Origin of the sequence: Thioclava sp. NG1, from assembly GCF_003122275.1 — a bacterium.
GTDB lineage: Bacteria > Pseudomonadota > Alphaproteobacteria > Rhodobacterales > Rhodobacteraceae > Thioclava > Thioclava nitratireducens.
The window spans coordinates 1-111,047 of record NZ_QFBB01000004.1 but is presented as its reverse complement, the minus strand read 5'-3'; the positions used below and the strand labels follow the sequence as shown (position 1 = coordinate 111,047).

The following is a 111,047-nucleotide window of genomic DNA, read 5'->3' as shown; positions in this document are numbered from 1 at the left end:
GGGTTGATCGTGGTCGCGACGGTCGCCTTCGGGATGGGCGTCGACAAGCCCGATATCCGCTGGGTCGCCCATGCCGATCTGCCCAAGAGCATCGAGGCTTACTATCAGGAGATCGGACGGGCGGGCCGCGACGGTGCCGCCGCCGAGACGCTGACACTGTATGGGCCCGACGACATCAAGCTGCGCCGGTCCCAGATCGACGAAGGGCTCGCCCCGCCCGAGCGCAAGGAGGCCGATCACGGGCGGCTGAATGCGCTGCTGGGTCTGGCCGAGGCGACCGAATGCCGCCGGGTGAAGCTGCTGCGCTATTTCGGCGAAGAGGCCGCGCCCTGCGGGCATTGCGACCTATGCGATACGCCGCCCGAGGTGTTCGACGGGACCGAGGCCGTGCGCAAGGCGCTGTCCGCCGCGCTGCGCTCGGAGGAACGGTTCGGCGCGGGGCATCTGATCGAGATTCTGCTGGGCTCGCAGACCGACAAGATCAAGCAATGGGGCCACGACAAGCTGCCGACCTATGGGGTCGGGCGCGATCTGAGCCGGGCGCAATGGCAGGCGGTGTTTCGGCAGATGATGGGCCACGACCTGATCCGTCCCGACGCGGCGCGGCACGGCGCGCTGGTGATGACCCAGACCGCGCATCCGATCCTGCGCGGCGAGCAGTCGATCACGCTGCGCCGCGATCTGGTGGCGAAGGCGAAGACCAAACACGTGGTCCGGACGCTGGTGAGCGACGACGACGCGCCGCTTCTCTCGGCACTGAAGGCGAAGCGCCGCGCGCTGGCCGAGGCACAGGGCGTGCCCGCCTATGTCGTCTTCACCGACCGCACCCTGATCGAGATGGCCGAGAAACGCCCCGGAACGCTCGACGAAATGGCGGGGATCAGCGGTGTCGGTGCCAAAAAGCTGGAAAGCTACGGCGCGGAGTTTCTGGAGGTGATCGCCGGCGCGGTGGAAGAGATGCACCCGCTGCGCCGCAAGCTCGCAGGTTCGACCGAGGGGGAAATTTACGACCGGTTGGCCGATGCGCAGCGAAATCTCGAACGCGGCGCGGATGGCTATGATCGCCCGCTCTCCTGCTCGGCCTCGACGATCCGCAAGATCGCGGAGACGAAGCCTCGCAACCGCGACGATCTCGCCCGGATTTCCAACCTGCCCGAGGCGAAGCTCGACCGCTTTGCAGAGGCGTTCCTGGCGGTGCTGGCCGACTACCGCTAGGCGGGTTGGTCGACCGCGGGTGGGCGTGCATCTGCGGGGCGATCCGACTGGATGCGTTCGGTAATCTCTCGTTTCTTCAAAGGCTTGGTCAGGTAGTGGTCGATCCCGGCGGCGAGGATGCTCTCGCTGTCGCCCTCCATCGCATGGGCGGTGAGCGCGCAGATCGGCACATGTGCCGCGCCTTCCAACGCCCGGATTTCGCGCGCCGCCTCGCGCCCGTCCATGCCGGGCATCGAAATGTCCATGAAGATCAGATCGGGCTGGAAGCTGCGCCACAGCGCGACGGCCTCATGCCCGTTATTGGCGAAGCGCAGATCGATATCGAGATCCTTCACCATCTTGGAAAAGACCAGCTGATTGGTGCGGTTATCCTCGGCGGCGAGGATCCGCATCGCACGCCGCTCGGTCAGGTCTGGCGGCGGGCTGGGAGGCGGCGGATCAGGTGTCGCTTCGGCGGCCCGCGACAGGTCCTGCAATGCGCGGAACAGTTCCGAGCGCAGCACCGGTTTTTGCAGACAGCCGGTGACACCCTCGTCCATCGCGGCCTTCGCAGCCTCCGGGTCGGAGCTGAGCAGCAGGATCGGCACGTCACCGCCATCCGCCCGAAGCCTCTGCGCGAGCGCGACCCCATCAAGTGCGGGCATTTGGTGATCGGTCAGGATCACGTCGAAAGCGCTGCCATCCTCGATCACCTGCAACGCCTCCTCGCCGGAGCGACAAAGCGTCACCTCCAGCCCGTAGGTCTGCAATTGCCGCTCCAGAATGACGCGATTGACCAGAAGATCGTCGACCACCAGCGCCGCGTGCAGCGTGATCGGCGGGGAGGGGGCGTCGATCGGCTCGACCGGTTCGGCGCGGGGCAGCACCAGTTTGAGGCCGAAACACGAGCCTTTGCCAAGCGCGCTGTCCACCCAGACCTCGCCGCCCATCAACTCCACCAGTTGGCGGGTGATCGCAAGACCAAGCCCGGTGCCTTCGAACTTGCGATTACTCTCGGCCTCGACCTGATTGAACTCGCCGAAGACGTGATCGAGCAGCTCGGGCGCGATGCCGATACCGGTGTCTTCGACGGTGATGTGCAGCTCGTAGTGACCGGCCTCGCGTTCGACTCCTACGACGCGGGCGAGGACGTGACCGGCATCGGTGAATTTCACCGCATTGCCCAGAAGGTTGGTCAGGATCTGACGCATCCGTCCGGGATCGGCCTCGAACCGGGTGGGCAGGAACAGGTCGTAATCCACCAGAAGCTTCAGATCGCGGTCCTTTGCAGAGGGCTGCAAGAGCACCGTCACCTCGTGCAGGCAGCGTTCCAGATCGAAGGGTTCGGGGTAAAGCCGCATCCGCTCCGCCTCGATCTTCGAGTAATCGAGCACGTCGTTGATGATGGTCAGAAGCGCTTCGCCGGAGGAGCGGATGGTCTCGGCGAACAAGCGCTGCTCTTCGGACAGATCGGTCTCGACCAGCAGGTCCGCCATGCCCACGACGCCATTCATCGGCGTGCGGATCTCGTGGCTCATATTGGCGAGGAAGGCGGATTTCGCGCGGTTCGCCGCCTCCGCCCGGTCGCGGGCGTCGCGCAACTCCGCTTCGCGCGCGACGGCGCCGGTGATATCCTGCGCGAAGGTGACGAGATCGCCCTGCGCGCCCCATGTGTCGTTGAGCCGGAACCAGCGGCCATCCTGCGTGCGCAGCGCCATCGGGGGGATCTCGGTGCGGCGGATGCGTTCGCACATCTCGAAATGCCAATCGTGCGGATCGCGCCCCTGCAGGTCGAAGACACCGCGCTCTGCCGCGATCCGCATCACTTCGTCATAGGCGACGCCGACGCCGATCGCGATTTCGCCTTCGAAGAAGGAGAGGAACAACTGGTTGGCGGCGACGAGGCGCAGATCGCTGTCGAAGACCGCGAAGCCGTCCGAGATCGAATTGACCGCGTGCCACAGCCGCGCCTGCGCGATCTGGGCGAGCGAATTGGCCCGTTCGAGATCGTTGCGCACGCGGCTGTTCTCTCCCAGCAGGGTTTCGCGTTCGCTAAGCGCGCGGGCAAGACCTTCGCGCTGCTCCACAACTTGATCTGAGAGCATCCTCGCGTGCTGGGCCAGCTTCTGGTTGGCGGCGAAGAGTTCCTGGCGCTTCTGCTCCAACAGCTTTTCCGCCGCGAGTCGCCCGCGGCGTTCCCGTGCCAGTTTCTCTGCGATCGCCTTGTGCATGGACGCGGCAAAGCCCCCCGTGTGGTCCGGGAGGCAGAGTTGCAGTGCTGCGTGAAAGGCGGGTTAACCGCGATGATGGGCGGGCGGGAAAATCCTTAAATTGCTATGGATTGCCCGCCCGCTTGACCCTCAAAGACCGGGCCTCAGAGACGTTCGATCGAGAGCGCGATGCCTTGGCCGCCGCCGATGCACATGGTGACGAGGCCGTGCTTGCCGCCGGTGCGCTCCAGCGCGTGCAGCGCCTTCACGATCAGGATCGCGCCGGTGGCGCCGACCGGGTGGCCGAGCGCAATCGCGCCGCCATCGGGGTTCACCTTCGACGCATCCAGACCCAGCTCGCGCGAGACGGCCAGCGCCTGCGAGGCAAAGGCTTCGTTGCTTTCGATCCAGTCGAACTCGGAGGCCTGCATGCCGGTCTTTTCCAGCAGCGCGCGCACGGCGGGGATCGGGCCGAGGCCCATCACCTCGGGGCGGACGCCCGCGATGGCGTAGCCGGTGATCTTGGCGCGCGGGGTCAGACCCGCCTCTTTCGCGGCCTCTTCGCGGGCCAGAACCAGTGCCGCCGCACCGTCATTGATGCCCGAGGCGTTGCCCGCGGTGACCGAGCCGTCCTTCTGGAAGACCGGCTTGAGCGAGGCGAGCTTCTCGAGGCTCGTCTGTTTCGGGTGCTCGTCGGTGTCGAAGACGGTCGTGCCCTTGCGCGTGGTGATCTCGACGGTGGCGATCTCTTCCTTGAAATGGCCCTCGGAGATCGCTTTTGCCGCACGCTCCTGGCTTTCCATCGCGAAGGCGTCCTGCTCTTCGCGCGAGATCGAACACTCGGCGGCCACGTTCTCGGCGGTCACGCCCATATGGCCGGTGCCGAAGGGGCACGACAGCGCGCCGGTCATCATGTCGAGCATCTTCGCGTCGCCCATCTTCTGACCGAAGCGGGCGGCGGGCATGATATAGGGCGATTTGCTCATCACCTCGGCACCGCCTGCCAGCGCGAAATCGGCATCGCCCAGCATCAGCATCTGCGCGGCGGACACGACCGCCTGCACGCCGGAGCCGCAAAGGCGGTTCACGTTCATCGCGGGCGTGCCGACCGGGACGCCGGCATTCACCGCCGCCACGCGGCTGAGATACATGTCACGCGGTTCGGTGTTGATGATATGGCCGAAGACCACCTGACCGATCTTGTCCGCCGACACGCCCGCCCGCGAGATCGCCTCTTTCGAGACATGGGTGGCGAGGTCGATCGGCGCGAAGCCGGACAGCGTGCCGCCGAACGTGCCGATAGGCGTGCGGGTGCCGGAGAGAATGACGATACCGGTCATGGGTAGCCTCCAATGTTTGGGTCGGCGCGAGGGTAGCGAATGGGCTGACCCCGCGCCAGCGCGCCCGCATGGTTATGACGAGACGTCATTTGCCAAGGGCACCGGGTTGAAACTCGTGACATAGGGAACACATTCTAGAAATCGAATATGACTAGGAGGCCGACATGACTGCCAACCCGATCGTCAAAGGGTTCTGGGATCGTCCCACCGGAAGCTGGCAATACGTCTTTCACGACCCCGATACGATGAAGGGGGCGGTGGTCGATCCGGTCTGGGATTACGACCCGCAGGCGGGCGCTACGACGCTGGGCAATGCCGAGAAAATCCTCGATTACGTCAAGGCCGAGGGGATCGACGTGGAGTGGGTGCTCGATACGCATCCCCATGCCGACCACTTCTCCTCGGCCGTCTGGCTGGCCGAGAAACTGGGCGCGAAGCGCGGCATCGGCGAGCGCGTGCGGACGGTGCAAAGCCTCTGGGCCGAGATCTACAACACGCCCGAGCTGTCGCAGGACGGGCGGCAATGGGATCACCTGTTCGCCGAGGGCGAGACGTTCAGGATCGGCAATCTCGATGTGAAGGTGATGCTCTCGACCGGGCATACGCTGGCCTCGATCACCTATGTCGTGGGCGATGCGGCCTTCGTGCATGATACGCTGATGCAGCCCGAAAGCGGCACGAGCCGGGCGGATTTTCCAGGCGGCTCTGCGGCCGAGCTGTGGGATTCGATCCGGGCGATTCTCGATCTGCCCGCCGAGACGCGGCTGTTCATCGGGCACGACTATCCCGGCGAGGGCAAGGAGCCGCAGACCGGCGCGACCGTGGCCGATCACCGCAAGCACAACAAGCACGTCAAGGACGGCATCAGCCGCGAGGAGTACATCAAGACGCGTGAAGAACGCGATGCGACCCTGCCGCTGCCCAAGCTGATGCTGGCCGCTTTGCAGGTGAATATCCGCGGCGGGCGCAAGCCCGAGGCCGAGGGGGATGGTCGGTCTTACCTGAAAATCCCGCTCGACTATTTCGAGCCGCGGTAAGCGTTAGCCGCGTGGCAGTTCGGCCCGGCCCTCGGGGGTCAGCAGCCACGCGTCGCGGCCTTCGATCACCACGGTCGAGAGCGGGTGGCCATAGCCCGCGCCGGAATCGAGATTGAGGCGGTTGCCGTAATGGGTGGCCGCCTTGATATTTGTATGCCCATGCACGATCAGCGCCCCGTGGTCGCGCGGGTCGGTCAGGAAGGGTTTGCGAATCCATAGCAGGTCATCCTCCACCTGATCCTCCATCGCCACGCCGGGGCGGATGCCGGCGTGAACGAAGATCGCCTCGCCGCGGGGGAAATAGGCGGGCTGGCGCGCGAGCCAGTCGCGATGGGACTGCGGGATGGCGGAAAGCTCCGATGTGACCTCGTCGAGTGGGCGCGAGAACGCGTCGGGGATGCCGTAGCTCTCCAGTGTCGCCTCGCCGCCCACACGCGGATTGAGATAGGAGACCTCTGCGCTGAGGATCGGGTCTTCGGTATAGGGATCGTCGAGGAAGCCCAGGAACATCCGGTCGTGATTGCCGCGCAACACGATCCAGTTCTCGCCGCTCTGCTGACCTTTCATCAGGTAGTCGATCACACCCGCCGAGTCCGGTCCGCGATCCACCAGATCGCCGACATGCACGATCGGGGCCTCCGTCTCGCCATAGGCGTCGCGATCCGCCGCAATCAGGTCATGCGCCCCGCGCAGCTTGTCGAGATGCCCGTGAATGTCGCCGATCGCGTAGGTCCGCATGAGTGCCCCTTCCAATGCAAAGGCCCCCCGCGCACGGCGGAGGGCCCGGTTTCAACCGTTCAGCTAAGTCAGCCGAGGACGAATTCCAGCGGCTTGACCTGCTTGAAGCCGCCCGAGGTTTTCAGCGCCTCGACAACGTCCGCGCTGACCGCCTCGTCAACATAGGCGATGGCGATCGCTTCGCCGCCCTGCTTGGAACGACCCAAGGTGAAGTTCGCGAGGTTCACGCCCTTCTCGCCGAGGATCGTGCCGAGCTTGCCGATGATGCCGGGCACGTCGTCGTTGGTGGTGTAGAGCATGTGCTCGCCCACTTCGGCGTCGATGTTGATGCCCTTGATCTGGATGAAGCGCGGCTTGCCATCCGAGAACACGGTGCCCGCGATCGAGCGTTCCTTGCTTTCCGAGACGACGGTGACCTTGATGTAGCCCTCGAAGATACCGGTCTGGTCCTGCGAGGTGGTCGAGATCTGGATGCCGCGCTCTTTCGCGATGACCGGGGCGGAGACCATGTTCACGTCCGGCTGGCTGGCCTTGAGGATGCCCGAAACGACAGCCGCGTCGAGCGCCTTGAGGTTCATCTCGGACGCCACACCGTCGAAGGTGATGTTGATCGCCTTGATCGCGTCCTCTGTCATCTGGCCGATGAAGCCGCCGAGGTGCTGTGCGAGTTTCACCCAAGGGCCCATGACTTTCGCTTCTTCAGCGGTCATCGAGGGCATGTTGAGCGCGTTCTCGACGGCGCCGTCCAGCAGGTAGTTAGACATCTGCTCTGCCACCTGCAGGGCCACGTTCTCCTGCGCTTCGGTGGTCGAGGCGCCGAGGTGCGGCGTGCAGACCACGTTCGGCAGGCCGAAGAGGACGTTATCGGTCGCCGGTTCCTCGGCGAAGACGTCGAAGGCCGCGCCTGCGACATGGCCCGACTTGATCAGATCGGCCAGCGCCTGCTCGTCGACCAGGCCGCCACGCGCACAGTTGATGATGCGCACACCGGGCTTGGTTTTCTGCAGGTTTTCCTTCGAGAGGATGTTGCGGGTCGAATCCGTAAGCGGCACGTGCAGAGTGATGAAGTCGGCGCGACGCAGCAGTTCGTCCAGCTCGACTTTCTCGACGCCCATATTGGCCGCCTTCTCTTCGCTCAGGAAGGGATCATAGGCCACGACCTTCATCTTCAGGCCGCGCGCGCGGTCGCAGACGATGCCGCCAATATTGCCCGCACCGATCACGCCGAGCGTCTTGGCGGTCAGCTCGACCCCCATGAATTTCGACTTTTCCCACTTGCCGGCCTGCGTCGAGGCATCGGCTTCGGGGATCTGACGCGCAACGGCGAACATCATCGCGATGGCGTGCTCGGCGGTGGTGATCATGTTGCCGAAGGGCGTGTTCATCACGATCACGCCTTTCTTGCTCGCCGCTTCCTTGTCGACATTGTCGGTGCCGATACCGGCGCGGCCGACGACTTTCAGGTTGGTCGCGCTTTCGAGCAGTTTCGCCGTGACCTTGGTGGCCGAGCGGATGGCGAGACCGTCATACTTGCCGATCACTTCGGCGAGCTTTTCCTTGTCCTTGCCGAGCGAGGGTTCGAAATCGACCTCGATGCCACGGTCACGGAAGATCTGGACGGCGGTTTCCGAGAGCTTGTCGGAGACGAGAACCTTGGGGGCCATTTTCTGGGCTCCTTGAATTTTCAGAATATCGGGAAAGGACGGGCCCGGAGGCCCGCCAATCTGTCACGGATCACGCTTGCGCGGCGATCTCGGCCTCGAAGGCGTATTCGACCCAAGGCATCAGCGCCTCGACATCCGCCGTCTCGACGGTCGAGCCGCACCAGATGCGCAGACCGGCCGGGGCGTCGCGATAGGCGCCGAGATCGAGGCCCACGCCTTCATTCTCGAGCCGCTTCGCGACGGCCTTGGCGAAGGCCGCGCCATCCTTGATGCGATCGTCGGTGAACTTCACGCAGACCGAGGTGGTCGACGCGGTCGCCGGATCATTGGCGAGGTTCGCAATCCACGGCTTCGCGGCGCAGAAATCCCAGACGACTTTCGCGTTGGCATCGGCGCGGTCGATCAGGCCTTTCAGCCCGCCCACCGATTTCGCCCAGTTCAGCGACACGAGGTAGTCTTCGACGCAGAGCATCGAGGGGGTGTTGATCGTCTCGCCCTTGAAGATGCCCTCATTCAGCTTGCCGCCCTTGGTCATGCGGAAGATCTTCGGCAGCGGCCAGGCGGGGGAGTAGTTCTCGAGCCGCTCGACAGCGCGGGGGCTCAGGATCAGCACGCCGTGACCGCCTTCACCGCCCAGCACTTTCTGCCAGGAGAAGGTGGTGACATCGAGCTTGTCCCACGGCAGGTCCATCGCGAAAGCGGCCGAGGTGGCGTCGCAGATGGTCAGGCCTTCGCGGTCCGCCGGGATCGCATCGCCATTGGGGACGCGCACGCCCGAGGTGGTGCCGTTCCACGTAAAAACGACGTCGGTGTTGAAGTCGATGGTGGAGAAATCGACGATATCGCCATAGTCGGCGGTCTTCGTCTCGGCCTCGATCTTGAGCTGCTTGACCACATCGGTCACCCAGCCGGCGCCAAAGCTTTCCCAAGCGACCATCGTCGCCTTGCGCTCGCCCAACAGCGACCACATCGCCATTTCGACGGCGCCGGTGTCGGAGGCGGGCACGATGCCGATGCGGTAATCGGCGGGCACGCCCAGAATTTCGCGGGTGGTGTCGATCGCCTCTTTCAGCTTCGCCTTGCCGATAGCGGCACGGTGCGAACGGCCCAGCGGCGCGTCATTGAGCATGTCGAGGGAGAAACCAGGGATCTTCGTGCAGGGGCCCGAAGAAAAACGCGGGTTTGCCGGCCGCGTAGCCGGAGCTTGAATAGCCATTGCTGGTATCCTTCCAGATATATGCCCTTCGTTGGGGAAGGGTGTCCCGCCGCCGGATGTACGCGTGGGTCCGCTCTGGTGCAAGGGGAGAATTCACCGCGAGGCCACACCTGCGTCAAAATGATGCCGGATCTCGATGCAGACTGGTGCGGCGGTCGTGATGTTGTATCGTTTCAACGATACGCGCCGGCGAGCATATGAGCCAAGGCAGAATCTTATATTATAAACAGTATGATAAATCGTTCAGTTCGTGACATTTGTTCGCGTCACTCCGCTCGAACTGGGCGACCCAAGAGCTTTCAGACATGACTAAAGACAGCGCCCCGGAGACAGCCGTGATCACGCCGATGCGAATTTGCATCATCACCCTGATGAAGAACGAAGGGCCTTTCATCCTCGAATGGTTGGCCCATTGGCGCAATCTCGGGGTGACCGATTTCATCGTCTTTTCGAACGACTGCTTCGATGGCACGGATGCGATTCTGGACCGGCTCGATGCTCTCGGGGTCGTGCAACACTTGCCCAACCCAGCATATCTGGCGGACACCAAACGCTTCCATCGACAAGCCTTGGCTTACGGGTCGCAATTGCGGCGCCATCGCGAGGCCGATTACACGATGATCTGCGATACCGACGAATTTCTGCATATCGACGTGGCGGATGGCACCCTTCCGGGGCTTCTGGCATTGCACGATTATCCCGATGCGATCTCCTTCGGCGAGCTGCTCTTCGGGTTCGGAGGGCGAGAAAGCTTCGAAGAAGGTCTCGTTACCGAGCGGTTCACCTGGGCGATCGACATGAGACCCGGAGCGCGCCGTGCCCGTCGTGGCGTGAAGACGATCGCAAAGGTCACGCCGACGGTCCTCGAATGGAACAACCATCGTCCGCAGATGGAGCGACGGCGCGGCATTCGTTGGCTCGACGGTGCCGGCGTCCCAGTGCCGCGCAAATTCCGTGTCGGAACGGATCGCGGCTACGATGTGCGCGGGCGATATGATCAGGCATGGCTCGCGCATTATTCGGTACGCTCGGCGGAAAGCCTGTTACTGAAAATGGAGCGCGGCGACGCGGTGCGGCCGGACCGGCTGACTGCCAATTATGCGCGCAAACGCAGCTCTGCGCGCGAAGAAAACCTGACCATGCTGCGCTATGGATTGGCGATCCGGCGCGAGATGGGCCGCTTCCTCGAAGATCCGGTGTTGTCCGCGTTGCACACCGCGGCGATCGACGCTCATCATGCGCGGATCGCCGAACTGAAAGCCGACCCCGAGATGGCGGAGGTCTGGAAGACGTTCCGCGAAGTCTGCCAGACAGAGATAGCAACGCGCGCGGAGCGTTCCGGAACGGGTGAAGCCGAGAAATAGCGAGGCGAGGAGGCGCAGGTTACCCCGTGGCGACGCTCTGGCATGCGCCGGGAAATTGGTCTAATCCCGGCATCAAAATTCGGAGCCGATATTCCCCAAGGAGCGCGCATGTTTACCGCCACGCTGATCGCTGACCCGAAAGAGGCCAATCTGGATCAAGGCACGCTCGATGCGCTCTGTGGCGCATGGGGCGGTGGCGATGCGCGTTGGCTCAACCCGAATGTCGCAGCCGAGTTCATGGTGGACCGCGTGCCGTCGAATCGTTGGGAGGCGTGGGAGAGCCTGCAGGGGCTGGGCGTCGACCTCGTCGTGCAGCCCGCCGAGGGGCGTCGCAAGCAGATGCTGCTGGCGGATATGGACTCGACGATGATCCAGCAGGAATGCATCGACGAGCTGGCCGACGTGGCGGGCGTGGGTGAACGCGTGAAGGAGATCACCGCGCGGGCGATGAATGGCGAGCTGGATTTCGAAGGCGCGCTGACCGAGCGGGTCGGTCTGCTGAAAGGGCTGCCCGAGAGCGTGATTTCCGAGGTGATCGCGAACCGCATCAGCTTCATGCCCGGTGGGCACGATCTGGTCGCGACGATGAAGGCCAATGGCGCCTACTGTGTGCTCGTCTCGGGCGGATTCACGGCCTTCACCGGCTATGTCGCGGAGACGCTGGGCTTCGACGAGAACCGCGCGAACCTGCTGCTGGTCGAGGATGGCAAGCTGACGGGCGTGCCCTCGCAGCCGATCCTCGGGCGCGAGGCCAAGGTTCAGGCTTTGCTGGAAATTTCGGAAAAACTGAAGCTGGATCACGCGCAGGTCATGGCCGTGGGCGACGGGGCGAACGATCTGGGAATGCTGAAGCTCGCCGGTGCGGGCGTGGCGCTGCATGCCAAGCCCTCCGTTGCCGCCGAATGCGACATCCGGATCAACTTCGGTGATCTGAGCGCGCTGCTCTACATTCAGGGCTATGCGGTGGAAGATTTCGTCTGACCGCCCTGCCAGACTTCGGTCAGGCGCCAATCGTCATCGAAATGCACCAGATCCCCTGCGAGACCGGGGGCGATCCGGCCCACCGGCGCGCCGATTGCCTCGGCCGGGATACGACTTGCCATCGCAAGCGCCTGTTCCGGTGATACGCCAACCGTCTCGATCATGAAGCGCACCGCCTGCGGCAGCGACAGATCGGCCCCGGCGAGCGTGCCATCCTCCAGCCGCAGCGCCCCGTCGCGGCGCAGGATGCGGCGACTGGCGAGATCAAACTCGGTCAGGTCGGACCCGGCGCAGGCCATCGCATCGGAGACGAGGAAGACCTCGCCCTGCCGTTTCGCCGCCAGCGCCAGCCGGATCGTCTCGGGATGCACATGGATGCCGTCCGCGATCAGCCCCACGGAGACCGGCTGCGACAGCGCCGCGCCGACGAGGCCGGGTTCGCGCGAGCCCAGCTGGCTCATCGCATTGAAGAGATGGGTGACCATCCGCGCGCCTGCCGAGATGGCCTCTTGGGCCTCAGCGAAGGTGCAATCGGAATGGCCGAGGCTGACGACGATACCGGCATCGGAGAGGCGCGCGATCTGTTCGGGTGTCGCGTTTGCGGGCGAGAGAGTCACGATCAGCGCGGGCAACCCGGTCTTCGCCTCCAGCAGCGTCTCGATATCCTCTTCGTCCATCGGTCGGATGCGGCCCGGCGGGTGACAACCGGGGCGCTTCGGGTCGAGATGCGGGCCCTCCAGATGCAGCCCGCCGAAGCCCGGCACTCGCGACACGGCGGCGATGCCTGCCGCCAGCACCGTCTGGGTCGCGGCGCGGGTGTCGGTGATCAGCGTCGGCAGGATCGTCGTCGCGCCAAGATCGGCATGCGCGGCGCAGATCGTCGCGATCGTCTCCAGCGTCGCGCGCCCGTCGAGCATCACGCCGCCGCCGCCGTTCACCTGCAGATCGACAAGCCCGGGCGCGAGCGTGCCTCCAGGAAACTCGATCACCTCGCCTTCTGGCAGTTCCGCGATCGGGCAGAGCGCCGAGATTCGACTCTGTTCCAGCACGATTGCATAGTTTTCGTGGAAGGCGGCGCCATCGAAAACGCGCGCGCCCGTCAGTATCAGCTTGTCCAAAACGCATCCTCCATCGCCAATGCCAAGGCACCGTCCAGCGCGTTGCCTTTCGCCGCCCGCTGCGGCCAATCTTGCACCGCCAGACCCTGTCCAAGTCCGCCGAGCCACGTCACGGGCAGCGGCTCTTCGGGTTGCAACAGCGCGATGGCCTCCCGAATCTCCGTCTGCGCAGCCTCGCGCACGGCGACCGCGGCAGGGTCGGTCGACTGCAGGACGCGCGGCGCAAATCGCGCCCAATCGGCAGGTGTGGCGTCGAGGCTGAACGCGATCAGCCCGTTGCGCCCGTTCATCTCGTCGAGGAAGTCGCGCAGCAGCGGCGTCACCGGGCAGAAACCATCCAGCGCACGCCCCGCTCGCATTCCGAGCGCCCGGCCCATCCAAGCGCCCGAGCCCTCATCGCCCAGCCGCAAGCCCCAGCCACCGATCGCGTGTTGCTGACCGCCCAGCTGCCGCGCGAAGAACGAGCCGGTGCCAATGGCCGCGACGATACCGTCCTCCGGTCCTAGGGCGCCGCGCACTGAGGTCGTCACATCCTGTACGACGCGGGCGGGAAAAGGCAGCTCGGCGGCCAAAGCCTCGGCGGCGGGCGCATGGTTCGCCCCGGCCAGCCCGAGCACCGCGCGAATCTTCGGTGCATCGAGGGGCCCCATCGCAGTTTCGATGGCGGTGAAGATATTCCGCCGCGCGGCGTCGTAATCGGAGGCAATATTCGCGGGGCCGGCCTCGCCGCGCCCGATGACGCGGCCTGACGCATCGGCGAACACCGCCCGGCATCCGCTGCCTCCGCCATCGACTGCAATGAAATGCATCCCCGCCTCCGTTTTCTGCGTAACAGTGCCAAATAGCGAACCCGAGAGAAAGCGCGTAACGAAATCCGCGCGTGAAACGACTTGGGGAAAGATCGCATCGCCTCTATCACTGGGGCGTCACCCACGGGAGGACCATGCGCAAACCTCTGATATTCCTTGGCCTGATCGCTGTGGCGGTGATCGCGACCTTTCTGGTGGCCGATCCCGACCCCGAACGGCTGCGCGCCCTGCGCGACAGTCTCGCGGCGTGGCGCGAGGCGCATCCGCTGGCGCTGCCCATCGGGTTCTTCGTCACCTACGTTGTCGTTACGGCGCTGTCGCTGCCCTTTGCGGTCTGGCTGACTCTTTTGGGCGCGGCGCTGCTGGGCTTCTGGCAGGGGCTGGTGCTGATCTCCTTCGCGTCTTCCATCGGGGCGCTGCTGGCCTTTCTGGTCGCGCGCTACCTGATGCGCGACTGGGTGCGCGGGCGGTTTGGCCCACGGCTTGCGAAGATCGAGAAAGGCGCCGCGCGCGACGGCGAGTTCTACCTGTTCTCGCTTCGCCTGATCCCGGTCGTGCCGTTCTTCGTCATCAACCTCGCCTTCGGGCTGACCCGGATGAAGGCGTGGAAGTTCTATGCCGTCTCGCAGCTCGGCATGCTGCCCGGGACGGCCGTTTATGTCGCGGCGGGGGCGCAGCTGGGCGATCTGAACAGCCTGTCGGGGATCGTCTCGCCGGGTCTGCTCGGTGCTTTCGCGGCGCTGGCGGTGTTTCCGTGGGCGGCGCGCGCGGCGCTACGATTCTGGGCGCGCAAGCGCGCTTATCGCGGCTATGAGCGCCCGGCCAAGTTCGACCGCAACCTGATCGTCATCGGCGCAGGGGCGGCGGGGCTTGTGGCGTCTTATGTCGCGGCCCAAGCGAAGGCGAAAGTCACGCTGGTGCAGGACGGCCCGATGGGCGGCGATTGCCTGAATTTCGGCTGCGTGCCGTCGAAGGCGCTGATTGCCTCGGCGAGGGCTGTGGGTGTGGCACGCGGTTCCGAGGCGCTGGGCGTGCGCGCGGATGTCTCGGTCGATTGGCCCGTCGTGACGCGGCGGATATCCGAGGTGATCGCGCAGATTGAGCCGAATGATTCCGTGGAGCGCTATGAAGGTTTGGGCGTCGAGGTGGTCGAAGGCCATGCGCGACTGGAAGACCCGTGGACCGTGCGCGTGGGCGACCAGCGCCTGACGACGCGCGGCGTCGTGCTCGCGACCGGCGCGGCCCCGGTGATCCCGCCGATCGAGGGGATCGGATCGGTCGAGCCCCTGACCTCGGACACGCTGTGGGAGGCGCTCGCTGCGATGCCTGCGCCACCCGAGAGGATGGTGATCCTTGGCGGTGGCCCGATCGGCTGCGAGATAGCGCAGGCGCTGGCGCGTCTTGGGGCGGGCGTGACGGTCGTCGAGGCGGCGGAGCGGCTGTTGATCCGTGAAGATACCGAGGCCTCGGATGCCATCGCGGCCGCGTTGCGCGCCGATGGGGTCGATCTGCGGCTCGGGGCGAAGGCGATCCGCTTCGGGCGGGACGAGTCCAGCGCGGATGGAGGCAAATGGCTGGAGCTGGAAGACGGCTCCAAGATTCAATTCGACACGCTGCTGGTCGCGGTCGGACGCAAGGCGCGGCTCGAAGGCTTTGGGCTGGAGGAACTAGGCATTCCGGCAAACAAAGTGATCGAGACGAACGACTACCTCGAGACGCTGATGCCGAATATCTACGCCGCAGGCGATTCGGCCGGGCCCTTGCAGCTTACCAACGCCGCGGGCCATCAGGGCTGGATCGCGGCGGCGAATTCGCTGGCCTCGCCCTTCTGGCGGTTCAAGGCCCATGCCGCGCCGATCCCGCATGCGGTCTTCACCACGCCCGAACTGGCGCGGGTGGGGATCACGGCGACTCAGGCCGAGGCGGAGGGCGTGCACCACGAGGTCACGACATATCCCCTTGGCGATTTGGACCGGGCGCTGGCCGAAGGCGCGGGACAGGGCTTCGTGCGGATCGTCACCGCGAAAGGCTCCGACAAGATCATTGGTGCCACAGTCTGCGGCGCGCATGCCGCCGAGGTGCTTACCGAGTTCGCGCTGGCGATGCGGCACGGGCTGGGCTTGGGCAAAATCCTTGCCATGCCGCATATCTACCCCAGTTGGTCGGAGGCCGCGAAGAACGCCGCCGGGCGCTGGCGGCAGTCGCATGTGAACCCGCGAACGCTACGTATCGCCGAGCGCTTCATGACATGGAGGCGCGGATGATCGATGCTGCTCTCCTGCCGCTGCAACGTGCCATGATGCAGCCCCCCGCCGAGGCGCTGGCCGCGCGCGATATCCGCGCCGATCAGGTGACGGTGGCGGGCTTCGCGCTGGGTCTGCTCGCGATTCCGGCGCTGGCCTTGCACGCCTATTGGCTGGCGCTGGCGCTGATCCTGATCAACCGGGTCGCGGACGGGCTCGACGGGGCTATTGCCCGCATCAAGGGGCCGACCGATCGCGGTGCGTTCCTCGATATCGCGCTGGATTTTCTGTTCTACGCGCTGATCCCGGTGGGCTTCGCTCTGGCTGATCCGGCCCGTAACGCGCTCGCCGCGACCATCCTGATCGCGGCCTTCGTGGGCACCGGATCGAGCTTTCTCGCTTTCGCCTCGATCGCCGCCAAGCGCGGGATGAGCACCGACGCCTATCCGACCAAGGGCATCTACTACCTCGGCGGGCTGACCGAAGGCGCCGAGACGATCCTGTTCTTCGCGGCGATCTGTCTGTTTCCGCAAGCCTTCCCGATCCTTGCCGGGATCTTCGCCGCCGCCTGTTTCGTGACCACCGTGACCCGCTGGCTGATGGGCTGGCGGGCGTTTTCCTGAACGGAGAGAGTATGAGAAACCTTCTTGCCGCCCCGGTTCTTGCCGCGAGTCTCGCGCTGCCGCTCGCCGCGCCCGCCTTCGCCGATTGGGCGCAGATGCAGGCTGAGGCGAAGGGCCAGACGGTCTATTTCAATGCTTGGGGCGGCGATCCGCGCACCAACGCTTTCATCGATTGGGTGTCCGATCAGATGCAGGAGAAATACGGCGTCACGGTCGAGCAGGTGAAACTGTCCGACACTGCCGAAGCCGTTTCGCGCGTGCAGGCCGAGAAGGCGGCAGGCAAGGATGACGGCGGCGCGGTGGACCTTATCTGGATCAACGGGCCGAACTTTCTGGCGATGAAGGACGCGGGGCTGCTGCATGGGCCGTTCGTGAGCGATCTGCCCAATGCGAAATATCTCGACCTGTCGGAAGGCTCGGCGGCCACGACCGATTTCACCGTGCCGACCGAGGGCTATGAGAGCCCGTGGCGGCTTGCGAAATTCGCCTTCGCCTATGACGCGGAGCGGGTGAACGAACCGCCGAAGGATATGGCGGGGCTTCTGGATTGGGCCAAGGCGCATCCGAGTCGCTTCACCCATCCCAACCCGTCGAATTTCATGGGGACGAGCTTCCTCAAGCAGGCGCTGGTCGAGTTGGCGCCCGATCCGGCGGCGCTGTCGCAGCCCGTGACGGACGAGGCCTATACCAAGGAAACCGCGCCGCTCTGGGCGTGGTACGATGCGTTGCGCCCGCTGATGTGGCGCGAAGGCAAATCCTTCCCCGAGAACGAAAGCGCGCAGGCGCAACTGCTGGCCGATGGCGAGGTCGATTTCGCGATGTTCTTCGATCCCGCCGCGCCCGCCGCGATGATCGAACAGGGCGTGCTGCCGCCCTCTGTCCGCGTCTGGGTGCCCGAGGGCGGCACGATCGGGAATATCTCCTACGTCGCGATTCCCTATAACGCGGCGCATCAGGCGGGGGCGGAGCTGGTCGCGAATTTCCTGCTCGATCCGGCCACGCAGGCGCATATGCAGGACATCCGCGTGCTGGGAAGTTTCTCGGTGCTCGATCCGGCGAAGCTGGACCAGGCGGCGAAACAGGCCTTCGCTGATTTGCCCACCGCGCCCGCGCTGCCGACGCTGGAGGAGTTGGGCCCGACCCTGCCCGAGCCGCACCCGAGCTGGATGACCAAGCTCACCGAGGACTGGGCGCAGCGCTACACGAAGTGAGGTTCCGATGCGGCTCGCCGGGGCGATCCTGACGCTGGTGATCGGCGCGCCAGTGCTACTGGGCGCGGTGCTGACGCTGGCGACCGCGTTTGGCTGGCAGCCGGGGCTGGGGCGGGTCGCGCTGGGCTGGAACGGCTTCGCCGAGGCGCTGGCCGCGCCCGGTATCCTCACCTCGCTGCGGCTGACGCTGGTGATCGGTTTGGGGGCTACGCTGCTGTCGCTTGCGGCTTCGATCCCGCTCGCGCGCTGGCTGGTGACGCGGCAATCGGCGTCGCGCTGGCTGACGCCTCTGCTCGCGGTGCCCCATGCGGCGCTGGCGATCGGGCTGGCCTTCCTGATCGCGCCCTCGGGCTGGGCCGCGCGGTTGATCTCGCCCTGGGCGACTGGCTGGGACTTGCCGCCGCAGATCGTGACGGTGGGCGATCCGTGGGGGCTGTCGCTGATCGTCGGGCTGATGCTGAAAGAGGTGCCGTTCCTGACGTTGATGACGCTGGTGGCCGTCGCGCAGCGACCGGTGGCGGCACAGATGGCGGCGGGGCGTGCGCTTGGCTACGCGCCGGGGCGCGTCTGGGCGCGGATCGTCTGGCCGCAGCTTTACCCGGCGCTGCGCCTGCCGGCGCTGATCGTACTGGCCTTCTCGCTGTCGGTCGTGGACATGGCGCTGATCCTCGGGCCGTCGAACCCGCCGACGCTGGCCGTGCGGATCCTGCGACTCTACAGCGCGCCGGATCCCGCGCAGGCGGTGCCCGCCTCGGCGCTGGCGGTGATCCTGCTGGCGGTGATGGGTGCGAGTGCGGCGCTTTGGATGGCCGGCGAGCGCGCGGTGGCACGGCTGGGCAAGACGGCGATCCGCACTGGGAATCGCGGCACCTCGCGGCGAAACTGGAGCGGCGCTGGCCTGATCGGGGCGGGCGGTCTGCTGGCGATCGGATCGCTCGGCGCGCTGATCCTGTGGAGCCTCGCGAGCTTCTGGCGCTTTCCCGATGCCATGCCCGCCGATCTGACGCTCAAACGCTGGGCCAGCGCGGATTGGGCAGGGCCCGCTCTGACCAGCTTGTCCCTTGCGCTGGTCTCGACCGGGCTGGCGGTGATCCTCGCGATGCTCTGGTTGGAAAGCGAGGATCGCTCCGGCAAGCGCCTGCCGCTCGGCGCCTTGATCGTCCTGCCGCTTTTGCTGCCGCAGATCGGGTTTCTGCAGGGGCTGACGACGGGGTTCCTCTGGCTCGGCCTGCCGCCCGGGCCGGTCGCGGTGACATGGGCCGAACTGCTGTTCGTCTTTCCCTATGTGATGATCGCGCTGGCCGGGCCGTGGCGCGCGCTCGACCCGGCGCATCTCGCCAGTGCGGCGAGCCTCGGGGCCGGGCCGACGCGACGCCTGCTGCGGATCAAGCTGCCGATGCTGCTCGGTCCGATCTGTGCGGCGGCGGCGATCGGGATCGCAGTGTCGGTCGCGCAATATCTCGCAGTTCTGCTGCCCGGGGCGGGGCGCGTTCAGGCGCTGGCGACCGAAGCTGTCGCGCTGGCCTCGGGGGCGGATCGGCGGCTGGCCGCGATCCTCGCGCTCATGCAGGCGGCGCTGCCATGGCTGGGTTTCGCGCTGGCGCTCGCCGTGCCGGCATGGTGGCATCGCAATCGGCGCGGGTTGCGCGGAGGAGTGGCATGAGCCTCGAGCTGATCGATCTGAGCCTGACCGCGCCCGGCACCTCCGCGCCGCTCTTCGCGCCGCTGTCGCTGGTCGTGGCGCCCGGAGAGACCGTCTGCCTGATGGGGCCGTCCGGGATCGGCAAGTCGAGCCTGCTCGCCCATATCGGCGGGCACCTGCCGCGTGGGTTCACGGCCTCGGGCGATGTGCTGCTCGATGGCGAAAGCGTCAAGCAGCTGCCCGCCGAGAAACGCGGCATCGGGATGCTGTTTCAGCAGGCGCAGCTTTTCCCGCATCTCTCGGTGGGCGACAATCTGGCCTTCGGGTTGCCCGGGCAGGTGAAGGGCAAGGCGGCCCGGCGCGCGGCGGTCGAGGCGGCATTGGAACAGGCCGGGCTTGCGGGCATGGCTGATCGCGATCCGGCGACGCTGTCGGGCGGGCAGCGCACCCGTGCGGCGCTGATGCGCACGCTGCTTGCCCGGCCCCGCGCGGTGTTGATCGACGAACCCTTCGCCGCGCTCGACGCGGAGTTGCGGGCCGAGATCCGCAGTTTCACGCTGCGGCATCTCGCGGCCGAGCGGATCCCTTGCCTGATGGTCAGCCACGATCCGGAGGATGGCGCGGCAGCTGCGCGTCGGATCACATTGGGCTGAACCCCGCGCAGCCGCAGTGCGGCGAGCCCCGGCAGACTTGCGCGTTGAGGGCCCTGAGGCTATCTCAAAACTCATGATTTCTGCTGTCAAACACCGCTCGTCGCGTCTTTTGGCCCCCCTCGCCCTCGCGCTGGGGGGCACCGGATTGCTGGCGGGGTGTCAGCCGACAGCCTTCGGTTCGGCGCAGGTCGCGAAGGCCCGCACCACGCTCGCGAATGGCGCGCTGACGGTAGCCGCGCCGAAGGGCTGGTGCGTCGATCCGAAAAGCCTGCGCAATTCCGGTGCGGGGGGGTTCGCGCTGTTCGGCAATTGCGCTGCAATCTCGCGCAATGCCGAGGATGCCCATGCGTCAGAGCCCGCGCTGCTGAGCGTCACCGTCGGGCCGCCCGCGCTGGAGGATGGCTCCGGCAAGCTGTCACGGGATCGGCTCAAGAAGATCGGCGATTTCTTCCATTCCGAGATTGGGCGGGCGGCGCTGTCGCGATCTGGCGAGGCGGGCGACGTCACTATCAAGGGCACCGATATCGCCGATGGCACCTTGCTGCTGCGGGTCGAGGATCGCTCCGGCACCGGCGGGCCGCCGATCGCCAAGACCTATCTGCGGGGCGTCACCGCGCTTGGCGGGCGGATCACCGCGCTGTCGGTTATGCCGCTGAAGGAAGGCGAATTGAGCTACGCCCAGCAGCGCCAGTTGCTGGAGAAATTCATCGCCGCGATCCGCGCCGCGAACTGACCGTGCGGACCTGACGCTCCGAGCGCGCGTCGCCACGCCGGAACATGATGACTTCGCCCGGAAATTTCCCTTTCTCAGAATCCGCTGATAAGGAATAACTGCTGTGATGCCGCAAGCGGCAACGGCAGGACGGGAAAGAAGGGCGGGACATGGCGGGGCGAAACGGCGGATCGCTGTTGCAACGGATTGCCGAGCGGCGCAGCTTGCGGCGCTGGCGCGATGCGGCGTCCACGGTGTCCACGCTTGGGCCTGATGGACTGCGCAGTCTGCGCGCCCGGGCGCGCGCGCTGCGCAACGAGCTCGACACGGTGCTCCGCGCGACCGAGCAGCGGCTGACGGCCTTTCCCGGTGATACGTCGGTTCGCAAGCCCGCCGGCAGTGACTGGGCGTGGCGTCCGCTGCTCTGGCGGGTGAAGGCGCATCCGCACGGTGTCGCGGGGGCGCAAAGTCGCGACAAGCTTGGCGATGACCTCACCCTGTTCCATGACTGCCCTCGGTCCGAGATAACGCTGCGCCAGATCCGTAATACCAAGGGCGAGACGCTCGCGCCGTTCGGGCTGCGGCTCGATGTGCTGCGCTTCGAAGGCTCGTTCCTGTCGCTGGTGCTCGACCTGCCCGATGCCGCCCTTGGCGGGCTGCAACTCAACCATCTCATCCGGTTGGAGATGCAGCTGGAGTGCGAGCGGGAACTGGAGGTGTTCTGCCGCCTCAACATCAAGCACGGCCCCAATTCGGAGCAGCTGGTGCGCGAATTGCCCCAAGGCGAGGGCGCGCGCTATGTCGAATTCGATCTGGCCTATACGCGGATGAACGAGCGGCGGTTGGAAAAGGTATGGGTCGACCTGATTTTCGAAAACCCACGGATGAACGAGGTGGTGATCCGCGATCTCACCTTCGCGCGCTACCCGCGCGCCGAGCTGTGACGGAGGCGAGGATGCTGGAAAATTCGCGGATCAAGGCCGGGCGCTGGGAGGCGGTGAGCCACGAGAAAGAGACGCCCGATCTTGAGGTGCGCCATCAGGGCGAGGTGCTGGAAGGGCTGTTGCTGACTGGCGAGCCGGGCGACTGGCGCCTCTCGCAGCCGATCCCGGCGGAGTTGCTGAGTGAGGGGGTACTGACCTTCCTCGTCTGCCGCAAATCGGATGGCGAGGTGATCGACCGCTTCTCTCTGGTAGCAGGCGCGCCGCTCGCGGGTGATCTGCGCGCCGAGATCGACCTGCTGCGCACCGAGTTGGACATGCTGTCGCGCGCCTTCCGCCAGCATTGCGCCGAGAGCGAAAGCTGAGCCTTTTACGCGCGCCCTCGCGCGGGCGCGCGCACGCGTAGAAGAAAGACCTACGCGTCGAGCAGCTTGGCCACGGCCCGCAGCTCGAATTTCTGGATCTTCCCGGTCGAGGTTTTCGGCAGTTCGGAGAAGACCACGCGCTTGGGCGTCTTGAAGCCCGCGAGCCGCTCGCGGCAGAACTTGATCAACTCCTCTTCCGTCGCCTCCTTGCCCTCCTTCAGCTCGACGAAGGCGCAGGGCACCTCGCCCCAGGTCTCGTCGGGCTTCGCCACGACCGAGGCGAGCGAGACCGCCGGGTGGGCGCAGATCACGCCTTCCACCTCGACCGAGGAGACGTTCTCCCCGCCCGAGATGATGATGTCCTTCGCGCGGTCGGTGATCTTGATGTAGCCGTCGGGATGCATGAAGGCGATGTCGCCGGAGTGGAACACGCCGCCCTCGAAGGCCTCGCGCGTCGCCTGCGGGTTCTTGAAGTAGCCCTTCATCACCATGTTGCCGCGGAAGACGATCTCGCCCAGATGCTGAGCGTCGCGGGCGACCTCCTTGCCCTGATCGTGAACGGTGACCTGTTCGAGCATCGGCATCGACACGCCCGTGCGCGCCTTCAGTTCGGCACGTTCCTCGCCGGTTGCGCCGTCCCAGGAGGGCTTCCAGGTGCATTCGACGGCAGGCCCGTAGGTTTCGGTCAGCCCATAGACCTGCGTGACGTTGAACCCCAGCGGTTCGATCGCGGCCAGCGTCGAGGCGGGCGGCGGGGCGCCGGCGGTGAAGACTTCGACCACGTGATCGAAGGGGCGGCGATGCTCGTCCTTGGCGTTGACGATGGTGTTGAGCACGATCGGCGCGCCACCGAAATGCGTCACCCCGTGATCGGCGATCGCGTCATAGATGTTCTTCGCGGTCACGTCCCGGCAGCCGACGACCGTGCCGCCCATCATCGGGGCCATCCAGCTATGGGTCCAGGAGTTGCAATGGAACAGCGGCACGATGGTCAGCAGAACCGGGTAAAGCTGCATCCGCCACGAGATCGCGTTCGCCTGCGTCGAGAGATAGGCGCCGCGGTGGTGATAGACGACGCCTTTGGGCTTGCCGGTCGTGCCGGAGGTGTAGTTGAGCGCGATGCTCTCCCATTCGTCCTCCGGCATGATCCAGTCGAACATCGGGTCCCCCTCGGCCACCAGCGCCTCGTATTCGAGGTAATGCCCGGTCGGCTCGAACCCGTGATCGGGGTCGGCCACCTCCACGATCTGCGGCGCGGGGCCTTTCATCTTCTTCACGGCTTCTTCGGCCACCGGCAGGAAGGCCACGTCGCAGAGCACGATCTTCGCGCCGCCATGTTCGAAGATATAGGCGACGGTATCGACATCGAGCCGTGTGTTGATCGCGTTCAGCACCGCGCCGCAGGCGGGCACGCCGAAATGCGCTTCGATCTGCGGCAGGGTGTTGGGCAGGATCGTCGCTACCACGTCACCCGAGTTCACGCCGCGCGCCTTGAGCGCCGAGGCGAGCTGGCTCACGCGCGCGTGGTAATCGACGTAATTATAAGAGCGGCTGCCGTAGATCACCGCCGGTCGCTCGGGGAAGACCTCCAGCGCGCGGTTGAGATGCGACAAAGGTGTAAGCGGGGCGTAATTCGCCGCGCATTTCTCCAAACCCGTCTCGTCGGCAAGCCAGCCCATGAAAACCTCCTCCTCAATTGTTCGGGCATCTTCAGGCGGCTCCGCGCGAAAGGAAAGAGGGTTTGCGTCATCTTTCGTCAGAGATAGTGTCTCGCGCATGATCGTTTCGCATGGCCGTCGCTATATCTTCGTTCACATCCCGAAGACGGGCGGCACGGCGCTGACGCTCGCGTTGGAGGACCGCGCCATGGCGGACGATCTTCTGATCGGAGACACGCCCAAGGCGCAGCGGCGCAAACGCAGGCTGGCGGGCCGCGAGACGCGAGGGCGGCTTTGGAAGCATTCCACGCTGAGCGACGGGCTGGGGCTCTATACAGAAGAGCAGGCTCGGGCCTATTTCACTTTCACACTTGTGCGGAACCCGTGGGATCGGGTCGTCAGCTACTACCATTGGTTGCGCGAGCAGCAGATGACGCATCCGGCCGTGGCGTTAGCAAAATCACTCAGCTTTTCGGACTTCATAAACCATCCGCACACCCAGGCATCGCTCGCGGCGGCCCCTTATGGCAGCTACATGCGGCTGCCGGACGGGGAGGAGATTTGCGACCTTTATATTCGCCTTGAAGATGTAGAGGCCGATGCCGCACCTCTCGCGACGCATCTGGGGTTTTCCGTGACGCCCTTCGCGCGATCCAACATTTCCGCGCGGAAGCGCAACTGGCGCGAGTATTTTTCGGATGTCGACGCTGAAGTGGTTTCAAAACTCTGTGCCGAAGACATCGCGCGGTTCGATTACCGATTCTAAATTTTCGCGCGATTGCAGATTGCGACGCATTTTGGGCCATTCTTACGGCCGGTGAACGCGTCCCTATCCAAAAAGATAGGTCAATCGAGCGTGTCCCCTATCCAAAAAGATAGGTCAATCACGGGTCCGTGAGCAACTTACTGTCCGAAAGTATAGGTTTGCCACATTTCGGTCACCTTTCGGCCCCGGAAACTCCCTAGGAATCAATTGATCTGGGTAGGACCAAGAAATGGCCTCGCCGACTTTCAGAAGGAAGACCGACATGACCCGCAGTGCAACGACGACCTGGGACGACGATTGCGCCTTTGATACCGCTCTGGCGGGCGCAACCTCCGGGCGAATGCTCGACAACGGAGCTGCGTCGGGAATCGTCGCCGGAACGCGCATCGCCACCGCCATGGGCTGGCGCCCGGTGGAAGCGATCGCAGCCGGTGACATGGTCATGACTTTCGACAGTGGCCTGCGTCCCGTCGCGGACGTCAAACGGACTCAACTCTGGCTCGGTCACGGGCGTTGCCCGGACCATCGCAAGCCGCTCGCCGTGCCGGTCGGCGCGTTGGGCAACAAAACCCCGATGCTGCTTTTGCCTGAACAGAACATGATGGTGGAAAGCGACATGGCCGAGGCAATTTACGGTGACCCCTTCGCCGTGATCCCCGCTTCGGCACTTGAAGGCTATCGCGGGATCGATCGGATTACACCCCACCGTCCGATCGACGTGATCGTGCTGGAGTTTGAGGAGGAGGAGATCGTCTACGCTAATGGTTCTGGCATGGTCCATTGCGGTTCGGTCAACAGCCACCGGCTCGAAGCGCTCTTCGACGATGATGCAGGCCCGAACTACGAGACGCTGTCGCTCGAGATGGCGCGCTCGATCGTCGCGGGGCTGATCGACGAAGATCTGACCGCACATGCTTACGCGGCAGAGTGATAGCCCGGCCTGATCCCCTCCTGAAATTCTGACAGGCCGAACGCCGCACCCCAGACCAGGGTGCGGCGTTTTCCTTTGCCCGGGAATAGGCGAACGCTTCGGCGCAGAGGAAGGCGCGCGCATAGAAAAACGCCGGGGCCTTTCGGTCCCGGCGTTCTGGTTTTCTGGCGCCGTCGGATCAGGCGGCTTTCGCGGCCTGACCGTCGCCGAAACGACCATAGAAGGTGTCACCCTTGGCTGCGATGTCGCGCAGCAGGGCGGGGGCTTCGAAGCGCGGACCGTATTGCGCGGTGAGCGCCTCGCAGATCTCCACCGCCTTGCCGGCGCCGAGGATGTCGAGCCACGAGAACGGGCCACCCGACCACGGGGCGAAGCCCCAGCCGAGGATCGCGCCCACGTCACCCTCGCGGATGTCTTCCAGCACGCCCTGCTCGAAGGCGCGCACGGCTTCCAGCACCTGCGCCATCAGCAGGCGATGCTGCACGTGATGCACGTCGGGCTGCTCGTCGGCGCGCGGGAACTTGGCGTCGAGACCTTCCCAGAGGCCTTGGCGTTTGCCCTTGTCGTCATACTCGTAGAAGCCCGCGTTCGACTTGCGGCCCATCCGGCCTTCGTCGGCCATCCAGAACAGAACGTCATCGACCGCCTCATCGGGATAGGCATCGCCCATCGCCGCCTTGGTGGCCTTCGCGATCTTCACGCCGAGGTCGATCGAGGTCTCGTCTACCAGCTGCAGCGGTCCGAGCGGCATGCCGACCATAGTCGCGGCGTGTTCCACCAGCGTCGGGTTCACCCCTTCGGCCACCATGCGAATCCCCTCGTTGATATAGGGGATGATGCAGCGGTTGGCGTAGAAGAAGCGCGCGTCGTTCACCACGATCGGCGTCTTGCGGATCTGGCGCACGAAGTCGAGCGCCTTGGCCACGGCCACCGGACCGGTCTCGGCGCCCTTGATGATCTCGACCAGCATCATCTTGTCGACGGGCGAGAAGAAGTGGATGCCGATGAACTGCTCGGGGCGTGCGCTGGCCTTGGCCAGCTCGGTGATCGGCAGGGTCGAGGTGTTGGTCGCGAAAATCGCATCCTGCGGAATCACGGCTTCGGCCTTCTTGGTGACCTCGGCTTTGACGCCCGGATCTTCGAACACCGCTTCCACGATCAGGTCGCAACCCTCAAGGGCGGCGTAATCCGTGGTCGCTTTGATCAGGCCGAGCGTCTTCGCCTTGCCCTCTTCGGTGACCTTCTTGCGCGAGATGCCCTTGTCGAGGATGCCTTCGGAATAGGACTTGCCGCGATCGGCGGCCTCTTGGCTGTTGTCGATCAGCACGACTTCGATACCGGCCTTGGCTGAGACATAGGCAATGCCTGCGCCCATCATGCCCGCGCCGAGGATGCCGACCTTCTTCACCCTCTGGTCCGACACGTCGGGACGGTTCGCGCCCTTCTCCAGCGCGCCCTTGTTGATGAAGAGCGAACGGATCATCGAGGTCGACGACGGGTTCAGCAGAACGTTGGTGAACCAGCGCGCCTCGATCTTGATCGCCTGATCGAAGGGCACGAGCGCGCCTTCATAGACCGCCGAGAGCAGCGCCTTGGCCGCCGGATAGACGCCCGCGGTCTTGCCATGCACCATCGCGGAAGCACCGACGAAGGTCATGAAGCCCGCCGGGTGATAGGGTGCGCCGCCGGGCATCTTGAAGCCCTTCGCATCCCACGGTTTGACCAGATCGGCGTCTTTGGCGTTCAGCACCCATTCCTTCGCGGAGGCCAGCGGATCCTCGACGACCTCGTCGATCAGGCCCGCAGCTTTCGCCTTCTTGGGGTCCGAGAGCTTGCCTTCCAGCAGGAAGGGCGCCGCCGCCATCGCGCCGAGCTTGCGCGAGACGCGGGTGGTGCCGCCGCCGCCGGGGAAGATACCGACCATGATCTCGGGCAGGCCGATCTTCGCCTTCGGATTGTCCGCGACAAAAGTGCGGTGCGTCGACAGCGGCAGTTCCAGACCGATGCCGAGCGCGGTGCCGGGGATTGCGGTCGCGATCGGCTTGCCGCCCTTGTTGGTCTTCGGGTCCATGCCGGCGCGCTCGATCTTGCGCAGGACATGGTGCATCTGCATCACGCCGTCGAAGATCGCCTGAGCGCCGCCTTCGCGCATCTGCGCGATGACGTTGAGGTCCATGCCGCCCGCGAAATCGGGCTTGCCGGAGGTAATCACGACACCCTTCACGGCGTCATCCGCCAGCGCCTTGTCGATGAAGCTGTCGAGAAGCGCGAAGCCCTCCATGCTCATCACGTTCATCGACTTCTCGGGCACGTCCCAAGTGATGACGGCAACGCCGTCGCTGCCAAGTTCGTATTTGAAATCAGCCATTTGTTCCTCCCTCACACGCGCTCGATGATGGTCGCGGCGCCCATGCCGGACGCAACGCAGAGCGTGGCCAGACCGGTGTTCAGGTCGCGGCGTTCGAGCTCGTCCAGCAGCGTGCCGATGATGATCGCGCCGGTGGCGCCGAGCGGGTGGCCAAGCGCGATCGCGCCGCCGTTGACGTTGACCTTCGATGCGTCGACCTGGAAGGCCTGCATGAAGCGCAGCACGACAGCAGCAAACGCCTCGTTCACCTCGAACAGGTCGATGTCGGAGATCGACATGCCCGAATCGGCGAGGATCTTCTCGGTCACGGGCACCGGGCCGGTCAGCATGATCGTCGGATCGGTGCCGATCTTCGCGGTGGCACGGATGCGCGCGCGCGGCTTGAGGCCATGCGCCTCACCGAATTCCTTGTTGCCGATCAGCACGGCGGCGGCCCCGTCCACGATGCCCGAGGAGTTGCCGGCGTGATGGACGTGGTTGATGTGATCGAGGTGCGGGTATTTCAGCATCGCGACCTTGTCGAAGCCGGGCATGACCTCGCCCATTTCCTTGAAGGACGGCTTCAGGCTGCCGAGCGATTCCATCGTCGTGCCCGGACGCGGGAATTCGTCCTGCTCGAGAATGGTCAAACCGTTCTGGTCCTTCACCGGCACGATGGATTTTGCGAAACGGTTTTCCTTGATCGCCTCCGCCGCACGGCGCTGCGATTCCACGCCGAGCGCGTCGACGTCTTCGCGGCTAAAGCCGTATTCGGTGGCGATGATATCAGCCGAAATGCCCTGCGGGACGAAATAGGTCTTCATCGCGAGCGACGGGTCCACGGCGATTGCCGCGCCGTCCGAGCCCATCGCGACACGGCCCATCATCTCGACGCCGCCTGCGATGTAGCCCATGCCCGCGCCGCCGCGCACCTGGTTCGCGGCGAGGTTCACCGCTTCCATGCCCGAGGCGCAGAAGCGGTTGATCGACAGGCCCGGGATGCGCTCGTCGAGATCCGACAGAAGCACCGCCGAGCGCGCAAGGCAGCCGCCCTGCTCCATCACCTGGGTCGCGTTGCCCCAGATTACGTCCTCGACCGCATGGCCTTCGAGGTTGTTGCGCTCGGCCACCGCGTTCAGCAGCCGCGCGGACAGCGCGACCGAGCTGACCTCGTGCAAGGAGCCGTCCTTGCGGCCCTTGCCCCGCGGAGTGCGGGCTGCGTCATAGATATAGGCTTCCGTCATGGTTCCTCCTCACGCCCGGTCGGAAGGATTGCCGGGCATCAAATCATAGGGGTGTTTCCAACCGGGCAGGGCAGCAATGCCATCCAGCCAACGGTCGATATTGGGGAATTCCTTGCGGTCGAACCCAAAGGGCTCGGGGTAGTAGAGATAGCCGCAGCAGGCGAAATCGGCCAAGCTGGGCTGGTCGCCGACGACCCAGTCGCGACCCTCCATGTGTTTCTCCAGCGTCTTGATCGCGGTCAGCACGCGGCCCTTGAGCCAGCCGATCGCCTCTTGCGGACGCTTGTCTTCGGGCAGGAAGTTCATCAGGAAGCGCAACCCGCCTTGCTGGCCCGAGCCTTTCTGCGCATCCCAGAACATCCAGCGCAGCATTTCGTTGCGGTCCTCGGCGAGGAATTTGCCGGTCTGCTCCGCGATGTGAAGTTGGATGACGCAGGATTGCGACAGGGTCAGGTCGCCCTCTTTGAAGACGGGCGCCTCGGCCATTTCGTTCAGCGCCTGGTATTCGGCGCTGCGCGCCTCGCCGTTGAAGAAATCGACATAGACCGGCTCCCAGTCGTAGCCCGCCAATTCCATCGTCAGCGCCGCCTTGTAAGCGTTCCCCGACTCTCCGAAGCAATAAAGTTGTGCCGCCATTCGTTGCGGTCCTCCCTGATCACGATGCCAATCTGGCCCCTAAGTGACGCGAACGTAAGCCCCTCGTGGGCATTCCGCCGCAACGTCATTCGATCACGACGTTGCGTCCAACGCGAGGGAGAGGGTGACGTTCCGTTGCAAGAGGTGAACGGACGTGAACGGAAAGCACGGAAAAAGCGAGAGGAGCGGCGCGGTTAGCGCACCGCCTGCATCGTTCCCTTGGGAAACTCGATTCCCTCGAAATCGGGATACACCTTGCGCAATACTGCGATCTGCGCCGGGCTGTCGATGCGCACAAGATACCATTCCTCGCCATCCTGCAGCGCCAGCGTGGTATTGGTCGAGCGCACCTTGCCCATATCGGGCACCTCCATCACCGTCGATGTCGGAATCTGCGCATAGGCCCGGCCCGAAGACGTCTCGCCGGTTTTCATTTCGTTGGTGTTCATCTCGAACTCGTCGATCGTGACCGAGGCCATCGCGTCGTTGATTTGCTTGCGCATGATCTCTTCGAGCTGTTCTTTCGGTACGCCCGTCTGATCCGCGATGGCCTGCATCATCTTCGGCGGCACCGTGTCGAAGAAGACCGAGTAGTCCTTCTCTTCCACCGCCTTGGTGAAGCCCGCGACCTCCTGCGTGACAGCGTTGCGGTCGGCGGAGTCGAAGGCAAAGGCGGGCAGGGCCGAGACGGCAAGGGATGCGACAGCGAAAGCGAGAGACAGGCGGGTCATGGATGTCCTTTCGAAATCAGGCTTTGCGCTCGCCAAGCTCGGCCTTGAACAGCCGCAGGCGGTGGTTGAGATTTTCCTCGTGGGTGACGGAGTTGAAATGCTCGAACAGGAAGGTCAGCGCCTCGTCGGGCGTGATTTCCGCCTCCTGCGCGAAGCGGTTGAGGCTGCGATAGGCGTCATTGGTCATGGCGACGGGAAAGCGACGGGTCAGGCGCAGTCGTTTGGGCATTCAGGCTCCGGGGCAATGTAGCGCGGGAAGGCGCGTCAGGTTGCGCGCAGCTTAGGAAGAAACCTGCGCGCTGGCCAGACCGCCCTTGCTCCGAAGCCAAGCATCGGGACCGCGCCTAGAGGTCGTCCCAATCGCTCAGCCCGAGCTTGTTCTTGCGGTGGATCTGCCACAGCGCCATCAGCGCCCCGAAGGCGAGCGCCGAGATCACCAGCGTTACCAGATGCGGCGCGTAGGACATGCCCTCCGTCGCGCTCAGCAGATGATCCACGAGGAGCTGCGCCACCGCGAACCCGGCGCCGAAGATCAGCAGGTTCTGCTTCCAGTCGAGATAGGGAATCGGGCGCGGCTCGAAGCCCAGCCAATGCAGTACCCGCGCGCCCATGGAAGGACGGGTCGAGCGGAACACGCCCCGCGCCCGCAGCTCTGCGAGCGCGGCATCGTATCGGCGGTGGGTTTCTGCGTTATTGAGATACATGGCGGCGGGGCTCGGCGGGAATCGTGTCTCGGTTGAGATTCCGAGGTTAGACCTGCATGGCCGCAAAACAATCGCCCGGCGCTACACTTCGCCTGACATGGCGGTGATCGAAAATTGAAACGGCGGGCCGAGGCCCGCCGTTCATTTTCGTTTGATCCGTTCGTCTCAGAACTGGTCGTCGGTCAGCGCCATGACCGGGTCCGCACCGCTCTCGATCCGCGCCAGATGCATGGCGCAGGCCGGAAGCTGACGCGCCATGTAGTAGCGGCCCGTCGCGATCTTGCCTTCGTAGAAGGCGGTGTCCGACGCCCCGTTGTCGAGCGCAGTGAAGGCGGCTTTCGCCATCCGCGTCCACATCAGGCCGAGGCAGACGTGGCCCATCAGGTGCATGAAGTCATAGCTGCCCGACAGCGCCGCGTTCGGGTTTTTCATGCCGTTCTGCATGAAGAACATGCCCGCGGTCTGAAGCTGTTTGGAGGCGTTCTTCAGCGCATCGGTGAAGGGCTTCATCCGCTCATCGTCGTCATGCGACTTGCACTCTGCCTTGACCATCTCGAAGAAGGCCATGACGTGCTTGCCACCGTCGGCTGCGAGCTTGCGGCCCACGAGGTCGAGTGCCTGAATGCCGTTGGCGCCCTCGTAGATCATCGCGATGCGCGCGTCGCGCACATGCTGCGACATCGGCCAGTCTTCGGTATAGCCGTGGCCACCGAAGACCTGCTGCGCGGAGACGGCGGTCTCGAAGCCCTTGTCGGTAAGGAAGCCCTTGATGACCGGGGTCATCAGCGAGATCAGACCTTCGGCTTCGGCGTCGTTGAGCGCATGGGAGCGGTCGATCAGATGCGCGCCCCAGAAGGTGAAGGCGCGGGCGCCCTCTACGAAGCTCTTCTGGTCCATCAGCATCCGGCGCACGTCCGGGTGCACGATGATCGGATCGGCGGCCTTCTCGGGCGCCTTCACACCGGTCACATCGCGACCCTGAATGCGGTCCTTCGCGTAAGCCACGGCTTCCTGATAGGCGGCTTCGGCCACGGCATAGCCCTGAAGGCCGACGCCGAGACGCGCTTCGTTCATCATGGTGAACATCGCGCGCATCCCCTTGTGGAGATCGCCCAGCAGCCAGCCCTTCGCGCCGTCGTAGTTCATGACGCAGGTCGCGTTGCCGTGGATGCCCATCTTCTCTTCGAGCTTGCCGACCGAGAGCGAGTTGCGCTCGCCCAGCGAGCCGTCCTCGTTGACGAGGAATTTCGGCACGATGAAGAGCGAGACGCCCTTGGTGCCTTCGCCACCGCCCGGCGCTTTCGCCAGCACGAGGTGGATCACGTTATCCGACAGGTCATGATCGCCCGCCGAGATGAAGATCTTGGTGCCGGTGATCGCGTAGGAGCCATCATCCTGCGGCTCGGCCTTGGTGCGCATGAGACCCAGATCGGTCCCGCAATGGGGCTCCGTCAGGTTCATCGTGCCGGTCCAGTCGCAGGTGACCATCTTCGGCAGATAGGTCTGCTTCTGCTCGTCCGTGCCGTGGGTGTGGATCGCCGAATAGGCGCCGTGGGTCAGGCCCTGGTACATGTTGAAGGCCATGTTGGCCGAGACGAACATCTCGCCCACCGCGCAGTTCAGCAGGTAGGGCATGCCCTGACCGCCGAATTCAGGATCGCAGTCGAGCGCGGTCCAGCCGCCCTCTTTCATTGCCTCGAATGCCTTGTCGAACCCTTTGGGCGTGCGGACCACGCCGTTTTCGAGCACGCAGCCTTCCTTGTCGCCCACCTCGTTCAGCGGGGCCAGCACCTCCGACGAGACCTTGCCCGCAGCGTCGAGAACGGCCTCGGTGAAGTCGCGGTCCATTTCTTCGTAACCCGGCACGTCCGAATCCGAAACCTTGAGCAGGTCATGCAGCACAAACTGCATGTCTTTGGTGTTGGCGATAAAGCTCGACATGGTTCGCTCCCTTTAGTCGTCGCGGATCAGGCCGCGTCGTCGTGGCGCGCCTTCTCCAGTTCCTTCTCCGCCCACTCGATCTGACTGGCCAGTTCGTCGATCGCCTGACCCAGTTCCTCGCGTTGGCGCGTCATTTCCTCCAGACGTTGCTGTGCGAGCTTGATCGTCTCGTTCAGCTGCGTCTTCTGCTTGTCGCCCATCTCGTAGAGGTCCAGCAGCTGGCGGATATCCTCCAGCGAAAACCCGAAACGTTTGCCGCGCAGGATCAGTTTTAGCCGGGCGCGGTCGCGCCGCGTAAACAGCCGTTTCTGTCCCTCGCGAATGGGAAACAGCAACTCCTTGCTTTCGTAGAACCGCAGGGTGCGCGGGGTCACCTCGAAGGCATCGCACATCTCGCGGATCGTCATTACTGTGTCGGTCATACTCTCTGCCTCGCGTTTCCTTTGCGTAATGCGACGCGGCAGATCGTCTGTCCGCAGTCACAATACAAGACTTCTTTACGTTCGCGTCACCGTAACGTGGCGTCACGAATCCAATGACGTAATGTCAGGGAATTTTTACCGTACGGTAAAGCAAGTTTCTTTCGTCGAAACTGGCCATAATCGTCAAGCTCACAAGGCGTTCACACGACCTCGCTGACGTTAAGGAATGCATTTCAGGCTCAAGAATCAAGAGTGTCCTGAACCTGATCACGCAATTGTCGGAGGTCGTCGATTGCCGCGTCCAATTCTTCGCGTTGTCGCGTCAGCACGTCAAGCTGCCGGTCGGCCAGTTCGACCCAGACGCGGTTCTGCTCTTCGGTGCCTTGCTGATCATAGATCAGCAGCCATTGGCGCAACTCCTCGAGCGAGAAGCCAAATCGACGCCCGCGCAAGATCAACGTCATCCGCGCGATTTCGCGCGGGCCGTAATAGCGCGAGCGGCCTTCCTTCTGGGGATTGAGAAGCTCGATATACTCGTAATAGCGCAGCGTGCGCGGGGTCACGTCGAACCGCTCGCACATCTCCTTGAAGGACAGTAAGTCTGACATCTATTCGGCCTCCCGATCCGGGCGAGAAGCTAGCGCGCCGGGCTTCAGGCTGCAAGCAAAGCCAGCCCTCGCCCGGCGGGCTGCAGCTTATATTTCGATCGCTTTGAGCATCTCGGGTTCGATGACATCCACCCCCGGCAGACCGTCGATCAGCGCCTGCGCGGATTGCTCCAGCGCATCGAAGGTCTTGTAGTGGCAGGGTATGACCGTCTTGAAGTTGAAATACTTCTTCGACGCCCAGGCCGCGCGCTTCATGTCCATCGTGAAATGGCCGCCCGCCGCGAGGATGCCGATATCGGGATTGTGCAGTTCACCCATCCAGTCCATGTCGGCCATGATGTCGGTATCGCCGCTGACGTAGATCGTGTGGCCCTCGGCCTCGATCATGAAGCCCGCGGGCTGGCCCGCATAGGCCGGGTTGCCGTCCTTGTAATCGACCGAGGCGGAATGGGTCGCGTTCACCATCGTGACCTTCACACCGCCCAGATCGACCGTGCCGCCTTTGCCGAAACCGACCGTCTCGGCCCCCTCGGCACCGAGCATGATCGACAGCTCGTGGATGCAGTAGATCGGGATATCCAGTTCCTTCGCGATCGGCACCGCGTCCGAAGCGTGATCGCCGTGGCCGTGGGTCAGCAGCAGATGCGTCGCACCCTCGATCGCCTCGCCGCGCTTGTCGTCGGGAAAGACCGGCGAGCCGGTGAGGAACGGATCGAGCAGGATCACGGCGTCGCCGGTTTCGATGCGGAAGCCGGAATGGCCGAGCCAGATGAGTTTCATATGGATTTCCTCCGTTAGGCACTTCGGTTGTGACAGGGTGACGTATAAGCCCTGCGCATGTTCCAAGATTAGCGCGCAAATTCGCGTGGGACAGGGCAGGGGCGCGCCGATGCCGGGGCGCGGCGCTTGAAAGCCCCAGTGGCTCGGGCTAAACCGCCTTCCAAGACAAGCGGAGAAGCACATGTCCATCGATATCGACACCGCCCGCAAAGTGGCGCATCTGGCCCGGATCCGGGTGCCCGAAGACCATCTGCCCGAGCTCGCGCAGGAACTCTCCAGCATCCTGACCTTCATGGAGCAGCTCAACGAGGTCGACGTTGAGGGCGTCGAGCCGATGACCTCCGTGACGCCGATGCGCCTCAAGCGCCGCGTCGACGAGGTGACCGATGGCGGTTATCCCGAGAAAATCCTCAAGAACGCCCCCGATGCCCGCGAGGGCTTCTTTGCCGTGCCGAAGGTGGTCGAATGAGCCTGAACAAACTGACGATTGCCGACGCGCGCGATGCGCTCAAGAAGGGCGATGTGACTTCGGTCGAGCTGACCGAGGCCTGCCTGGGCGAAATCGAAGGCGCAGGCGCGCTGAATGCCTACGTGCACAAGACCCCTGAGATCGCGCTGGAGCAGGCCAAGGCCGCCGATGCGCGCATCAAGTCGGGCGACGCGCCCGCGATGTGCGGCATCCCGCTGGGGATCAAGGATCTTTTCGCGACCAAGGGCGTGGCGACGCAGGCCGCGTCGAACATCCTCGACGGGTTCAAGCCGGAATACGAATCCACCGTCACGCAGAACCTGTGGGACGCGGGCGCGGTGATGCTCGGCAAGCTGTCGATGGACGAATTCGCGATGGGCTCGTCGAACGAGACCGCCTGCTACGGCCCGGCGGTGAACCCCTGGAAGATCGATGACCGGAAACTGACCCCGGGCGGGTCTTCGGGCGGTTCGGCCGCGGCTGTGGCTGCCGACCTGTGCCTTGCCGCGACCGGCACGGATACCGGCGGCTCGATCCGCCAGCCCGCCGCCTTCACCGGCATCGTCGGCATCAAGCCGACCTATGGCCGGGTCTCTCGCTGGGGTGTGGTGGCCTTCGCCTCTTCGCTTGATCAGGCGGGTCCGATGACCAAATCGGTGCGCGACGCGGCGATCATGCTTGGCACGATGTGCTCGCACGATCCGAAGGATTCGACCTCCGCCGATATTCCGGTCCCGGATTTCGAGGCCGCGCTGACCGGCGACATTCGCGGCAAGAAGATTGGTATCCCGAAAGAATACCGCATCGATGGTATGCCCGCCGAGATCCAGAAGCTCTGGGACGACGGCATCGCGATGATGAAAGATGCGGGGGCCGAGATCGTCGATATCTCGCTGCCCCATACGAAATACGCGCTGCCCGCCTATTACGTCGTGGCTCCCGCGGAAGCCTCGTCGAACCTCGCGCGCTATGATGGCGTGCGCTACGGCCACCGCGCCAAGCTCGCGGCAGGCGAGGGCATCGTCGACATGTACGAGAAGACCCGCGCCGAAGGCTTCGGCCCCGAGGTGCAGCGTCGCGTGATGATCGGCACCTATGTGTTGTCGGCAGGCTTCTATGACGCCTATTACAACCGCGCCCGGAAAGTGCGCGCCTTGATCAAGCGCGACTTCGAAGAAGTTTTCGCGCAGGGCATCGATTCGATCCTGACGCCTGCCACCCCGTCTGCCGCTTTCGGTCTGGGCGAGATGGACGGCGCCGATCCGGTCGAGATGTATATGCAAGATGTGTTCACCGTGACGGTGAACCTTGCAGGCCTTCCCGGCGTTTCGGTGCCGTGCGGGCTGGACAGCAAGGGCCTTCCGCTGGGGCTGCAACTCATCGGGCGGCCCTGGGAAGAGGGCGATCTGCTGAACCACGCCCACGTCCTCGAACAGGCCGCGGGCTTCTCGGCCAAACCGGAGAAATGGTGGTAACATGAAACAGGCACTCGCGATCCTCGGCGGCGTTCTGGCCCTCTCGGGCTGTATCTCTTCGATTCCCGACAGCGGCCCCGAAGCCCGTCGCGAGGCCGAACTGCGCGGCCAGCCCATCGTGCCGCCTTCGGCACAAAGCGTCCTGCCGACCGACAACGGCTCGACCAACCCCGATGCGCCCGGCGCGCCGCTGAACGCGACCGGCACGGCGACGCCCGGCACGACCAACGCGCTTTCCGCACCGACCATCGATGCGGGCGGCACCATCGGCGACAATCCTTCGACCTCCAGCTCCGACAGCAGCGACAATAGCGGCGCCGCGATCGGGGCAGATGCGATGGCCGCGCTGCAGGAGACCGACGCGTCGAACAGCACTGCCGGTTCCAGCACCATGGCCAGCTCGCCGAACTTCGACACCACCGCGTCGAGCAGCGCGCCCGCGCAGAACACGATCAGCAATCAGGACAGCTCGGGGCCGAACCTCGCTGCCTATGCGCTATCGGTGTCCAACCGTCCGGGCGACTCGGTCTACAAGCGCTCGGGCATCAAGCTGACCTCGTCGAGCAAGGCCTGCGCGAAATACGTCTCTGCCGATCAGGCGCAACGCGCCTTCCTCTCCGCAGGCGGGCCGCAGAAAGACCGGCTGAACCTCGATCCCGATGGCGACGGTTTCGCCTGCGACTGGGATCCGACGCCGTTCCAGACCGCGCGCCAGTGAGCGCCGACTGGCCCTCGCCCAATTACGGCCCGCGCCGCGAGGGGGCGGTGCCGGAACTGATCATTATCCATTACACCGCGATGTGGTCCTGCGAGGCCGCGCGGACGCGCCTTTGCCTGCCCGAGGCGGAGGTCTCCGCGCATTGGCTGATCGGGCGTGATGGCTCGGTCGAGCAGCTCGTCCCAGAGGAGATGCGCGCCTGGCATGCGGGCTTGGGAAGCTGGCAGGGGCTGGGCGATGTGAATTCGCGCTCGATCGGTATCGAACTGGACAACGAGGGCGATCGTCCGTTCCCCGAGCCGCTGATGGCCGCGCTGGAAGAGCTGCTTCCGCAGATCATGCGCCGCTGGGCAATTGCACCCGAGAACGTCATTGGCCATTCGGATTTCGCGCCCGAGCGCAAGATCGACCCGGGCCCGCGCTTCGACTGGCAGCGCCTCGCGCGGCAGGGCCTGGCGATCTGGCCGGAGCGGGGCGCTGCTGCGCCCGCGGTCGATCCCGAGAGTTTCCTCGCACTGGCCTCGAGCCTTGGCTACCCGGAAGCGCCGCTCGCGACGATCCTGCCAGCCTTCCGCCTGCGCTTCCGCCCGCGCCATGAGGGGCCGCTGGATGCGGTGGACATGGCGCTGGTCGCCGATCTGGCGAGCCGCTTTGGCGCAGATGGCGGGGCGTGGCGATCAAGCTGAGGCCGGGAGCGGGCTCTGCCCCCCGGTCGCCGGACGGCGACAGATTTGAAGACGGAGGGGGCTCTGCCCCCGCTCGCGATGCGAGCCCCCCGGGATATTTCTTCCAATCCGAAGAGTTGATCAGAGCGCGGCGGCGAGCCGGGTGCCCTGATCGATGGCGCGCTTCGCGTCGAGTTCCGCCGCCACATCCGCGCCGCCGATCACATGCGGGCTGCGACCCGCCGCGATCAGCTGTTCGGCCAGCGAGCGGTCCGAGAGTTGGCCCGCGCAGAGCACCACCGTATCGGCCTCGATCAGCGTCGGGTTCTCGCGCGCCTCGCCAAAAGTGACATGCAGCCCCTCGGCGGTGATCTTCTCGTAATTCACGCCGCCGATCATTTTCACGTCCTTCATATGCAGCGCCGCGCGGTGAACCCAGCCCGTGGTCTTGCCGAGGCGGCGGCCGAGCTTTTCCTTCTTGCGCTGCAGTAGCGTCACTTCGCGGGCTGGGGCTTCGGGCTCGGGCTTCGTCAACCCGCCCGGCGTCTGCGCCGGATCGCCGACGCCCCATTCGCGCTTCCATTCTTCCAGATCGAGGGTCGGGCTATCGGTGACGGTCAGGAATTCGGCCACATCGAATCCGATGCCGCCCGCGCCGATCACCGCGACGCGCTTGCCGGCGGTGATGCGGCCCTTGAGGATGTCGATATAAGTCACGACCTGCCCGCCCTCGATCGGGATTTCCGGGTCGCGCGGCTGCACGCCGGTTGCGATGACGATCTCGTCGAAGGGGGCGAGGAGATCGGGCGTGGCCTCGGTCTCCAGCTTCACCGTCACGCCGGTCTTCTCGATCATGGTCTTGAACCAGTCGGTGAGCCCGTGGAATTCCTCCTTGCCGGGGATCGCGCGCGCCATGGTCAGCTGCCCGCCGAGTTCAGAGGCGCGGTCGAACAGCGTCACGGCATGGCCCCGCTCGCCCGCGGTGATCGCGGCAGACAGGCCCGCCGGGCCCGCGCCGACGACGGCGACGGATTTCGGCGCCTCGGTCTTGGTGATGACGATCTCGGTCTCATGCGCGGCGCGCGGATTCACGAGGCAGCTCGAGACCTTGCCCTGGAAGGTGTGGTCCAGACAGGCCTGATTGCAGGCGATGCAGGGTGCGATCTCGGCGGCGCGGCCCTCTTTCGCCTTCACCACGAAATCCGCATCGGCGAGGAAGGGGCGCGCCATCGACACCATGTCGGCGCAGCCGTCGCCCAGCACCTCTTCGGCGACTTCAGGCGTGTTGATGCGATTGGACGTGATGACCGGGATCGAGACCTCGGGCTTGAGCCGCCCAGTGAGCCAGGTGAAGGCCGCCCGCGGCACCGACGTCACGATGGTCGGCACCCGCGCCTCGTGCCAGCCGATGCCGGTGTTGAGCATCGTGGCGCCCGCTGCCTCGACGGCTTTCGCGAGGGTGACGACCTCTTCCCAGGTCGAGCCGTCGGGGATCAGGTCGATCAGCGAGATGCGGAAGATCACGATGAAATCGGGGCCGACCGCTTCGCGCACGCGCTTGACCACTTCGACGGGCAGGCGCATCCGGTTCTCGAACGAGCCGCCCCAACCGTCTTCGCGCTTGTTGGTGTGGCGCACGAGGAACTGGTTGAGGAAATAGCCCTCGGAGCCCATCACCTCGACGCCGTCATAACCCGCCTCGCGGGCGCGTGCGGCGGCGGTGGCGATGTCGGCGATCTGCTTCTCGATCCCGGCTTCGTCGAGCTCTTTCGGCGGGAAAGGCGAGATCGGGGACTTGATCGCAGAGGGCGCCACGCAATCGGGGCCATAGGCATAGCGACCGGCGTGCAGGATTTGCATCGCGATGCGGCCGCCCGCTTCGTGAACGCGGTCGGTGATGATCTTGTGATGCGCGATGTCCTCGGGGGTGAACAGCCCCGCCGCGCCGGGAAAGACGCCACCTTCGTTATTAGGGGCCATTCCGCCCGTCACCATCAGCGCGACACCGCCGCGCGCGCGTTCGGCATAGAACTCGGCCACCGCATTCCAGTCGCCGCGCTCTTCGAGATTGGTGTGCATCGAGCCCATCAGCACGCGGTTCGGCAGCGTCACGTGGCCCAGATCGAGCGGCGTGAAGATATGCGGATATTGGCTCATGTAACCCTCCCTGATTTGGCCCGCACTCTGCGGCGCAAGGCCAGGCTTGTCACGTCAAACGCGGCGTCAGAGCGAAAGCGCCACCGTTTCGCAGAGGTCACCAACCTGCGGGATTCTCTCCCATTGTTACCCTCGTATTGTCGCCGCGAAGTCTAAATTGCGCCCGATTTCGGCTCGATAAGCGGAAAATAAGAAACAGAAATTACAAGCCGAAGGGTGTTTGGGATGGATCGCCTGACTGAAATGGAAGCCTTTGCCACGGTTGTGGATCAGGGGGGCTTCACCGATGCAGCCAAGAAGATGGGCATCTCCAAATCGGCTGTGTCGAAGCATGTCTCGGCGTTGGAGGCCCGCCTCGGTGCACGTCTTCTGAATCGCACCACGCGTCGCGTTTCGCCGACGGAAATCGGCCTGGCTTATTACGACCGCGCGCGTCGCGTTCTCAACGATGCGGGCGAGGCCGATGCGCTGGTGACGTCGATGCAGACGGCGCCCTCGGGGCTGCTGCGCATCTCGGTCGCCACCGATTTCGGTGTGAACCTTCTCTCTCCCGTTCTGGGCGAATTCCTGCAGGAATTCCCCGAAATCACCGTGAATATGGTGCTGAACAACCGCTACGTCGAACTTATTTCCGAAGGGTTCGACATGGCGATCCGCGTCGGCGAACTGGAGGATTCGAGCCTGCGCGCGCGCAAGCTGACCGAGACTTCGCGCCGGATGATCGCCTCGCCAGACTACTTCAAGAAATTCGGCCGCCCCGAGCGGATCGACGATCTCAACAACCACAAACTGCTGCATTATTCGAACCAGTCGGCGGGCAATGTCTGGAAGTTGACCGCGCCTTCGGGCGAGCGGCGTCAGGTCCGCTCGGCGGGCTGGCTGACGGTCAATGACGGTCAGTCGCTACTGCATGCCGCGACGGCCGGTCTCGGGATCGCTTACCTGCCCTCGTTCCTCTATGCCGACGCGATGCGCGAGGGCCTCGTGGAAGAAGCGATGCCCGATCTGCCGATGGAAACGCTGGGCATCTACGCAATCTATCCGCCGGGGCGTTTCACACAGCCGAAAGTGCGCGCTTTCATCGATTTCCTCGCCAAGACCTTCGCCGAGAAGGGCCCCGACAACTGGTGAGACCGAACTCCCTCCCGCGCCGGGCCATTCCGCCGGCTGGCGCTAACTCCGGGTCGAGGTGAGAACCGCTTCGACCCGTCTGTTTTTCTCACGTCCCTCTTTGGTCAGATTGCTTGCGCGCGGGGCGAGGAAGCCCGCCCCCTCGGCGCTGACCTGTGACGCCGCCACCCCGTAATCGCCGATCAATTTTTGCCGTGCCGATTGCGCGCGTTTCTTCGACAGCGCGATATTGGCCGCGAGCGAACCGACCGCATCGGTATGACCCACCAGCATCACCTGATAATCCGGGTTGGCCTTGAGGAACTCGGCCAGCGCCTGCAGCGAGGCGAAATCGCCCTCGCCGAGCGCGGATGCCCCCGATGGGAAGTCGAGATCGTCGAGCGCGACCGAGCCCTGCGCCTCCAGCGTCTGCGCAAGCGCGGAGGGGGCGACGGCCGGGGCATCGGCGCGCGGCAGAACCGGCGCGGTTTGCGGCGCGGCGAGCGGGTCGTCGGGCCGAGCGGGGGTGACGTCCTGCACCCGCAGCTCGGTCACCTGAATGAAGCCCGACTCGGACGACCGCGAGACGGTGATCCCAAGGTAATCGGCATCCTTGCGCGCCGCGATGTAGCGGAAATCGCCCAGATCGACATGCATCGCGGGCTCGGACAGCAGGTCGAGCGCGTAGCGAAAATCGAAGCCGCCGCAGGCCTGCGTGTCGCACTCATAGAGGATGTCGTAGCCCGCCTGCCTGAGCTGATCGCGCAGCGGCGCGAGGATCTGTAGCGTCGTATTCTGATTGGCCCGCAGCTGATAGGCCGTGTCGGAGCGCGCACCCTCGAGATCGCGGGTCTCGAGCTTGCCGTCCTGCCACGGACCGACCGCCAATTGGTAGCTGGTGGCGGGGCTCGTTTCCTGCGCGGATTGGGTGGCGCCGGCGGGCAACGTCAGATCTAACGAGGCGGCGCATGTAGCGTGGGGCAGGCTGGCGGCGAGCAGACTGGCCAGCAGGAGTGGCGCGCGGCGGATCATGCCACCTCCGGCGCGCGGCGATAGTGATACTGCGCGCGAACTTCCATGCCGAAGCTCTCGGCGAGGGCGTTCGAGGCGTCATTGGCGAGCGTCGTGATCATCTCGAACCGCTCTGCCCCGGCCTCAACGGCCCAGCGAGCGCCCTCGTAGATCATCTCGCGCGCGAGGCTCATGCGGCGGTATTTCGGCGCAACGGCGAGCGCGTGGAGCATCGCCGCGTCCTCGTAGAGAGCGATATAGGCAACGCCCGCGGCCCGGTCGTCCTTGCGGCCCAGAACGCAGGTTTTCGGTACCTCTGCGCGGTCCATGATCGCCTGCCGCTCGGGCCCGACATCCAACTCGGTCCAGAGGTCGCGGGCGATCTGCAGCGGCGGCCAATGGGCGAAAGCGGTCACGGGCGGGACCTCGCCCTGCATCGCTGCAATCGGCGCGGACCAGATCCGCACCGGGTCATAAGCTTCGTAGCCGCGCGCCTCCAGAACCGCGTCGAGCGCCTCGTCTCCCGCGCGGATCATGAAGCGCGGACGCTGGCCCAAAGCGCGATGCGCAGCTTCGGCGGCGGGAATGTCGGCCTGCTCCAGCGGGACTTCCAGCGTAGCGCAGCTGACGCGCGATCCGCCGCCTTGCCCATCGCGGATCAGAAATCCGCCTGCACGGCGATATTCGGCGGCTGGCCAGGTCGCGTCGATGATCGCGTAGGCGTCGATCATGTGCCCTCCGGGAAGGCGGCCTTCAGCGCGGCGAAGCCCGCCTCGACCTGATCGGGATCGGTGCCGCGCAGCACGAGATTGGTGCCGTAGCGGCCTTCTTGGACGAAAGGATAAGAACCGATCGAAAGGTCGGGGAAGCGGCCAGCCAGCGCGCGCAGATCGTCGGCCACCGACGATTCCGCCCGCAGAACCTGCAGGCTGCGCGAGAGCATCGGCGCGCCGCCGGTGAGCTTCGGCAAAAGCCCTTCGACCATCGCCTGAAAGATGTTCGGCACGCCCGCCATCACATGGACATTGCCCAGCGAGAAACCCGGCGCGGCAGAGACCGGGTTCTCGATCAGCTCGGCCCCGTCGGGGATCCGCGCCATTCGCAGGCGCGCGGAGGTGAACTCAGCGTCGCGCGCGGCGTAATGCGCGGCGAGGATCGCCTTGGCATCCTCGCGCACGCCGAGCTTGGCGCCCATCGCCTCGGCTACCGCATCGGCGGTGATGTCGTCATGGGTCGGGCCGATCCCGCCACTGGTGAAAAGGTGATCATGGGCTGCCGAAAGCTCCCGCACCGCGGCAACGATTACGTCATTGTCGTCCGGCACCACGCGGATTTCGCGGCAGGTGATTCCGCGCTCGACCAGCTGTCCGGCCAGATAATGCGCGTTTCCCTCGCGGGTGCGCCCCGAGAGGATTTCATCGCCGATGATCAGGATCGCTGCGGTGGGATTTGGCATCTGTGAGGCTCCTTTCGACTTGGTATAGGGCGCGGAACGGGGCGCGAAAAGCCCGGGCACTGGCCAAGCCCCGCTTTTGTGACTATCTAAAGGCCGAAACCCTTAAGGAGCAGACCGTTGGACGATACTCAGGGCCGCACCACGAAGGACGGGATCCGGATCTACGATCAGAGCGATTTTGCAGGAATGCGCGCCGCCTCGCAGGTGACGGCGCAGATCCTCGACGAGGTCGCCGACCTGGTGGAGCCGGGGGTCACGACCGCAGCACTCGACGCCTTCATCGAACGCCGCGTGGGCGAGTTGGGCGCGACCTCGGCGACCATCGGGTATCGCGGCTATCAGCACGCGAGCTGCATCTCGGTGAACCATGTCGTCTGCCACGGCATCCCGGGCGACAAGAAACTGAAGGACGGCGATATCATCAATATCGACGTGACCGTGATCCTCGACGGTTGGTTCGGGGACAGTTCGCGCATGTATGTCGCGGGCAACCTGAGCCGCAAAGCCGAGCGTCTGATTCAGGTCACCCATGACTCGCTGATGGTCGGCATCGAGCAGGTGAAGCCCGGCAACACCTTTGGCGATATCGGCCACGCGATCCAGAAATTCGTCGAAAGCAACCGCATGTCGGTGGTGCGCGATTTCTGCGGTCACGGCGTGGGCAAGGTGTTCCACGCGCCGCCGAACGTGTTGCATTACGGGCGCGCGGGTACCGGCGCGATGCTCGAAGAGGGCATGATCTTCACGATCGAGCCCATGGTGAACCTCGGCCGCCCCGAGACAAAGGTTCTGGCCGACGATTGGACCGCCGTGACGCGGGACAAATCGCTGTCGGCGCAGTTCGAGCATTCGGTGGGTGTGACCGCCGATGGCTGCGAGATCTTCACCACCTCGCCGGCGGGGCGCTTCCACCCGACCTGGCGCTAAGGTTCAGGCGTTAGTGGGGGCGCTGCCCCCGCTGGCTGCGTCAAAGCCCTACGTTTGCGCTTCGGGCGTTCGCCGGGGCGTCCTTCCACTGGAAGGCGGCTGATCCCGGCTCACCCCCGGGATATTTTAGCCAAGCCGAAGATCAGGGGTCGAGGCCGATGAGCCGCGGCACCTGACGCATGTCGGTGAAGAGCTCCGCGCCTTCCGCCGCGAGCCGCGGATTGTCGCCTTTCGGCGAGTAGCCCAAACAACGCATCCCCGCGTTTTTCGCCGCACGCGCCCCGGTAGGACTGTCCTCGATCACCACGCAGGCCGCCGGATCAGCGCCCAGATGGCGCGCGGCATGGATGTAGAGATCGGGTTTCGGCTTTGGCATGCCCATGTCCTGACCCGAGAACAGCAGCCCCTCCAGCCGCGTGCGGATATCCGGGTGCTGGCCCAGTGTCGCCTCCATCTTCGCTTTCCGGCCGTTCGAGCCGACCGCGAAGGGAATGCCTTCCGCATCGAGACGCGCGAGAAGGCGCGGGATGCCGGGCATCAGCTCGGTCCCCTCGCGCAACCGCGCGTAGAGCGCCTTGTAATAGCTGTCGACCCAGCCGTCGGGCAGATCGGCCCCATGCTCGCGGCCCCATTGATAGACGTTCTCGATGGTGGATCCGATGAAGGCGTCTTCCAGTTCGGAGATCGTCTTGTGCACGCCGTGGCGGGCGAATTCTTCCTGAATCAGATCGAAGGTCGCGGGCTCGCTGTCGACGAGCACCCCGTCGCAATCGAACAGGACGGCGTGCGGGATCGGGTGGTGTTGCGTCATTCGGGCATCTGGGCAAGAGTTACGAGCGTGTCGCCATAGCGACGCTGGTCGAGCTGTTCGAGGGCGGCGGGCAGGATCGGCGCGGTGTTCTCCTCCCAAACGATCATCGCACCCGGAGCGATCCATCCATTCTCGAGACAGGAGGCGAGGGCGCGTTCGCCCAAGCCCATCCCGTAGGGCGGATCGAGGAAGATGAGGTCGTAGCCGGGGCCGCGATTGGGGCCCATATTGGTCGCATCGCGCCGCCAGACATCCGTCACGCCCATCGCGCGCATAGCCTCGATGTTGCGGCGCAGAAGCGCGCGGGCGGCGGTGCCGTCATCGACGAAAGCCACCCGGGCCGCGCCGCGCGACAGCGCCTCCAGCCCCAGTGCGCCGGTACCTGCGAAGAGGTCAAGCACCCGCGCCTCGGGCACCGGATTGCCGTGCCCGCCATTGGTCAGCAGGTTGAAGATCGACTCGCGCACGCGGTCGGTCGTGGGGCGCAGATGGGCATCCATGTCGCCTGCACCCACATCCGCCAGCTTCAGCCCGCGTTTCGCGCCTCCGATAATTCTCATTTCATCAGGGCTTTCAACTCTGCCGTGGTCTCGACCGCCTCGGGCGTGACGGGTTTGCCAGCTTCGATCAGGCGCTTGCCGACCATGTAGGCGCGCGCGTCATTGATCGCGTCCACCGCGATCAGGCGGCCGTCGCGGAAATACCAGAAGCTGCTGCCCTCATCGCGGCGGGTGACGACCTCATCGTAGCCCGCATTGAGCCCGGCGATCTGCAGCTTCGCGTCGAACTGGTCCGACCAAAACCACGCTTTCGGGGTGTAAGGACGACCTGCACCCAGCATGTTCTCGGCGACCAGCTCGCCCATGTCGATCGCGTTGCCGACGGATTCGAGGCGGATCCGCTCCTCGGCGCCGGGGAAGGAGGCACAATCCCCCGCCGCCCAGATATGGGGCACGGAGGTGCGGCCCTGCTCGTCGGCGGCGATGCCGTTCTCGCAATGGATACCGGCTTCGCGGGCGACTTCCTCGTCGGGGGTGATGCCGATGCCGACGATCACGAAATCGGCGGGCAATTCGCGCCCGTCCTCGAGGATTGCGCCGGTGACGGTTCCCCCGCCGGTCAGTCGCGTCAGGCCGACCCCTTCGAGGATTTCCACGCCGCGCTCGCTGTGCAGCGCGCGGATCGCGTCTGCGGTCTCCTTGCAGGCGACGCGGCCGAGGATGCGCGGCGCGGCCTCGACCAGCGTCACCTCGAGGCCGAGCTTGCGCGCGACCGCGGCCGCCTCCAGCCCGATATAACCGCCGCCCACCACGACCAGCCGTTTGCCGGCGGTGAAAAGGGGCTGCATCCGGTCGACATCGGCGAGGTTGCGCACGGTGAAGACATTGCCCAGATCGCCGCCGATCGCGGCGGGCAGGCGGCGCGGCGTGGCCCCGGTGCAGAGCGCCAGTTCGGCATAATCCAGCGTCTCGCCATCCGACAGGGTCACCGTCCGCGCCTCGGTGTCGATTGCGGTGACCGAGGTGCCGAGCCGCAGCGTAATGTCGTTTTCCTGCCACCAGTCCGGGGCGCGCAGGGTCAGCCGCTCCAGCTCCATCTCGCCCAGCAGATAGGCTTTCGACAGCGGTGGGCGTTGATAGGGGGGCACCGGCTCTGCGCCGATCACGGTGATCGTGCCGTCATATTTCAGTGCCCGCAGTTTCGCGGCCATCGAGGCTGCGGCCTGTCCCGCGCCGACGATCACTATTCCACCCATATCTTTCTCCACTGGCCCGGCTCGCGCATGACCCTATATCGACGGGCGGAACAAGTGCAACGCGAACAAATCGGAGCTTTTCATGACTATTTCGACCGGCGACGTTCTTCCTGGCGCGACTCTCCTCGCGATGGGCGATGAAGGGCCGCAGCCCGTGAGCCTTGGTGACAAGATGAAGGGCCGCAAGATCGTGATCTTCGCGGTGCCGGGCGCCTATACCGGCGTCTGCACGACCGCCCATGTGCCGAGCTTCATCCGCACCAAGGACCAATTTGCGGAGAAGGGCGTGGACGAGATCATCTGCGTCTCGGTCAACGACCCCTTCGTGATGAAGTCGTGGGGCGAGGCGACGGGCGCGACCGAGGCGGGGCTGACCATGCTGGCCGACCCGGAAGCCGCATTCACGCAGGCGATCGAGATGGATTTCACGGCGCCGCCCGCGGGTCTCATCAACCGCTCGAAGCGCTATGCGATGCTCGTCGAGGACGGTGTGGTCAAGCATCTGAATGTTGAGGAAAGCCCCGGCACCTGTGAAGCCTCCGCAGGCGAAGGACTTCTCGCGGAGATCTGATCCGCGGCCCAAATGCAAAGGAAAACGCCCGGCCAAGGAGCCGGGCGTTTTTCGTCAGTCTTCGTCTTTCGGAACCGGCTCGGCCAGTCGCATCAACGGGCGTCCGATGTCGCGATCGACCTCGGCGACGCCTTCGGCCAGCGAGTCCAGCGCACCGGCTAGCTCGATATCGAGCACGCTGATGCCGCCGCAGTCATGGGTCGTCAGCGTGATCTCGAGCTTGTTGTAGACGTTGCGCCAGTCGGGATGGTGATCCATCTTTTCGGCGCAAAGCGCGGCTTGGCTCATGAAGCCCCACGCGGCGGAGAAGTCCTTGAACAGGAGCCGCTTGATCAGGGCATCCTGTCCATCGGCCGCGCGCCATCCGGTATCTTCAAGCGCGTTCAGCAGCGCCCTGCGTTCCTCGGGTTCGAGCTTCGAAGTCATCGCTTACTCCCTGATACGTTAAGCTGGCCCGCAGCCTTGCAGCAGCGGGCCGCCAGTTCAAGCGGCGCCGCTTTCGCGTGTCACGCTGCGGGTTTCGATCTTCGGCACCTGCACCACTTCGAGCGTGCGCGTAGGGAAGGGGATGCCGATGCCGTTCGCGTCGAACTCCTCCTTGATCTTGCGGGTATATTCCGCCTGAAGCCCCCAGAAGTCGGCGGTGGTGGCCCAGACACGGAAGGTAAAATCGACCGAGCTGTCGCCGAGCTGCTTCACGCGGATCACCGGCGCGGGCTCCGGCAGGGCGCGCGGATCGGAGAGCGAGATCTTCTCCAGCACTTCCTGCGTTTTCTTGAGATCCGCGTCATAGGCGACGCCGATCGTCAGATCCATCATACGTGTCGGATTGGCGGAGTAATTGGTGATCGCGCTCGACCAGATGTCGCTGTTGGGCACGATGATCTGGATGCCGTCATAGGTCGTCAGAACCGTGTAGAAGAGCTGAATCTCGGTCACCGTGCCGCTTTCCGAGCCCGCGGCGATGTAGTCGCCTTGGCGGAACGGGCGGAACAGGATGATCATCACCCCGGCGGCGAGGTTCGACAGCGTGCCCTGCAGCGCGAGACCGATGGCCAGACCGGCAGCACCGACGAGGGCGGCCAGCGACGTGGTCTGGATGCCGAAGCGGTTTAGGATGAAGATCACCCCGATCGCGAGGATCAGGTATTTCACCATGTTCCCGAGGAAGCCGAAGAGCGTGTCGTCCAGCCGCTTGTAGCGCTGCGACAGCGCCACGATGCGCCGTTTGGCCCAGGCCGAGATCGCCATTGCGACCAGCAGGATCACCAGCGCAGCCACCACATTCACCGCAACCATGATGGCCGCATCGATCCGATCCTGCGTCAGCCACGCGCTGACATCGGTCAGGTCATTGAAATTCATTCATCGCTCCCGTCATACGTCCTTTAACACCGCTACTTATCACGCCTGCTCATCGCTGCCACCCGAGGGGCTCCGGAACGGGCCCATTTCGGTCAGTATCTCGATATCTTCGTCCACGGCGGCGCGTTCGGCTTCCAAGTACTCCGCGACGGCGCCGCGCAGACCTTCATGGCCAATCCAGTGCGCCGAATGGGTGGCGACGGGCAGGTAGCCGCGCGCCAGCTTGTGTTCGCCCTGCGCGCCGGCCTCGACCCGGCTCAGCTTGTGCGCGATCGCGTAATCGACCGCCTGATGGTAGCAAAGCTCGAAATGCAGGAAGGGGTGATCCTCGATACACCCCCAGTAGCGCCCGTACAGAGCCTCGCGCCCGATCAGGTTCAGCGCACCGGCGATCGGGCGGTCGCCGTTCATCGCAAGCACCAGAAGCACGTCGTCGCGCATCTCGTGCAGAAGATCGAAGAAGGCACGAGTCAGGTAGGGGCGGCCCCATTTTCGCGCGCCAGTGTCCTGATAGAACTGCCAGAACGCGTCCCAATGCTCGGGCAGTATGTCGTCGCCGGTCAACTGCACGATCTCGCCGCCGAAGGCCTGCGCCCGCTGACGCTCCTTGCGCAAAGCCTTGCGCTTGCGTGAGCTCAGTTCGCCGAGGAACTGGTCGAAACTCTCATACCCCTCGTTGAACCAATGGAACTGCTGCCCGATCCGTGGCAGCCAGCCCGCTTCGGTGGCAAGCTCAGCCTCGTCCTCGGTACAAAACGTCATATGGACCGAGGAAACCCCGGCCCCTTCCGCGATCTGCGCCATGCCAGCCAGGAGCGCGCGGCCCCCGGCCTCTTCCAGCCCCGGCAGAACCAGCAGACGCCGCCCGGCCACTGGGGTGAAGGGCACCGCGCATTGCAGCTTGGGGTAATAGCGCCCGCCCGCGCGCTCGAACGCATCGGCCCAGCCGTGATCGAAGACATATTCGCCCTGACTGTGCGATTTCACGTAGAGCGGCGCGACGCCGATGATCCGATTGCCCATCCGCGCCACCAGATGCCGCGCATCCCAGCCCGTGCCCGGCCCGACCGAGCCGGAGGCCTCGAGGGCGGCAAGAAACCGATGTGTGGTGAACGGGTCGAACGCCCGTTCCCCATCCCCGGTTTCGGGGCAGGCGCAGGCATTCCAGTCTGTTTCACTTATTTCGGAAATATCCGAATAAAGCGTGATTTCAACGCTTTGATCCATTTCATCCCGGGAGGTTAGGCGATCCTTTGCCTGAATCTGTGCCCCGCGCGCTCCGCGTCAAGCCGGAAGCGCCGAGAGGTAGCCTTCGAAGGTCACGTTATCGGCGACCCGCCGCGCCAGCGCCTCCTCGTCGACGGAGCGGATCGTCCAGCACAGAACCGGCACGCCGAGCGATTTCAGCTCGGTCACCCGAAGCGCGTTCAGGTCCTTCGCCTCATGCGAGATGAAGGCCGCCCCGACGCGATCGAAATCGGGGATGTGGCGCAGCTCGTCGCCGCGCGCCGCGGGCAGCAGAGCCCAGTCATTGGGCTGGTAGGCCGAGGTTGTCAGACCGACAGCGACGTCCGGGGCCAATTCGCCGAAAGCCGCCACCGCATGGGGGTTGAAGGACATCACTGCGACCGGGCCCTCGTAATCGCGCAGCAACAGCGCCGTCGCCTCCTCCAGCGCGCCGATCTGCGAACCGAGAGCCCCGTCCTGATCCTTGATCTCGACCAGAAGCGGCACTTGGCCTTTCACGATCTCCAGCACTTCGACGAGGGTCGGAATACCTTCCTCCGTGCCGCTCAGATGGATCGCACCCAGCTCCGCCGCCGTTCGCTGGCGCACCGGGCCGCGCTCTGCGGTCAGCCGGTCCAGCGCGTAGTCGTGAAACACCATCGGCACGCCATCGGCGGAGAGCTGCACGTCGATCTCGATTCCGTAACCCGCGGCGATTGCCGCGCGGATCGCCCCGCGGCTGTTCTCAGGGCGGCCCAGCGTGTAGTCGTGCAAAGCCCTATGCGCGATCGGAAGCCGGAGAAAATCAGGATGCAATGCCATCACGCGACCTCGAAAATCGCCTCGATCTCGACTGCGACGCCCATCGGCAGCGAAGCCGCCGAGACCGCCGAACGCGCGTGACGCCCGGCTTCGCCGAAGACCTCGACCATCAGGTCGGAGCAGCCGTTGATGACCTTGGGCTGATCGGTGAAATCAGTGGTGGAGTTCACGAATCCCACCAGCTTCACCACGCGAAGTTTGTCGAGATCGCCGATGGCCGCTTTCGCCTGGGCGATCAGAGCCAGCCCGCAGAAACGCGCCGCCATCGCGCCCTCTTCGACGTCCATGCCGTCGCCGAGTTTGCCGCGGATCAGACCCTCGGGCCCGTTCGAGATTTGCCCCGAGACGAACAGCTGATTGCCGGTGCGCACGAAGGGCACGTAATTCGCGGCCGGTGCCGGGGCATCGGGAAGCTGAATCCCCAACTCTTCGAGACGTGCTTCGATCTTGGCCATTGCGCCCTCCATGTGAAATTCGACGCGAGGCTAGGCGCGCGCCTTTTCTCCCGCAAGCGGAATCGCTTCTCTTCTTCTTGATGAAAATATCCCGGGGCGCGATAGCGCAGGGTAGAGCCCCTTCACCCTTTAGTTTTGTCGCCCTACGGCGACGAGGGCGGAGCCCCTTGCTGTTACGCCACCAGCGCCTCGGCCTTCTTCAGGTCGACCGAGACGAGCTGGCTCACGCCCTGCTCCTGCATCGTCACCCCGAACAGCCGGTCCATCCGCGCCATCGTCACCGCATGGTGGGTGATGATCAAAAAGCGCGTATCGGTGCGCCGCGTCATCTCGTCGAGCAGGTCGCAGAAGCGCGTAACGTTGGCGTCGTCTAGCGGCGCGTCGACCTCGTCAAGCACGCAGATCGGCGCGGGGTTGGCCATGAAGACCGCGAAAATCAGCGCCATCGCGGTCAGCGTCTGCTCCCCGCCCGACAACAGCGACAGCGTGGACAGCTTCTTGCCCGGCGGCTGGCACATGATCTCGAGACCGGCCTCCAGCGGGTCGTCGCTTTCGACCAGTTGCAGGTTCGCAGAGCCACCGCCGAAGAGGTGGGTGAACAGCGTGCGGAAGTTCTCGTTCACCTGCTCGAACGCGGTCAGAAGACGCTCGCGCCCTTCGCGGTTGAGACCCGAAATCCCGGCGCGCAGCTTGCGGATCGCCTCTTCGAGATCGGATTTCTCCTGCACCAGCGCGTCATGCTCTTCCTGTACCTCGCGCGCATCTTCCTCGGCGCGCAGGTTGACTGCGCCGAGGCTTTCGCGCAGTCGCTTGAGCCGGTTCACTTCCGCGTCGAGCTTCTCCGCGTCGGGCATCTTCTCGGGATCGGTATCGAGGCTTTCCAGCAGATCCTGCGGCGACTTCTCGGTCTCTTCTAGGATGCGTTCGGCGGCATAGGCGACGGTTTCGCGCGCCGCGTCGACGCGGGCCTCGGCGCGGGCGCGGGCTTCGCGCGCCTCGCCAGCCAGACGTTCGGCCTCGCGCTCGGCCAGCTGCGCCTCGCGCAGGGCGGTTTCCGCGCCCGACAGCTTTTCCGACGCTTCGGCCTGACGCGCTTCGGCGGTGGCAATGGCTTCCGACAGCTCGGCGCGTTTCGCGGCCAATTCCTCAGGGGCGGCGGAGGCGTCTTTCAACTCCGCCTCGCTCTCGATCTTGCGGGTTTCCAGCTCGGCGGAGCGTTTCTCTGCGGTCTCCAGCCGGTGCCGCCAACCGGAGATTTCCTTGGTGATCTCCTGCCGACGCTTCAGCCGCGCCTCGCCCTCGCGACGGATTTCGTCATGGGCGGAGCGCTTGGTCATCATCGTCATCCGCGCCGCTTCGACGGTCATCTTCACAGCCTCGACGTCGCCGCGCGCGGCGTCCAGATCGGGCAGGGAGGATTGCGCATTCACCGCCTCGCGCAGCGCCATCCGCGCGCTGCTAGCTTCTTCCTCGTGGCGTGCGACGGCGAGCTGTGCGCTTTCAAGCTTGGAGCTGGCGATGGAACGATCGGCCTCGGCGCGGCTGAGCGCGCGGCCCGCCTCGGCCAGACGGCGATCGGCCTCGCGGCGCGCCTCGCGGGCGCTGGCATCGGCGCGTGTGGCCTCGGCCAGCGCGGCGGTCAGCGCCTCATGAGCGGATTTCGCGCCCGAAGCGCGCGCCTCGGCCTCTTCGAGATCGCGCTTCAATTCCACCAGACGGTTGAGCTGTTGCAGGCGCAGTGCGGCGGCGGTCGGGGCATCCTCGGCGCCGGCGCGATAGCCGTCCCAGCGCCACAGGTCGCCCTCGGTCGACACCAGCCGCTGACCGGGGGCCAGCTGATCCTGCAGCCGCGCGCCCTCGTCATAATCCTCTACCAGACCAATCTGCGAAATCCGGCGGACCAGCACGTCGGGCACGTCGACATGGGCCGAGAGCGGCTCGACCCCGGCGGGCAGGGGTTGCGGCGTGGGATAGTCGGGGAGGGCTTGCCAGCCGGTCGCGTCATCCTCGCCGACTTCCGGCGCGCGCAGGTCATCGGCGAGGGCGGCACCAAGGGCCGCCTCGTAGCCACGATCCACCCGGACGCGGTCGAGAATTTGCTGACCGTTGGAGGCTTCGCGCTCGACCAGACGAGCCAGTGCCGAGACTTCGGCGCGCAAGGCCCCCGCTTCGCCCTCGGCCTCCGAGCGCGCTGCCCGGGCTGCGCTTTCGCGGCCCTGCGCCTCGGCGCGCGCGTCATCGGCAGCGGCCAACGACTCTTCGGCAGCTTCGGCGGCAGCTTGCGCTTGTGTCTGTGCGCCTTCGGCTGCCTCGAATTCCGCATTCGCCTTCGCAAGCGCGGCGGCAGCAGCCTCGGCAGCTTGCTTCGCCTGCGCGGCGGCGGCCTCGGATTTCTCGGCCGTCGCGCGGTTGTCGGTCACCAAACGCTGCGACGACTGGTGGCGGGCCGCGAGCCGCGCGACATCCTCGGTCAGTTCCGACAGTTGCGCCTCGCGCTCCTGCAGAATCTGCGCAGCCTCATGGGCGGCATCGACCGCTGCGGCCAGCTTGTCTTCATGCCCCTCGGAGGCTTTCGCGATCTGCGCCTGCTCCCATTCGAGCCGCCCGATCGTCTCCCCCGCATCGCGATTTAGGCCCGCTTCGCGCTCCATGTCGCGCACGAGCTGCTCGATCCGGGCCTTCAGCGTCTCGATCCGCGCAATCGCCTGATCTTCCTGATCCGAGAGCGCGTCGCGCTGTACGGTGAGGCGTTGCAGGATCGCGCCTGCGATGGCTTCTTCCTCGCGCAGCGGCGGCAATGCGTCTTCCTTGCCCTGCCGGGCTTTCGCCGCCTCGCGGGAGGCTCTCTCGGCTTGCGCGGCCCCGGTGACCTTCTCGCGATGCGCCTCTTCGGCGGTCGTGCGGGCCAGATCGGCTTCGCGCCAACGACGATACAGCAGCATCCCCTCGGCGCGGCGCAGCTCTTCGCCGATGGTGCGGTAGCGCGCGGCCTGACGGGCCTGCCGGGCGAGGGTAGCCAGCTGCGAGGCGAGTTGCTCGATCACGTCATCGACGCGCGTCAGGTTCTGCTCGGCGCCGTTCAGCTTCAGCTCCGCCTCGTGGCGGCGCTGATAGAGCCCGGAAATCCCGGCCGCTTCCTCGAGGATGCGGCGACGGTTCTTCGGCTTGGCGTTGATCAGCTCGGAAATCTGGCCCTGCCGCACGAGTGCGGGCGAATGCGCGCCGGTCGAGGCGTCCGCGAACAGCATCTGAACGTCTCGAGCGCGCACGTCCTTGGAGTTCACCTTGTAGGCCGAGCCCGCATCGCGGGTGATCCGGCGCACGATTTCCAGCCCGTCGCTGTCGTTGAACCCCGAGGGCGCGAGCCGCTCGGTATTGTCGATCTGCAGCGCGACTTCCGCGAAATTGCGCGCGCCCCGCGACGAGGCACCCGCGAAGATCACGTCTTCCATCCCGCCGCCGCGCATCGCCGAGGGGCGGTTCTCGCCCATCACCCAGCGCAGCGCTTCCAGGAGGTTCGACTTGCCGCAGCCATTGGGCCCGACGACGCCGGTCAGCCCGTCATGGATCACGAGATCCGTGGGGTCCACGAAGCTCTTGAAACCGTTGAGACGTAGCCGAGAGAAGCGCAATTGCCGAACTTTCCGAATCTGAATGAGTACTGAGAAGTGTCCGTAGAGCAGGCCTGCGAGTCAATGGGAAGACACTTCATCTGGAGATGATGGCGGCATTATCCACAAGATATTGGCGTATTCTCGCCGGTATTTCGCGCTATTTGCGCTCCGGATCCTCGAAGCCGGGAGAAGCGTGTTTCGCCTGAAGCTCTTGAATAGTCCGTCTTTTCCTTTTGTGCGGGCAGGCTTAGCATCGAAAGCGACCCAAGGAGCCGACCGATGATCCCAGCCCTGTCCCTGATCCTCGCCTGCCAACTCGCCGGCGAGATCCTGTCCCGCGCCTTGCAGCTACCGCTTCCCGGCCCGGTTCTGGGGATGATCTTCCTGCTGATCGTGATGAGCGTCTCGGGCAAGGTGCAGCAGATCGTGCGCCCCACTGCCCAGTTCGTCTTGCAACACCTGTCGCTTCTCTTTGTGCCGGCGGGCGTGGGGATCGTCGCGCATCTCGGCGCGCTGCGCGAGCATGGGCTTGGACTGGCGGTGGCGCTGGGGGTGTCGACCATGCTGGCGATCGTGGTCGGTGCGGCGGTTTTCGTCGCGGTGGCGAAGCTGACGCGGAGCGATGTGGATGACTGATCCGTTCAAGCTCTGGTCCTATCTGTCCTCCGAACCGCTGCTGTGGCTCTGGGCGACGCTGATCGCCTATTGGATCGGGGATGCGATCTTCAAAAGCGTGAACCGCAACCCCTTCGCCAATCCGGTGATGATCGCGGTGGTGATCCTCGGCGCGGTGCTCCTGATGACCGGCACGCCCTATCAGCGCTATTTCGACGGGGCGCAATTCGTGCATTTCATGCTGGGCCCGGCGACGGTCTGCCTGGCGGTGCCGCTGCATGCGAACCTGCCCAAGGTGAAGCGCGCCCTGCTGCCGATCGCAGCGGGGCTGGTGGCGGGGTCGGTCACGGCCATCGTCTCGGTTCTGGCGATTGCGAAGGCGATGGGGGCGGGGCCTGAGTTGCTCGCCTCGCTCGCGCCGAAATCGGTGACGGCCCCGGTGGCTATCGGGATTTCGCAAAGCTTGGGCGGGGAGCCGTCGCTGACGGCGGCGTTGGTGATCCTGACCGGGATGATCGGGGCGATTACGGTGACGCCGATGCTCAACCTGCTGGGCTTTCGCGACTGGCGGGCGCGGGGCTTCGCGGTGGGCGTCGCGGCCCACGGGATCGGCACGGCGCGTGCCTTTCAGGTACATGAGACCGCGGGGGCGTTTGCGTCCATCGGAATGGGGCTGAACGCGGTGCTGACCGCCTTCCTCGCGCCGGTCGTGCTGAGTTACTTCGGTTAATCGACTTCCGTCAATATTGGCGCGGCGGGCGGGCCTTGTAGACCGGGAGCTTCCAGCCGAAGCGCAGCGATCCGGCGCGCAGCGCGAAAGTCACGCCGCCGCAGATCAGCAGCGCCAGCAGCGTATCCGCTCCGAGCGCCGTCGCGACCAGCGCGCTCGCTGCCCCTGCGAAGGCGCAGGACAGGTAAAGCTCGCCCTGTTTGAGGACCAGCGGCACCTCGTTGCAAACCACGTCGCGCATCAGGCCCCCGAAGGTGCCGGTGGCGATGCCCATGATCAAGACGATCACTGGGCCATGTTCCAGCCGCATCGTGATCGCCACGCCCGCCGGTACCGCCACCGCCAATGCGCAGGCATCCAGCCACAGCAGTGCACGATAGCGGCTTTCCAGAAGATGCGCGGTGAAGAACACGACCACCGCCGCCCCCGCCGCGATAAGCACATAGGTGGGATCGCCGACCCAGAAGACCGGGTCACGGCCGAGAAGCAGGTCGCGCAGGGTGCCGCCGCCGATAGCAGTCAGCGCGGCAACGAAGATGAAGCCCACGAGGTCGAGCTGCTGGCGCGAGGCGACCAGCGCCCCGGTCAGTGCGAAGACCAGCACCGAAGCGTAATCCAGCGCCGCACCCACGGGAAAATCTCCCAGCCATGCGGGCAGGGCGGTCATTTTTGCTTGGCCGGTTTGAAGGGCTCCATCCCGGCGCGGGCCAATTCATCGGCGCGCTCGTTCTCCGGGTGGCCCGCATGGCCCTTGATCCATTCCCAGGTCACGCGATGGCGGCGCTGCGCCTCGTCGAGCCGCTGCCAGAGATCGACGTTCTTCACCGGTTTCTTCGCCGCAGTCTTCCAGCCGTTGCGCTTCCAGCCGTGGATCCAGCCGGTCACGCCGTTCTTCACGTATGCGGAGTCTGTGGTGATCGTGATCGCGGTGTCGCGGGTCAGGGCCTCCAGCGCGTTGATCGCGGCCAGAAGCTCCATCCGGTTATTGGTGGTCTCGGCCTCGCCTCCCTTGAGCTCGCGCTCCTTGACGACCGCTTCGCCGTCCATCGCGCGCATCAAGACGCCCCAGCCGCCGGGGCCGGGATTGCCGCTGCACGCGCCATCCGTCCATGCGTAAAGCTTAGCCATCGAGACCCACATAGCCGTCGAGCTTAGCGATCCGGTCGAGCCAGCGGCGCAGCGCCGGGAAGGGCTCGAGATCATAGCCGCCGCGCGTGTCGGCGGTGTGGGTATAGGCGTAGAGGCAGATATCGGCGAGGCTCATCGCGTCGCCTGCAAGCCAATCCGCCTGCTCCAGCCGCTGCTCCATGATGCCCAAAAGGACGTGGCCGCGCACTTCCAGCGCGTCAAGCGTCTCCTGCGTTCGCTCATGGGCGCGATGCGGATAGCACAGGATCGCGGCGCGCACGGCGATGACGCCCTCGTGCTGGTTCTGCTCCCAGAACATCCAGGACAGCATCTGCGCCCGGGCGAAACGATCCTCCGGCACGAAGCGCGAGCCTTCGCCGAGATAGGTCAGGATCGCGTTGGATTCGCCCAGCACCCGCCCGTCATCGAGTTGGAGCGTGGGTGCTTTGCCGAAGGGAAGGGCCCCGCTTTCATGCGCCTGAGCCAATGCGTCGCTGTCATATTCCACATCGACCCGGTCATAGCTCTCGCCCAGCAGCGCCATCAGCAGACGCACCTTGTAGCTGTTGCCCGAGGAGGGCATCGAATAAAGCTTCATCTCGTTACGTCCTTACGATCGCGATCAGGCAGGCGACGACGACTGCCGTCAGGCCGATGCGCAGTTTCAGCCACCAGAGCGGCGTATGACCGAACTTCTGGAACAGCCAGTCGAGCGGCAGCAGGGCGAGGAAGCCGAGAAGCAGTACGAAATTCACCGGCATCCCGAGCGCCACGAAAGCGATGAAGAAGAGGACCGGGGCCACGGCGAGGAAATAGCCCGTCTCCCATTCCGCCCGCGCCGCGAAGCCCCAGAGGCTGCCCGCCATGAAGCAGAAGATCATCAGGCCATAGGCGAGCACGGCTACACGCGGATCGGCGACGAAGGCGAATTGCCCGGTCTGCACCACCAGCACGCCCCAAAGGAACGGGATCAGCCCGGCAAGGCCGAGGATCAGCGCGCCGCCGGGGATTTTCGGACCCATACCGCGCATCACGAGGCTTCCCGCAATACGCGCGGCACCTTGAACTCGATGTCCTCGCGGGCGGTTTCGATCTGGTCGACCGTCAGGTCAAAGCGTTGGCGGAAAGCGTCGATCACCTCGTCGATCAGCACTTCCGGTGCTGACGCGCCTGCGGTCACGCCGACCGTCTTTACGCCTTCCAGCGCGCGCCAGTCGATATCCTCGGCGCGTTGCACGAGTTGCGAATAGGCACAGCCCGAAGCCTTGCCGACCTCGACGAGACGCCGCGAGTTGGACGAGTTCGGCGCGCCGATCACCAGCAGCGCGTCGATCTGATCGGCCATCGCCTTCACTGCCGCCTGACGGTTCGTGGTGGCATAGCAGATGTCTTCCTTGGCGGGGCCGACGATCTTCGGGAAGCGGTCCTGCAGGGCCTCGACGATTGCTGCCGTGTCATCGACCGAAAGCGTGGTCTGGGTGATAAAGGCCAGTTGGTCGGGGTCGCGCGGTGTGATCTTGGCCACGTCTTCGACCGTTTCGACCAGTAGCACCTCGCCTTCAGGCAGTTGCCCCATCGTGCCGAGAACTTCCGGGTGGCCGGCATGGCCGATCATGACCATCTGCAGCCCCTCTTTCGAGTGCCGCTCGGCTTCCTTATGGACCTTGCTCACCAGTGGGCAGGTCGCGTCAACATAGATCATCTCGCGCCGCGAAGCCTCGGCGGGCACCGATTTCGGCACGCCGTGGGCCGAGAAGATCACCGGTCGGTCGTCGGGGCATTCGTCGAGCTCTTCGACAAAGACGGCGCCTTGGTCGCGCAGACTGTCGACGACGTATTTGTTATGCACGATCTCGTGGCGCACATAGACCGGTGCGCCCCATTTCTCGAGGGCCATCTCGACGATCTTGATCGCCCGGTCGACGCCCGCGCAAAAGCCGCGCGGGGCTGCGAGATAGAGTGTCAGGGAGGGTTTCATCGCGCGCTCCTTTGTTCGGGTTCAGACGTAAAGCTCCACCAGCCTCGCGTCCAGAGGCGATCAGCTTGCAAGCCCGATGGCCTGTGCCGTCAGCCATGCCAGCACCGCGTAGCGTCCCGCTTTCGCGATGAAGACCAGCGGCAGGAACAGCCACATCGACATCCGCAGGATGCCCGCGACGAGGCAGATCAGGTCGCCTCCGGGCGCCCAGCTCAGCAGCAATAGCCCGATCCCCCAGCGCTCGAACCAACGGTGGCCGCGCGCGAGCTGCGTCTCGTTCGCGGGAAACCATTTGCGATCTTTCCAGCGGGTCACGCCGAGACCGATCGCATAAGTGACGAGCGAGCCGATCGTATTACCCACGGCGGCGACGAGGATCATCAGCCAGATATTCTGGGTGCCGAGGGTCTGCAGCGCCACGAAAACCACTTCCGACTGGAAGGGGATCGGCGTGGCGGCCAGAAGGGCCGAGACGAAGAGGCCGAGCAGGGAGACGTTTTCGAGCATCAGGGCTTTCGTGAAAGGCAGCCGGGAGAACGATCCCGGAAAAGACGAAGGGCGCGCAGGTGATCCGCACGCCCCTTCAATCACGAATTACGGCCCGCGTCAGGCCCCGGATCAGCTCTCGCTGCCGTCTTCGCCTTCGCGCGGCTCGCGCGGCGGACGCCCGATAACTTCGCGCAGCGCGTCGAGTTCGATGAAATTATCGGCCTGGCGACGCAGTTCGTCAGCGATCATCGGCGGCTGCGAGCGGATCGTCGAGACGACCGAGACACGGCAGCCCTGACGCTGAAGGCTTTCGACCAGCGGCCGGAAATCGCCATCGCCAGAGAACAGCACGATATGATCGAGGCGCGGTGCGAGCTCCATCGCGTCGACGGCCAGCTCGATATCCATATTGCCCTTCACCTTTCGGCGGCCCATGGAATCCGTATATTCCTTCGCGGGCTTGGTAACCATCGCGAAGCCGTTGTAATTCAGCCAATCCACCAGCGGACGGATCGGCGAATATTCTTCGCTCTCCAGGAGGGCTGTGTAATAAAACGCGCGCACGAGTTTGCCGCGGCGCTCGAATTCTTGTCTCAACAGCTTGTAATCAATATCAAAGCCAAGCGCCTTGGCGGCCGCATAAAGATTAGATCCGTCTATGAACAGGGCGAGTCGTTCGTCCTTGTAGAACATACAGTCCTCTTGCACAGGTGGGGTGGACCAGATCGCTCATGTGCCGATACGGAAAGGATTAACCGTATCTCAGTCTTGCACAGGCGGGGAGGGCCGACCAGATTTAACTAGGACATATCGCATTTCGCGAGGGAAACGGAATCTGTCTTTATGGACACTAACTATTTGGTCGCTTTAGGGGCGAATTTACCGAGCCAATATGGGTCTCCTCGCGAAACGCTCTGCGCCGCTTTGGAGCGCTTGGAGCAACTGGGTTTTTCCATGGTGGCAATTAGCCGCTTCTGGTCTACGCCCGCCGTTCCCGCTGGGGCCGGTCCCGACTTCGTGAATGCTTGTTGCAAAATGCGATGCAATTTGCAACCTCGCGATGTCCTCGCGCAACTTCATGTCTTGGAAGAAGAATTTGGCCGCGTGCGGGAAGGCCGCTGGAGCGCGCGGGTCATTGATGTTGACCTGATTGCATCAGAGGAGCGGGTTCTGCCGGATCGCGACGCCTTTTTGCGCTGGCAGAATCTTCCGCAGGACGCGCAGCAGCGCGAGGCCCCGAGCGAGCTGATCCTGCCGCATCCGCGCTTGCAGGACAGGGCTTTCGTGCTGATTCCCCTTGCCGAAATCGCGCCGCTCTGGCCCCATCCGGTGACGGGGCAAAGCGTGATGGAGATGCTTGCAGCGCTTCCGGAAGCGGAAAAATCGTCGATTTCTCCGCTATGAGGGGGGCAAAACCCTGCGGGCGGGGTGGATGGGCGCTTGTGTTTCCGCACTGCAAAGCCTAAGTAGGGCCCTCAATCCGAGTTCTTCTGGAGAGATTCATGGCCCGCGTGACGGTTGAAGATTGCGTTGACAAGGTTCCGAACCGCTTCGAGCTGGTAATGCTCGCTTCGCATCGTGCCCGCGAAATCGCTGCTGGCGCTCCCATCACGGTCGAGCGCGACAACGATAAAAACCCCGTCGTCGCTCTGCGCGAAATCGCCGAGGAGACCCAATCGGCCGAGGATCTGCGTGAGCGTCTCATCGAGAGCAACCAGACCCAGATCGAGGTCGACGAGCCCGAAGAGGACTCGATGGCGATGCTCATGGGTGGCGAATCCCCCGATCGTGCCGTCGAGGACGACATGAGCGAAGAGCGCATGCTGCGCGCGCTGATGGACGCGCAAGGGCGCGAGTAATCCACTGATTGGCCGGAACGAGCGCGAATGATCGACGTCGAAGACCTGATCGCGCTCGTCCGCAATTATAATCCCAAGACCGATGCGGATCTGATCCGGAAGGCCTATGCCTACGGTAAGGACATGCATGAAGGGCAGTTCCGGCATTCGGGCGAGCCCTATTTTTCGCATCCCGTCGCGGTGGCGGCGATCCTGACCGAACAGCGTCTGGATGATGCGACCATCGTCACCGCCCTTCTGCACGACACGATCGAAGACACGCGCTCGACCTATGGCGAGGTCGCCGGGATGTTCGGCGAGCAGATCGCCGAGCTGGTCGACGGCGTCACCAAGCTGACCAACCTGCAACTCTCGAACGCGGCCTCGAAGCAGGCGGAAAACTTCCGCAAGCTGTTCATGGCGATGTCGAAAGACCTGCGGGTGATCCTCGTGAAGCTCGCCGACCGCCTGCACAACATGCGGACGATCCGTTCGATGCGGCCGGAAAAGCAGGCTCAGAAAGCGCGCGAGACGATGGAGATCTACGCGCCGCTCGCAGGCCGGATGGGTATGCAGTGGATGCGCGAGGAACTCGAAGACCTCGCCTTCAAGGTACTCAACCCCGAGGCGCGCACCTCGATCATTCGGCGCTTCGTCAGCCTGCAAAAGGAAACCGGCGATGTGATCCCGAAGATCACCGCCGACATCCGCGCGCTGCTCGAAGACGAGGATATCGACGCCGACGTGTTCGGTCGCGCGAAGCGGCCCTATTCGATCTGGCGCAAGATGGAGGAGAAGCAGCTCACCTTCTCGCGCCTGTCGGATATCTACGGCTTCCGCGTCATCACCCGCACCGAGATGGACTGCTACCGGGTTCTCGGGCTGATCCACCACCGTTGGCGCGCGGTGCCGACCCGCTTCAAGGATTATATCAGCCAGCCGAAGACCAACGGCTATCGCTCGATTCACACCACGGTGTCGGGGCGCGACGGCAAGCGCGTCGAGGTGCAGATCCGCACCCGCCAGATGCACGAAGTCGCCGAGGCAGGCGTCGCGGCGCATTGGTCCTATCGCGATGGCGAGCGCGCGCAGAACCCCTTCGCGGTCGATCCGGCGAAATGGTTGGCCTCGCTGAGCGAGCGGTTCTCGGACCCCGATGGCGATGGCGATCACGACGAGTTTCTCGAGAACGTCAAACTCGAGATGTATTCCGATCAGGTCTTCTGCTTCACGCCGAAGGGCGATGTGGTGAAGCTGCCGAAAGGCGCCACTCCGATCGATTTCGCCTATGCGATCCACACGCGTATCGGTAATAGCTGCGTCGGCGCCAAGGTCGACGGCATTCGCGTTCCGCTCTGGACGCGCTTGAAAAACGGCCAGTCGGTCGAGGTGATCACCGCCTCGGGCCAGCGTCCGCAGTTGACCTGGCTCGATATAGTGGCGACCGGGCGCGCCAAGGCAGCGATCCGCAAATCGCTGCGTGAGGAAGATCGCGACCGCTTCATCAAGCTGGGTCAGGAATTGGCACGGGTGGCGTTTGAGCATGTCGGCCGCCGCGTGACCGACAAGGCGCTGCGCACCGCCGGCAAGGCGCTGGGGATCGGCGATCAGGACGAGGTTCTCGCACGGCTCGGATCTGCAGAACTGGCGGCCTCGGACGTGTTGGACGCGCTTTACCCGGAACTCGCGCAACGCCGCGAAGGCGCCGAGATCGAGCCGACCCGCGCCGTTCTGGGGCTCGCCGCCGATCAGAGCTTCCGCCGTGCCGATTGCTGCCAGCCGCTCCCGGGAGAGCGGATCGTCGGCATCACCTATCGCGGGAAGGGCGTGGTGATCCACGCCATCGATTGCCCTGCGCTCGAAGAGTTCGAGGATCAGCCCGAACGCTGGGTCGATCTGCATTGGAAAACCGGGCAACACCCGCCTGCCTATACCGCGACGCTCAAGGTCACGATCTCGAACGACGCGGGCGTGCTGGGACATATCTGCACCTTGATCGGCCAGCAGAAGGCAAATATTTCGGACCTCAACTTCGTGGAGCGCAAGCCGGATTTCTATTCGGTGCTCGTAGAGGTCGAATTGTGCGATGCGGAACATATGCATCGCCTGCTTACCGCCCTTGAGGCGGAGAGCGACGTGGCGCAGGTGGAGCGGATCAGGAACCTGTCGCGCAAACCCTGACGCACACGGCGCAGGGGGGAGAAAGGACGGCGGCGTGGTCTTCAGGCGGCGCGAAAAAAGGGGGCTTCTGGCCAACCTGCGCGAGGCGATCTGGCCGCGTTCGGGCTGGTCCCGGGCTTTCCAATACGTCAAGCACCGCGTCAACCGACTGCCCGACCGCCCGCATCGCATCGCCCGCGGCGTCTGGGCCGGGGTCTTGGTCTCGTTCACGCCGCTCTTCGGATTTCACTTCGTCAGCGCGGCGGCCGTGGCCTGGATCATGCGCGGTAATATCCTCGCGGCGATCCTCGCCACCTTCTTCGGCAATCCGGTCACCTTCCCGATCATCGCTGTCTTCTCGACGAAGCTTGGGCACAAGATCCTGGGCGACCGGCTCGATCATGGCGGAGAGCCCGAAAGCCTGCTGCAGACCTTTCAGGCGGCGAGCCACGATCTGCTGCATAACTTCTGGGCGATGTTCACCCCCGAACATGCCGAATGGAGCGGTTTGGAGCGGTTCTTCACCGACGTCTGGCTACCCTACTTGATCGGCGGAATCGTTCCCGGCGTGATCTCGGCGACCATCTGCTACTACGTGTCCTTGCCGATCATCACCGCCTATCAGAACCGGCGGCGTAGTCGGCTCAAGGCGCGGCTCGAGAAGATGCGGGCGAAGATCAAGCGCGAGGAAAGGGCGGCGGCGAAGGCCGAGAAGTCCGAGGATTGAACCGATCCGGCTCGCCGCGTCAGCTTTGCGTGCCGCCTGCGTCCGCCGCGCTCAGCGCGTAGCCGCGCCGTTGCGCCCGGCGGCGAAACCGCTCGGCGGCATGGACCGCTTCGCGCAGGTTGGAGAACCAGCGCAGGCAGGACGCGCCGGTCTGACCTTGCAGCCCCCATTCGCGCAGCACGGTATATTCCCCGAACAGGTTGTCGGAGACTTCCACGCGATAGAACCGTCGCGATGTCGGCGTGTGTAGAAGGAGATTGAGCATGGCAGTGCCCCTGTATCCCGATTTCGTGAAGTGAATCAGAGCGGAGCGGTTTTGGCCAGCAAAAAGAGGTTAATGCCTTGCTGCCCGCAGCGCGGGCTATGTCCTCAGCTCCAGCGGACTTCGCCCAGGAAGATGTACCCAGCGCCGTATATCGTTTTGATAAGGCGTGGGTTTTTCGGATCTTCGCGAAGCTTCGTACGCAGCCGAGAGATCCGCACATCCATCGCCCGGTCGAAGCTCTCGCCCGCCGCGCCGCCCAAGCTTTCCTGCATCTGCGCGCGGGTGATCAGCCGGTTCGGGCTTTCGAGAAACAGCCGCAGCACTTCCCCCTCGGCATGGGAGAATGAGGTTTCGGCCCCATCTTCCGCGACGAGGAGGTAGCGGTCGAAATGCGCGGTCCAGCCTGCGAAACGGGCGGTTTGCGCCTGCGCGGGACTTTCGCTACGCCCCTTGCGCAGGCGGGCGCGGATGCGCGCCACGACCTCGGCGGGATCGAAGGGCTTGATGATGTAATCATCCGCGCCAAGCTCCAGCCCAGTCACCCGGTCCTGCACCTGCGCGCGGCCCGAGATGATGATGATCGCAGCGCCGGATTCCAGCGCCAGCCGATGCACCAGTGCCAGCCCGTCGCGATCGGGTAGCCCCAGATCGACGAGGCAGACATCCGGCGAAGAGCGCTTCAGCCCAACTTCGAACTCGGTCGCGCGGGCATAGCAGGTCGTGCGAAACCCGGCCTCTTCGAGCGCATCGGAGAGCATCCGGCGAATTTCGGGCTCGTCGTCGAGGATCGCGACAAGGGGATGGTCGGCACTCATCGAGGCACTCCCGCAAGCAACGCCGCAAGCTGCGCGGCGGTAAAGGGTTTCTGAAGGACCGGGCAGGGGGCCTGCGCGCGCAGTGCATCGCCCGGTGGCAGCGAGGTCATCAGGATCATTGGAACCTGATCGCCGATACTGCGGGCAAGATCCACCCCACTGCGCGGTCCGGGCAGCTGGATATCCGACAGGACCAGTTCAATGTCGGGCAGGTTCAGAAGCGCCTCGGCCTCGGCGATCGTACCCGCCTCTACGACCGTATGGTCGAGGGCGCGGAGCATGTCTCGGGTGCTGGCGCGGATGTCCTCGTCATCCTCGACCAGCAGAACCATCATCGGGTCGGCTTGCCGGGCGGCGGCTTTCAGCGGTAGCCGCATCGTTACGCGCGCTCCGTCCTCGGTGTTCTCCAGCCGCAGCGTGCCGCCCGCGAGCTTGGTCTGGTCATAGACCATCGACAGGCCGAGCCCGGAGCCCTCCTTGCCCTTCGTCGTGAAGAACGGGTCGAGCGCGTGTTCGAGCGCCTCGTCCGAGAAGCCTCCGCCCTGATCGGTGACGGTGATCTCGACCCAGGTGTCGCGCACTGCGCGGGCCTCGATACTGATCGTGCCGCCCTTCGCCCGCATTGCGTGATTGGCGTTCAGGATCAGGTTCAGAAGGCTGTCCTGCAGCGGCCCGGGATCGAGCAGGATCGGGTCGCTCAGACCGTTATTGGTGAAGTCGAGCGTCACCGGATCGTGCAGCGTCGGCCCCGCCATCGCGGCGAGATCGTCGAAGAGATCGTCCAGCACCACCGCCTGCGGGCGCAGCTCGCGCGGGCCCGAGATCGCGGCGATCCGGTCGAGAAGCGTGCCGCCGCGCCGCGCCGCGCCAAGGGTCGCGCGGATCGCCTCCTGCGCCTCCGCAGGCAGCCCCTCCATCCGTTCGAGCCGCCCCTGCAACCCGAGGATGATCGTCAGCAGATTGGCGAAATCATGCGCCAGCCCCGAGGACAGCTGCGCGGCCAATTCGCGCTTCGCCGTTTGCGCCAGCGCCGCGCGGACCTGCGCTTCGTGCGTGACATCGGTGGAGAGGATGTAGATCCCGGTTACCTTGTCCTCGCCCGCGAGATCGGGGGTCAGCGCCACGCGGATGCGGCGGCCCGACGGGTCATGGGTGATCTCGACCACGCTTGCCTCGCCGGCAAGCGCGCGGCGAAAGCAGGGGGTGATCTTGCGATAGGTCTCTGGGCCGAGCGCCTCGCTCGCATGGTGGCCGACCGCATTGGCGAGCGAGCCGGGCATCACGGTTGACAGGCGCCGATTGGAATAGGTGTAGATCAGGTCGCGATCGACACGCGCGATATGGGCAGGCATCATCTCGGTCACCTGCCGGGTGCGGGCCTCGGTGATGGCCAGTTGGCGCGAGGTTTCCTCCAGCGCCATGTTGGTCGCGGCGAGTTCGCGGTTCGCCGCCGCGAGCGCCTCGGCATGGTCGAGGAGCTGACCCGACAACTCTTCGGATCGCGCGCGCAACAGTGCCTCCTGCCGCTTCACCGGCGTGATATCGGTATAGACCGTGACCCAGCCGCCTTCGGGCAGAGGCGCGCCCTCGACCGAGATCGTGCGCCCATTCGCGCGTTGCCGCTCCATGTAATGGGCCTCGAAGGCGCGCGCGGTCTCGACCCGTTCGCGGACGGCGGCCTCGATATCATCCACCTCGCCGTATTCGCCCCGCGTTACGAGGAAGCGAATCGTATCCTCGAAGGTGGTGCCGGGTCGGGTCAGCGCATCGGGCAGGTCGAACATCAGCTGGTATTGCCGGTTCGACACGGCCAGCCGCAGATCGCTGTCGAAGATCGACAGCGCCTGTCCGATGAGGTTCAGCCCCGCCTGTGTCAGCCGCTCGCGGCTTGTTTCGCTCACCTTGCCCCTCCCGCTCCTTGGCTTTTGCTACCACCGGCGGACGGCGCGGCAAAGCGCGTTTCGCTGCGCAGCGAAGTCGTAAGAATTCGTTACAATCACGAAAAGATCACGAAAACTTTGACAGAGACTGTCGAGCCATGCCGAACTGTGCGCGGAGGAGCGCCCAGAGCGGTCGAGGGACGCCGGACATACCGGCGCGAGGGAGGAAAATTTGGCTGACGCAGTCGCGAAGGGGCAGGACTCTGCCCAATCGATTCCTGCACTTTTGGCGCGGAACGTGGCCCGATACGGTGGCTACCCCGCCTATCGCGAAAAGGAATTCGGGATCTGGCAGAGCTGGAGCTGGGCCGAAGCGGCCGAGGAAATCCGCGCCATGGCGCTGGGTTTCCTGAGCCTCGGCGTGGAGCGGGGCGATCATGTCGCCATCATCGGGCGCAACCGCCCCATGCATTACTGGTCGATGGTCGCGGCGCAGATGTGCGGCGCGATTCCGGTGCCGCTCTATCAGGACGCGGCGGCCAAAGAGATGGCCTATGTGATGGAGCATTGCGGCGCGCGCTTCGTCGTCTGCGGCGATCAGGAGCAGGTCGACAAGATCGTCGAGATCGAGGACCGCATCCATGCGATCACCCATGTCACCTACACCGACAAGCGCGGCATGCGGAAATACGACCACTCGCGGATGAACGCGCTGGAGGACGTGCAGGCCGAAGGCCGCGCGGGCCATTCGCGCTACGAGGCCGAGCTCGATAAGCGCATCGCCGAGCTGACCTATGACAGCACCTGCGTGATGCTCTACACCTCGGGCACGACGGGCAAGCCGAAGGGCGTGGTCCTGTCGAACCGCAACATCATCGAGACTGCGAAGGCGTCCTCGGAATTCGATCACCTGAACCATAATGACGAGGTTCTGGCCTACCTGCCGATGGCATGGGTGGGCGATTTCATCTTCTCGATCGGGCAGGCCTATTGGTCGGGCTTCACCGTGAACTGCCCGGAAAGCCCCGAGACGATGATGATCGACCTGCGTGAGATCGGGCCGACCTATTTCTTCGCGCCGCCGCGGGTCTTCGAGAACCAGCTGACCTCGGTGATGATCCGCATGGAAGATGCGGGCAAGCTGAAGAAGAAGCTGTTCGACCATTACATGAAGGTTGCGCGCGATGTCGGCCCCGACATTCTCGATGGCAAGCCCGTAAGCTTCGGCAAGCGGATGTCCTATGCGCTGGGCAATCTCTTCGTCTATGGCCCGCTGAAGAACACGCTGGGCTTCTCGCGCATCCGCGTGGGCTACACGGCGGGCGAGGCGATCGGGCCGGAGATATTCTCCTTCTACCGCTCGCTCGGGATCAACCTGAAGCAGCTCTACGGCCAGACCGAGGCGTCGGTCTTCATCACCCAGCAGCCCGATGGCGAAGTCCGCGCCGATACGGTGGGCGTGCCGTCGCCGGGCGTCGAGGTGAAGATCGCCGACAATGGCGAGGTTTTCTATCGCAGTCCCGGCACCTTCGTGGAGTATTACAAGAACCCGGAAAGTACGGCCTCGACCAAGGACCCGGAAGGCTGGGTCGCGACGGGCGATGCGGGCTTCTTCGAGGAAGGCACCGGCCATCTGCGGATCATCGACCGCGCGAAGGACGTGGGCAAGATGGCCGACGGTCGCCTGTTCGCGCCGAAATATGTCGAGAACAAGCTGAAGTTCTACCCCTCGATCCTCGAGGCGGTGGTGTTCGGCGCAGGGCGCGATCGCTGCACGGCCTTCATCAATATCGACCTCACGGCGGTCGGCAACTGGGCCGAACGCAACAACATCTCCTACGCCTCCTACCAGGAGCTTGCGGGCCACCCGCGCGTCTACGAGATGATCCGCGAACACGTCGAAGAGGTGAATGAAAGCATCGCCGAAGACCCGATGCTCTCGGGCTGTCAGGTCCATCGCTTCCTGATCCTGCACAAGGAACTCGACGCCGATGACGGCGAGATGACCCGGACCCGCAAGGTGCGCCGCAACGTGATCGGCGAGAAATTCGCCGACCTGATCGCGGCGCTCTATGACGGGCGCGACGAGATCTACACCGAAACGGAAGTGACCTACGAGGACGGGCGCAAGGGCTCGATCAAGGCGACGCTGAAGATCGCCGACGCGAAGGTCGTGGCCCCGAAACAGATGGCGGAGGCGGCGGAATGAAAGACATGCAAGACGGATACGTCACCGCCGACGGTCGCCAGATCGGCGGGGTCATCATGGAGATGAAGAACATCACGCTGCGCTTCGGCGGGGTGGTGGCGATCAAGGATATCTCCTTCGACATCCGCGAGGGCGAAATCCGCGCGATCATCGGTCCGAACGGCGCGGGGAAATCCTCGATGCTGAACGTCATCTCGGGCTTCTATATCCCGACCGAGGGCGAGGTGTTCTACAAGGGCATCAAGCGCGGGCCGATGAAACCCTATCAGGTCGCGCGTCTCGGTATCGCACGCACCTTCCAGAACATCGCGCTGTTCGACGGCATGTCGGTGCTCGACAACATCATGACCGGTCGGCTGACCCATATGAAGAAGGGTCTCGTGGCGCAGGCAGGTTGGTGGTGGACCGGTGCCGCCGCCGAGGAACACGAGAACCGCGAGAAGGTCGAGAAGATCATCGACTTCCTCGAGATCCAGAATATCCGGAAAACGCCGGTGGGGCGTCTGCCTTACGGCCTGAAGAAGCGGGTGGAACTGGCGCGCGCGCTTGCCGCGGAGCCGAAGATCCTGCTGCTCGACGAGCCGATGGCCGGGATGAACGTCGAAGAGAAAGAGGACATGAGCCGCTTCATCCTCGACGTGAACGACGAATTCGGCACCACCATCGTCCTGATCGAACACGATATGGGCGTCGTGATGGATCTCTCCGACCGCGTGGTCGTGATGGATTACGGCAAGAAGATCGGTGACGGCTCGCCCGACGAGGTGCGCAACAATCAGGACGTGATCGACGCCTATCTGGGGGTCGCCCATGACTGAGACCATCCGCTTCGCAATTCAGACATCGGAGGCGCGTCATGCCTGATATCGTTCTCTACGCCGCCGAGGTGACGCTGAACGGCCTGATGGCCGGGGTGCTCTACGCGCTCGTGGCTCTGGGCTTCGTGCTGATCTTCAAAGCTTCCGGCATCTTCAACTATGCGCAGGGCGTGCTCGCACTCTTCGCGGCGCTGACGCTGGTCGGCATCCAGAAGGGTCAGGTGCCCTTCGCCCATCTCATCAACGCGATGACGGGCAATCACTACACGAACTTTCCGTGGGAGATTCCGGCGATCGTCGCGATACTGCTTGCGGCGGGCGTGATGGTGATCCTCGCGATCATCATCGAAAAGCTGGTGCTCAAGCATCTGGTCAACCAGGCGCCGATCATCCTCTTCATGGCGACAATCGGGATGGCCTATTTCCTCGAAGGCTTCGGGGACGTGATGTGGGGCTCGGACATCAAGACGCTCGATGTGGGGCTGCCGCAGGGCATCAACGAGACCATCGACACCGTCACCTACAACATGTTCGGCTACGGCTTCTTCATCGACAATCTCGATATCGTCGCGGCCATCGTCGCGGTGCTGCTGGTGGCCGCGCTGACCGTGTTCTCGCAATACTCCAAGCAGGGCCGGGCGTTGCGTGCCGTGGCAGACGATCACCAGGCCGCGCTTTCGGTCGGGATCTCGCTGCGCTTCATCTGGATCCTCGTCTGGTCCATCGCAGGCTTCGTCGCGCTGGTCGCGGGCATCATGTGGGGCTCGAAATCGGGCGTGCAGTTTTCGCTTTCGCTGATTGCGCTCAAGGCGCTGCCGGTGCTGATGCTGGGCGGCTTCACCTCGATCCCCGGCGCCATCGTCGGCGGTCTGATCATCGGTGTGGGCGAGAAACTGTTCGAACTGCTGATCGGGGCGCCCTTCCTTGGCGGCGCGACCGAGAACTGGTTCGCCTATGTCCTCGCGCTCGTCTTCCTCGTGTTCCGGCCGCAGGGTCTGTTCGGCGAGAAGATCATCGAGAGGGTCTGACCGATGATCACGATGCTGTCACGGCAAGGTGAGAAAAATCTTGATCGCATCGCAGGGGTGCGACAAGCTGCCGCATATCGTGGCGTCAACGGGAGGGGAGCCCAGTGTCGTCGCGCTGATGTGACGATCATTGGGAGGACCGTTACCGATGAAGACCTGCGCAACCGTGTTCACGATTGGCTGGGGAGCTGCGCTCGCATTCGGATGGATCGCGCTGGCCGCGCCGCCGGAAGAACCGACCACCTTGCAAACACTGAATATCGTGCTGGCCGCCCTGGGGGCGGGTGCCGGGCTCTGGGCCTGGGTGAGGATCCGGCGCGGCGACTGCTGACGGGGGACGACGCGCTCTCCCTGGCGAAAGGGAGAGGCTGATGTTTTACCGCGAAGCAGGTGATTTCAAGACATCCTACCGGGAGGACAGCCAGACCTTCCCGATCAAGTTCGACCGGCTGCGCTATTACGCGGTGCTGGTGGTCGCTTTCGGGATCGTGCCGCTGTTCATCAACGACTACTGGGCGAACGCGGTCGCGGTGCCCTTCCTGATCTACGCCATCGCGGCGATCGGGCTGAACATCCTCGTGGGCTATGCCGGGCAGGTCAGCCTTGGCACCGGCGGCTTCATGGCGGTGGGCGCCTATTCCGTCTACAAACTGATGACGGCCTTCCCGGACATCAACATCTTCTTCCACGTGATCATCGCGGGGTTCATCACCGCCGCCGTGGGCGTGATCTTCGGCCTGCCGAGCCTACGCATCAAGGGCTTCTACCTCGCGGTGGCGACGCTGGCGGCGCAGTTCTTCCTCGTCTGGCTCTTCAACAAGGTGCCGTGGTTCTACAATTACTCGGCCTCGGGTCAGATCAACGCGCCCGAGCGCACCGTGTTCGGCGTCTTCGTGACAGGCGCGCAGACCTCGGCGATGGCGAAATACATGTTCTGCCTCGTGATGCTGACGCTGGTGGCGCTGGTCGCGCGCAACCTGACGCGTGGCACCGTGGGGCGAAAATGGATGGCGATCCGCGACATGGATATCGCCGCCGAGATCATCGGGGTGAACCCGCTGACGACGAAACTGTCGGCCTTCGCGGTCAGTTCCTTCTTCATCGGCATCGCGGGTGCTCTGTTCTTCGCGGTCTACCTTGGCGCGGCGGAAGTGGGCGAAGCCTTCGGCATCCAGAAGTCCTTCCTGATCCTCTTCATGGTGATCATCGGCGGTCTGGGCTCGATCTTCGGCTCGTTTGCGGGTGCTGCCTTCCTCGTGCTGCTGCCGGTCTTCCTCAAGAACGTGCTCGTCGGCACCTTCGGTTGGCCCACGGATCTCGCCGCCCATATCGAGCTGATGATCGTGGGCGGGCTGATCGTGGCCTTCCTGATCGCGGAACCGCACGGCCTCGCACAGCTCTGGCGCGTCGCGAAAGAGAAACTCCGGCTTTGGCCCTTCCCGCACTGAGGGCCGGGCCGCCCAACACAAAGAACCGGGAAACGCCCGGCGCAAAACTCGAACATTCTGGGAGGAGAACCGAATGAAGAAGACCCTAACCGCATTGGTCGCGGCGGCGATGACGCTGACCACGGCCCCGGCTTTCGCCGAACTGGTGGTGCCGAACCTCAGCTATCGCACCGGGCCCTATGCCGCGAACGGCATCCCCTACGCCGATGGCTTCAACGACTATTTCACCCTGCTCAACGAGCGTGACGGCGGCATTGGCGGTGAGATGGTCAAGACGCCCGAATGCGAAACCGCCTACAACACCGAGAAGGGCGTGGAATGCTATGAGTCCACCAAGGGCGAAGGCGCGCTGGCCTATAACCCACTCTCGACCGGCATCACCTATCAGCTGATCCCGAAGGTCACCGCTGACGGCATCACGCTCTACACCCCGGGCTACGGCCGCACTTCGGCCGCGAACGGCAAGGTGTTCAAGTGGGTCTTCAACTTCCCGGCCAACTACTGGGATGGCGCCTCGGTCGCGATCAAACACATCATTGATCAGGAAGGTGGCGACATCAAAGGCAAGAAAATCGCGCTGGTCTACCACAACTCTGCCTACGGCAAGGAGCCGATCCGCACGCTCGAAGAGCTGTCCAAGAAGCACGGTTTCGAGCTGTCGACCCTGCCCGTGGACCATCCCGGTCAGGAGCAGAAGTCGCAGTGGCTGCAGATCCGTCGTGACAAGCCCGACTATGTCCTGATGTGGGGCTGGGGCGTCATGAACCAGGTCGCCATTCAGGAAGCCGTCAACATCCGCTTCCCGATGGATCACTTCATCGGTGTCTGGTGGTCGGGTTCGGAGAACGACGTGGCTCCGGCAGGCGACAAGGCCTCGGGCTACAAGGCGCTCTCGTTCCACGGCACCGGCATGGACTACCCGGTCTATGACGACCTGAAGAAATACGTGGTCGATGCCGGCAAGGCCTCGGGTGCGGGCGACGAGGTTGGCACGATGCTCTACTCGCGCGGCATGTACGCGGCGATGATCATCTCGGAAGCGATCCGCAAGGCGCAGGAAATGACCGGCAAGTCGAACGTCAACGCCGCCGAAGTGCGCGACGGTTTCGAGAACCTCGACCTCACCGAAGCCCGTCTGGAAGAGCTCGGCCTGCCGAACTTTGCCCAGCCGATCAAGGCGAGCTGCGAGAACCACGGGGGCCCCGGCTCCGCCAAGGTCTTCCAGTGGGATGCCGCTGCGAAGAAGTGGAACGAAGCCTCCGACTGGATCGAATCCGACAAGGACGTGCTCAACCCGCTGATCGAAGAAGATTCCGCAGCCTTCGCTTCGGAAAACGGCATCACCAACCAGTGTAACTGATCGAAAACGGCCTCCGGCGCGCGCCGCCGGGGGCCACCCCAACGTCCCGGAGAGAACCATGCTCGACGCTTCGAAATCCGACACGACCCTGCTCGAGGTCAACAATATCGAGGTGATCTACAATCACGTCATCCTCGTGCTCAAAGGGGTCAGCCTGAGCGTGCCCAAGGGCGGGATCACCGCGCTTCTTGGCGGCAACGGCGCGGGCAAGACGACGACGCTCAAGGCGATCTCCAACCTGCTCAAGTCCGAACGCGGCGAGGTGACGAAAGGCTCGATCACCTATCGCGGCGAACGGGTGCAGGACGGCTCCCCCGCCGATCTGGTCCGCAAGGGCGTGATCCAGGTGATGGAGGGACGTCACTGTTTCGAACACCTGACCGTCGAGGAAAACCTGCTGACCGGTGCCTATACCCGCAAGGACGGGCGCGCCGCGATTCAGGACGATCTGGAGATGGTCTACACCTATTTCCCGCGCCTCAAGGAGCGCCGCAAATCGCAGGCGGGCTATACCTCGGGCGGGGAGCAGCAGATGGTCGCGATGGGCCGCGCGCTGATGAGCCGCCCCGAGACGATCCTGCTGGACGAACCTTCGATGGGTCTCGCGCCACAGCTGGTGGAGCAGATCTTCGAGATCGTGAAATCGGTCAACGAGAACGAAGGCGTCACATTCCTTCTGGCCGAGCAGAACACCAACGTCGCGCTCCGCTATGCGCATTACGGCTACATTCTGGAGAGCGGCCGCATCGTGATGGACGGTCCCGCAAAGGAATTGCGCGAGAACCCGGACGTGAAGGAATTCTACCTCGGCATGTCCGACGAAGGCCGCAAGAGCTTCCGCGACGTGCGCAGCTATCGCCGCCGGAAACGCTGGCTGGCGTGACGCTAACCTACTGATTCAATTAAATTGCTGCGCAGCATTTTCGGCGCGGCACAGGGGCGGTCTGTCCGCTGAACTGAAAGGGTCGAGAGATGCGCGAACATTTCGACGAATTGGAAACCCGCAGCGCCGACGCGCGTGAGGCCTCTTTGGCGGAGTGCCTGCCGGCTCTGATCGGCGCGGCGATGACGGCTCCGGGGATCGCGGCGCATCTGCAAGGCGTCGACCCGAGAGCTGTCACATCGCGCGAGGCGCTCGCGAAGCTGCCGGTGCTACGCAAGTCCGACCTCGGCTCTGCGCAGAAAGGCGCGCCACCCTTCGGCGGGCTGGTCATGAAACCCGCACATGCCTTCGCCCATATCTTCCAGTCGCCCGGTCCGATCTACGAGCCCGGCGATGTCAGTTACAATTGGTGGCGGCTCGGGCGCTTCGTCCATGCCGCAGGCGTCGGTCCGGGCGATATCGTGCAGAACTGCTTTGGTTACCACCTCACCCCGGCGGGGATGATGTTCGAAAATGCCGCGCGCACGGTCGGCGCCGCCGTGCTGCCCGCAGGCACCGGCCAGACGGAGCTGCAGGTCCGCGCCGCCGCCGATATCGGCTCGACGGTTTACGCGGGCACGCCCGATTACCTGCGCATCATCCTCGAGAAAGCCGAAGAGATGGGCGAGGCTCTGAAAATCACCAAGGCCACCGTGTCGGGCGGCGCACTCTTCCCGAGCCTGCGCCAGAGCTATGCCGACCGCGGGATCTCCTGCCTGCAATGTTACGCCACCGCCGATCTGGGCAACATCGCCTATGAGAGCGCCGCGATGGAGGGGATGATCGTGGACGAAGGCGTGATCGTCGAGATCGTCCGCCCCGGCACCGGCGATCCGGTGGCCCCCGGCGAGGTCGGCGAGGTCGTCGTGACCACGCTCAATCCCGACTACCCGCTGATCCGCTTCGCCACCGGCGATCTCTCGGCGGTGATGGAAGGCGTCAGCCCCTGTGGGCGCACCAACATGCGCATCAAGGGCTGGATGGGCCGCGCCGATCAGACCACCAAGATCAAGGGCATGTTCGTACGCCCCGAACAGGTGGCGAGCTTCGTCTCCGCCCATGCAGAGGTGCAGAAGGCCCGCGTCATCGCCACGCGCGACGGCGAGATGGACGTGATGACCGTGCAGATCGAAACCGAGGCCGACGACCCGACGCGTTTCGACGGCGGCGTGCGCGCGGCGCTCAAGATGAAAGGCGTGATCGAACTGGTGGCGCCGGGATCGCTTCCGAATGATGGTAAGGTCATCGACGACCAGCGCAGTTACGACTGAGGAACCCAGCCGCGATCTCAGGGGTTTCCTCGCGTAAGAGAGATGGAGGACCCCATGCGTAAACTTCTTCTGACAGGTGCCGCGATCGCGGCGCTAGGCCTTCCCGCCCATGCCGCCGATCTGGCGTTGCTTCTGGGCAATTCCAATTACCAGCGGATCGACGATCTTCGCTCGGGCACCGCGCTGACCGATAGCGAAGCGAAGCTGCAGACGGCAGGTTTCTCGGTGCTGATCGAGGATGACGCCGACGCCGCCGAGATCCGCTCCCGCTTCCGCGATTTCGTGACCCGCGCGCCCGAGGCCGACCGGCTGGTCGTGGCGCTCTCGGGCCGCTTCGCCCATTCCGCCGGCGAGACGTGGTATCTGCCGGTCGATGTCCGCGACACCTCGCTGCCCGAAGCGGTGAGCGAGGCGTTGCCGCTGTCCGCCGTGATGACGGTTCTGGCCGCGCACCCCGGCCGCGCAGTGCTGCTGCTCGGCACGGCGGATGACGCGGGCAACGGCAACGGCCTGACCCAACCCGGGATCGGCACGCTCGACATTCCGCAAGGTGTGACGGTGCTGCGCGGCAGCCCGAAAAACGTCGCGAGCCTGATGTCGGGCAATCTGACCGAGCCTGGCGCCTCGCTGATGCGGTCGGCGCAATCTGCGGACCTGACCGCCAGTGGCTACATCGCGCAAGATCTCACCCTGGTCACCGAGCCGACGGGGAAGAAACCCGCCCCGGTGAAGACCCCCGAAGCAGACCCGTCTGCCCCGTACTGGGACATGGCGCGCTCCGAGGATTCGATCACCGCCTATCAGCTCTATCTCGACCGCTACCCGAATGGCGCGAATGCCGCTCAGGCGAAACAGCGCATCCAGCAACTGCGTGACGAACCGCAGCAGAAAGCGAAGGCCGCGGAGGAGGCGCTGAACCTTAGCCGCGACCAGCGCCGCGAGGTGCAGCAGTACCTGACGATCCTGAAATTCGACCCGAAAGGCGTCGACGGCATCTTCGGGCCGGGCTCGCGCGGGGCGATCGCGCGCTGGCAGAAGGCCAACGGCTTCGACGATACGAGCTACCTGACCCGCGCACAGCTCACCGCGCTCACGGCGCAGGGCGAGAAGCGCGCCGCCGAGCTGAAGGCAGAGGCAGAGGCGCGTCAGGCCAAGATCGACCAGCAGGACCGTGCCTATTGGGAGCAGACCGGCAAGGCGGGTGATGAGGCCGGGCTGCGCGCCTATCTCAAGAAATATCCCGACGGTCTGTTCGCGGAACTCGCGCAGGAGCGTCTCGACAAGATCGAAGCGGATCGCCGCTCCGAGGCTCAGGCTGCGGATCGCGCAGACTGGGACGCCGCGCGCAAAGCCGACACCATCGCCAGCTACCGGGATTATCTCGCAAGCCGCTCCGACCCGGCCTTCAAGGCCGAGGCCGAGGCACGCATTGCCGAGCTGCAGCAACAGAATCAGCAAAGCGACGCGATGGATGCGGCCGCTGCGAAAGAGGCCGCCCTCAACCTGCCCGGTGTCGCGAAATCGCTTGTGGAACAACGTCTTGCCCAGATGGGCCTGAAGCCCGGCAAGGTCGACGGTGTGTTCGACAAGGATACGCGCCGCGCGATTCGCCGCTATCAGACCGCGGGCGGGCTGGAAGCTACAGGCTATCTCGATCAGGCCACCGTGGCGCAGCTTCTGGCCGGGGCGATCGGCGTGCAATAAGCGCCGATCTCTCTCAGCCTCGAAACGCTGAAAAAAGGAAAAGGCCGCGCCGGGAAATCCCTGGCGCGGCCTTTATTCGTTTCGGCTCGGCTGCCTCAGCCCTGGCGGGCTTTGAAGCGCTTCTGCGTCTTGTTGATCACGTAGACGCGGCCTTTGCGGCGCACGACCTGGCAATCGCGATGACGCTGCTTGAGCGAGCGGAGCGAGTTGCGGACCTTCATCGGCCTTCTCCTGTATCGCGGCGCGCGGTGCGCCTTGAAAAACGAATGCCCCGGGCTTGCAAGCCGGGGGCGGTGAATAGATGGTGGGCGGTACTGGGATCGAACCAGTGGCCACTACGATGTCAACGTAGTGCTCTACCGCTGAGCTAACCGCCCACACCCGTGCGATCCCGTTTGATGCCTTTGATTCGCGCTTGCGGCTAGGCCGCGAAGGGAACCGAAAGGCGCGGTGTCGCGTCGGTCTGGGGGTCTATATAAAGAGTCGAAACGGCTTTCAAGAGGGTTTTGGCGCGAAAGCGTTCCGGTGTAGGATATTAAGCGATCATAAGAGGTTTCATGTCCGACATCCCAGCCCTTTTGCCGCCGTTCCGGCTGGATCGCCCCAAGGCGTTGCGGACCGCTGCGGTCTTCGCCTCGCCCCATTCCGGTGCACACTACCCGCATAGCCTGCAGGAACGCGCCGTTCTGGACATCCTGCGCCTGCGGTCTTCCGAAGACGCCTTCGTCGATGAGCTGCTGGCGGATGTGCCGCAATTCGGCGCGCCGCTTCTCTGCGCGCAGTATCCGAGGGCGTGGGTCGATCTCAATCGGGCGGAGGACGAGCTTGATTCGGCGCTGATCGCCGGGCTGGACCGGGCGCATCCGGGACCGCGCGTCGCTGCTGGTCTCGGGGTGATTCCCCGCGTGGTATCCGGTGCGCGGGCGATTTATCGCGGCAAGATTCCGTTGATCGAGGCCGAGGCGCGGATCAACCATGTATGGCGACCTTATCACGCGCAGCTTGAAGCGCTGATGGCCGAGGCGCATGGCGCTTTCGGGCAAGCGATTCTGCTCGACATGCATTCGATGCCCTCCGAGGCGCTGGCCACGACCGGCCCGCGCCGCGCGGAGATCGTGCTCGGCGATCGCTACGGCACCAGCGCCGACCGGGAGATCGTGCGCGAGATCGAACTGATCTTCGAAGGCGAGGGGCTGAACGTCGCGCGCAACAGCCCCTTTGCCGGTGCCTATATCACCCAGCGATACGGGCATCCGCGCGAGGGCTATCACGCGATCCAGATCGAGATCGACCGCGCCCTCTACATGGATCAGCACCGCATCGCGCCGAACGAGAATTTCAATGCGTTCGCTGCGCTGATGAGCCGGGCGGCGCGTCAGATTGCTGATCTCGGGGCACATCCGCTGCGCCACGCAGCGGAGTAAGTCACTCCCCGTCCCAGCCGCGCCCGTTGCGGATCGCATCCGCCCCGAATCGCGCCCGGATCGCATCTTTGGCCCGCTCCGCGCTTGCGCGCTTGCCCGCATAAGGGTCGAGCAGGTCGCCTGCCGGATCGCGCCCATCCGCCGCCATGAGGTCCGAGAACCCGATCCCGATCAGTCGGTAGGCCTGCCCCTTCGGCAGCTTGTCGAACAGCGTCTCCCCCGCCCGATAGAGCGTGTCGGCCAGCTGGCTCGGCTCTTCCAGCCGGGTCTGCCGGGTCACCGTCGCGAAATCCGCCTTTTTCAGCTTCAGCGTCACGGTCCGCCCCGCCAGATCGCGCGCCTTCATCCGGGCCGAGACCTTCTCGGCCAGATGCCACAGCTTGCCCATCAGTGCCTCGCGATCGGCGATGTCAGTGTTGAAGGTGGTCTCGTTCGACACGGATTTCATCGGCGAGTCGGGAGAGACCCGGCGGGCATCATGGCCGTTCGCCAGTTCGAACAGGCGCCGCCCAGACGCGCCGAAGCGATCCTCCATCCGCGACAGCCCCGCGCGGCGAATATCGGCAAGCGTGCGGATGCCCGCACGCCCCAGGGCCGAGCGCGTTGCCGCCCCCACTCCCCAGAGGATCGACACCGGCTTGTCGCGGAGGAACTCTTCCGTATCGCCGCGCCCGATCACCGAAAACCCGCGCGGCTTGTCGAGATCCGAGGCGATCTTGGCGAGGAACTTGTTATGCGAAAGACCGACCGAGGCGGTGACCCCGATCTCCGTCTCGATCTCGCGCGCAAGCCGCGCCATCAGGAGGGCAGGGGGCGCATGGTGCAGCCGCTCCGTGCCGCCCAGATCGAGGAACGCCTCGTCGAGCGAGAGCGGCTCGATCAGCGGCGTCAGCTCCACCATTTTCGCCCTGATCTCGCGCGAGACGCTGGCGTAGTGCTCCATCCGCGGCTTGATGATCACCGCATCGGGGCAAAGCTTGCGCGCCTGAAACATCGGCATCGCCGAGCGCACCCCTGAGATTCGCGCGATGTAGCAGCAGGTCGTCACCACTCCGCGCGTGCCGCCGCCCACGATCACCGCTTGCGAAGACAGCTCGGGATTGTCGCGCTTCTCGACCGAAGCATAGAAACTGTCGCAATCGATATGTGCGATGGGCAGGTCGAACAGCTCCGGATGCGCCACGATGCGCGCCTTGCCGCAGGCGGGGCAACGCTTCGGTGCCTCGTCAAAACTCTTCAGGCAATGGCGACAAAGGGCAGGCATGGGCTCTCGATCCGGGGGTGTATCCCTTAGATACTCTCTCTTCGCCTTGGCGGAAATATCCCGGGCTGAATTGGCGCAGCCAAGAGGGGCAGCGCCCCTTGATGTCAACGAAAAAGGGGCGGATCGCTCCGCCCCTCTCAATCCGTCTTCAGGTGGCTCTTAGTGCAGCGGCACGCCATCGGCGGGTTTCGTGCCACCCAAGGGGGCCACGTGACCGCCGACGATCAGCCCGTTCGGGCCAGCCGTGACTTCGACCGTCGCGCCGTCCATAACTTCGCCGCCAAGGATCGCCTCGGCCAGCGGATCCTGCAGCGAGCGCTGGATCACCCGCTTCAGGGGGCGCGCGCCATAGACCGGGTCGTAGCCTGCATCGGCGAGCCACTTGTGAGCCGACTCGTCCAGATCCAGCGTGATCTTGCGCTGTGCCAGACGTTTCTCCAGCCGCTTGAGCTGGATTTCCACGATCCCGTCCATGTCCTTGCGGTTCAGGCGATCGAAGATAACCATCTCGTCGAGACGGTTCAGGAATTCGGGGCGGAAATGCGCCCGCACCGCATCCATCACCTGACGCTTGGCCTCGCCTGCATCCGAACCATCCGGCAGCTGGCTGAGCGCTTGCGAGCCGAGGTTCGACGTCAGCACGATCAGCGTCTGCTTGAAGTCGACCGTGCGGCCCTGACCATCGGTCAGCACACCATCGTCGAGCACCTGCAGCAGCACGTTGAACACGTCCGGATGCGCCTTCTCGACCTCGTCGAACAGCACGACCTGATAGGGACGCCGCCGGACCGCCTCGGTCAGAACGCCACCCTCGTCATAGCCGACATACCCGGGCGGGGCACCGATCAGCCGGGCCACGGAGTGCTTCTCCATGAACTCGGACATGTCGATCCGCACCATCGCCTGATCGTCGTCGAACAGGTAATTGGCGACCGCCTTGGTCAGTTCGGTCTTACCCACACCGGTCGGGCCGAGGAAGAGGAACGAGCCCAGCGGGCGGTTCTCGTCGTTGAGCCCCGCACGTGCACGGCGCACGGCGTTCGACACGGCGGTGATCGCTGCATTCTGACCGACGACGCGCTTGTGTAGCTCGTCTTCCATCTTCAGCAGCTTCTCGCGCTCGCCCTCCAGCATTTTGGAGGTCGGGATGCCGGTCCAGCGTTCGACCACTTCGGCGATCTGCTCGGGGCGCACTGATTCCTCGACCATCAGCTCTTCGCCTTCGGCCTCATCGGCCGCGGCGAGCTGCTTCTCGAGGCTCGGAATGATGCCGTAGCTCAGCTCACCGGCGCGGGCGAGATTGCCTTCGCGCTTGGCCTGATCCAGTTCGGCCCGGGCCTTGTCGAGTTGCTCCTTGAGGTTGCGGCCCGATTCCAGCTTGTCACGCTCGGCCTGCCACTTGGCAGTCATTTCCGAGGCGCGATCCTGCAGATCCGCCAGTTCCTTCTCGAGCTTCTCGAGACGATCCTTCGAAGCGGTATCGTCCTCTTTCTTCAGCGCTTCCGCTTCGATCTGCATCTGCAGGATCTGACGGTCGAGCGCATCGAGCTCCTCGGGCTTGCTGTCCACTTCCATGCGCAGACGCGAGGCGGCCTCGTCCACGAGGTCGATCGCCTTGTCGGGCAGGAAGCGGTCGGTGATGTAGCGATGCGAGAGTGTCGCAGCCGAGACCAGCGCCGAGTCGGAGATCTTCACCCCGTGGTGGAGTTCGTATTTCTCCTTGATTCCGCGCAGGATCGAGATCGTGTCCTCGACCGTCGGCTCTTCCACCATCACGGGCTGGAAGCGCCGAGCCAGTGCCGCGTCCTTCTCGACATATTTGCGATACTCATCAAGCGTCGTGGCGCCCACGCAGTGCAACTCACCACGGGCCAGCGCCGGCTTGATCAGGTTCGCCGCGTCCATCGCGCCGTCGGATTTCCCGGCACCCACGAGCGTGTGCATCTCGTCGATGAACAGGATGATTTCACCCGCAGCGGCCTCGATTTCCTTGAGGATCGCTTTCAGACGCTCTTCGAACTCACCGCGATATTTCGCACCGGCGATCAGCGCGCCCATGTCGAGCGCGAGGAGCCGTTTGTCGCGCAGCGATTCCGGTACGTCGCCGTCGATGATGCGCAGCGCGAGGCCTTCCGCGATCGCGGTCTTACCCACGCCGGGTTCACCGATCAGAACCGGGTTGTTCTTGGTCCGACGGCTGAGCACCTGCATGGTGCGCCGAATCTCGTCATCACGACCGATGATCGGGTCGATCTTGCCTTGCTCGGCAGCCTCGGTCAGATCGCGCGCATATTTCTTGAGCGCCTCATAGCCCTCTTCGGCCGAGGCCGAATCCGCCGTGCGGCCCTTGCGCAGGTCGTTGATCGCGGCGTTGAGCTTCTGCGCCGTCACAGCGCCCGCATCGAGCGCGTCCTTGGCGCGCGTGTTCACCATGGCCAGAGCCATCAGAACACGTTCGACCGGCACGAAGCTGTCGCCCGCTTTCTTGGCGATCTTCTCGGCCTCGTCGAGCACGCGCACGAGGCTTTGCTCGACATAGACCTGCCCGTCGCCGCCCGACACTTTCGGCAGTTTCGACACCGCCAGATCGACGGCCTCGAGCACGCGGGCAGGCTCGCCACCGGCGCGCTTGATCAGATTGGCCGACAGCCCCTGATCGTCATCCATCAATGCCTTCAGAAGATGCTCGGGCACCACACGTTGATGACCCTCGCGCATCGCGATCGTCTGCGCGGCCTGAAGGAAGCCGCGAGACCGCTCCGTGAACTTCTCCATGTTCATCGGCATTCTCCTTTTTTAAAGCCCCCGGGATGTGTCTGGCCCTGTATTAGGCGCCGTCCTGGCCGGGTCTCGCTATGAAAAATGGGATGTGGCATGCGCCGCTTCAAGTCTTTTCGATGGACCATTTCGCCGCAGGAGGAAACCAGATCGCAAGGTTTAGCGTTTACGAGAAGACAAGCATAGAGGACGACCACAGAGGAGGGTCCGGGTCCATGCACCATGGCAACGCCACGCATATCGCGCGCCTGATCTACAATGCCGCGCAACGCCGTTTCGAGGCGATCGTAGAATTCTTCATCCCCGGGGTCGCGCAGCCGCTGCGGGTGCCCGTCAGAATCGAAGCCAGCCAGAACATCCCACATCGACAGCTTACTCGCGCGCTGACCCGAGAAGCGCAGCGCCGTGGTATCGGCGGGCTGTGAACCCGCGAACGGCTTGACGTAGCGGTGATTGATCCGCATCAGGGGGCGATCTTGAAAAGGAGCGCTCTGCGATGACCGACATGACCCTGCCCGCCGACGACCGTCTCATCGTCGCCCTCGACGTGCCGAGCGCCTATGAAGGCCTCGTGCTGGCAAACCAGTTGGGCGACTCGGTGTCCTTCTACAAGATCGGTCTGGGGATGCTCACCGGCGGTGGCCTCGCGCTGGCGAGCGAGCTGAAGCAGGATCAGGGCAAGCGCATCTTCCTCGACATGAAGCTGTTCGATATCGGTGCGACGGTGGAAAACGCGGTGCGCGGTCTGGCGCAGTTCGACCTTGATTTCCTCACCGTGCATGGCGACCCCTATGTGGTTAAGGCCGCGAAGGAAGGCGCCGCGGGCACCGACCTGAAAATCCTCGCCGTGACAATCCTGACCTCGCTCGACCGGGAAGACCTGAACGGCGCGCTCATCAAGGAGGGTGCGATCAGCGATCTCGTCGCCGAACGTGCGGGCCGTGCATTCGACGCGGGTGCCGATGGCGTGATCGCTTCGCCGCAGGAAGCGGCGATGATCCGGGCATTGCCCGAGGCAACCGGCAAGCTGATCGTGACGCCGGGCGTGCGCCCGACCGGGGCCGACCTCGGCGACCAGAAGCGGATCGCGACCCCGGCAGCCGCAGTGGACGCAGGCGCTGACCATATCGTCGTTGGCCGCCCAATCCACCGCGCGCCCGATCCGCGCGCCGCGGCGGAAGCGATCCTCCAAGAGCTTCGGGGCTGACTGGCGCTTGGGTCACTGGCCATCGCCGCCGGTGGCGGGGCCACTCGTCTTCGAGTCGGGCGCGACTTCGACCTTCGCGGCATTCGGATCTGACATCTGCTGTTCGCTCGGTGGATCGGTGGCGGCCTCGTCGCCGCCGTCAACCGGCGTATCCGCAACCAACCAGACCACGACACCCAGCGCCGCGACCAGCGCCACAAGGGTGAGTATCAGGCCGCCGATACTGCTTTGTCGGTTCGAATCCTTGGCCATTTCTGCTCGCCTCTTCGCTTTGGTCCCTCGGTAAAGGAAACGCGAGGCAATGGCCTGCGTTCCTCCTCCTGTCCTCAGATAGGCGGAGCGCGGCGCAAAATGAAACGGCGCCCCGCAGGACGCCGCTTCACTTGCGCGTGATCCAGAAGGGCGGAAATCAGTTCGATCCGCCGCTCTGCGTGGTGGCCTCGGCGCCAGCGCCGCTGGTGTCGGTGCTGCCGCTGTCGCTAGCCGCGGTATCGCCCGCCGCAGCATCGCCCGAGGCGGTCGCGCCCGACGAATCCGCCGGGGCAGCGGAGTCGCTGTTTTCGATCGTGACCGAAGTGGAGCTTGCGTCGCTTTCTGCGGGCGCGGTGGTGGCGCTTTCATCCCCGGGCGCCATCATCAGCCAAAGGACGATACCGAGCGCAACGACGACCGCGCCCAGAACGAAGTAGATGCCGCCCAGACCCGAGCGTTCGTGATTATGCGTGTCAGACATGATGATCTCCTGTCGATTTTCATCTCTCTCTGCGTATTGGCGAGAGAACATCGATAGGCCGCTTCCAGTTCCCGGGGTGCGCGGGAACCCGCCGGGCGGGGTTTCGTCACACAGGGTCAGTTCTCGTTGATATCGTCATGCCAGTGCTTCACCTGACCGCGTCGCACGCCCATCAGCTTGCGCAGCGCGAGCCATGCGATGATCGACAGAATCGCGAAGGTGATCAGCGTGATCGGGACCGAATTTCCGACGATGCCGATCCAGACGAGCGCGCCCGTGACGACGGCCCCGATCGAGAAGCCGAGGAAGATGAAGCCGGGGATGATCATCTCTGCGACGCCCAGCACAAGACCGGCGACGACCCAGACCCACGGGAGTTGCCACAGGTCCATCATGCTTTCCTCAGCAGTTGGAAAGCGTCGGTGAAGGCTTCGAGGGCTGCGGCGGGCAGTATCACGGTCTGCTTGCCTTCGCCCTTGGCCACCTGCGCCAGCGCATCGACCTGTTTCAACGCGACCTGATATTGCGCGGCCTCGAGCCCGTTCTTGGCGATCGCCTGTGCTACGACCTCGGTCGCATAAGCTTCGGCATCCGCCGAGATGCGGCGGGCTTCGGCCTCTTTCTGCGCCTGGAACAGTTGCGCTTCGGCGGCGAGCTCGACCGCGCGCTTCTTGCCCTCGGCCTCGGTCACCTGCGCCCGACGCGCGCGTTCGGCGTTGAGCTGCTGCAGCATCGCGGCGCGGGTCGCCTCGTCCAGATTGACGTCGAGAATCTCGGCACGGGTCACCTCGATCCCCCAATCGTCGACCATCACGGCAACCTGCTCGCGGACCTTCTCGATCAGACGGGCACGGTTCGATTGCACTTCGTCGAGTTCGATCACCCCGATCTCGGAGCGCACGATCCCCGCCACCGTCGTCGCGATGGCCGCATCGACATCGCGGATACGATAGACGGTCTTCTCCGGCTCGGTAATTCGGTAGAAGACCGAGGTCTCGACCTTTACCAGCACGTTGTCGGCGGTGATCGCATCCTGCATCGCATTGGGCAGCTGGCGCTCGAGGATCGAAATCTTGTGCGGCACGCGGTCGAGGAAGGGCACGATGAAGTTGATGCCGGGGCCGAGCACCGCGCGCAGCCGGCCGAATCTCTCCACGACATGTTTTTCGGATTGCGGCACGATCCGGACGCCGAGGAAGACGGACAGGATCAGCAGCATCGCGATGGCGATCATCACGATATCGCTGTCGCTCAGGGAATTAACGAATAACATCTGGGCCTCGACCTTCTGAACTCAAACTTGGTGACCGGGAAACACGCGCAAGGCGAGCAGTGTCAGCACCACGAGCACGGCCCAGCCTCCCGGGCGCGCGAGCAGCCAGATGGCGAGTGCGAAGCCGATCCCGACGATGCGGCTGCCTGCCGTCGCGAGAAAGCCGAACAGAACGCCCATCAGGCGAACTCACTCATGCGGGGGGTCATCGACTGCTCCTTGTGGTTTTCCCGCAAGTCTGCCGCAAGTTGTGCGTTTTGGGAAGGTAGTTGCGCTCAGCTGAGGCGAGCGGGCAGGCGCAGGCCGCGCAAGACGTCGTCGCCCGACATCGGACGCTTGCCGGGGCGCTGCGCCTCGAGGATTTCCAGCGCGCCAGTGCCGCAGGCAATCGTAAACCCGTCGAGGATTTCGCCCGGCGCGCCACTGCCCACTGCCGGGGCGGCGCGCAGCAGCTTGATCCGCTCACCCGCGATCTCGGTCCAGGCGCCAGGGAAGGGCGAGAGGCCGTTGATATGGCGGATCACCTCGTCGGCCGGGCGCGTCCAATCGACCTGCGCTTCGGCCTTGTCGATCTTCGCGGCATAGGTGACGCCATTCTCCGGCTGAGGCTGAAGGATCAGCGAGTCGATCTCGGACAGCGCATCGAGGATCAGCCGGGCGCCCATTGCGCTCAGCCGGTCATGCAACTCGCCGGTGGTCTCGGTCGCGCCGATCTCGGTCGCTTCGCGCAGCATAACCGGCCCGGTATCGAGCCCGGCTTCCATCTGCATGATGCAGATGCCGGTCTGGCTGTCGCCTGCCATGATCGCCCGGTGGATCGGCGCGGCCCCGCGCCAGCGCGGGAGCAGCGAGGCGTGGATATTCAGACAGCCCTTCGCGGGCGCATCCAGAATGGCCTGCGGCAGGATCAGCCCGTAGGCCACGATGACCGCGATATCGGGATTCAGCGCGGCGAAGGCTTCACGATCCTCGGGGGCTTTGAAATTCCGCGGGGTGCGCACCTCGATCCCCAGTTCATCGGCCTTGGCATGGACCGGTGAGGGGCGCTCTTTCTTGCCGCGACCGGCGGGGCGGGGCGGCTGGCTATAGACGGCGACAACCTCATGCGCGCCGGCCAGCGCCTCCAGAACGGGGACGGAGAACTCCGGCGTTCCCATGAAGATGACGCGCATCGCTTAGCCTTTCGCGAGTTTCTTCGACTTCTGCACCAGCATCTTGCGGCGCAGGGGCGAGAGATGATCGACATACATCTTGCCGTTGAGATGGTCGATCTGGTGCTGGACGCTCGTCGCCCAGAGCCCCACGAAATCGCGGTCCTCCATCTCGCCGTCTTCATTGAGGAAGCGCACCGTCACAGCGCGGGGCCGCTCGATCGGGGCGAAAACGCCGGGCAGGTTGGGCGAGGCCTCCTCGTGCTTGCGCATCTGCACCGACGCATGCAGCACTTCGGGGTTCGCCATCCGCACGGCCTGACCGCGCTTGTCCGACGCATCGACGACCGCAAGCCGCATCATGATGCCGATCTGCGGCGCGGCGAGGCCGACGCCGGGCATCGCGTCCATCGTCTCGACCATGTCGTCCCAGATCATCCGGACGGTTTCGGTGATCGTCTCGACCGGCTCGGCCGGGCGATGCAGGCGGCGGTCGTCATAGGGGATGAACGCGCGCGCAGCCATCAGAGGATCGGATCCTTGGCGGCGCCCGCACGGGCGCGCTCGCGCTTGAGCTTCTCCATCTTGCGGGTGATCATCTTGCGCTTCATCGGACCGAGATAGTCGATGAACAGCTTGCCGTTGAGATGGTCGAACTCGTGCTGAGCGCAGGTCGCCCAAAGCGCGTCGAACTGTTCCTCATGGCTTTGCCCGTCGAGGCCGAGCCACTTCATCCGCACCTCGGAGGGGCGCGTCACCTCGGCATATTGATCCGGGATCGAGAGGCAGCCTTCCTCGTAGACATTGGTCTCTTCCGAAGTCCAGCTGATCTCGGGATTGATCAGGACCATCGGCTCGGGGGCCGCTTCCTTGTCCTTCACGCAATCCATCACGAAGATCCGCTTCATCACGCCGACCTGCGGCCCGGCCAGGCCGATGCCGGGCGCGTCATACATGGTCGCGAGCATGTCATCGGCGAGCTTGCGGATCTCGTCGTTAACTTCGGGCACCGGCTCGCAGACCTTTTTCAGGCGCGGATCGGGATGGATCAGGATCGGTCGTAGCGTCATGGGCAGGGATTTAGGCGAAGCAATGCCTCTGTGCAATGGCGGCGGTGATTGTGCCAGTGACAAAACGCCGTTTGTAACCCGGCTTCGCTTTTGCTCAGATGCGCCCAATCCGACCAGAGAGAGGCGCAAATGAGCAAACCCGACTTCGACGAAATCATCGACCGCGTAGGCACCCATTCGCAGAAATGGGACGCGATGGAAAAGGTTTACGGCGTGTCGCCCGAAGACGGGATCGCGATGTGGGTCGCGGATATGGATTTCCGCCCGCCCGTCTGCGTTCAGCGCGCGCTCGAGGAGATGGTCGGGCAGGGCATCTATGGCTATTGGGGCGGCGAGGACGAGTACCGTGCCGCGATCCAGTGGTGGATGCGCGAACGGCACGGCTGGGAGATCGAACCGGACTGGATCTTCACGACCCATGGGCTGGTCAACGGCACGGCGCTCTGCGTCGACGCCTATACCGATCCGGGCGATGCGGTCGTTCTGATGACGCCGGTCTACCACGCCTTCGCGCGGGTCATCCGTGCGGCCGGGCGCGAGGTGCGCGAGTGCCCGCTGAAGCTGGTCGATGGTCGCTACGAGATGGATTTCGACGCCTGGGACGGGCTTATGACCGGCTCCGAGAAGATGCTCGTCCTCTGCTCGCCGCACAACCCCGGCGGCCGCGTCTGGACCCGCGCGGAACTGGAAGCCACGGCCGAGTTCGCGAAGCGCCACGGGCTGGTGCTGGTCTCGGACGAGATTCACCATGACATCGTGATGCCGGGCGAAACGCATATCCCGATGGCGAACGCCGCGCCCGATCTGCCGCTGGTGATGATGACGGCCACCACGAAGACCTTCAACATCGCGGGCACCCACACCGGAAACGTGATCATTGCGGATCCGGACCTGCGCGCCCGATTCGCAAAGCGGATGGCTGCCTTGGGGATTTCGCCCAACAGTTTCGGCATCGCGATGGCGACGGCAGCCTACAGCCCCGAGGGCGCCGCGTGGGTCGATGCGCTGAACGCCTATCTCGACGAGAACCGGCGCATCTTCGATCAGGGGATCGCAGAGATTCCAGGACTGCATTCGATGCCGCTCGAGGCGACCTATCTTGCTTGGGTCGACTTCTCCGGCACCGGAATGGAGCCCGAGGAATACCAGTCGCGCGTTCTGAAAGAAGCGAAGATCGCGGTGAATCTCGGCGCGACCTTCGGAGCCGGGGGCGAAAGGTTCCTGCGCTTCAACCTCGCCACGCCGCGGGCGCGGGTGCGCGAGGCGGTCGACCGACTGCAGGCGGCCTTCGCTGATCTGCAATGAAAAAGGGCCGGTTTTCCGGCCCTTTCCTTTGAAATCTCTAGCTCGCTCAGAGCTTCGTCAGGTAGCCCGAGAGAGTCGGCGCTTCCTGCACGAAGTCCAGCGCTGCGCGATCGCTGACCGCGGTTTCCCGCTTCACGGTGCAGATCAACTCATGCCCCTGAATCTCCGACGCCACGATCAGGCAAGTCGCGACATGGGTCTCGCCGTCGTAAAGATCGACATGACCGCGCAGATGCGTGACCTCGTCCGCGTCCAGCGCGAATCCGCCTGGAACCCGGCGCAGCACCGGCCAGATCTGGCCGCCCGCGAGAACCCGCAGGCGCGCCTTTTTCGCCGCATCGCGCTTCTGCGCGGCGCGCAGTCCTTCAAGGACCTCCTTGGGCAGGAATTCCATGACATCCTCCAACAGCTTCCCCATGCTCCATGCTGATCACACCAATGTAAAAAGCAAGTTAACCATTTAGATGATCCGATGCTGCGTCTGCGAAGAGTGCTGAAATTGCAACGGCTTGCACGGCTGACGCATCGGGTTGTCGCTCTGGGTCGCCCAAGATAGCGTTGAGGGTAACCGCGCAACCCGGAGGCTCCCATGCGTAAGGCTTTGCTCATTCTGACCCTCGCTTTCTCGCCCATGCTCACCCCCGGCTTGGCCCATGCGCAGTGCGGCGGGAGCTGGTCCCGTTTCCTGTCCGGAATTCGCAGCGATCTGCAGGCGGCTGGACTGAACGCGCAACAGGCTGATGCGTTCCTCGCCGGTGCGCGGCAGAGCCCGGCCGTGCTGCGGGCGGACCGGGCGCAAGGGGTGTTTCGCAAGACATTCCTCGAATTTGCGAGCGCGGTGATCAGCAAGAATCGGATGGTTAACGGGGCAAAGAACGCCAAGCGCTATGCGAAGACCTTCGACCGGATGGAGCAGACCTATGGCGTCTCGCGCGGGGTGCTGCTGGCGTTCTGGGCGCTCGAGACGGATTACGGCGCGGTGCAGGGCGATTTCAACACCCGCGACGCGCTTCTGACGCTGGCCCATGATTGCCGTCGGCCCGCGCTGTTCCGCCCGCAGGTGATCGCTGCGGGCAAGCTTTTCCGGCGCGGCGATTTCGATCCCCAGCGAACCACCGGTGCCTGGGCGGGAGAAATCGGGCAGGTGCAGATGCTGCCGGACGACATCCTCCGCAACGGTGTCGACGGCGATGGCGATGGGCATGTGCGCCTGAAGACGTCCGCCCCCGATGCGCTTATGTCGGGAGCGAATATGCTGCGCGATATGGGTTGGCGGCCGAACGAGCCGTGGATGCAAGAGGTCACGGTGCCTGACGATCTTGATTGGTCCAAGACCGGGCTGACGACTGAATTGCCGGTCTCCGATTGGAAGGCACGCGGGGTGCGTGCGCGGCAAGGGCAGCTTGCCAGCAGCCGGCGCGGATCGATCCTTTTGCCGATGGGGCGCAAGGGGCCCGCCTTTATCGTCTATCCGAATTTCCGCGTGCTGTTCGAGTGGAACAAGAGCTTCGTCTACGTCACCAGCGCGGCCTATTTTGCCACACGCCTTGAAGGAGCGCCGCGCCTCGATCCCGGCGCGCCGGAACCGGGACTGAGCGTGGCGCAGATGAAGCGGCTGCAGCAAAAGCTCGTTGCGAAGGGCTATGACGTGGGTGCGGTGGACGGCATCCTTGGCGCGAACACTCGTAACGCAGTCCAGACGGCGCAGGAGAAGCTCGGACTGCCTGCGGACGGTTGGCCGACGCGCGTCTTGCTCGATCGGTTGTGACCGTGTCGGGCCGAACCTTCATCCTGCCGCTCCCCCAAGTGCGAAGAAATCGAGGAAGGGGCTGAGCAGGTAGCGGATCGGCGAGACCGGCTCGGTTTGCAGGAAGACCTCTGTGGGCATCCCGGGAACCAAGAGGGAGCTTTCCTGCGTGTCGAGCTGCCCAATGTCGAAGGTGACCTGCGCTTGGTAATAGCTCTCCCCCGTCACCGGGTCGGTCAGCGTATCGGGGGAAATCCGGGTGAGCTTTCCGATCAAATCGCTGGATATTCGCCGCGACAAACCGGGGAAGCGCAGGATCGCGCTCTGGCCTGCTGCGACGCCATCGACGTTGATCGGATCGATCCTGGCATTGATAACGAGCGGCCGTCCGGTTTCGACGATCGCCATCGCCATTTCCGCCGGGCGCAGCACCGCGTGCGCGCCGCGCAGACGTACGTCGTGCACCGTGCCGTTGACCGGGGCGCGCAGGGTGCGCCGCGCCAGTTCGCGGCGCAGATGGGTCGCGCGCGCCGAGAGTTCGATGGCACGGGCGTTGCGGGACTCGAGTTGCGATTCGATTTCCTCCCGGCGTTGCGACTGCAGCCGCGACGCGGTGAGCACCACGCCGCCGCTTTGCACCGTAAGTTGCGTTTTCTGGGCGCGCAGCGCGCCGAGTTGTCGCTCCAGCGAAACCTGTTCGCGGGTGAGGGCGAGGATTTGCGCCGAGGTCGCAAGTCCACGATCCTTTAGCCGTTCGCGGAGGGACAGTTCCTTTTCGATCAATCGCTCCTCGCGTTCCAAGGCCGAGACCTGAGTGTCGATTCCGTCGCGCTGGGCGCTGATTTGCTGGATCTGCCGCGCCATATCCGCGCGTTGCTGGGCGAAAGATTGTTTGCGGGCCTCGAAAATAGCCTTCTGCCCCTCGACCAGCTTCGCGACATCTTCGCGGTGCTTGGCCGCCTCCCACAGGCTTGCCGGATAAGCGATCCTTTCGGTCCCGTCTCGTTCGGCCTGCAGACGCGCCCGCTGGGCCTGAACCGCGAATTCTGAGGCTTCCACGATAGCCAGCTCGGTGCGGATGTCATCCGCATCGAGCCGTATAAGCACTTGGCCGCGGGTGACGTGATCGCCGCTTTTGACGTAGACTTTATCGATGATCCCACCCGTCGGATGCTCGATCACGTGTCGGGAACTATCGACTTCGATGCGGCCCGAGGCTTGGATCAGTCCGGCGAGCCGCGTGAAGGTCAGCCATATGGCGCATCCGATGAACAAGGCGACGATCGCTGCGAGACCGCAGCCGATCGGAACGCAATGGAGCGAAGAGGCCTGGCGTAGGCTCTCCTGTCCTGAAGGGACGTCCGCGTCACTCACGCCGCACTGTCCGCGGCGGGCACAACACGGGATTTGGTGGCCGAGGCTATCATGCGCTTGAGCACGTCGTCGCGCGCGCCGAGCGCGCGCTGCGCACCTCGATCGAGCACAAGGATACGGTCGCATTCAGCGAGTGCCCCGGGGCTGTTGGTCATCACGATCGCCGCGCCGCCATGCGCTTTCAGATCGCTCAGCATCGCATGAAGGCCCGGCCCGGCATCACCGTTCAGCAACAGGTTGGGCTCGTCGAGAACGAGGAGTATCGGATCGTGGTAGAGCGCGCGCGAAAGCGCGACGAGCTGGCGCTGACGATCGGAAAGCGATGCTCCCTCGAACTCGATCGGCGTGTCATATCCGGCGGGCAGTTTGAGAATCATCTGGTGCGCGCCAGCACGTTTTGCGGCGGCGATGACCCGGTCCTTGTCCGGCGCTGGATCGAGCCGGGCGATATTCTCGGCTACCGTGCCGGGGAAAAAGGAGATCGATTGCGGCAGATAACCGATCAGCCGCCCGAGGTTGTCGCGGTCGTATTGGTCGAGCGGCACATCGTCGAGGCAGATCGTGCCGGCGCTGGGACGGTGGAAGTTGCACAGGCTGCGCGCGAGAACTGATTTGCCCGCACCGAGCGGACCGATCACCCCGAGCGCTTCGCCGGGTTCGAGTGAGAAGCTGATCATGTCGAGCGTCGCGCGGTCGGACGTCGCAGGGCGAATGGTGAGGCCTTCCACGGTGAGCTGGGGCTTCGGCGTGATCCATTCGGAGCCCTTTCGCTCCGGCGGGTGGGCGCCGAGAAGGGCGGCCAGCCGGTCGCGAGCAAGGCTGGCGCCCTGCCATTGCGTCCAGCCGCCCACGGCGAGTTCGACCGGCGCGAGCGCACGGCCCATCAGGATCGAGGCTGCGACCATCGCCCCGGCGCTCACCTCACCCTGCAGTACCAGGTAGGCGCCGAGGGCGAGCATCGAGGTTTGCAGGAGCAGCCGCAGGGCGCGCATCACGGCGTGGAAGCTGCCGCTGACATCCGTGGTGTGAATTGCGTTGTTCATGGATTCGTGCCGCGCCGCCTGCCAGCGCTTGAAACCGCTTTCGCGCATGCCGAGCGAAACGATGGTTTCGATCTGTCGAAGAAAGTCGTTTCCCAGGTAGCGGGCCTTGTTCTCCAGCTGCGCCGTCTCATCCAGCCGCGCGCGCGTGACGAATTGCGTCGCGAATGAAAGCAGGATCAGTGCGGCGCCCCCGGCAAAAGCCAATGCGCCGAGCCAGGGATGGAAGACGAACAGCACCCCGAGATAGAGCGGCGTCCAAGGCAGATCGAACACCGCTGCCGCGACTGGGGAGGCATAGTAACGCTGTAGAATTTCCAGATCGCGCAGGGCGTTGTTGGACGACCGCTCCTGCGTGTTGACCGTCGCGTCGACGATGGCGGCGTCGAACACGCGCCTTTCGAGGCCGCGCTGATGATCCGCGCCGATCCGGGCGAGCAGGCGGCCCCGTGCCCAATCGAGCACGCCCATCATCATGAACAGAAAGGCCACCAGCAGGAACAGGTTGATCAGCGTCGGCAGCGACCGTGCGGGCAGCACGCGGTCGTAGACCTGCAACATGAACAGGGGCCCGGCGAGAACGAGTACATTGATGAAGGCGGCGAATATCGCGACCAGTGCAAATTGCCCACGCACCCCGCGCAGCAGGCGGGCCATTTCGCGTCGGCCCTTGATGATGTTGCGTTTGATGACCGCTTCTTCGGTGTTGGAATATGGCATCGTGCCCTCCCCGAGATGGGGGCGCTGCTTGGAGCGCCGCGCATGTCGAGAGTGGTGCACGCGCGCTGAACAGGGCGTTAATTCCCGCGATCTTTTTCGTTCAATTCTATCGAACGGGTCCGGAACTCCGGAGTTCTGCGTGTCTCGCGTTGCGACAAGGCCGGATGCGCTCTATCTATTTCAGGACTGAAGCCGCAACGAAGGGGGAGCGACTTTGGCGCAGTGGATGGAACAAAGAGCTTCGGCGCGTCCGCGCGCGCTGCGGCCTGCGGTGGCTTTGATTGCGGCGCTCGCGCTGGGGATGGCCGCCTGCGCGCCTGCACCGCCCGCAACGGGTATTCACGACCCCTACGAGGCCACCAATCGCAAGACCCACGCGTTCAACAAGCAGCTTGATTCGGCGTTCTTCCGGGGCGATCCAGCCGATACGAGCCCGCCCGGTCCGCTCACGAAGACGCTTTATAACGTCGGCAGCAATCTCAGCCTTCCGGGCAAAGTGCTCAACTCGCTCCTGCAAGGGCGCCCCGAGCCGGCCGTGAAGAATACTTTCCGCTTCTTCATCAACTCGACGATCGGGCTGGGCGGCATCTTCGACCCGGCGGGGACTGATTTTTCGCTGCCCGAGACGGATACCGATTTCGGCGAGACGCTGCATGTCTGGGGCGTGGGCGAAGGAAATTACCAGGAATTGCCGATCTTCGGCCCGTCCACGACGCGCGATACGGTCGGGATGGTGGTCGATTTCGTGATCGATCCGCTGAACGCACTGCCCGACAAGGAGCGGATCGCCGCGGGAGCGCTGCGCTTCGGCGGCAAGATCGCGAAGCGCGACATGTATGGCACGACTGTCGATTCGATCCTGTACGATAGTGCCGACAGCTATGCCCAGAGTCGGCTTCTGTATCTGCAGAACCGGCGCTACGAACTCAACGGCGAGGAGGCCAGCGATGCGAATGCCTACGATCCCTACGAAGACTTACTGCCGCAGTAGGCGACATGTTCTGGGCCTCGGCGCGGCGGGTGTCGCGGCGGCCCTGTTGCCGGGGTCGGCTTTCGCGCTGACGGATGCACAGGCGCGGTCGCTGATCCAGAAAGCGGTGAACGATGTAAATGCGGCCATCGCTTCTGGTCGCACCGGTTCCGCCCTCTACGCGATGTTCGAGCGGATTTTCGCGAGATATGCCGATGTGAACGTCATCGCGCGCTCGGCGTTGGGTGTCGCGGCGCGGCAGGCGAGCCCGGCGCAGCTTTCGGCCTTCACCAAGGCGTTCCAGGGCTATCTCTCGCGCAAATACGGCAAGCGCTTCCGAGAGTTTCAGGGGGCGAAGTTCCAGATACAGGGCGCGCGTCCGGTCAAGACCTTCTACGAGGTCAAGACGCTCGCGAGCTTGCCGGGGCAGGCGCCGTTCGAGGTGCTGTGGCAGGTCTCCGATCGCTCGGGCAGCGACAAGTTCTTCAACCTGATCGTCGAAGGGGTAAACATGCTCGCCTCCGAGCGTGCGGAGATCGGTGCGATGCTCGACCGGCGCCGCGGCAATATCGACGCGATGATCGAGGACTTGAAGCGGGCCGGGTAAGCGGTTCGGGTTTCGGCCCGCCTGAGCGCCTGTCGAAAAGAAGAACGCCCGGGCCAGCGGTCCGGGCGTTCTTCTTTTTCGGGTCTGCTCGCTCAGTTGGTGCCGAAGATGTTGAGCAGCTCGTTCAGGATCGACTGAGACGGGTCGCGGCGTTGCCGTTGCGGCTGTCGCTGGGCAGGGGCTTGCCCCGCACTCTGGTTTTGGCCCTGATATTGCTGATCCGGCACCTGCCAGTCGCCCGGATGGGCCATCGGCAGCGGCTTGGGATCTTCGCCGTCGAGCACGCGCTTCATCGTCTCGTGGAAGATCTCGGCGGGCAGGCCGCCTCCGGTGGTGCCTTTCAGCGGCGAGTTGTCGTCATTGCCCATCCAGACGCCGACCACGTAGTCGGAGGTGAACCCGATGAACCAGGCATCGCGGGCGCTCTGCGTGGTGCCGGTCTTGCCCGCGATCTCGTAGCCGTCGATATTGGCGCGGCGGCCGGTGCCGTGCAGCACGACCTGGCGCATCATGTAGGTCAGCTCCTGTGCGGCTTTTTGCGAGATTACCCGCTCACCGATCCCGCCGGGTTTGCCGAAGAGCGGTTGGTCGTCGCCCTTCAGTGTCAGCGAGGTCAGGCCATAGGGTTGCACCGAGGAGCCGCCATTGAGGATTCCAGCATAGGCCCCCGTCATGTCGAGCAAGTCCGACTCCCCGACGCCGAGCGCCACCGAGGGCAGGTTCGGCAGGTCCTGCGCGAAACCGAAGCCTTCCGCGACCTTGATGACGTTCTCACGGCCAACGGCCTCGGAGACGCGCACGGTCGCGACGTTCACCGAATGCTCCAGTGCGGTCGTCAGCGTGATCGGCCCCATGTAGCTGCGCTCGTAGTTGCGCGGGCTCCAATCGGGCGAGCCGGGCATCTTCACCGTGACCGGCGCGTCATCGACCATCGAATCCGGCGTGTAGCCCAGATCTAGCGCGGTCGCGTAGACGAAGGGCTTGAATGTCGAGCCGGTCTGGCGTTGCGCCATCGTGGCGTGGTTGAACGCTCCCGAGACCTTCGTGGCCCGACCGCCAACCATGCCCCGCACGGCGCCATCCGCGCTCATCACGACGATCGCGGACTCGGCTTTTGACCCCTTCGAGACCTTGTTCTCGTAGACCGATTTCATCGCGTCTTCGGCGGCGGACTGGATGCGCTGATCGAGCGTGGTGTTGATGACCACGTCCTCGGTCGTGTCGCGCGACAGGAAGTCGGGGATGGTGTCCATCACCCAATCCGCGAAATAGCCGCCTGCGCGTTTCTGCGCCGCTTGGCTCAGCGTCGCGGGGTTGTTCTTCGCGTCCAGATATTGACGATCCGTCAGGTAGCCCTGCTCATGCATCAGGCTGAGCACGGTCGCGGCCCGCTCCTGCGAGCGCTTCAGGCTGGAGGTCGGGGCGTAGTAGCTCGGCGCTTTCAGAAGGCCCGCCAACATTGCAGCCTGCTGCGGATCGACATTCGCTGCCGAGATGCCGAAATAGCGCTCGGACGCGGCCTCGAAGCCACGCGCGCCGGCCCCGAGATAGGCGCGGTTGAGATAGATCGAGAGGATTTCGTCCTTGGAGTATTTCAGCTCCAGCGCGAAGGCGTAAGGGACTTCCTTGATCTTGCGGCGCAGACCGCCCGACCGGCAGTCGTTCTCGTAGGCGGCTTCGTTCTTCCACTTCTTCGGGTCGAACTTCACGCCGAGGCAGAGAAGCTTGGCGGTCTGCTGCGTGATGGTCGAGCCACCGTTGCCGTCGAACGGGCCGCGCCCTTCGCGCATGTTGATGGCCATCGCCGAGGCGATGCCGCGCGGCGAGATGCCGAAATGATGGTAGAAGCGGCGGTCCTCGGTCGCGACCACGGCGTCGCGCAGATAGGGGGAGACGTTCTTCGCGTCGATCTGCCCGCCGAAGGTTTCGCCGCGCCAGGCGAAGACCTTGCCCTGATCGTCGAGCATAGTGACCGAGCCGCGCGTGCGGCCGTCGAGCAGCTTCGTGTAGTCTGGCAGGGTCGAGTAGAAATACAGGGTCGCCGCGCCCACCACGAGCGCGACGATCATCGCGAGTCGCCAGCCGATTCCCCAGATCACGCGCCAGATCAGCCGCGCGAGGCCGATGATCAGGCCGGTGACCGGTCCGTGCCGCCGGGGAGGCTTGCCACCGCCGCCGCCGCCGCGGCGCGCAGTCTTGCGCGGCTTGGCGGGTTTCGATGCCTTGGGTTTCTGCTTCGAAGAAGAATAGCGCTTGTCGGCCACGAGGCGCCCGCGCCCTCCGCCTTTCTGAGTCATCTGCCTGTTCCGCTGCCTGCGTTTTAATTTCGCGCAATCTACACGGGCCGACCCGAGATGTGGACCCGCGAAAAATCACGTTTCAGATTTGCAATGTGACTAAAAATTAGGCAACGCGCACAAATTGTGCAAATTAGGGCCTGAATCCGCTGAATCTGCCACTCGGACGGAACCTCGTTTCCTTGTGCGAAAGGGGCGCAGAGGGCCTCTTATCACCGTGCGATGTCGCCAAGCGGGCATCGAAAGGGCTGAACAAGGAAGGGATGTCAGGTGAAACTCATCATTGCAGCAATCAAGCCGTTCAAGCTGGAGGAGGTGCGCGAGGCGCTCACCACCATCGGCGTACGCGGAATGATGGTGACCGAGATCAAAGGCTTCGGTGCCCAGTCGGGTCACACGGAAATCTATCGTGGCGCCGAATACGCCGTGAACTTCGTGCCGAAGGTCAAACTGGAGATCGTGGTCGCTGACGGCCTCGCCGACGAGGTGGTCGACACGATCATGAAAGCCGCGAAGACCGACAAGATCGGCGACGGCAAGATCTTTGTTCTCGATGTCGGGCAGGCGGTTCGCGTGCGCACCGGCGAAACCAATGACGACGCGCTTTAAGACGCGACAGGGGAAAGTAGGAAAATGAACAAGCTTTCGAAAATCACCGGCCTTGCGGTCGCACTGACCGCGGTGGCTCTGCCGGCGCTGGCCCAGGATGCCGCCGCGCCCGCAGCGATGGATCCGCCGGCCAACGAGATCGGCTTCATCCTGAACACCTTCATGTTCCTCGTCACCGGTTTCCTGGTGATGTGGATGGGCGCGGGCTTCTCGATGCTCGAGGCTGGCCTCGTACGCTCGAAGAACGTGACCATGCAGTCGCTCAAGAACATCGCGCTCTTCGCGATCGCGGCGATCATGTACTATCTGATCGGCTACAACCTGATGTATCCGGGCGATGGCTGGTCGATCAACGGCGTGCTCGGCGCTTTCTCGACGACCTCGCTCGAGCCTGTCGGCGTCGGCGCGGATTCGGTCGACCTGACCTACGCTTCGGTCGGTTCGGACTTCTTCTTCCAGCTGATGTTCTGCGCCACCACGGCGTCGATCGTTTCGGGCACCCTGGCCGAGCGCATCAAGCTGTGGCCGTTCCTGATCTTCACCGTGATCCTCACGGGCTTCATCTACCCGATCCAGGCTTCGTGGAAATGGGGCGGTGGCTTCCTTGACGCCGATTTCGGCTTCCTCGACTTCGCCGGCTCGACCGTCGTGCACTCGGTCGGTGGCTGGGCAGCTCTCGCTGGTGCTCTGATCCTCGGCCCGCGCATCGGCAAGTACAAGGACGGCAAGGTCCAGGCGATGCCCGGTTCGAACCTGACGCTCGCCACGCTCGGTACCTTCATTCTGTGGCTCGGCTGGTTCGGCTTCAACGGCGGTTCGCAGCTCTACATGAACACCGTGGGCAACGTCGCCGATATCTCGCGCATCTTCGCCAACACCAACACCGCAGCAGCCGGTGGCGCGATCGCTGCGCTGATCCTGACCCAGATCCTCTACAAGAAGCCGGATCTGACCATGGTTCTCAACGGCGCTCTGGCTGGCCTCGTGTCGATCACGGCCGAGCCGCTGACCCCGAGCCTCGGTGCTGCGACCATCATCGGCGCGATCGGCGGTATCATCGTGGTCCTGCTGGTTCCGATGCTCGACAAGCTGAAGATCGACGACGTCGTGGGCGCCATCCCGGTCCACCTCGGCGCGGGTATCTGGGGCACGCTGGCGGTTCCGATCACCAACCCCGACGGCACCTTCTACGGCCAGATCGTCTCGATCATCATCGTCGGCATCTTCGTCTTCGTGGTCTCGGCAATCATCTGGTTCATCCTCAAAGCCGTCATGGGCATCCGCGCCCCGGCCGAGGACGAGATGATGGGTCTCGACAAGGCGGAACTCGGCATGGAAGCCTATCCGGAGTTCGTCAACTAAGACGCCGCATCCAAGACAAAGCGAAAGGCCCGGGAGCGATCCCGGGCCTTTTTCCATTGCGTCTGATGTCGGTTTACTCGGTGACCGGAGCGCCTTGTTGCGTCTGCTGTCCGCCTCTGTTCTGGTAATCCGGCTTGCGCAGGAAGAAGACCAGCGGGATGGCCGCGAGTGTGACCCACATCATGAACTTGAAATCGTCCACGTAAGAGATCATCGCCGCCTGTTGCGTCGCGAGGTTGTTGAGCACCTCAAGCGCGGCCTCTCTCGAGATGCTGCCTGCACCGTTCATCACGCCCGAAAGGTTCTGCGGATTGATCGCAGAGACGATCTCGGCATGGTTCACCGCGATGTTGTGCGTCAGCAGCGCGGTCACGATCGAAATCCCGATGGACGAGCCGATATTGCGCAGCAGCGAGAACAGCGCCGTGCCGTCGCCGCGGTATTTGGGGTCGAGCGTGGCAAAGGCCAGCGTCGAGATCGGCACGAAGACCGAGCCCAGCCCGAAGCCCTGGATCACGCCTGAGACGATGATCCATTTCGGACCCATCTGCGGCGAGAAGGTCGACATCATGTGCAGCGAGTAGGCAGTGAAGGACAGCCCGACGACCACGAGGATGCGGAGGTCGATGACCTTCACCAGCCGCCCGATCAGCAGCATCATGATCATCGCCCCGACCCCGCGCGGGGACATCACCAAGCCCGTCGTCAGCGTCGGATAGCCGAAGATATTCGACAGCATCGGCGGCAGCAGCGCCAGCGAGGCGAGCAGGATGATCCCGATCACGAAGATGAACAGCAGCCCCATCGAGAGGTTGCGGTCGAGGAACATCTTCGGTTCGAGGAAGGGCTTTTTCGCGCTGAGAATCCAGACGATGAAGACCCAGAACCCGCTGATCGCTAGCGCCGCCTCGATCCAGATTTCGCGCGAGGCGAACCAGTCGAGATCGGAGCCCCGGTCGAGCATCATCTGCAGCGCGCCGATCGCCACCGCCAGCGCCGCGAAGCCGAAGAAGTCGAAGCCGATCTTCTTCTTGGGCGTTTCGGGCAGGAAGAAGAGCGACCCCGCGATGGCGATCATGCCAAGCGGCACGTTGATGTAGAATACCCAGCGCCAATTGATCACCTCGGTCAGGTAACCGCCGAGCGTCGGGCCGATGATCGGGCCGAGCATGATGCCCGCACCGAACATCGCCATCGCCTGACCGTGCTTCTCGCGCGGGTTGATGTCGAGCATGAAGTTCTGCGCGAGCGGCACGATGGCCGCACCGAACACGCCCTGCATGAGGCGGAAGATCACCATCACGTCGAGCGACCACGCGATCCCGCAGAGCATCGAGAAGACCACGAAGCCGATCACCGCGACCATGAAGATCTCGCGCCGCCCGAAGCGATTGGCGAGCCAGCCCGACAGCGGCGTCACGATGGCCGCGGCCACGATATAGGAGGTCAGCACCCAGTTGATCGTGTCGCGCGACGCGCCGAGATCGGCGCGCATGTCGGGCAGGGCCACGTTCGCGATGGTGGTATCGAGCACCTGCATGATCACCGCCAGCATCAGCGACGCCATGATCAGCGCGCGATGCGGGACGTTATGCGGGTCGATTCCCTTGGGTTCCTTTTCGGCGGCGTCAGCCATGGCTTACTGCCCCTGTTCGGTCGTGCCCGCCACGGCGGCCGAGCTGTTGGCCTTGTCGAGGATACGCTTGTAGCGCGGCTGCGAGGCGGTATCGACGGTGACGCTGGCCGAGAGACCCGCGCGCAGGCCATCGAGGTTCGCGCCATCGTCGAGCCGCAGGCGCACCGGCACGCGTTGCGTCACTTTCACCCAGTTGCCGGTCGCGTTCTGCGCCGGAAGGATCGAGAACTCCGCCCCGGTGCCTGCGCCGACGGCCTCGACCGTCGCGTGATATTCGCGATCGGGGAAAGCGTCGAATTCGACGGTGGCCGACTGGCCCTCTTGCATGTGGGTCAGCGCGGTTTCCTTGAAGTTCGCGATCACCCAGACATCGCTGGTGTCGACCAGCGTGAAGAGGCTTGTCCCCGCGCCGACCATCTCGCCCGCCTTGAAGGAGGCTGCCTGATAGATGATGCCGTCGGTGGGCGCATCGACCTCGGTCTGCGAGAGATTGTATTTGGCATCGTTCACCGCCACGATCGCCGATTTCACCGAGGGGTGTTCGTCGACCGGGATCTCGGGATTGCCGTCGAGGGCGACCTTGGCTGAGGCCACCTTCTGCTTGGCGGCGGCCAGCGTGTTCTGCGCGGCTTGCGTGGCCGTGCGCTGCTGGTCGAGCGCCTGCTGCGTGGTGGTGCCGGATTTGATCAGCTTCTCCTGACGGGCGAGCTGTTTCTCCTGATAGGCGGCATTGTCGGCGGCCTGTTTCTCGTCGGCGAGCGCTGCCTTGTAGGAGGCGCGCAGCTGCTCGACCTGCAGGCGGGCTTGCGAGAGCGCGGCCTGCGCCTTGGCCAGTGCCAGCTCGTAGGGTTTCTTGTCGATCTGGAACAGCGGCGCGCCTTTCTCGACGTGCTCGTTGTCATGCACGAACACCTCGGTCACGCGGCCCGAGATCTGCGAGGCTACCGGGATTCGCGCCATCTGATAATTGGCGTTGGCGGTGCTTTGCGAGCCACCGGCGCTGAGCCAGTACCACGCGCCACCCAGTACGATCAGGGCGGGCACGAGAATGAGGAGCCAGAATTTCGGCCCCTTCTTCTGTTTCTGTTTCGATTGGGTTTCCGCGCTCTCGGCGGTCGGGTTCTGGTCACTCATGATGTGTCTCTGACGTGGAGGAGGTGTCTTCGGAGAGGTTACGGATGATCTGGCGCAGGGTGTTCAATGCGGTCGCGATTTCGTCATCGCTCAACCCGGCCAGCGCCTGTTCATAGATGTCGTCCGCGATCGAGCGCGCATCCTCAAAGGCGTTGCGCGCCTTGACCGAAGGGTGCACGAGCTTGACGCGGCGATCATTCGGATCAGCTTTGCGGCAGACCCAGTCGGCTTCTTCCATGCGGTCGACGAGGCGCGAGACCGAAATCGGTTCGATCTCGAGCAGCTCGGCCAGCCGGGCCTGCGCCAGCGCGCCTTCCTTCTTGAGGTAGACGAGCAGCCGCCACTGCGCGGTGGTCAGGCCGAATTCGTTGGCGCGTGCCTCGAAGCGACGGCGGATCAACCGCGTCGCGTCGTGCAGGAGAAAACCTAGGCTCTGATCGGGCATCCGGAGCTCCGTTGAAATTAAAGTAAGCCTCTATATTATGAGCCTGCTTATTATTTCAAGGGCGCAAGGCGGAAAATTCCGCTAAGAAAAACGGCGACCCGAAGGGGCCGCCGTTTTGAATTTCTATTCTGTGGTAGGTGCTTAGACGCCTGCGTCGATCAGTGCGCGGGCCAGCAGCGGCACGCTGTTCTTGTTCAGCCCCGCGATGTTGATCCGCGAGTCGCCGACCATGTAGATCGCGTTGCCTTCCTTCATCGCGGCGACCTGCTCGGGCGTGGCGCCAAGGCGCGAGAACATGCCGCGATGCTCTGCCACGAAGTCGAAGCGGTCCGAGTTCGACAGCTTGCGCAACTCGTCCGCGAGTTGCTGGCGCAGTTCCAGCATGCCGGTGCGGACATCTTCCAGCTCGGCTTCCCAATCGGCGCGCAGTTCGGGATCGGTGAGCACGCGGGTGACCAGCGCCTGCCCGTGATAGGGCGGGAAGGAGTAGGTCTGACGGTTGAGATAGGCGAGGTTGCCCTGCACGGTCTTCTTAGTCTCTTCCGAGCCCAGAACCATCAGGCAGCCGGTGCGCTCGCGATAGATGCCGAAGTTCTTCGAGCACGACGCCGCAATCAGCACTTCCGGCAGACGCTCGGCGATCAGGCGGGTGCCAGCGGCGTCCGCTTCCAGACCGTCCCCGAAGCCCTGATAGGCGAGGTCGATCATCGGCACGGCGCCGGTTTCCTGAAGCAGATCGGCGACCTTGCCCCATTGCTCGAGCGTCAGGTTCGCCCCGGTCGGGTTGTGGCAGCAGCCGTGCAGCAGCACGATGTCGCCTTCCTTGGCGCCCTTCAGGTCTTCAATCATCGCGTCGAAATCGACCGAGCGCGTCTCGGAATCGAAGTAGCGATAGGTGGTGAAGTCCTGATCCATGAATTTCAGGATCGAGAGGTGGTTCGGCCAGGTCGGATCGGAGACCCAGATTTTTGTGCCGGGGTTCGCCATCCGTGCGAGCTCGAAGCCCATGCGGCAGGCGCCGGTGCCGCCCACGGTCGACAGGCAGGCCAGACGGTCGGCCGGATAGCCCTTGCCCAGAACCATCTCGGCCATCGCCGCGTGGAATTCCGGCTGGCCGGCGAGGCCCGCGTATTTCTTGGTGGTCTCGTTTTCCCAGACCTGCTTTTCCGCCCTGTGGACGGCGCGCATGATCGGGGTTTCACCTTCGGCGTTCTTGTAGACGCCCACGCCGAGATCGACCTTCTGGTCGCGCTCATCGGCGCGGTATTCTTCCATCAGCGCGAGGATCTTGTCCGGCGCCTGCGGCTTGAGATTGTTCAGCATCATGCTTCTCCCGTTGCGACCTTGAGGTCGTTATACATGCCCCATTCCGACCAGGACCCGTCATAGAGCGACCAGTCCGACTTGCCGATGATCTCCAGCGCGAGCGCGAGAATCGCGGCGCTGACGCCGGAGCCGCAGGTCGTGATCGCGGGCTTCGACAGGTCGACGCCGGCGGCCTCGAACAGGGCCTTGATCTCGTCGGGGGATTTGAAGGTGCCCTCGGGGGTCAGCAGTTCGCCGAAGGGCAGGTTGCGCGAGCCGGGGATGTGACCCGAACGCAGTCCCGGGCGCGGCTCGGTGCCGTTGCCGAGGAAGCGATCGCTCGGACGCGCGTCGATGATCTCGTGATCGCCAAGCTTGCTGGCATGAGCGACCTGGGTGACGTCCTTCACCAGACCGGACTGGCGCTGCACCGTCATGTGACGGTCGCGGACCATCGGCGGCATGTCTTCAAGCGGGCGGCCTTCGGCCTCCCATTTCGGCAGGCCGCCATCAAGCACGGCCACATCCGTCTTGCCCATCAGGCGGAAGGTCCACCAGACGCGCGGCGCGGAGAAGACGGAGTGCTGGTCGTAGATCACGACCTGATGGCCGTCGCCCACGCCCATCGCGCGCATCCGCGAGATGAACTTCTCGGGCGGCGGCGCCATATGCGGCAGGTCCGAGCGGTTGTCGGAGATTTCGTCGATGTCGAAGAAACGCGCGCCGGGGATATGCTTGGCCTCGTAGGTCGCCTTTGCATCTCGCTCCATCTGCGGCAGGAACCACGACGCGTCCAGAATGCGCAGGTCGGGATCCTTCAGATGGGCTGCGAGCCAATCCGTCGATACGAGCGTTTTCGGGTCATCCATCGTCATGCGCCTCTTTTGCCGGTCGGGATTGCTTAGACTCAGCGGTGCGCAAGACGCAAGGGCAGGGCGGGCAAATCCGCCCTGTGTCCCTAGTAATTCTGCTTGAGAAGGCGTTGTTTCTGGCGGTTCCAGTCGCGTTTCGCCTCTGTTTCGCGCTTATCGGCCTGTTTCTTGCCCTTCGCGATCCCGATCAGGATCTTCGCGATGCCCTTCTCGTTGAAGTACATCTTCAGCGGCACGATGGTCATCCCCTCGCGCTGGGTCGCATTCCAAAGACGTGAAAGTTCGCGCTTCGACACGAGCAGTTTGCGCTTGCGGCGCTCCTCGTGGCCGAAATGCGAGGCCTGGTTCAGGCTCGCGATATAGGAGTTGATCAGCCACAATTCGCCATCCTCGACGGAGGCATAGCTTTCCGCGATGTTCGTCTGCCCGACGCGCATCGATTTCACCTCGGAGCCTTGCAGCACGATGCCCGCCTCCAGCGTATCCTGGACGGCGTAGTGATAACGGGCCTGCCGGTTCTCGGCGATCAGCTTGGAATTGGGGTCTGAATGCTTTGCCATGGTCGCATCGAGATAGGGCAGGCAAGCGGCTGTGTCCAGTGCGGCACCGCTGCGCTTGACGTGGGTGCGGCGGCGCGAAATAGCTAGGGCAGGAGGAGACGCCCATGACCATTCAGATCGCGATCGGTTCGGTGATGATGCTCTTGACCGTATGCATCGCCGCGCTCAGCGCGTGGGCGATCGAGGCGACGTTCTCGCGGCTTCACTGGTGGATGCTGCGCGAGCCGCACCGCCCGAAACTGATGCTGATGGTTGTCGTCGCCGCGCTCTGGGCCTTGGCAATGGTGACGGCCGGTGTCTGGCTCTGGGCTTTCTGCTTCCGCCTCCTCGGCGTGTTCCACACGATGGAGCAGTCGGTCTATTTCTCGCTCGTGAGTTTTACAACGCTGGGCTATGGCGACATTCTGCTGACCCATCAATGGCGCATCCTTGGCGGGATGGCCGCGGCGAACGGGCTGCTGAACGTGGGGCTTCTGACCGCGCTGCTGGTCGAGGTGATCCGCCATGTCCGCAAGAGCCAACTGGAGGCGCGGGCCGAGCGAGGCGCGAGTTGAGCGGAGCGCTCGCGCGCGCGAGTGCGCACGCGAACTATATATATCAGTATATATATCAGTCAGTCGAGATATCGGTCAGTCGAGCATCAGCGCATCTTTGACGATCCCGGTCAGAAGATCGGTCACCGGTTGCATTGATTCCTGCTCGTAGGAGCGGAAGCCGACGGTCACGTGATCGGTGTCCTCGGGGGTCTGGTAGACGAAGATCGTGTAGGGGCAGAACTGAAAGTTGGTGATGTCCGCCTCCATGACCTCGCGCGAGGTCTGCGCCGAGCAGAAGGAGAAGACGTCCGCGCCGGTGAACAGCGTCTTGGTGCCGCCCACGGCGTCTTTCGTGCGTTCCAGCATATCACCGGTATGGCTGACGTGATCGACCACGAGCCCCGCCCCGATAATCGCGTTCTGCACCGCGAAGGTGACGTTGTCGAACGTGTCTTCGGTGGTCCAGGTGTGGGCTTCCTGAGCCGTTGCCGCGCTCGCGCCCACGGTGATGACCGCCGCGAGTGCGGCGCCGATGAAGCGTTTCATCTCTCTCTCCCTTGTCTCCCGATCGGGCGCCTTGGCGGCGCCCGTTGATCCAGTCTCGATAGTGGCGCGTATTTTTATACGTGCCTAGAGGTAACAATGTCGCTGTAAGTTCCGAAGTGTAAGCGACGGGCACCGCTCCATATGTAGGGGCAGAGAGGAGATTTCCATGCGCAAGACGAGACCGACCGACCCGAGCTGGGCCGATGTGACTCCCAAGGCCGACTTCCTGAACCGCCGCCAGATCATGGCGGGTGCCGGGGCAATGGCACTTGGTTCGATCGCCGGACCGAGCTTTGCCAGCATCGACGCGAAACCGTCGAAATTCTCGACCGACGCCAAGCCGAACACCCTCAAGGAGATCACCTCCTACAACAATTTCTACGAGTTCGGCTGGGACAAGTCCGACCCCGCGCAGTATGCGGGTCAGCTGGTGACAGACCCGTGGTCGATCGAGATCGACGGCATGGTCGACAAGCCCGGCTCCTATCCGCTCGACGATATCCTCAAGCCCGTGACGCTCGAACAGCGCATCTACCGCTTCCGCTGCGTCGAGGCATGGTCGATGGTCGTGCCTTGGATCGGGTTCGAGCTTTCGAACCTGCTGAACCGCGTCGGCGTGCAGCCGTCCGCGAAATACGTGGCCTTCCAGACGCTCTACCGTCCCGAGCAGATGCCGGGCCAGAAACAGGGCGGCATCGACTGGCCCTATGTCGAAGGCCTGCGCATCGACGAGGCGATGAACCCGCTGACAATTCTGGCGACCGGCCTCTATGACGAAGAGATGCCAAACCAGAACGGCGCGCCGATCCGTCTGATCGTGCCGTGGAAATACGGGTTCAAGTCGATCAAGAGCATCGTGAAGATTTCGCTCACGGATAAGCAACCGCCGACGACCTGGAACAAGTTGCAGCCGCGCGAATACGGCTTCTATGCCAATGTGAACCCGAAGGTGGATCACCCGCGTTGGTCGCAGGCCACCGAACGGCGCGTGGGCGCGGGTCTCTTTGCAGGCCGTCAGGAGACGCTGATGTTCAACGGCTACGGCGAAGAGGTCGCGCAGCTCTACAAGGGCATGGACCTCGCGAAGTACTATTGATGAACAGCGCAACGCTCTCCGCCCCGATCAACACCGCGCTGCGTCGCGTGCCCAGCTGGTTGGTCTATCTCGCCGGGCTGATCCCGCTGGCATGGGTGGTCTGGCTGACACTAACCGGCGGCATCGGTGTCGATCCCGTGAAAGGGATCGAGCATCGTCTGGGCAAGATCGCCTTGTGGTTCCTGATCGGCGGGCTGGCGATCACGCCCGCGCGCCGGTTCCTCGGTCTCAACCTGATCAAGTATCGCCGTGCGATTGGCTTGCTGGCCTTCTTCTACGTGGCGCTGCACCTGATCGCCTGGGCGGTGCTGGATATGGGCATGCTCTGGGGGCAGGCGGCGCGCGATCTGATCAAGCGCCCCTACCTCTTCTTCGGCATCTCCGCCTTCGTGCTGCTGATCCCGCTGGCGATCACTTCGAACAACGCTTCGGTCCGCAAGCTGGGCAAGACGTGGCGGCGGATTCACATGCTGGTCTATCCGGCCGTCGCGCTGGGTGTGATCCACTACCTCTGGCAGATGAAGGTCATCTCTAATGAGGGTTGGCTCTGGCTCGGGGTGTTTGCCGTCCTCATGGCTGTCCGATTTCGTTCATTTCGTTGGTGACTCGGTTTGGTTTGCGGGGTGCCCTTGGGGCATGCCTGGCAGGAGGTTTCGCGTGGGTGGGTGATTTGCGCAAGATTCTTCCCTGCGCTGTTTTGGCGTGAGCTGGGTGCATTTGCGGTAGTGTAGAAAGTGTAGATATTTCAGTGTGTTGAGTGATTTGTCGGAGAAAAGCGAAAGTTTTTTGAAAAAGGCACTTGCGACTCCCCGGTGTGATCCGTAAATACCGCCTCACCGAAGCGGAACACACCGCAACGGGGCGCCGGAAAGGCTCGCAAGGGACTGACGGCGAAGGAAATTTTGGAGATACGGTTGGCAGGTAGCGCCCCAAGGGATTGAGGCGATGCCGGTTGATTTTGTCTCCGCGCTCTTTGACATTGATAGATATCTGAAGAGATATGCGGGCGGTTTGGTCGACGATCGATGCGGACCGGAGCATATCGGCTCTCTAGCTTATGCGATGATGAGAGTGTCAGCTTCACTGTTTGGCGGCTCTGGTAATACTGGAGACGACAAGCAGATGTGACGATCCCCTTCCTGGGGGATCGCAGATATGTGCAA

111 protein-coding genes and 1 tRNA gene (1 of these 112 running past the window's edge) are annotated in these 111,047 nt (G+C 64.2%); 48 read left to right on the top strand and 64 right to left on the bottom strand.

The window, feature by feature from the left end; translation table 11 throughout:
- Positions 1 to 1,215, top strand: the 3' portion of a protein-coding gene (gene recQ, locus DEM26_RS08715) for a DNA helicase RecQ (RefSeq protein WP_109172180.1). It extends 849 nt beyond the left edge of the window; the window shows 1,215 of its 2,064 coding nt (coding positions 850-2,064); its start codon lies off the left edge, out of view; the stop codon is at positions 1,213 to 1,215.
- Here recQ and DEM26_RS08710 read toward each other — a convergent pair.
- A complete protein-coding gene (locus tag DEM26_RS08710) occupies positions 1,212 to 3,425 on the bottom strand; it encodes a response regulator (RefSeq protein WP_109172179.1) in 2,214 nt (737 codons plus the stop codon). The genes recQ and DEM26_RS08710 overlap by 4 nt on opposite strands.
- A 143-nt stretch (positions 3,426 to 3,568) precedes the next feature.
- Entirely contained in the window at positions 3,569 to 4,744 is a 1,176-nt protein-coding gene (locus DEM26_RS08705) for an acetyl-CoA C-acyltransferase family protein (RefSeq protein WP_109172178.1), read from the bottom strand.
- Between the two features lie 164 nt (positions 4,745 to 4,908).
- On the opposite strand from DEM26_RS08705, the gene DEM26_RS08700 reads away from it, so the two are divergent.
- The gene (locus DEM26_RS08700) at positions 4,909 to 5,781 is read left to right on the top strand and encodes an MBL fold metallo-hydrolase (protein WP_088719840.1); all 873 of its coding nucleotides are present in this window, start codon (positions 4,909 to 4,911) and stop codon (positions 5,779 to 5,781) included.
- Between the two features lie 3 nt (positions 5,782 to 5,784).
- On the opposite strand, the gene DEM26_RS08695 is transcribed toward DEM26_RS08700, so the two are convergent.
- The 3 genes from DEM26_RS08695 to DEM26_RS08685 all read right to left on the bottom strand — a co-directional run bounded on the left by DEM26_RS08695 (position 5,785) and on the right by DEM26_RS08685 (position 9,399).
- Positions 5,785 to 6,519 (bottom strand): metallophosphoesterase family protein, encoded by a 735-nt coding sequence (locus DEM26_RS08695; protein ID WP_088727647.1) that lies wholly within the window; start codon positions 6,517 to 6,519, stop codon positions 5,785 to 5,787.
- A gap of 68 nt (positions 6,520 to 6,587) precedes the next feature.
- Positions 6,588 to 8,183, bottom strand: a complete 1,596-nt coding sequence (gene serA / locus DEM26_RS08690) for a phosphoglycerate dehydrogenase (protein WP_075775352.1) — start codon at positions 8,181 to 8,183, stop codon at positions 6,588 to 6,590.
- Between the two features lie 70 nt (positions 8,184 to 8,253).
- A complete protein-coding gene (locus DEM26_RS08685; protein WP_109172177.1) occupies positions 8,254 to 9,399 on the bottom strand; it encodes a phosphoserine transaminase in 1,146 nt (381 codons plus the stop codon).
- A gap of 305 nt (positions 9,400 to 9,704) precedes the next feature.
- Between DEM26_RS08685 and DEM26_RS08680 the strand changes: the two genes are divergently transcribed.
- Together DEM26_RS08680 and serB are read left to right on the top strand one after the other, a co-directional pair.
- Positions 9,705 to 10,763: a glycosyltransferase family 2 protein gene (locus tag DEM26_RS08680; protein WP_109172176.1), complete on the top strand. Its 1,059-nt coding sequence runs from the start codon at positions 9,705 to 9,707 to the stop codon at positions 10,761 to 10,763.
- 108 nt (positions 10,764 to 10,871) lie between these two features.
- A complete protein-coding gene (gene serB, locus DEM26_RS08675; RefSeq protein ID WP_109172175.1) occupies positions 10,872 to 11,744 on the top strand; it encodes a phosphoserine phosphatase SerB in 873 nt (290 codons plus the stop codon).
- Here the strand turns inward: serB and nagA are convergent.
- Entirely contained in the window at positions 11,720 to 12,862 is a 1,143-nt protein-coding gene (gene nagA / locus DEM26_RS08670) for an N-acetylglucosamine-6-phosphate deacetylase (protein WP_109172174.1), read from the bottom strand. The two genes, serB and nagA, sit on opposite strands and share 25 nt — an antisense overlap.
- The gene (locus tag DEM26_RS08665) at positions 12,850 to 13,671 is read right to left on the bottom strand and encodes a BadF/BadG/BcrA/BcrD ATPase family protein (RefSeq protein WP_109172173.1); all 822 of its coding nucleotides are present in this window, start codon (positions 13,669 to 13,671) and stop codon (positions 12,850 to 12,852) included. Before DEM26_RS08665 ends, nagA begins: the two co-directional genes overlap by 13 nt.
- 134 nt (positions 13,672 to 13,805) lie before the next feature.
- Between DEM26_RS08665 and DEM26_RS08660 the strand changes: the two genes are divergently transcribed.
- From DEM26_RS08660 to DEM26_RS08625, 8 genes are all read left to right on the top strand, one after another.
- A complete protein-coding gene (locus DEM26_RS08660) occupies positions 13,806 to 15,935 on the top strand; it encodes an FAD-dependent oxidoreductase (protein ID WP_109172172.1) in 2,130 nt (709 codons plus the stop codon).
- Positions 15,932 to 16,537 (top strand): CDP-alcohol phosphatidyltransferase family protein, encoded by a 606-nt coding sequence (locus DEM26_RS08655; protein ID WP_109172171.1) that lies wholly within the window; start codon positions 15,932 to 15,934, stop codon positions 16,535 to 16,537. The genes DEM26_RS08660 and DEM26_RS08655 overlap by 4 nt, the downstream gene beginning before the upstream one ends.
- A gap of 11 nt (positions 16,538 to 16,548) precedes the next feature.
- On the top strand, positions 16,549 to 17,748 hold the full coding sequence (locus DEM26_RS08650) for an ABC transporter substrate-binding protein (protein ID WP_109172170.1): 1,200 nt from the start codon (positions 16,549 to 16,551) through the stop codon (positions 17,746 to 17,748).
- A gap of 7 nt (positions 17,749 to 17,755) precedes the next feature.
- Positions 17,756 to 19,411, top strand: coding sequence for an ABC transporter permease (locus tag DEM26_RS08645; protein WP_109172169.1), 1,656 nt, complete (start codon positions 17,756 to 17,758; stop codon positions 19,409 to 19,411).
- The gene (locus DEM26_RS08640; protein ID WP_109172168.1) at positions 19,408 to 20,043 is read left to right on the top strand and encodes an ATP-binding cassette domain-containing protein; all 636 of its coding nucleotides are present in this window, start codon (positions 19,408 to 19,410) and stop codon (positions 20,041 to 20,043) included. The genes DEM26_RS08645 and DEM26_RS08640 overlap by 4 nt, the downstream gene beginning before the upstream one ends.
- A 73-nt stretch (positions 20,044 to 20,116) precedes the next feature.
- Positions 20,117 to 20,776: a hypothetical protein gene (locus tag DEM26_RS08635; RefSeq protein WP_109172167.1), complete on the top strand. Its 660-nt coding sequence runs from the start codon at positions 20,117 to 20,119 to the stop codon at positions 20,774 to 20,776.
- Positions 20,777 to 20,925: 149 nt separating this feature from the next.
- Entirely contained in the window at positions 20,926 to 21,699 is a 774-nt protein-coding gene (locus DEM26_RS08630) for a DUF6478 family protein (RefSeq protein WP_109172166.1), read from the top strand.
- 11 nt (positions 21,700 to 21,710) lie between these two features.
- Positions 21,711 to 22,061 carry a hypothetical protein gene (locus tag DEM26_RS08625; RefSeq protein ID WP_233243058.1) on the top strand — a complete coding sequence of 117 codons (351 nt, stop codon included), beginning with the start codon at positions 21,711 to 21,713 and terminating at the stop codon, positions 22,059 to 22,061.
- A 50-nt stretch (positions 22,062 to 22,111) separates the two neighbouring features.
- On the opposite strand, the gene DEM26_RS08620 is transcribed toward DEM26_RS08625, so the two are convergent.
- Positions 22,112 to 23,740: an AMP-binding protein gene (locus DEM26_RS08620; protein WP_088719825.1), complete on the bottom strand. Its 1,629-nt coding sequence runs from the start codon at positions 23,738 to 23,740 to the stop codon at positions 22,112 to 22,114.
- Between the two features lie 97 nt (positions 23,741 to 23,837).
- Between DEM26_RS08620 and DEM26_RS08615 the strand changes: the two genes are divergently transcribed.
- Together DEM26_RS08615 and DEM26_RS08610 are read left to right on the top strand one after the other, a co-directional pair.
- Positions 23,838 to 24,485: a sulfotransferase family 2 domain-containing protein gene (locus DEM26_RS08615; protein WP_109172165.1), complete on the top strand. Its 648-nt coding sequence runs from the start codon at positions 23,838 to 23,840 to the stop codon at positions 24,483 to 24,485.
- 262 nt (positions 24,486 to 24,747) lie between these two features.
- Positions 24,748 to 25,416, top strand: coding sequence for a Hint domain-containing protein (locus DEM26_RS08610; protein WP_075775367.1), 669 nt, complete (start codon positions 24,748 to 24,750; stop codon positions 25,414 to 25,416).
- A 178-nt stretch (positions 25,417 to 25,594) separates the two neighbouring features.
- On the opposite strand, the gene DEM26_RS08605 is transcribed toward DEM26_RS08610, so the two are convergent.
- From DEM26_RS08605 to DEM26_RS08560, 10 genes are all read right to left on the bottom strand, one after another.
- Positions 25,595 to 27,784 carry a 3-hydroxyacyl-CoA dehydrogenase NAD-binding domain-containing protein gene (locus tag DEM26_RS08605; protein ID WP_109172164.1) on the bottom strand — a complete coding sequence of 730 codons (2,190 nt, stop codon included), beginning with the start codon at positions 27,782 to 27,784 and terminating at the stop codon, positions 25,595 to 25,597.
- A gap of 11 nt (positions 27,785 to 27,795) precedes the next feature.
- A complete protein-coding gene (locus tag DEM26_RS08600; RefSeq protein ID WP_075775369.1) occupies positions 27,796 to 29,007 on the bottom strand; it encodes an acetyl-CoA C-acetyltransferase in 1,212 nt (403 codons plus the stop codon).
- A 9-nt stretch (positions 29,008 to 29,016) separates the two neighbouring features.
- A complete protein-coding gene (locus DEM26_RS08595; RefSeq protein ID WP_075775370.1) occupies positions 29,017 to 29,643 on the bottom strand; it encodes a glutathione S-transferase family protein in 627 nt (208 codons plus the stop codon).
- Between the two features lie 194 nt (positions 29,644 to 29,837).
- Positions 29,838 to 30,374, bottom strand: coding sequence for a hypothetical protein (locus DEM26_RS08590; RefSeq protein WP_088723113.1), 537 nt, complete (start codon positions 30,372 to 30,374; stop codon positions 29,838 to 29,840).
- A gap of 16 nt (positions 30,375 to 30,390) precedes the next feature.
- The gene (locus DEM26_RS08585) at positions 30,391 to 30,603 is read right to left on the bottom strand and encodes a hypothetical protein (RefSeq protein ID WP_075775372.1); all 213 of its coding nucleotides are present in this window, start codon (positions 30,601 to 30,603) and stop codon (positions 30,391 to 30,393) included.
- 115 nt (positions 30,604 to 30,718) lie between these two features.
- Positions 30,719 to 31,078, bottom strand: a complete 360-nt coding sequence (locus tag DEM26_RS08580; RefSeq protein ID WP_075775373.1) for a DUF6404 family protein — start codon at positions 31,076 to 31,078, stop codon at positions 30,719 to 30,721.
- A 165-nt stretch (positions 31,079 to 31,243) separates the two neighbouring features.
- Positions 31,244 to 33,019, bottom strand: coding sequence for an acyl-CoA dehydrogenase C-terminal domain-containing protein (locus tag DEM26_RS08575; RefSeq protein WP_088719820.1), 1,776 nt, complete (start codon positions 33,017 to 33,019; stop codon positions 31,244 to 31,246).
- Positions 33,020 to 33,045: 26 nt separating this feature from the next.
- Complete coding sequence (locus tag DEM26_RS08570) at positions 33,046 to 33,441, bottom strand: MerR family transcriptional regulator (protein ID WP_075775375.1); 396 nt, start codon at positions 33,439 to 33,441, stop codon at positions 33,046 to 33,048.
- A 239-nt stretch (positions 33,442 to 33,680) separates the two neighbouring features.
- Positions 33,681 to 34,049 carry a MerR family transcriptional regulator gene (locus DEM26_RS08565; protein WP_075775376.1) on the bottom strand — a complete coding sequence of 123 codons (369 nt, stop codon included), beginning with the start codon at positions 34,047 to 34,049 and terminating at the stop codon, positions 33,681 to 33,683.
- A gap of 87 nt (positions 34,050 to 34,136) precedes the next feature.
- Positions 34,137 to 34,829 (bottom strand): metal-dependent hydrolase, encoded by a 693-nt coding sequence (locus tag DEM26_RS08560; RefSeq protein WP_075775377.1) that lies wholly within the window; start codon positions 34,827 to 34,829, stop codon positions 34,137 to 34,139.
- Between the two features lie 181 nt (positions 34,830 to 35,010).
- Here DEM26_RS08560 and gatC point away from each other — a divergent pair, with 181 nt between their 5' ends.
- The 4 genes from gatC to DEM26_RS08540 are packed head-to-tail and all read left to right on the top strand — an operon-like array spanning position 35,011 to position 38,177.
- On the top strand, positions 35,011 to 35,298 hold the full coding sequence (gene gatC, locus DEM26_RS08555) for an Asp-tRNA(Asn)/Glu-tRNA(Gln) amidotransferase subunit GatC (RefSeq protein WP_075775378.1): 288 nt from the start codon (positions 35,011 to 35,013) through the stop codon (positions 35,296 to 35,298).
- Entirely contained in the window at positions 35,295 to 36,773 is a 1,479-nt protein-coding gene (gene gatA / locus DEM26_RS08550) for an Asp-tRNA(Asn)/Glu-tRNA(Gln) amidotransferase subunit GatA (RefSeq protein ID WP_075775379.1), read from the top strand. The genes gatC and gatA overlap by 4 nt, the downstream gene beginning before the upstream one ends.
- A gap of 1 nt (position 36,774) precedes the next feature.
- The gene (locus DEM26_RS08545; protein ID WP_075775380.1) at positions 36,775 to 37,491 is read left to right on the top strand and encodes a hypothetical protein; all 717 of its coding nucleotides are present in this window, start codon (positions 36,775 to 36,777) and stop codon (positions 37,489 to 37,491) included.
- Complete coding sequence (locus DEM26_RS08540) at positions 37,488 to 38,177, top strand: N-acetylmuramoyl-L-alanine amidase (RefSeq protein WP_075775381.1); 690 nt, start codon at positions 37,488 to 37,490, stop codon at positions 38,175 to 38,177. The genes DEM26_RS08545 and DEM26_RS08540 overlap by 4 nt, the downstream gene beginning before the upstream one ends.
- Positions 38,178 to 38,297: 120 nt before the next feature.
- On the opposite strand, the gene DEM26_RS08535 is transcribed toward DEM26_RS08540, so the two are convergent.
- Positions 38,298 to 40,313 carry an NADPH-dependent 2,4-dienoyl-CoA reductase gene (locus tag DEM26_RS08535; protein WP_109172163.1) on the bottom strand — a complete coding sequence of 672 codons (2,016 nt, stop codon included), beginning with the start codon at positions 40,311 to 40,313 and terminating at the stop codon, positions 38,298 to 38,300.
- Between the two features lie 225 nt (positions 40,314 to 40,538).
- Here DEM26_RS08535 and DEM26_RS08530 point away from each other — a divergent pair, with 225 nt between their 5' ends.
- Positions 40,539 to 41,444 (top strand): LysR family transcriptional regulator, encoded by a 906-nt coding sequence (locus DEM26_RS08530; protein WP_075775383.1) that lies wholly within the window; start codon positions 40,539 to 40,541, stop codon positions 41,442 to 41,444.
- A gap of 42 nt (positions 41,445 to 41,486) precedes the next feature.
- Here the strand turns inward: DEM26_RS08530 and DEM26_RS08525 are convergent, their stop codons facing one another.
- The 3 genes from DEM26_RS08525 to DEM26_RS08515 are packed head-to-tail and all read right to left on the bottom strand — an operon-like array spanning position 41,487 to position 43,890.
- Positions 41,487 to 42,455, bottom strand: a complete 969-nt coding sequence (locus DEM26_RS08525) for an OmpA family protein (protein WP_109172162.1) — start codon at positions 42,453 to 42,455, stop codon at positions 41,487 to 41,489.
- Entirely contained in the window at positions 42,452 to 43,165 is a 714-nt protein-coding gene (locus tag DEM26_RS08520) for a GNAT family N-acetyltransferase (RefSeq protein WP_075775384.1), read from the bottom strand. The genes DEM26_RS08525 and DEM26_RS08520 overlap by 4 nt, the downstream gene beginning before the upstream one ends.
- Entirely contained in the window at positions 43,162 to 43,890 is a 729-nt protein-coding gene (locus tag DEM26_RS08515; protein ID WP_088725182.1) for a competence/damage-inducible protein A, read from the bottom strand. Before DEM26_RS08515 ends, DEM26_RS08520 begins: the two co-directional genes overlap by 4 nt.
- Before the next feature lie 117 nt (positions 43,891 to 44,007).
- On the opposite strand from DEM26_RS08515, the gene map reads away from it, so the two are divergent.
- The gene (gene map / locus DEM26_RS08510; protein WP_075775386.1) at positions 44,008 to 44,817 is read left to right on the top strand and encodes a type I methionyl aminopeptidase; all 810 of its coding nucleotides are present in this window, start codon (positions 44,008 to 44,010) and stop codon (positions 44,815 to 44,817) included.
- A gap of 142 nt (positions 44,818 to 44,959) precedes the next feature.
- Here map and DEM26_RS08505 read toward each other — a convergent pair whose 3' ends face one another.
- Genes DEM26_RS08505 through DEM26_RS08495 form a run of 3 tightly spaced genes read right to left on the bottom strand, consistent with a single transcriptional unit; the run spans position 44,960 to position 47,384 of the window.
- On the bottom strand, positions 44,960 to 45,628 hold the full coding sequence (locus DEM26_RS08505; protein WP_088725180.1) for an HAD family hydrolase: 669 nt from the start codon (positions 45,626 to 45,628) through the stop codon (positions 44,960 to 44,962).
- The gene (rsmD, locus tag DEM26_RS08500) at positions 45,625 to 46,188 is read right to left on the bottom strand and encodes a 16S rRNA (guanine(966)-N(2))-methyltransferase RsmD (RefSeq protein ID WP_109172161.1); all 564 of its coding nucleotides are present in this window, start codon (positions 46,186 to 46,188) and stop codon (positions 45,625 to 45,627) included. Before rsmD ends, DEM26_RS08505 begins: the two co-directional genes overlap by 4 nt.
- Positions 46,185 to 47,384, bottom strand: a complete 1,200-nt coding sequence (locus DEM26_RS08495; protein ID WP_109172160.1) for an NAD(P)/FAD-dependent oxidoreductase — start codon at positions 47,382 to 47,384, stop codon at positions 46,185 to 46,187. The genes rsmD and DEM26_RS08495 overlap by 4 nt, the downstream gene beginning before the upstream one ends.
- An 82-nt stretch (positions 47,385 to 47,466) precedes the next feature.
- Here DEM26_RS08495 and DEM26_RS08490 point away from each other — a divergent pair, with 82 nt between their 5' ends.
- Positions 47,467 to 47,955: a peroxiredoxin gene (locus tag DEM26_RS08490; RefSeq protein ID WP_109172159.1), complete on the top strand. Its 489-nt coding sequence runs from the start codon at positions 47,467 to 47,469 to the stop codon at positions 47,953 to 47,955.
- A 54-nt stretch (positions 47,956 to 48,009) separates the two neighbouring features.
- Here the strand turns inward: DEM26_RS08490 and DEM26_RS08485 are convergent, their stop codons facing one another.
- The 6 genes from DEM26_RS08485 to smc all read right to left on the bottom strand — a co-directional run bounded on the left by DEM26_RS08485 (position 48,010) and on the right by smc (position 55,456).
- Complete coding sequence (locus DEM26_RS08485; RefSeq protein WP_088723105.1) at positions 48,010 to 48,381, bottom strand: 4a-hydroxytetrahydrobiopterin dehydratase; 372 nt, start codon at positions 48,379 to 48,381, stop codon at positions 48,010 to 48,012.
- 57 nt (positions 48,382 to 48,438) lie between these two features.
- On the bottom strand, positions 48,439 to 49,320 hold the full coding sequence (locus tag DEM26_RS08480) for a mechanosensitive ion channel family protein (RefSeq protein ID WP_075775392.1): 882 nt from the start codon (positions 49,318 to 49,320) through the stop codon (positions 48,439 to 48,441).
- 39 nt (positions 49,321 to 49,359) lie between these two features.
- Positions 49,360 to 50,547, bottom strand: coding sequence for a GNAT family N-acetyltransferase (locus DEM26_RS08475; protein ID WP_109172158.1), 1,188 nt, complete (start codon positions 50,545 to 50,547; stop codon positions 49,360 to 49,362).
- 57 nt (positions 50,548 to 50,604) lie between these two features.
- A complete protein-coding gene (locus tag DEM26_RS08470; protein WP_109172157.1) occupies positions 50,605 to 51,369 on the bottom strand; it encodes a glycerophosphodiester phosphodiesterase family protein in 765 nt (254 codons plus the stop codon).
- Entirely contained in the window at positions 51,369 to 51,824 is a 456-nt protein-coding gene (locus tag DEM26_RS08465) for a RidA family protein (RefSeq protein ID WP_075775395.1), read from the bottom strand. Before DEM26_RS08465 ends, DEM26_RS08470 begins: the two co-directional genes overlap by 1 nt.
- Before the next feature lie 173 nt (positions 51,825 to 51,997).
- Positions 51,998 to 55,456, bottom strand: coding sequence for a chromosome segregation protein SMC (gene smc / locus DEM26_RS08460; RefSeq protein ID WP_109172156.1), 3,459 nt, complete (start codon positions 55,454 to 55,456; stop codon positions 51,998 to 52,000).
- 261 nt (positions 55,457 to 55,717) lie between these two features.
- Here smc and DEM26_RS08455 point away from each other — a divergent pair, with 261 nt between their 5' ends.
- Entirely contained in the window at positions 55,718 to 56,074 is a 357-nt protein-coding gene (locus tag DEM26_RS08455) for a CidA/LrgA family protein (RefSeq protein ID WP_109172155.1), read from the top strand.
- Entirely contained in the window at positions 56,067 to 56,783 is a 717-nt protein-coding gene (locus tag DEM26_RS08450) for an LrgB family protein (protein ID WP_075775398.1), read from the top strand. Before DEM26_RS08455 ends, DEM26_RS08450 begins: the two co-directional genes overlap by 8 nt.
- 10 nt (positions 56,784 to 56,793) lie before the next feature.
- Here the strand turns inward: DEM26_RS08450 and DEM26_RS08445 are convergent, their stop codons facing one another.
- The 7 genes from DEM26_RS08445 to DEM26_RS08415 all read right to left on the bottom strand — a co-directional run bounded on the left by DEM26_RS08445 (position 56,794) and on the right by DEM26_RS08415 (position 61,071).
- Positions 56,794 to 57,450: a trimeric intracellular cation channel family protein gene (locus tag DEM26_RS08445; protein ID WP_075775399.1), complete on the bottom strand. Its 657-nt coding sequence runs from the start codon at positions 57,448 to 57,450 to the stop codon at positions 56,794 to 56,796.
- Positions 57,447 to 57,911, bottom strand: coding sequence for a ribonuclease HI (gene rnhA / locus DEM26_RS08440; protein ID WP_075775464.1), 465 nt, complete (start codon positions 57,909 to 57,911; stop codon positions 57,447 to 57,449). The genes DEM26_RS08445 and rnhA overlap by 4 nt, the downstream gene beginning before the upstream one ends.
- Complete coding sequence (locus DEM26_RS08435; RefSeq protein WP_088723100.1) at positions 57,904 to 58,509, bottom strand: glutathione S-transferase family protein; 606 nt, start codon at positions 58,507 to 58,509, stop codon at positions 57,904 to 57,906. Before DEM26_RS08435 ends, rnhA begins: the two co-directional genes overlap by 8 nt.
- 4 nt (positions 58,510 to 58,513) lie before the next feature.
- Positions 58,514 to 58,942 carry a DUF3429 domain-containing protein gene (locus tag DEM26_RS08430; RefSeq protein ID WP_077701026.1) on the bottom strand — a complete coding sequence of 143 codons (429 nt, stop codon included), beginning with the start codon at positions 58,940 to 58,942 and terminating at the stop codon, positions 58,514 to 58,516.
- Complete coding sequence (gene ispH, locus DEM26_RS08425) at positions 58,942 to 59,889, bottom strand: 4-hydroxy-3-methylbut-2-enyl diphosphate reductase (protein ID WP_075775401.1); 948 nt, start codon at positions 59,887 to 59,889, stop codon at positions 58,942 to 58,944. The genes DEM26_RS08430 and ispH overlap by 1 nt, the downstream gene beginning before the upstream one ends.
- Before the next feature lie 60 nt (positions 59,890 to 59,949).
- Positions 59,950 to 60,396, bottom strand: coding sequence for a YqaA family protein (locus DEM26_RS08420; RefSeq protein WP_088723099.1), 447 nt, complete (start codon positions 60,394 to 60,396; stop codon positions 59,950 to 59,952).
- A 111-nt stretch (positions 60,397 to 60,507) separates the two neighbouring features.
- Entirely contained in the window at positions 60,508 to 61,071 is a 564-nt protein-coding gene (locus tag DEM26_RS08415) for a LabA-like NYN domain-containing protein (protein ID WP_075775403.1), read from the bottom strand.
- A gap of 150 nt (positions 61,072 to 61,221) precedes the next feature.
- Between DEM26_RS08415 and folK the strand changes: the two genes are divergently transcribed.
- The 4 genes from folK (at position 61,222) to DEM26_RS08395 (ending at position 65,103) form a co-directional block, all read left to right on the top strand.
- Positions 61,222 to 61,782 (top strand): 2-amino-4-hydroxy-6-hydroxymethyldihydropteridine diphosphokinase, encoded by a 561-nt coding sequence (gene folK, locus DEM26_RS08410; protein WP_075775404.1) that lies wholly within the window; start codon positions 61,222 to 61,224, stop codon positions 61,780 to 61,782.
- A 98-nt stretch (positions 61,783 to 61,880) separates the two neighbouring features.
- Positions 61,881 to 62,237, top strand: coding sequence for a DNA-directed RNA polymerase subunit omega (gene rpoZ / locus DEM26_RS08405; RefSeq protein WP_075775405.1), 357 nt, complete (start codon positions 61,881 to 61,883; stop codon positions 62,235 to 62,237).
- A gap of 27 nt (positions 62,238 to 62,264) precedes the next feature.
- Complete coding sequence (locus tag DEM26_RS08400) at positions 62,265 to 64,397, top strand: RelA/SpoT family protein (protein WP_075775406.1); 2,133 nt, start codon at positions 62,265 to 62,267, stop codon at positions 64,395 to 64,397.
- Between the two features lie 34 nt (positions 64,398 to 64,431).
- Positions 64,432 to 65,103 carry a DUF2062 domain-containing protein gene (locus DEM26_RS08395; protein ID WP_075775407.1) on the top strand — a complete coding sequence of 224 codons (672 nt, stop codon included), beginning with the start codon at positions 64,432 to 64,434 and terminating at the stop codon, positions 65,101 to 65,103.
- A gap of 19 nt (positions 65,104 to 65,122) precedes the next feature.
- Here the strand turns inward: DEM26_RS08395 and DEM26_RS08390 are convergent, their stop codons facing one another.
- The 3 genes from DEM26_RS08390 to DEM26_RS08380 all read right to left on the bottom strand — a co-directional run bounded on the left by DEM26_RS08390 (position 65,123) and on the right by DEM26_RS08380 (position 68,084).
- Positions 65,123 to 65,368 carry a WGR domain-containing protein gene (locus DEM26_RS08390; protein ID WP_075775408.1) on the bottom strand — a complete coding sequence of 82 codons (246 nt, stop codon included), beginning with the start codon at positions 65,366 to 65,368 and terminating at the stop codon, positions 65,123 to 65,125.
- 104 nt (positions 65,369 to 65,472) lie between these two features.
- On the bottom strand, positions 65,473 to 66,183 hold the full coding sequence (locus DEM26_RS08385) for a response regulator transcription factor (protein WP_075775409.1): 711 nt from the start codon (positions 66,181 to 66,183) through the stop codon (positions 65,473 to 65,475).
- Positions 66,180 to 68,084: a hybrid sensor histidine kinase/response regulator gene (locus tag DEM26_RS08380; protein ID WP_109172154.1), complete on the bottom strand. Its 1,905-nt coding sequence runs from the start codon at positions 68,082 to 68,084 to the stop codon at positions 66,180 to 66,182. The genes DEM26_RS08385 and DEM26_RS08380 overlap by 4 nt, the downstream gene beginning before the upstream one ends.
- A gap of 211 nt (positions 68,085 to 68,295) precedes the next feature.
- Between DEM26_RS08380 and DEM26_RS08375 the strand changes: the two genes are divergently transcribed.
- The 9 genes from DEM26_RS08375 (at position 68,296) to DEM26_RS08335 (ending at position 78,823) form a co-directional block, all read left to right on the top strand.
- Positions 68,296 to 70,272 (top strand): long-chain fatty acid--CoA ligase, encoded by a 1,977-nt coding sequence (locus tag DEM26_RS08375; protein ID WP_109172153.1) that lies wholly within the window; start codon positions 68,296 to 68,298, stop codon positions 70,270 to 70,272.
- Positions 70,269 to 71,090 (top strand): ABC transporter ATP-binding protein, encoded by an 822-nt coding sequence (locus DEM26_RS08370; protein ID WP_088735384.1) that lies wholly within the window; start codon positions 70,269 to 70,271, stop codon positions 71,088 to 71,090. The genes DEM26_RS08375 and DEM26_RS08370 overlap by 4 nt, the downstream gene beginning before the upstream one ends.
- A 38-nt stretch (positions 71,091 to 71,128) precedes the next feature.
- Positions 71,129 to 72,118 carry a branched-chain amino acid ABC transporter permease gene (locus tag DEM26_RS08365; RefSeq protein WP_075775413.1) on the top strand — a complete coding sequence of 330 codons (990 nt, stop codon included), beginning with the start codon at positions 71,129 to 71,131 and terminating at the stop codon, positions 72,116 to 72,118.
- A gap of 148 nt (positions 72,119 to 72,266) precedes the next feature.
- Positions 72,267 to 72,449, top strand: coding sequence for a hypothetical protein (locus DEM26_RS08360; RefSeq protein WP_075775414.1), 183 nt, complete (start codon positions 72,267 to 72,269; stop codon positions 72,447 to 72,449).
- Between the two features lie 40 nt (positions 72,450 to 72,489).
- Entirely contained in the window at positions 72,490 to 73,566 is a 1,077-nt protein-coding gene (locus DEM26_RS08355) for a branched-chain amino acid ABC transporter permease (protein ID WP_075775415.1), read from the top strand.
- A gap of 73 nt (positions 73,567 to 73,639) precedes the next feature.
- Positions 73,640 to 74,926, top strand: coding sequence for an ABC transporter substrate-binding protein (locus DEM26_RS08350; RefSeq protein WP_075775416.1), 1,287 nt, complete (start codon positions 73,640 to 73,642; stop codon positions 74,924 to 74,926).
- 58 nt (positions 74,927 to 74,984) lie between these two features.
- A complete protein-coding gene (locus DEM26_RS08345; protein WP_075775417.1) occupies positions 74,985 to 75,809 on the top strand; it encodes an ABC transporter ATP-binding protein in 825 nt (274 codons plus the stop codon).
- An 89-nt stretch (positions 75,810 to 75,898) separates the two neighbouring features.
- A complete protein-coding gene (locus tag DEM26_RS08340; RefSeq protein WP_088719800.1) occupies positions 75,899 to 77,119 on the top strand; it encodes a phenylacetate--CoA ligase family protein in 1,221 nt (406 codons plus the stop codon).
- A 54-nt stretch (positions 77,120 to 77,173) separates the two neighbouring features.
- Entirely contained in the window at positions 77,174 to 78,823 is a 1,650-nt protein-coding gene (locus DEM26_RS08335; RefSeq protein WP_158275101.1) for a peptidoglycan-binding protein, read from the top strand.
- Between the two features lie 95 nt (positions 78,824 to 78,918).
- Here the strand turns inward: DEM26_RS08335 and ykgO are convergent, their stop codons facing one another.
- Positions 78,919 to 79,044 (bottom strand): type B 50S ribosomal protein L36, encoded by a 126-nt coding sequence (gene ykgO / locus DEM26_RS08330; RefSeq protein WP_038074920.1) that lies wholly within the window; start codon positions 79,042 to 79,044, stop codon positions 78,919 to 78,921.
- A gap of 81 nt (positions 79,045 to 79,125) precedes the next feature.
- A tRNA-Val gene (locus DEM26_RS08325) sits at positions 79,126 to 79,200 on the bottom strand.
- 180 nt (positions 79,201 to 79,380) lie between these two features.
- Here DEM26_RS08325 and DEM26_RS08320 point away from each other — a divergent pair.
- Entirely contained in the window at positions 79,381 to 80,247 is an 867-nt protein-coding gene (locus DEM26_RS08320) for an N-formylglutamate amidohydrolase (protein ID WP_109172151.1), read from the top strand.
- 1 nt (position 80,248) lies between these two features.
- On the opposite strand, the gene DEM26_RS08315 is transcribed toward DEM26_RS08320, so the two are convergent.
- Both DEM26_RS08315 and clpB read right to left on the bottom strand, forming a co-directional pair.
- The gene (locus tag DEM26_RS08315; protein WP_088719797.1) at positions 80,249 to 81,511 is read right to left on the bottom strand and encodes a DNA polymerase IV; all 1,263 of its coding nucleotides are present in this window, start codon (positions 81,509 to 81,511) and stop codon (positions 80,249 to 80,251) included.
- A gap of 159 nt (positions 81,512 to 81,670) precedes the next feature.
- Positions 81,671 to 84,292 carry an ATP-dependent chaperone ClpB gene (gene clpB, locus DEM26_RS08310; RefSeq protein ID WP_075775422.1) on the bottom strand — a complete coding sequence of 874 codons (2,622 nt, stop codon included), beginning with the start codon at positions 84,290 to 84,292 and terminating at the stop codon, positions 81,671 to 81,673.
- A gap of 212 nt (positions 84,293 to 84,504) precedes the next feature.
- Here clpB and DEM26_RS08305 point away from each other — a divergent pair, with 212 nt between their 5' ends.
- Positions 84,505 to 84,714 (top strand): hypothetical protein, encoded by a 210-nt coding sequence (locus tag DEM26_RS08305; protein ID WP_075775423.1) that lies wholly within the window; start codon positions 84,505 to 84,507, stop codon positions 84,712 to 84,714.
- Between the two features lie 80 nt (positions 84,715 to 84,794).
- Positions 84,795 to 85,496: an orotidine-5'-phosphate decarboxylase gene (pyrF, locus tag DEM26_RS08300; RefSeq protein WP_075775466.1), complete on the top strand. Its 702-nt coding sequence runs from the start codon at positions 84,795 to 84,797 to the stop codon at positions 85,494 to 85,496.
- A 12-nt stretch (positions 85,497 to 85,508) separates the two neighbouring features.
- Here pyrF and DEM26_RS08295 read toward each other — a convergent pair whose 3' ends face one another.
- The 8 genes from DEM26_RS08295 to def (DEM26_RS08265) form a co-directional block, all read right to left on the bottom strand.
- Positions 85,509 to 85,748 (bottom strand): hypothetical protein, encoded by a 240-nt coding sequence (locus DEM26_RS08295; RefSeq protein WP_088723090.1) that lies wholly within the window; start codon positions 85,746 to 85,748, stop codon positions 85,509 to 85,511.
- A gap of 157 nt (positions 85,749 to 85,905) precedes the next feature.
- On the bottom strand, positions 85,906 to 86,229 hold the full coding sequence (locus DEM26_RS08290; RefSeq protein WP_109172150.1) for a hypothetical protein: 324 nt from the start codon (positions 86,227 to 86,229) through the stop codon (positions 85,906 to 85,908).
- Between the two features lie 116 nt (positions 86,230 to 86,345).
- A complete protein-coding gene (locus tag DEM26_RS08285) occupies positions 86,346 to 86,624 on the bottom strand; it encodes an NfeD family protein (protein WP_077701024.1) in 279 nt (92 codons plus the stop codon).
- A complete protein-coding gene (locus DEM26_RS08280) occupies positions 86,621 to 87,463 on the bottom strand; it encodes an SPFH domain-containing protein (protein ID WP_369907771.1) in 843 nt (280 codons plus the stop codon). Before DEM26_RS08280 ends, DEM26_RS08285 begins: the two co-directional genes overlap by 4 nt.
- Positions 87,464 to 87,523: 60 nt before the next feature.
- Positions 87,524 to 87,682, bottom strand: coding sequence for a hypothetical protein (locus DEM26_RS20350; RefSeq protein WP_157771525.1), 159 nt, complete (start codon positions 87,680 to 87,682; stop codon positions 87,524 to 87,526).
- A gap of 95 nt (positions 87,683 to 87,777) precedes the next feature.
- Positions 87,778 to 88,674 (bottom strand): methionyl-tRNA formyltransferase, encoded by an 897-nt coding sequence (gene fmt, locus DEM26_RS08275; RefSeq protein WP_109172148.1) that lies wholly within the window; start codon positions 88,672 to 88,674, stop codon positions 87,778 to 87,780.
- A gap of 3 nt (positions 88,675 to 88,677) precedes the next feature.
- A complete protein-coding gene (gene def, locus DEM26_RS08270) occupies positions 88,678 to 89,178 on the bottom strand; it encodes a peptide deformylase (RefSeq protein WP_075775429.1) in 501 nt (166 codons plus the stop codon).
- Entirely contained in the window at positions 89,178 to 89,723 is a 546-nt protein-coding gene (def, locus tag DEM26_RS08265; RefSeq protein ID WP_075775430.1) for a peptide deformylase, read from the bottom strand. Before def (DEM26_RS08265) ends, def (DEM26_RS08270) begins: the two co-directional genes overlap by 1 nt.
- A gap of 129 nt (positions 89,724 to 89,852) precedes the next feature.
- Between def (DEM26_RS08265) and DEM26_RS08260 the strand changes: the two genes are divergently transcribed.
- Entirely contained in the window at positions 89,853 to 91,028 is a 1,176-nt protein-coding gene (locus tag DEM26_RS08260) for a MalY/PatB family protein (RefSeq protein ID WP_088723086.1), read from the top strand.
- A 46-nt stretch (positions 91,029 to 91,074) separates the two neighbouring features.
- On the opposite strand, the gene DEM26_RS08255 is transcribed toward DEM26_RS08260, so the two are convergent.
- Positions 91,075 to 91,446, bottom strand: a complete 372-nt coding sequence (locus DEM26_RS08255; protein ID WP_075775432.1) for a hypothetical protein — start codon at positions 91,444 to 91,446, stop codon at positions 91,075 to 91,077.
- A 171-nt stretch (positions 91,447 to 91,617) separates the two neighbouring features.
- Between DEM26_RS08255 and DEM26_RS08250 the strand changes: the two genes are divergently transcribed.
- Positions 91,618 to 92,796, top strand: a complete 1,179-nt coding sequence (locus tag DEM26_RS08250; RefSeq protein ID WP_109172147.1) for a lytic murein transglycosylase — start codon at positions 91,618 to 91,620, stop codon at positions 92,794 to 92,796.
- Positions 92,797 to 92,814: 18 nt separating this feature from the next.
- Here the strand turns inward: DEM26_RS08250 and DEM26_RS08245 are convergent, their stop codons facing one another.
- On the bottom strand, positions 92,815 to 94,149 hold the full coding sequence (locus DEM26_RS08245; RefSeq protein ID WP_158275100.1) for an HlyD family type I secretion periplasmic adaptor subunit: 1,335 nt from the start codon (positions 94,147 to 94,149) through the stop codon (positions 92,815 to 92,817).
- Positions 94,146 to 95,909 carry a type I secretion system permease/ATPase gene (locus DEM26_RS08240; protein ID WP_109172145.1) on the bottom strand — a complete coding sequence of 588 codons (1,764 nt, stop codon included), beginning with the start codon at positions 95,907 to 95,909 and terminating at the stop codon, positions 94,146 to 94,148. Before DEM26_RS08240 ends, DEM26_RS08245 begins: the two co-directional genes overlap by 4 nt.
- 226 nt (positions 95,910 to 96,135) lie before the next feature.
- Between DEM26_RS08240 and DEM26_RS08235 the strand changes: the two genes are divergently transcribed.
- Positions 96,136 to 96,900, top strand: coding sequence for an MlaA family lipoprotein (locus tag DEM26_RS08235; RefSeq protein ID WP_075775467.1), 765 nt, complete (start codon positions 96,136 to 96,138; stop codon positions 96,898 to 96,900).
- Entirely contained in the window at positions 96,863 to 97,486 is a 624-nt protein-coding gene (locus tag DEM26_RS08230; RefSeq protein WP_075775436.1) for an MlaC/ttg2D family ABC transporter substrate-binding protein, read from the top strand. Before DEM26_RS08235 ends, DEM26_RS08230 begins: the two co-directional genes overlap by 38 nt.
- Positions 97,487 to 97,578: 92 nt before the next feature.
- On the opposite strand, the gene DEM26_RS08225 is transcribed toward DEM26_RS08230, so the two are convergent.
- Complete coding sequence (locus DEM26_RS08225) at positions 97,579 to 99,783, bottom strand: transglycosylase domain-containing protein (RefSeq protein ID WP_109172144.1); 2,205 nt, start codon at positions 99,781 to 99,783, stop codon at positions 97,579 to 97,581.
- 270 nt (positions 99,784 to 100,053) lie between these two features.
- Here DEM26_RS08225 and DEM26_RS08220 point away from each other — a divergent pair, with 270 nt between their 5' ends.
- Both DEM26_RS08220 and DEM26_RS08215 read left to right on the top strand, forming a co-directional pair.
- Positions 100,054 to 100,392, top strand: a complete 339-nt coding sequence (locus tag DEM26_RS08220; RefSeq protein ID WP_075775438.1) for a P-II family nitrogen regulator — start codon at positions 100,054 to 100,056, stop codon at positions 100,390 to 100,392.
- Positions 100,393 to 100,416: 24 nt separating this feature from the next.
- The gene (locus DEM26_RS08215; protein WP_088719786.1) at positions 100,417 to 101,754 is read left to right on the top strand and encodes an ammonium transporter; all 1,338 of its coding nucleotides are present in this window, start codon (positions 100,417 to 100,419) and stop codon (positions 101,752 to 101,754) included.
- Positions 101,755 to 101,827: 73 nt separating this feature from the next.
- Here DEM26_RS08215 and DEM26_RS08210 read toward each other — a convergent pair whose 3' ends face one another.
- The 6 genes from DEM26_RS08210 to smpB all read right to left on the bottom strand — a co-directional run bounded on the left by DEM26_RS08210 (position 101,828) and on the right by smpB (position 107,706).
- Positions 101,828 to 103,390: a DHA2 family efflux MFS transporter permease subunit gene (locus tag DEM26_RS08210; RefSeq protein ID WP_088719785.1), complete on the bottom strand. Its 1,563-nt coding sequence runs from the start codon at positions 103,388 to 103,390 to the stop codon at positions 101,828 to 101,830.
- 3 nt (positions 103,391 to 103,393) lie between these two features.
- On the bottom strand, positions 103,394 to 104,524 hold the full coding sequence (locus DEM26_RS08205) for an HlyD family secretion protein (protein ID WP_075775441.1): 1,131 nt from the start codon (positions 104,522 to 104,524) through the stop codon (positions 103,394 to 103,396).
- Positions 104,517 to 104,969, bottom strand: coding sequence for a MarR family winged helix-turn-helix transcriptional regulator (locus DEM26_RS08200; protein WP_075775442.1), 453 nt, complete (start codon positions 104,967 to 104,969; stop codon positions 104,517 to 104,519). The genes DEM26_RS08205 and DEM26_RS08200 overlap by 8 nt, the downstream gene beginning before the upstream one ends.
- A gap of 141 nt (positions 104,970 to 105,110) precedes the next feature.
- The gene (locus tag DEM26_RS08195; protein ID WP_109172143.1) at positions 105,111 to 106,292 is read right to left on the bottom strand and encodes an amino acid aminotransferase; all 1,182 of its coding nucleotides are present in this window, start codon (positions 106,290 to 106,292) and stop codon (positions 105,111 to 105,113) included.
- On the bottom strand, positions 106,292 to 107,143 hold the full coding sequence (sseA, locus tag DEM26_RS08190; RefSeq protein ID WP_168174892.1) for a 3-mercaptopyruvate sulfurtransferase: 852 nt from the start codon (positions 107,141 to 107,143) through the stop codon (positions 106,292 to 106,294). Before sseA ends, DEM26_RS08195 begins: the two co-directional genes overlap by 1 nt.
- An 89-nt stretch (positions 107,144 to 107,232) precedes the next feature.
- A complete protein-coding gene (gene smpB / locus DEM26_RS08185; protein WP_075775444.1) occupies positions 107,233 to 107,706 on the bottom strand; it encodes an SsrA-binding protein SmpB in 474 nt (157 codons plus the stop codon).
- Positions 107,707 to 107,810: 104 nt separating this feature from the next.
- Between smpB and DEM26_RS08180 the strand changes: the two genes are divergently transcribed.
- Positions 107,811 to 108,260: an ion channel gene (locus tag DEM26_RS08180; RefSeq protein ID WP_088723076.1), complete on the top strand. Its 450-nt coding sequence runs from the start codon at positions 107,811 to 107,813 to the stop codon at positions 108,258 to 108,260.
- A gap of 75 nt (positions 108,261 to 108,335) precedes the next feature.
- On the opposite strand, the gene DEM26_RS08175 is transcribed toward DEM26_RS08180, so the two are convergent.
- Positions 108,336 to 108,788 (bottom strand): DUF302 domain-containing protein, encoded by a 453-nt coding sequence (locus DEM26_RS08175; protein WP_075775446.1) that lies wholly within the window; start codon positions 108,786 to 108,788, stop codon positions 108,336 to 108,338.
- A gap of 166 nt (positions 108,789 to 108,954) precedes the next feature.
- On the opposite strand from DEM26_RS08175, the gene msrP reads away from it, so the two are divergent.
- Together msrP and msrQ are read left to right on the top strand one after the other, a co-directional pair.
- Positions 108,955 to 109,884 (top strand): protein-methionine-sulfoxide reductase catalytic subunit MsrP, encoded by a 930-nt coding sequence (msrP, locus tag DEM26_RS08170; RefSeq protein ID WP_088725160.1) that lies wholly within the window; start codon positions 108,955 to 108,957, stop codon positions 109,882 to 109,884.
- Positions 109,884 to 110,489, top strand: a complete 606-nt coding sequence (gene msrQ / locus DEM26_RS08165; RefSeq protein WP_088719781.1) for a protein-methionine-sulfoxide reductase heme-binding subunit MsrQ — start codon at positions 109,884 to 109,886, stop codon at positions 110,487 to 110,489. Before msrP ends, msrQ begins: the two co-directional genes overlap by 1 nt.
- Positions 110,490 to 111,047: the final 558 nt, after the last annotated feature.

Coding starts and splice junctions, on each gene's coding strand:
- DEM26_RS08350 (WP_075775416.1), top strand. CDS start 73,640: ATGAAGAAGACCCTAACCGCATTGGTCGCGGCGGCGATGACGCTGACC.
- DEM26_RS08475 (WP_109172158.1), bottom strand. CDS start 50,547: ATGGATCAAAGCGTTGAAATCACGCTTTATTCGGATATTTCCGAAATA.
- DEM26_RS08685 (WP_109172177.1), bottom strand. CDS start 9,399: ATGGCTATTCAAGCTCCGGCTACGCGGCCGGCAAACCCGCGTTTTTCT.
- DEM26_RS08705 (WP_109172178.1), bottom strand. CDS start 4,744: ATGACCGGTATCGTCATTCTCTCCGGCACCCGCACGCCTATCGGCACG.
- DEM26_RS08515 (WP_088725182.1), bottom strand. CDS start 43,890: ATGCCAAATCCCACCGCAGCGATCCTGATCATCGGCGATGAAATCCTC.
- DEM26_RS08535 (WP_109172163.1), bottom strand. CDS start 40,313: ATGAGCCAATATCCGCATATCTTCACGCCGCTCGATCTGGGCCACGTG.
- DEM26_RS08355 (WP_075775415.1), top strand. CDS start 72,490: ATGTTTTACCGCGAAGCAGGTGATTTCAAGACATCCTACCGGGAGGAC.
- DEM26_RS08370 (WP_088735384.1), top strand. CDS start 70,269: ATGAAAGACATGCAAGACGGATACGTCACCGCCGACGGTCGCCAGATC.
- DEM26_RS08420 (WP_088723099.1), bottom strand. CDS start 60,396: ATGCTCGAAAACGTCTCCCTGCTCGGCCTCTTCGTCTCGGCCCTTCTG.
- DEM26_RS08450 (WP_075775398.1), top strand. CDS start 56,067: ATGACTGATCCGTTCAAGCTCTGGTCCTATCTGTCCTCCGAACCGCTG.
- DEM26_RS08225 (WP_109172144.1), bottom strand. CDS start 99,783: ATGACTCAGAAAGGCGGAGGGCGCGGGCGCCTCGTGGCCGACAAGCGC.
- rnhA (WP_075775464.1), bottom strand. CDS start 57,911: ATGGCTAAGCTTTACGCATGGACGGATGGCGCGTGCAGCGGCAATCCC.
- DEM26_RS08230 (WP_075775436.1), top strand. CDS start 96,863: ATGCCTACGATCCCTACGAAGACTTACTGCCGCAGTAGGCGACATGTT.
- DEM26_RS08335 (WP_158275101.1), top strand. CDS start 77,174: ATGCGTAAACTTCTTCTGACAGGTGCCGCGATCGCGGCGCTAGGCCTT.
- DEM26_RS08645 (WP_109172169.1), top strand. CDS start 17,756: ATGCGGCTCGCCGGGGCGATCCTGACGCTGGTGATCGGCGCGCCAGTG.
- DEM26_RS08465 (WP_075775395.1), bottom strand. CDS start 51,824: ATGGCCAAGATCGAAGCACGTCTCGAAGAGTTGGGGATTCAGCTTCCC.
- DEM26_RS20350 (WP_157771525.1), bottom strand. CDS start 87,682: ATGGGCGTTCTGTTCGGCTTTCTCGCGACGGCAGGCAGCCGCATCGTC.
- DEM26_RS08415 (WP_075775403.1), bottom strand. CDS start 61,071: ATGTTCTACAAGGACGAACGACTCGCCCTGTTCATAGACGGATCTAAT.
- DEM26_RS08620 (WP_088719825.1), bottom strand. CDS start 23,740: ATGGGCTGGCTTGCCGACGAGACGGGTTTGGAGAAATGCGCGGCGAAT.
- DEM26_RS08635 (WP_109172167.1), top strand. CDS start 20,117: ATGATTTCTGCTGTCAAACACCGCTCGTCGCGTCTTTTGGCCCCCCTC.
- DEM26_RS08280 (WP_369907771.1), bottom strand. CDS start 87,463: ATGATCGCCATCGCGATGCTGCTGATCCTGTCCGTCTTCCTCGGCGTC.
- DEM26_RS08285 (WP_077701024.1), bottom strand. CDS start 86,624: ATGATGGACCTGTGGCAACTCCCGTGGGTCTGGGTCGTCGCCGGTCTT.
- DEM26_RS08400 (WP_075775406.1), top strand. CDS start 62,265: ATGATCGACGTCGAAGACCTGATCGCGCTCGTCCGCAATTATAATCCC.
- DEM26_RS08365 (WP_075775413.1), top strand. CDS start 71,129: ATGCCTGATATCGTTCTCTACGCCGCCGAGGTGACGCTGAACGGCCTG.
- DEM26_RS08530 (WP_075775383.1), top strand. CDS start 40,539: ATGGATCGCCTGACTGAAATGGAAGCCTTTGCCACGGTTGTGGATCAG.
- DEM26_RS08200 (WP_075775442.1), bottom strand. CDS start 104,969: ATGCCCGATCAGAGCCTAGGTTTTCTCCTGCACGACGCGACGCGGTTG.
- DEM26_RS08630 (WP_109172166.1), top strand. CDS start 20,926: ATGGCGGGGCGAAACGGCGGATCGCTGTTGCAACGGATTGCCGAGCGG.
- DEM26_RS08570 (WP_075775375.1), bottom strand. CDS start 33,441: ATGACCGACACAGTAATGACGATCCGCGAGATGTGCGATGCCTTCGAG.
- DEM26_RS08240 (WP_109172145.1), bottom strand. CDS start 95,909: ATGCCATATTCCAACACCGAAGAAGCGGTCATCAAACGCAACATCATC.
- sseA (WP_168174892.1), bottom strand. CDS start 107,143: ATGGATGACCCGAAAACGCTCGTATCGACGGATTGGCTCGCAGCCCAT.
- DEM26_RS08505 (WP_088725180.1), bottom strand. CDS start 45,628: ATGACGCAACACCACCCGATCCCGCACGCCGTCCTGTTCGATTGCGAC.
- DEM26_RS08430 (WP_077701026.1), bottom strand. CDS start 58,942: ATGCGCGGTATGGGTCCGAAAATCCCCGGCGGCGCGCTGATCCTCGGC.
- DEM26_RS08490 (WP_109172159.1), top strand. CDS start 47,467: ATGACTATTTCGACCGGCGACGTTCTTCCTGGCGCGACTCTCCTCGCG.
- DEM26_RS08545 (WP_075775380.1), top strand. CDS start 36,775: ATGAAACAGGCACTCGCGATCCTCGGCGGCGTTCTGGCCCTCTCGGGC.
- DEM26_RS08255 (WP_075775432.1), bottom strand. CDS start 91,446: ATGGGGAAGCTGTTGGAGGATGTCATGGAATTCCTGCCCAAGGAGGTC.
- DEM26_RS08235 (WP_075775467.1), top strand. CDS start 96,136: ATGGAACAAAGAGCTTCGGCGCGTCCGCGCGCGCTGCGGCCTGCGGTG.
- fmt (WP_109172148.1), bottom strand. CDS start 88,674: ATGCGCGTCATCTTCATGGGAACGCCGGAGTTCTCCGTCCCCGTTCTG.
- ispH (WP_075775401.1), bottom strand. CDS start 59,889: ATGAAACCCTCCCTGACACTCTATCTCGCAGCCCCGCGCGGCTTTTGC.
- DEM26_RS08295 (WP_088723090.1), bottom strand. CDS start 85,748: ATGGCCAAGGATTCGAACCGACAAAGCAGTATCGGCGGCCTGATACTC.
- DEM26_RS08195 (WP_109172143.1), bottom strand. CDS start 106,292: ATGCTGAACAATCTCAAGCCGCAGGCGCCGGACAAGATCCTCGCGCTG.
- DEM26_RS08215 (WP_088719786.1), top strand. CDS start 100,417: ATGAACAAGCTTTCGAAAATCACCGGCCTTGCGGTCGCACTGACCGCG.
- def (WP_075775429.1), bottom strand. CDS start 89,178: ATGGCTGCGCGCGCGTTCATCCCCTATGACGACCGCCGCCTGCATCGC.
- DEM26_RS08710 (WP_109172179.1), bottom strand. CDS start 3,425: ATGCACAAGGCGATCGCAGAGAAACTGGCACGGGAACGCCGCGGGCGA.
- DEM26_RS08445 (WP_075775399.1), bottom strand. CDS start 57,450: ATGACCGCCCTGCCCGCATGGCTGGGAGATTTTCCCGTGGGTGCGGCG.
- DEM26_RS08660 (WP_109172172.1), top strand. CDS start 13,806: ATGCGCAAACCTCTGATATTCCTTGGCCTGATCGCTGTGGCGGTGATC.
- DEM26_RS08435 (WP_088723100.1), bottom strand. CDS start 58,509: ATGAAGCTTTATTCGATGCCCTCCTCGGGCAACAGCTACAAGGTGCGT.
- DEM26_RS08320 (WP_109172151.1), top strand. CDS start 79,381: ATGTCCGACATCCCAGCCCTTTTGCCGCCGTTCCGGCTGGATCGCCCC.
- serA (WP_075775352.1), bottom strand. CDS start 8,183: ATGGCCCCCAAGGTTCTCGTCTCCGACAAGCTCTCGGAAACCGCCGTC.
- msrP (WP_088725160.1), top strand. CDS start 108,955: ATGCGCAAGACGAGACCGACCGACCCGAGCTGGGCCGATGTGACTCCC.
- DEM26_RS08575 (WP_088719820.1), bottom strand. CDS start 33,019: ATGTCGAGCTTTATCGCCAACACCAAAGACATGCAGTTTGTGCTGCAT.
- DEM26_RS08650 (WP_109172170.1), top strand. CDS start 16,549: ATGAGAAACCTTCTTGCCGCCCCGGTTCTTGCCGCGAGTCTCGCGCTG.
- DEM26_RS08260 (WP_088723086.1), top strand. CDS start 89,853: ATGAGCAAACCCGACTTCGACGAAATCATCGACCGCGTAGGCACCCAT.
- DEM26_RS08640 (WP_109172168.1), top strand. CDS start 19,408: ATGAGCCTCGAGCTGATCGATCTGAGCCTGACCGCGCCCGGCACCTCC.
- DEM26_RS08470 (WP_109172157.1), bottom strand. CDS start 51,369: ATGGCATTGCATCCTGATTTTCTCCGGCTTCCGATCGCGCATAGGGCT.
- DEM26_RS08175 (WP_075775446.1), bottom strand. CDS start 108,788: ATGAAACGCTTCATCGGCGCCGCACTCGCGGCGGTCATCACCGTGGGC.
- DEM26_RS08210 (WP_088719785.1), bottom strand. CDS start 103,390: ATGGCTGACGCCGCCGAAAAGGAACCCAAGGGAATCGACCCGCATAAC.
- DEM26_RS08595 (WP_075775370.1), bottom strand. CDS start 29,643: ATGGCGGCACAACTTTATTGCTTCGGAGAGTCGGGGAACGCTTACAAG.
- DEM26_RS08480 (WP_075775392.1), bottom strand. CDS start 49,320: ATGAATTTCAATGACCTGACCGATGTCAGCGCGTGGCTGACGCAGGAT.
- DEM26_RS08615 (WP_109172165.1), top strand. CDS start 23,838: ATGATCGTTTCGCATGGCCGTCGCTATATCTTCGTTCACATCCCGAAG.
- ykgO (WP_038074920.1), bottom strand. CDS start 79,044: ATGAAGGTCCGCAACTCGCTCCGCTCGCTCAAGCAGCGTCATCGCGAT.
- DEM26_RS08390 (WP_075775408.1), bottom strand. CDS start 65,368: ATGCTCAATCTCCTTCTACACACGCCGACATCGCGACGGTTCTATCGC.
- gatA (WP_075775379.1), top strand. CDS start 35,295: ATGAGCCTGAACAAACTGACGATTGCCGACGCGCGCGATGCGCTCAAG.
- DEM26_RS08585 (WP_075775372.1), bottom strand. CDS start 30,603: ATGCCCAAACGACTGCGCCTGACCCGTCGCTTTCCCGTCGCCATGACC.
- DEM26_RS08665 (WP_109172173.1), bottom strand. CDS start 13,671: ATGCATTTCATTGCAGTCGATGGCGGAGGCAGCGGATGCCGGGCGGTG.
- rpoZ (WP_075775405.1), top strand. CDS start 61,881: ATGGCCCGCGTGACGGTTGAAGATTGCGTTGACAAGGTTCCGAACCGC.
- serB (WP_109172175.1), top strand. CDS start 10,872: ATGTTTACCGCCACGCTGATCGCTGACCCGAAAGAGGCCAATCTGGAT.
- DEM26_RS08605 (WP_109172164.1), bottom strand. CDS start 27,784: ATGGCTGATTTCAAATACGAACTTGGCAGCGACGGCGTTGCCGTCATC.
- DEM26_RS08495 (WP_109172160.1), bottom strand. CDS start 47,384: ATGGGTGGAATAGTGATCGTCGGCGCGGGACAGGCCGCAGCCTCGATG.
- DEM26_RS08385 (WP_075775409.1), bottom strand. CDS start 66,183: ATGAGTGCCGACCATCCCCTTGTCGCGATCCTCGACGACGAGCCCGAA.
- DEM26_RS08680 (WP_109172176.1), top strand. CDS start 9,705: ATGACTAAAGACAGCGCCCCGGAGACAGCCGTGATCACGCCGATGCGA.
- smpB (WP_075775444.1), bottom strand. CDS start 107,706: ATGGCAAAGCATTCAGACCCCAATTCCAAGCTGATCGCCGAGAACCGG.
- DEM26_RS08580 (WP_075775373.1), bottom strand. CDS start 31,078: ATGTATCTCAATAACGCAGAAACCCACCGCCGATACGATGCCGCGCTC.
- DEM26_RS08205 (WP_075775441.1), bottom strand. CDS start 104,524: ATGAGTGACCAGAACCCGACCGCCGAGAGCGCGGAAACCCAATCGAAA.
- gatC (WP_075775378.1), top strand. CDS start 35,011: ATGTCCATCGATATCGACACCGCCCGCAAAGTGGCGCATCTGGCCCGG.
- msrQ (WP_088719781.1), top strand. CDS start 109,884: ATGAACAGCGCAACGCTCTCCGCCCCGATCAACACCGCGCTGCGTCGC.
- rsmD (WP_109172161.1), bottom strand. CDS start 46,188: ATGAGAATTATCGGAGGCGCGAAACGCGGGCTGAAGCTGGCGGATGTG.
- pyrF (WP_075775466.1), top strand. CDS start 84,795: ATGACCCTGCCCGCCGACGACCGTCTCATCGTCGCCCTCGACGTGCCG.
- DEM26_RS08520 (WP_075775384.1), bottom strand. CDS start 43,165: ATGATCGACGCCTACGCGATCATCGACGCGACCTGGCCAGCCGCCGAA.
- DEM26_RS08700 (WP_088719840.1), top strand. CDS start 4,909: ATGACTGCCAACCCGATCGTCAAAGGGTTCTGGGATCGTCCCACCGGA.
- DEM26_RS08590 (WP_088723113.1), bottom strand. CDS start 30,374: ATGACCCGCCTGTCTCTCGCTTTCGCTGTCGCATCCCTTGCCGTCTCG.
- DEM26_RS08625 (WP_233243058.1), top strand. CDS start 21,711: ATGCTGGAAAATTCGCGGATCAAGGCCGGGCGCTGGGAGGCGGTGAGC.
- DEM26_RS08345 (WP_075775417.1), top strand. CDS start 74,985: ATGCTCGACGCTTCGAAATCCGACACGACCCTGCTCGAGGTCAACAAT.
- DEM26_RS08655 (WP_109172171.1), top strand. CDS start 15,932: ATGATCGATGCTGCTCTCCTGCCGCTGCAACGTGCCATGATGCAGCCC.
- clpB (WP_075775422.1), bottom strand. CDS start 84,292: ATGAACATGGAGAAGTTCACGGAGCGGTCTCGCGGCTTCCTTCAGGCC.
- DEM26_RS08315 (WP_088719797.1), bottom strand. CDS start 81,511: ATGCCTGCCCTTTGTCGCCATTGCCTGAAGAGTTTTGACGAGGCACCG.
- DEM26_RS08340 (WP_088719800.1), top strand. CDS start 75,899: ATGCGCGAACATTTCGACGAATTGGAAACCCGCAGCGCCGACGCGCGT.
- folK (WP_075775404.1), top strand. CDS start 61,222: ATGGACACTAACTATTTGGTCGCTTTAGGGGCGAATTTACCGAGCCAA.
- DEM26_RS08695 (WP_088727647.1), bottom strand. CDS start 6,519: ATGCGGACCTACGCGATCGGCGACATTCACGGGCATCTCGACAAGCTG.
- DEM26_RS08455 (WP_109172155.1), top strand. CDS start 55,718: ATGATCCCAGCCCTGTCCCTGATCCTCGCCTGCCAACTCGCCGGCGAG.
- DEM26_RS08360 (WP_075775414.1), top strand. CDS start 72,267: ATGAAGACCTGCGCAACCGTGTTCACGATTGGCTGGGGAGCTGCGCTC.
- def (WP_075775430.1), bottom strand. CDS start 89,723: ATGACGCTACGACCGATCCTGATCCATCCCGATCCGCGCCTGAAAAAG.
- DEM26_RS08305 (WP_075775423.1), top strand. CDS start 84,505: ATGCACCATGGCAACGCCACGCATATCGCGCGCCTGATCTACAATGCC.
- DEM26_RS08485 (WP_088723105.1), bottom strand. CDS start 48,381: ATGACTTCGAAGCTCGAACCCGAGGAACGCAGGGCGCTGCTGAACGCG.
- DEM26_RS08600 (WP_075775369.1), bottom strand. CDS start 29,007: ATGACGGAAGCCTATATCTATGACGCAGCCCGCACTCCGCGGGGCAAG.
- DEM26_RS08180 (WP_088723076.1), top strand. CDS start 107,811: ATGACCATTCAGATCGCGATCGGTTCGGTGATGATGCTCTTGACCGTA.
- DEM26_RS08565 (WP_075775376.1), bottom strand. CDS start 34,049: ATGTCAGACTTACTGTCCTTCAAGGAGATGTGCGAGCGGTTCGACGTG.
- DEM26_RS08560 (WP_075775377.1), bottom strand. CDS start 34,829: ATGAAACTCATCTGGCTCGGCCATTCCGGCTTCCGCATCGAAACCGGC.
- DEM26_RS08250 (WP_109172147.1), top strand. CDS start 91,618: ATGCGTAAGGCTTTGCTCATTCTGACCCTCGCTTTCTCGCCCATGCTC.
- DEM26_RS08290 (WP_109172150.1), bottom strand. CDS start 86,229: ATGTCTGACACGCATAATCACGAACGCTCGGGTCTGGGCGGCATCTAC.
- DEM26_RS08610 (WP_075775367.1), top strand. CDS start 24,748: ATGACCCGCAGTGCAACGACGACCTGGGACGACGATTGCGCCTTTGAT.
- DEM26_RS08525 (WP_109172162.1), bottom strand. CDS start 42,455: ATGATCCGCCGCGCGCCACTCCTGCTGGCCAGTCTGCTCGCCGCCAGC.